The organism is Halpernia frigidisoli (assembly GCF_900113805.1).
GTDB lineage: Bacteria > Bacteroidota > Bacteroidia > Flavobacteriales > Weeksellaceae > Halpernia > Halpernia frigidisoli.
In genome coordinates this window covers 1-115343 of the sequence record NZ_FOQT01000001.1, presented here as the reverse complement: position 1 = coordinate 115343, position 115343 = coordinate 1, and the positions used below count along the sequence as shown (strand labels likewise).

At 33.8% G+C, this 115343-nt stretch carries 107 protein-coding genes and 1 tRNA gene (1 of these 108 running past the window's edge); 40 read left to right on the top strand and 68 right to left on the bottom strand.

What is annotated here, in order from left to right; genetic code table 11:
• Together BM238_RS00525 and dinB are read right to left on the bottom strand one after the other, a co-directional pair.
• Window positions 1-901, bottom strand: partial view of a DNA polymerase III subunit alpha gene (locus tag BM238_RS00525; protein ID WP_090078242.1) — the beginning only. 2165 nt of this gene lie to the left of the window's left edge; only the first 901 of its 3066 coding nucleotides appear in the window; the start codon lies at window positions 899-901; its stop codon lies beyond the left edge, outside the window.
• Window positions 902-1219: 318 nt separating this feature from the next.
• Entirely contained in the window at window positions 1220-2374 is a 1155-nt protein-coding gene (gene dinB, locus BM238_RS00520) for a DNA polymerase IV (protein WP_090078241.1), read from the bottom strand.
• Window positions 2375-2436: 62 nt separating this feature from the next.
• On the opposite strand from dinB, the gene BM238_RS00515 reads away from it, so the two are divergent.
• Window positions 2437-3198 (top strand): XRE family transcriptional regulator, encoded by a 762-nt coding sequence (locus BM238_RS00515; RefSeq protein ID WP_090078240.1) that lies wholly within the window; start codon window positions 2437-2439, stop codon window positions 3196-3198.
• Between the two features lie 63 nt (window positions 3199-3261).
• Here BM238_RS00515 and BM238_RS00510 read toward each other — a convergent pair whose 3' ends face one another.
• Together BM238_RS00510 and gyrB are read right to left on the bottom strand one after the other, a co-directional pair.
• The gene (locus tag BM238_RS00510; protein ID WP_090078239.1) at window positions 3262-4065 is read right to left on the bottom strand and encodes an RsiV family protein; all 804 of its coding nucleotides are present in this window, start codon (window positions 4063-4065) and stop codon (window positions 3262-3264) included.
• Window positions 4066-4169: 104 nt separating this feature from the next.
• On the bottom strand, window positions 4170-6104 hold the full coding sequence (gene gyrB / locus BM238_RS00505) for a DNA topoisomerase (ATP-hydrolyzing) subunit B (protein ID WP_090078238.1): 1935 nt from the start codon (window positions 6102-6104) through the stop codon (window positions 4170-4172).
• Between the two features lie 177 nt (window positions 6105-6281).
• Between gyrB and BM238_RS00500 the strand changes: the two genes are divergently transcribed.
• From BM238_RS00500 to BM238_RS00490, 3 genes are all read left to right on the top strand, one after another.
• Window positions 6282-7421: an acyl-CoA dehydrogenase family protein gene (locus BM238_RS00500; protein ID WP_090078237.1), complete on the top strand. Its 1140-nt coding sequence runs from the start codon at window positions 6282-6284 to the stop codon at window positions 7419-7421.
• Window positions 7422-7522: 101 nt separating this feature from the next.
• The gene (locus BM238_RS00495) at window positions 7523-7735 is read left to right on the top strand and encodes a hypervirulence associated TUDOR domain-containing protein (protein WP_090078236.1); all 213 of its coding nucleotides are present in this window, start codon (window positions 7523-7525) and stop codon (window positions 7733-7735) included.
• 24 nt (window positions 7736-7759) lie between these two features.
• Window positions 7760-8014, top strand: a complete 255-nt coding sequence (locus BM238_RS00490; RefSeq protein ID WP_090078235.1) for a DUF3253 domain-containing protein — start codon at window positions 7760-7762, stop codon at window positions 8012-8014.
• A 1-nt stretch (window position 8015) separates the two neighbouring features.
• Here BM238_RS00490 and BM238_RS00485 read toward each other — a convergent pair whose 3' ends face one another.
• The 3 genes from BM238_RS00485 to BM238_RS00475 all read right to left on the bottom strand — a co-directional run bounded on the left by BM238_RS00485 (window position 8016) and on the right by BM238_RS00475 (window position 11092).
• On the bottom strand, window positions 8016-9404 hold the full coding sequence (locus BM238_RS00485) for a DASH family cryptochrome (RefSeq protein WP_090078234.1): 1389 nt from the start codon (window positions 9402-9404) through the stop codon (window positions 8016-8018).
• A complete protein-coding gene (locus BM238_RS14270) occupies window positions 9401-9589 on the bottom strand; it encodes a hypothetical protein (RefSeq protein WP_143093325.1) in 189 nt (62 codons plus the stop codon). The genes BM238_RS00485 and BM238_RS14270 overlap by 4 nt, the downstream gene beginning before the upstream one ends.
• 216 nt (window positions 9590-9805) lie before the next feature.
• Window positions 9806-11092, bottom strand: coding sequence for an adenylosuccinate synthase (locus tag BM238_RS00475; protein ID WP_090079065.1), 1287 nt, complete (start codon window positions 11090-11092; stop codon window positions 9806-9808).
• Window positions 11093-11476: 384 nt separating this feature from the next.
• Here BM238_RS00475 and thrS point away from each other — a divergent pair, with 384 nt between their 5' ends.
• The 5 genes from thrS (at window position 11477) to BM238_RS00445 (ending at window position 16622) form a co-directional block, all read left to right on the top strand.
• Window positions 11477-13396: a threonine--tRNA ligase gene (gene thrS / locus BM238_RS00470; RefSeq protein ID WP_090078232.1), complete on the top strand. Its 1920-nt coding sequence runs from the start codon at window positions 11477-11479 to the stop codon at window positions 13394-13396.
• 101 nt (window positions 13397-13497) lie between these two features.
• Window positions 13498-14058, top strand: a complete 561-nt coding sequence (gene infC, locus BM238_RS00465; protein WP_090078231.1) for a translation initiation factor IF-3 — start codon at window positions 13498-13500, stop codon at window positions 14056-14058.
• A 401-nt stretch (window positions 14059-14459) separates the two neighbouring features.
• Window positions 14460-14657, top strand: a complete 198-nt coding sequence (gene rpmI, locus BM238_RS00455) for a 50S ribosomal protein L35 (protein ID WP_090078229.1) — start codon at window positions 14460-14462, stop codon at window positions 14655-14657.
• A gap of 121 nt (window positions 14658-14778) precedes the next feature.
• Window positions 14779-15123: a 50S ribosomal protein L20 gene (gene rplT, locus BM238_RS00450; protein ID WP_090078228.1), complete on the top strand. Its 345-nt coding sequence runs from the start codon at window positions 14779-14781 to the stop codon at window positions 15121-15123.
• 245 nt (window positions 15124-15368) lie between these two features.
• On the top strand, window positions 15369-16622 hold the full coding sequence (locus BM238_RS00445; RefSeq protein WP_090078227.1) for a M28 family metallopeptidase: 1254 nt from the start codon (window positions 15369-15371) through the stop codon (window positions 16620-16622).
• Window positions 16623-16699: 77 nt separating this feature from the next.
• Here BM238_RS00445 and BM238_RS00440 read toward each other — a convergent pair whose 3' ends face one another.
• The 35 genes from BM238_RS00440 to amaB all read right to left on the bottom strand — a co-directional run bounded on the left by BM238_RS00440 (window position 16700) and on the right by amaB (window position 55393).
• A complete protein-coding gene (locus BM238_RS00440) occupies window positions 16700-17137 on the bottom strand; it encodes a hypothetical protein (RefSeq protein ID WP_090078226.1) in 438 nt (145 codons plus the stop codon).
• Window positions 17138-17181: 44 nt separating this feature from the next.
• Entirely contained in the window at window positions 17182-17772 is a 591-nt protein-coding gene (gene hisIE, locus BM238_RS00435) for a bifunctional phosphoribosyl-AMP cyclohydrolase/phosphoribosyl-ATP diphosphatase HisIE (protein WP_090078225.1), read from the bottom strand.
• Window positions 17769-18521: an imidazole glycerol phosphate synthase subunit HisF gene (hisF, locus tag BM238_RS00430; protein WP_090078224.1), complete on the bottom strand. Its 753-nt coding sequence runs from the start codon at window positions 18519-18521 to the stop codon at window positions 17769-17771. The genes hisIE and hisF overlap by 4 nt, the downstream gene beginning before the upstream one ends.
• Window positions 18522-18523: 2 nt before the next feature.
• On the bottom strand, window positions 18524-19237 hold the full coding sequence (hisA, locus tag BM238_RS00425) for a 1-(5-phosphoribosyl)-5-[(5-phosphoribosylamino)methylideneamino]imidazole-4-carboxamide isomerase (RefSeq protein WP_090078223.1): 714 nt from the start codon (window positions 19235-19237) through the stop codon (window positions 18524-18526).
• Window positions 19238-19819 carry an imidazole glycerol phosphate synthase subunit HisH gene (hisH, locus tag BM238_RS00420; protein ID WP_090078222.1) on the bottom strand — a complete coding sequence of 194 codons (582 nt, stop codon included), beginning with the start codon at window positions 19817-19819 and terminating at the stop codon, window positions 19238-19240.
• Window positions 19816-20910: a bifunctional histidinol-phosphatase/imidazoleglycerol-phosphate dehydratase HisB gene (hisB, locus tag BM238_RS00415; protein WP_090078221.1), complete on the bottom strand. Its 1095-nt coding sequence runs from the start codon at window positions 20908-20910 to the stop codon at window positions 19816-19818. Before hisB ends, hisH begins: the two co-directional genes overlap by 4 nt.
• Window positions 20907-21935: a histidinol-phosphate transaminase gene (gene hisC / locus BM238_RS00410; RefSeq protein ID WP_090078220.1), complete on the bottom strand. Its 1029-nt coding sequence runs from the start codon at window positions 21933-21935 to the stop codon at window positions 20907-20909. Before hisC ends, hisB begins: the two co-directional genes overlap by 4 nt.
• Complete coding sequence (gene hisD / locus BM238_RS00405) at window positions 21925-23223, bottom strand: histidinol dehydrogenase (protein WP_090078219.1); 1299 nt, start codon at window positions 23221-23223, stop codon at window positions 21925-21927. Before hisD ends, hisC begins: the two co-directional genes overlap by 11 nt.
• A gap of 10 nt (window positions 23224-23233) precedes the next feature.
• The gene (gene hisG / locus BM238_RS00400; RefSeq protein ID WP_090078218.1) at window positions 23234-24091 is read right to left on the bottom strand and encodes an ATP phosphoribosyltransferase; all 858 of its coding nucleotides are present in this window, start codon (window positions 24089-24091) and stop codon (window positions 23234-23236) included.
• Window positions 24092-24307: 216 nt separating this feature from the next.
• Complete coding sequence (locus BM238_RS00395) at window positions 24308-25411, bottom strand: glycosyltransferase family 4 protein (protein WP_090078217.1); 1104 nt, start codon at window positions 25409-25411, stop codon at window positions 24308-24310.
• Window positions 25411-26184 (bottom strand): polysaccharide deacetylase family protein, encoded by a 774-nt coding sequence (locus BM238_RS00390; RefSeq protein ID WP_090078216.1) that lies wholly within the window; start codon window positions 26182-26184, stop codon window positions 25411-25413. Before BM238_RS00390 ends, BM238_RS00395 begins: the two co-directional genes overlap by 1 nt.
• Before the next feature lie 2 nt (window positions 26185-26186).
• Window positions 26187-27116 carry a glycosyltransferase family 2 protein gene (locus BM238_RS00385; protein ID WP_090078215.1) on the bottom strand — a complete coding sequence of 310 codons (930 nt, stop codon included), beginning with the start codon at window positions 27114-27116 and terminating at the stop codon, window positions 26187-26189.
• Between the two features lie 17 nt (window positions 27117-27133).
• Complete coding sequence (locus BM238_RS00380) at window positions 27134-28306, bottom strand: glycosyltransferase family 87 protein (RefSeq protein ID WP_090078214.1); 1173 nt, start codon at window positions 28304-28306, stop codon at window positions 27134-27136.
• Between the two features lie 152 nt (window positions 28307-28458).
• Window positions 28459-29271 (bottom strand): 2,3,4,5-tetrahydropyridine-2,6-dicarboxylate N-succinyltransferase, encoded by an 813-nt coding sequence (locus tag BM238_RS00375; protein WP_090078213.1) that lies wholly within the window; start codon window positions 29269-29271, stop codon window positions 28459-28461.
• Window positions 29272-29461: 190 nt separating this feature from the next.
• A complete protein-coding gene (locus BM238_RS00370; RefSeq protein WP_090078212.1) occupies window positions 29462-29998 on the bottom strand; it encodes a C40 family peptidase in 537 nt (178 codons plus the stop codon).
• A 111-nt stretch (window positions 29999-30109) separates the two neighbouring features.
• Window positions 30110-30250, bottom strand: a complete 141-nt coding sequence (locus tag BM238_RS14330; RefSeq protein WP_177205402.1) for a hypothetical protein — start codon at window positions 30248-30250, stop codon at window positions 30110-30112.
• A 15-nt stretch (window positions 30251-30265) separates the two neighbouring features.
• Complete coding sequence (locus tag BM238_RS00365; RefSeq protein WP_090078211.1) at window positions 30266-31063, bottom strand: DUF7192 family protein; 798 nt, start codon at window positions 31061-31063, stop codon at window positions 30266-30268.
• A 2-nt stretch (window positions 31064-31065) separates the two neighbouring features.
• Entirely contained in the window at window positions 31066-32112 is a 1047-nt protein-coding gene (locus BM238_RS00360) for an AAA family ATPase (protein ID WP_177205401.1), read from the bottom strand.
• 129 nt (window positions 32113-32241) lie between these two features.
• Complete coding sequence (locus BM238_RS00355; RefSeq protein WP_090078210.1) at window positions 32242-33003, bottom strand: LytR/AlgR family response regulator transcription factor; 762 nt, start codon at window positions 33001-33003, stop codon at window positions 32242-32244.
• A gap of 18 nt (window positions 33004-33021) precedes the next feature.
• Entirely contained in the window at window positions 33022-33717 is a 696-nt protein-coding gene (locus tag BM238_RS00350; protein WP_090078209.1) for a M48 family metallopeptidase, read from the bottom strand.
• A 1-nt stretch (window position 33718) separates the two neighbouring features.
• The gene (locus BM238_RS00345) at window positions 33719-36769 is read right to left on the bottom strand and encodes a type I restriction endonuclease subunit R (RefSeq protein ID WP_090078208.1); all 3051 of its coding nucleotides are present in this window, start codon (window positions 36767-36769) and stop codon (window positions 33719-33721) included.
• A gap of 102 nt (window positions 36770-36871) precedes the next feature.
• Window positions 36872-38932 (bottom strand): GmrSD restriction endonuclease domain-containing protein, encoded by a 2061-nt coding sequence (locus tag BM238_RS00340; RefSeq protein ID WP_090078207.1) that lies wholly within the window; start codon window positions 38930-38932, stop codon window positions 36872-36874.
• Window positions 38922-40349 carry a DUF262 domain-containing protein gene (locus BM238_RS00335; RefSeq protein WP_090078206.1) on the bottom strand — a complete coding sequence of 476 codons (1428 nt, stop codon included), beginning with the start codon at window positions 40347-40349 and terminating at the stop codon, window positions 38922-38924. The genes BM238_RS00340 and BM238_RS00335 overlap by 11 nt, the downstream gene beginning before the upstream one ends.
• 10 nt (window positions 40350-40359) lie before the next feature.
• Complete coding sequence (locus BM238_RS00330) at window positions 40360-41211, bottom strand: hypothetical protein (protein ID WP_090078205.1); 852 nt, start codon at window positions 41209-41211, stop codon at window positions 40360-40362.
• Between the two features lie 29 nt (window positions 41212-41240).
• A complete protein-coding gene (locus tag BM238_RS14265) occupies window positions 41241-42455 on the bottom strand; it encodes a restriction endonuclease subunit S (protein WP_177205400.1) in 1215 nt (404 codons plus the stop codon).
• A gap of 11 nt (window positions 42456-42466) precedes the next feature.
• Window positions 42467-44947, bottom strand: a complete 2481-nt coding sequence (locus tag BM238_RS00320) for a type I restriction-modification system subunit M (RefSeq protein WP_090078204.1) — start codon at window positions 44945-44947, stop codon at window positions 42467-42469.
• A gap of 22 nt (window positions 44948-44969) precedes the next feature.
• Window positions 44970-45224, bottom strand: coding sequence for a hypothetical protein (locus BM238_RS00315; protein WP_221404916.1), 255 nt, complete (start codon window positions 45222-45224; stop codon window positions 44970-44972).
• 184 nt (window positions 45225-45408) lie between these two features.
• Window positions 45409-45482 (bottom strand) — tRNA-Ala (locus BM238_RS00310).
• 128 nt (window positions 45483-45610) lie between these two features.
• Window positions 45611-47134, bottom strand: a complete 1524-nt coding sequence (locus BM238_RS00305; protein WP_090078202.1) for an efflux transporter outer membrane subunit — start codon at window positions 47132-47134, stop codon at window positions 45611-45613.
• A gap of 16 nt (window positions 47135-47150) precedes the next feature.
• Window positions 47151-50297 carry an efflux RND transporter permease subunit gene (locus tag BM238_RS00300; RefSeq protein ID WP_090078201.1) on the bottom strand — a complete coding sequence of 1049 codons (3147 nt, stop codon included), beginning with the start codon at window positions 50295-50297 and terminating at the stop codon, window positions 47151-47153.
• Window positions 50297-51484: an efflux RND transporter periplasmic adaptor subunit gene (locus tag BM238_RS00295; RefSeq protein ID WP_090078200.1), complete on the bottom strand. Its 1188-nt coding sequence runs from the start codon at window positions 51482-51484 to the stop codon at window positions 50297-50299. Before BM238_RS00295 ends, BM238_RS00300 begins: the two co-directional genes overlap by 1 nt.
• Window positions 51485-51573: 89 nt before the next feature.
• Window positions 51574-52050, bottom strand: coding sequence for a GbsR/MarR family transcriptional regulator (locus BM238_RS00290; protein ID WP_090078199.1), 477 nt, complete (start codon window positions 52048-52050; stop codon window positions 51574-51576).
• A 111-nt stretch (window positions 52051-52161) separates the two neighbouring features.
• A complete protein-coding gene (locus BM238_RS00285) occupies window positions 52162-52401 on the bottom strand; it encodes a DUF2007 domain-containing protein (RefSeq protein ID WP_090078198.1) in 240 nt (79 codons plus the stop codon).
• Between the two features lie 56 nt (window positions 52402-52457).
• Window positions 52458-53792, bottom strand: a complete 1335-nt coding sequence (gene lat / locus BM238_RS00280) for an L-lysine 6-transaminase (RefSeq protein WP_090078197.1) — start codon at window positions 53790-53792, stop codon at window positions 52458-52460.
• A gap of 50 nt (window positions 53793-53842) precedes the next feature.
• On the bottom strand, window positions 53843-55393 hold the full coding sequence (gene amaB / locus BM238_RS00275) for an L-piperidine-6-carboxylate dehydrogenase (protein WP_090078196.1): 1551 nt from the start codon (window positions 55391-55393) through the stop codon (window positions 53843-53845).
• A 318-nt stretch (window positions 55394-55711) separates the two neighbouring features.
• Between amaB and BM238_RS14325 the strand changes: the two genes are divergently transcribed.
• On the top strand, window positions 55712-55867 hold the full coding sequence (locus tag BM238_RS14325; RefSeq protein ID WP_177205399.1) for a hypothetical protein: 156 nt from the start codon (window positions 55712-55714) through the stop codon (window positions 55865-55867).
• Window positions 55868-55992: 125 nt separating this feature from the next.
• On the opposite strand, the gene BM238_RS00270 is transcribed toward BM238_RS14325, so the two are convergent.
• Complete coding sequence (locus tag BM238_RS00270; RefSeq protein ID WP_090078195.1) at window positions 55993-56979, bottom strand: App1 family protein; 987 nt, start codon at window positions 56977-56979, stop codon at window positions 55993-55995.
• Between the two features lie 112 nt (window positions 56980-57091).
• On the opposite strand from BM238_RS00270, the gene BM238_RS00265 reads away from it, so the two are divergent.
• The 3 genes from BM238_RS00265 to rlmF all read left to right on the top strand — a co-directional run bounded on the left by BM238_RS00265 (window position 57092) and on the right by rlmF (window position 59746).
• Entirely contained in the window at window positions 57092-57982 is an 891-nt protein-coding gene (locus tag BM238_RS00265) for a diacylglycerol/lipid kinase family protein (protein ID WP_090078194.1), read from the top strand.
• Window positions 57983-57992: 10 nt separating this feature from the next.
• Window positions 57993-58673: a phosphatase PAP2 family protein gene (locus BM238_RS00260; RefSeq protein WP_090078193.1), complete on the top strand. Its 681-nt coding sequence runs from the start codon at window positions 57993-57995 to the stop codon at window positions 58671-58673.
• 104 nt (window positions 58674-58777) lie between these two features.
• Window positions 58778-59746 carry a 23S rRNA (adenine(1618)-N(6))-methyltransferase RlmF gene (gene rlmF / locus BM238_RS00255; protein ID WP_090078192.1) on the top strand — a complete coding sequence of 323 codons (969 nt, stop codon included), beginning with the start codon at window positions 58778-58780 and terminating at the stop codon, window positions 59744-59746.
• Window positions 59747-59849: 103 nt separating this feature from the next.
• On the opposite strand, the gene BM238_RS00250 is transcribed toward rlmF, so the two are convergent.
• On the bottom strand, window positions 59850-61316 hold the full coding sequence (locus BM238_RS00250; protein ID WP_233741883.1) for a hypothetical protein: 1467 nt from the start codon (window positions 61314-61316) through the stop codon (window positions 59850-59852).
• Between the two features lie 294 nt (window positions 61317-61610).
• Here BM238_RS00250 and BM238_RS00245 point away from each other — a divergent pair, with 294 nt between their 5' ends.
• Window positions 61611-62876, top strand: a complete 1266-nt coding sequence (locus BM238_RS00245; RefSeq protein WP_090078191.1) for a DUF2130 domain-containing protein — start codon at window positions 61611-61613, stop codon at window positions 62874-62876.
• 58 nt (window positions 62877-62934) lie between these two features.
• Window positions 62935-63105: a hypothetical protein gene (locus tag BM238_RS14320; RefSeq protein WP_177205398.1), complete on the top strand. Its 171-nt coding sequence runs from the start codon at window positions 62935-62937 to the stop codon at window positions 63103-63105.
• A gap of 82 nt (window positions 63106-63187) precedes the next feature.
• On the opposite strand, the gene BM238_RS00240 is transcribed toward BM238_RS14320, so the two are convergent.
• The 5 genes from BM238_RS00240 to BM238_RS00220 form a co-directional block, all read right to left on the bottom strand.
• Window positions 63188-64768 carry a DHA2 family efflux MFS transporter permease subunit gene (locus BM238_RS00240; protein ID WP_090078190.1) on the bottom strand — a complete coding sequence of 527 codons (1581 nt, stop codon included), beginning with the start codon at window positions 64766-64768 and terminating at the stop codon, window positions 63188-63190.
• A gap of 98 nt (window positions 64769-64866) precedes the next feature.
• Window positions 64867-65976, bottom strand: coding sequence for an HlyD family secretion protein (locus tag BM238_RS00235; protein WP_090078189.1), 1110 nt, complete (start codon window positions 65974-65976; stop codon window positions 64867-64869).
• 19 nt (window positions 65977-65995) lie between these two features.
• Entirely contained in the window at window positions 65996-67309 is a 1314-nt protein-coding gene (locus BM238_RS00230) for a TolC family protein (protein WP_090078188.1), read from the bottom strand.
• Window positions 67296-67919, bottom strand: coding sequence for a TetR/AcrR family transcriptional regulator (locus tag BM238_RS14615; protein ID WP_090078187.1), 624 nt, complete (start codon window positions 67917-67919; stop codon window positions 67296-67298). The genes BM238_RS00230 and BM238_RS14615 overlap by 14 nt, the downstream gene beginning before the upstream one ends.
• 177 nt (window positions 67920-68096) lie before the next feature.
• Window positions 68097-69209: a DNA polymerase III subunit gene (locus BM238_RS00220; RefSeq protein ID WP_090078186.1), complete on the bottom strand. Its 1113-nt coding sequence runs from the start codon at window positions 69207-69209 to the stop codon at window positions 68097-68099.
• 250 nt (window positions 69210-69459) lie between these two features.
• Between BM238_RS00220 and BM238_RS00215 the strand changes: the two genes are divergently transcribed.
• Genes BM238_RS00215 through BM238_RS00205 form a run of 3 tightly spaced genes read left to right on the top strand, consistent with a single transcriptional unit; the run spans window position 69460 to window position 72395 of the window.
• Window positions 69460-70728, top strand: coding sequence for a BamG family beta-barrel-assembly machinery protein (locus BM238_RS00215; RefSeq protein ID WP_090078185.1), 1269 nt, complete (start codon window positions 69460-69462; stop codon window positions 70726-70728).
• A gap of 2 nt (window positions 70729-70730) precedes the next feature.
• Window positions 70731-71324: an LPS export ABC transporter periplasmic protein LptC gene (lptC, locus tag BM238_RS00210; protein ID WP_090078184.1), complete on the top strand. Its 594-nt coding sequence runs from the start codon at window positions 70731-70733 to the stop codon at window positions 71322-71324.
• Between the two features lie 21 nt (window positions 71325-71345).
• Window positions 71346-72395, top strand: a complete 1050-nt coding sequence (locus BM238_RS00205) for an anhydro-N-acetylmuramic acid kinase (protein ID WP_090078183.1) — start codon at window positions 71346-71348, stop codon at window positions 72393-72395.
• 46 nt (window positions 72396-72441) lie between these two features.
• Here BM238_RS00205 and BM238_RS00200 read toward each other — a convergent pair whose 3' ends face one another.
• Window positions 72442-72828: an orotate phosphoribosyltransferase gene (locus BM238_RS00200; RefSeq protein ID WP_090078182.1), complete on the bottom strand. Its 387-nt coding sequence runs from the start codon at window positions 72826-72828 to the stop codon at window positions 72442-72444.
• 35 nt (window positions 72829-72863) lie between these two features.
• Here BM238_RS00200 and BM238_RS00195 point away from each other — a divergent pair, with 35 nt between their 5' ends.
• Entirely contained in the window at window positions 72864-73475 is a 612-nt protein-coding gene (locus BM238_RS00195) for an NUDIX hydrolase (protein ID WP_090078181.1), read from the top strand.
• Here BM238_RS00195 and BM238_RS00190 read toward each other — a convergent pair.
• The 9 genes from BM238_RS00190 to BM238_RS00150 form a co-directional block, all read right to left on the bottom strand.
• Window positions 73461-74729, bottom strand: coding sequence for a UDP-N-acetylmuramoyl-tripeptide--D-alanyl-D-alanine ligase (locus BM238_RS00190; RefSeq protein WP_090078180.1), 1269 nt, complete (start codon window positions 74727-74729; stop codon window positions 73461-73463). The two genes, BM238_RS00195 and BM238_RS00190, sit on opposite strands and share 15 nt — an antisense overlap.
• 103 nt (window positions 74730-74832) lie before the next feature.
• Window positions 74833-75495, bottom strand: coding sequence for a porin family protein (locus tag BM238_RS00185; RefSeq protein WP_090078179.1), 663 nt, complete (start codon window positions 75493-75495; stop codon window positions 74833-74835).
• Window positions 75496-75512: 17 nt separating this feature from the next.
• Entirely contained in the window at window positions 75513-76385 is an 873-nt protein-coding gene (gene sucD, locus BM238_RS00180) for a succinate--CoA ligase subunit alpha (RefSeq protein ID WP_090078178.1), read from the bottom strand.
• A gap of 87 nt (window positions 76386-76472) precedes the next feature.
• Window positions 76473-77378 (bottom strand): UDP-3-O-(3-hydroxymyristoyl)glucosamine N-acyltransferase, encoded by a 906-nt coding sequence (locus BM238_RS00175; protein WP_090078177.1) that lies wholly within the window; start codon window positions 77376-77378, stop codon window positions 76473-76475.
• Window positions 77379-77561: 183 nt separating this feature from the next.
• The gene (efp, locus tag BM238_RS00170; RefSeq protein WP_090078176.1) at window positions 77562-78125 is read right to left on the bottom strand and encodes an elongation factor P; all 564 of its coding nucleotides are present in this window, start codon (window positions 78123-78125) and stop codon (window positions 77562-77564) included.
• Between the two features lie 62 nt (window positions 78126-78187).
• A complete protein-coding gene (gene lpxA / locus BM238_RS00165) occupies window positions 78188-78976 on the bottom strand; it encodes an acyl-ACP--UDP-N-acetylglucosamine O-acyltransferase (RefSeq protein ID WP_090078175.1) in 789 nt (262 codons plus the stop codon).
• A 6-nt stretch (window positions 78977-78982) separates the two neighbouring features.
• Window positions 78983-80380, bottom strand: coding sequence for a bifunctional UDP-3-O-[3-hydroxymyristoyl] N-acetylglucosamine deacetylase/3-hydroxyacyl-ACP dehydratase (locus BM238_RS00160; RefSeq protein WP_090078174.1), 1398 nt, complete (start codon window positions 80378-80380; stop codon window positions 78983-78985).
• Window positions 80373-81404 (bottom strand): UDP-3-O-(3-hydroxymyristoyl)glucosamine N-acyltransferase, encoded by a 1032-nt coding sequence (lpxD, locus tag BM238_RS00155; protein WP_090078173.1) that lies wholly within the window; start codon window positions 81402-81404, stop codon window positions 80373-80375. Before lpxD ends, BM238_RS00160 begins: the two co-directional genes overlap by 8 nt.
• A 57-nt stretch (window positions 81405-81461) precedes the next feature.
• The gene (locus BM238_RS00150) at window positions 81462-82676 is read right to left on the bottom strand and encodes an HD domain-containing protein (RefSeq protein ID WP_090078172.1); all 1215 of its coding nucleotides are present in this window, start codon (window positions 82674-82676) and stop codon (window positions 81462-81464) included.
• Between the two features lie 196 nt (window positions 82677-82872).
• Between BM238_RS00150 and porX the strand changes: the two genes are divergently transcribed.
• On the top strand, window positions 82873-84417 hold the full coding sequence (porX, locus tag BM238_RS00145) for a T9SS response regulator signal transducer PorX (RefSeq protein ID WP_090078171.1): 1545 nt from the start codon (window positions 82873-82875) through the stop codon (window positions 84415-84417).
• 260 nt (window positions 84418-84677) lie between these two features.
• Here porX and BM238_RS00140 read toward each other — a convergent pair whose 3' ends face one another.
• Window positions 84678-86075, bottom strand: coding sequence for an APC family permease (locus BM238_RS00140; protein ID WP_090078170.1), 1398 nt, complete (start codon window positions 86073-86075; stop codon window positions 84678-84680).
• Between the two features lie 116 nt (window positions 86076-86191).
• On the opposite strand from BM238_RS00140, the gene BM238_RS00135 reads away from it, so the two are divergent.
• The gene (locus tag BM238_RS00135) at window positions 86192-86680 is read left to right on the top strand and encodes a DUF4920 domain-containing protein (RefSeq protein ID WP_090078169.1); all 489 of its coding nucleotides are present in this window, start codon (window positions 86192-86194) and stop codon (window positions 86678-86680) included.
• A 455-nt stretch (window positions 86681-87135) separates the two neighbouring features.
• Here the strand turns inward: BM238_RS00135 and typA are convergent, their stop codons facing one another.
• Entirely contained in the window at window positions 87136-88941 is a 1806-nt protein-coding gene (gene typA, locus BM238_RS00130) for a translational GTPase TypA (protein WP_090078168.1), read from the bottom strand.
• A 339-nt stretch (window positions 88942-89280) separates the two neighbouring features.
• Between typA and BM238_RS00125 the strand changes: the two genes are divergently transcribed.
• The 12 genes from BM238_RS00125 (at window position 89281) to BM238_RS00075 (ending at window position 101426) form a co-directional block, all read left to right on the top strand.
• The gene (locus BM238_RS00125) at window positions 89281-89667 is read left to right on the top strand and encodes a hypothetical protein (RefSeq protein WP_090078167.1); all 387 of its coding nucleotides are present in this window, start codon (window positions 89281-89283) and stop codon (window positions 89665-89667) included.
• A 396-nt stretch (window positions 89668-90063) separates the two neighbouring features.
• The gene (locus tag BM238_RS00120) at window positions 90064-92187 is read left to right on the top strand and encodes a Tex family protein (protein ID WP_090078166.1); all 2124 of its coding nucleotides are present in this window, start codon (window positions 90064-90066) and stop codon (window positions 92185-92187) included.
• Window positions 92188-92396: 209 nt separating this feature from the next.
• Window positions 92397-92597 (top strand): hypothetical protein, encoded by a 201-nt coding sequence (locus BM238_RS00115; RefSeq protein ID WP_090078165.1) that lies wholly within the window; start codon window positions 92397-92399, stop codon window positions 92595-92597.
• Window positions 92578-94998: a hypothetical protein gene (locus BM238_RS00110; protein WP_090078164.1), complete on the top strand. Its 2421-nt coding sequence runs from the start codon at window positions 92578-92580 to the stop codon at window positions 94996-94998. Before BM238_RS00115 ends, BM238_RS00110 begins: the two co-directional genes overlap by 20 nt.
• A gap of 37 nt (window positions 94999-95035) precedes the next feature.
• Window positions 95036-95719: a hypothetical protein gene (locus tag BM238_RS00105; protein ID WP_090078163.1), complete on the top strand. Its 684-nt coding sequence runs from the start codon at window positions 95036-95038 to the stop codon at window positions 95717-95719.
• 264 nt (window positions 95720-95983) lie between these two features.
• Window positions 95984-96334, top strand: coding sequence for a transposase (locus BM238_RS14610; protein WP_317040655.1), 351 nt, complete (start codon window positions 95984-95986; stop codon window positions 96332-96334).
• An 85-nt stretch (window positions 96335-96419) separates the two neighbouring features.
• Entirely contained in the window at window positions 96420-96557 is a 138-nt protein-coding gene (locus BM238_RS14605) for a hypothetical protein (protein ID WP_317040654.1), read from the top strand.
• A gap of 590 nt (window positions 96558-97147) precedes the next feature.
• The gene (locus tag BM238_RS00095; protein WP_090078161.1) at window positions 97148-97600 is read left to right on the top strand and encodes a LytTR family DNA-binding domain-containing protein; all 453 of its coding nucleotides are present in this window, start codon (window positions 97148-97150) and stop codon (window positions 97598-97600) included.
• Window positions 97601-97724: 124 nt separating this feature from the next.
• Window positions 97725-99029: a TraB/GumN family protein gene (locus BM238_RS00090; RefSeq protein WP_090078159.1), complete on the top strand. Its 1305-nt coding sequence runs from the start codon at window positions 97725-97727 to the stop codon at window positions 99027-99029.
• Between the two features lie 58 nt (window positions 99030-99087).
• Window positions 99088-99693 carry a CIA30 family protein gene (locus BM238_RS00085; protein ID WP_090078157.1) on the top strand — a complete coding sequence of 202 codons (606 nt, stop codon included), beginning with the start codon at window positions 99088-99090 and terminating at the stop codon, window positions 99691-99693.
• A 291-nt stretch (window positions 99694-99984) separates the two neighbouring features.
• Window positions 99985-100584 carry a fasciclin domain-containing protein gene (locus tag BM238_RS00080; protein ID WP_090078155.1) on the top strand — a complete coding sequence of 200 codons (600 nt, stop codon included), beginning with the start codon at window positions 99985-99987 and terminating at the stop codon, window positions 100582-100584.
• A 440-nt stretch (window positions 100585-101024) separates the two neighbouring features.
• Window positions 101025-101426, top strand: a complete 402-nt coding sequence (locus BM238_RS00075) for a fasciclin domain-containing protein (protein ID WP_090078153.1) — start codon at window positions 101025-101027, stop codon at window positions 101424-101426.
• A 198-nt stretch (window positions 101427-101624) separates the two neighbouring features.
• Here the strand turns inward: BM238_RS00075 and BM238_RS00070 are convergent, their stop codons facing one another.
• The 3 genes from BM238_RS00070 to BM238_RS00060 all read right to left on the bottom strand — a co-directional run bounded on the left by BM238_RS00070 (window position 101625) and on the right by BM238_RS00060 (window position 104267).
• Window positions 101625-102203 (bottom strand): hypothetical protein, encoded by a 579-nt coding sequence (locus tag BM238_RS00070; protein ID WP_233741882.1) that lies wholly within the window; start codon window positions 102201-102203, stop codon window positions 101625-101627.
• Window positions 102204-102332: 129 nt separating this feature from the next.
• Window positions 102333-102944: an HAD family hydrolase gene (locus tag BM238_RS00065; protein ID WP_090078151.1), complete on the bottom strand. Its 612-nt coding sequence runs from the start codon at window positions 102942-102944 to the stop codon at window positions 102333-102335.
• Window positions 102945-104267 carry a Na+/H+ antiporter NhaC family protein gene (locus BM238_RS00060; protein ID WP_090078150.1) on the bottom strand — a complete coding sequence of 441 codons (1323 nt, stop codon included), beginning with the start codon at window positions 104265-104267 and terminating at the stop codon, window positions 102945-102947.
• Window positions 104268-104548: 281 nt separating this feature from the next.
• Between BM238_RS00060 and BM238_RS00050 the strand changes: the two genes are divergently transcribed.
• The 3 genes from BM238_RS00050 to BM238_RS00040 all read left to right on the top strand — a co-directional run bounded on the left by BM238_RS00050 (window position 104549) and on the right by BM238_RS00040 (window position 107906).
• Window positions 104549-105436, top strand: a complete 888-nt coding sequence (locus tag BM238_RS00050) for a dienelactone hydrolase family protein (RefSeq protein ID WP_090078147.1) — start codon at window positions 104549-104551, stop codon at window positions 105434-105436.
• Window positions 105437-105640: 204 nt separating this feature from the next.
• Window positions 105641-106150, top strand: coding sequence for a GNAT family N-acetyltransferase (locus BM238_RS00045; protein WP_090078144.1), 510 nt, complete (start codon window positions 105641-105643; stop codon window positions 106148-106150).
• Between the two features lie 133 nt (window positions 106151-106283).
• Window positions 106284-107906, top strand: a complete 1623-nt coding sequence (locus BM238_RS00040) for an amidase (protein ID WP_090078143.1) — start codon at window positions 106284-106286, stop codon at window positions 107904-107906.
• A 152-nt stretch (window positions 107907-108058) separates the two neighbouring features.
• Here the strand turns inward: BM238_RS00040 and BM238_RS00035 are convergent, their stop codons facing one another.
• The 3 genes from BM238_RS00035 to BM238_RS00030 are packed head-to-tail and all read right to left on the bottom strand — an operon-like array spanning window position 108059 to window position 110091.
• Entirely contained in the window at window positions 108059-108523 is a 465-nt protein-coding gene (locus tag BM238_RS00035) for a phage tail protein (protein ID WP_090078141.1), read from the bottom strand.
• Between the two features lie 32 nt (window positions 108524-108555).
• Window positions 108556-109050 (bottom strand): phage tail sheath C-terminal domain-containing protein, encoded by a 495-nt coding sequence (locus BM238_RS14450; protein ID WP_221404915.1) that lies wholly within the window; start codon window positions 109048-109050, stop codon window positions 108556-108558.
• A gap of 15 nt (window positions 109051-109065) precedes the next feature.
• Entirely contained in the window at window positions 109066-110091 is a 1026-nt protein-coding gene (locus BM238_RS00030) for a hypothetical protein (RefSeq protein WP_221404914.1), read from the bottom strand.
• 490 nt (window positions 110092-110581) lie between these two features.
• On the opposite strand from BM238_RS00030, the gene BM238_RS00025 reads away from it, so the two are divergent.
• From BM238_RS00025 to BM238_RS00010, 4 genes are all read left to right on the top strand, one after another.
• Window positions 110582-111445, top strand: coding sequence for a T9SS type A sorting domain-containing protein (locus BM238_RS00025; protein WP_090078139.1), 864 nt, complete (start codon window positions 110582-110584; stop codon window positions 111443-111445).
• Between the two features lie 170 nt (window positions 111446-111615).
• Window positions 111616-112131 carry a GNAT family N-acetyltransferase gene (locus BM238_RS00020; protein WP_090078137.1) on the top strand — a complete coding sequence of 172 codons (516 nt, stop codon included), beginning with the start codon at window positions 111616-111618 and terminating at the stop codon, window positions 112129-112131.
• A 154-nt stretch (window positions 112132-112285) separates the two neighbouring features.
• Window positions 112286-113068, top strand: coding sequence for an SDR family NAD(P)-dependent oxidoreductase (locus tag BM238_RS00015; protein ID WP_090078136.1), 783 nt, complete (start codon window positions 112286-112288; stop codon window positions 113066-113068).
• 264 nt (window positions 113069-113332) lie between these two features.
• The gene (locus BM238_RS00010) at window positions 113333-114016 is read left to right on the top strand and encodes a hypothetical protein (RefSeq protein WP_090078135.1); all 684 of its coding nucleotides are present in this window, start codon (window positions 113333-113335) and stop codon (window positions 114014-114016) included.
• 75 nt (window positions 114017-114091) lie between these two features.
• On the opposite strand, the gene deoD is transcribed toward BM238_RS00010, so the two are convergent.
• A complete protein-coding gene (gene deoD / locus BM238_RS00005) occupies window positions 114092-114802 on the bottom strand; it encodes a purine-nucleoside phosphorylase (RefSeq protein ID WP_090078134.1) in 711 nt (236 codons plus the stop codon).
• Window positions 114803-115343 lie beyond the last annotated feature (541 nt).

The window sequence follows — 115343 nt, the reverse complement described above, 5'->3', positions numbered from 1 at the left end:
TGCTGTGCTGAATAATATCCCAGGTGATAAGAAAATAAGCGGAAAAATTGAGATCACCAATAACTTTCAGCTCTTTTTCAACTCTTTTTTTTGCAGTTTCATCTTTACCATATCGTTTTTCCAGACCTTCAAAAGCGAGTTTCGTAAGGAATAATATATCTTCTTCCCGGGAATTTAAATAGTATTTTTTATTCTTATTTTCTGTGCTTCCTCGCTCTTTATATTTGAAATCAAAACTACATGCCGATATAATTTCTGTTGTATTGTTGATGATTTCAGGATGGTGTACGAATGCTTTTATTAAATTTAATTCCGAAGTGAAATACTCAGATTTTCTGCAGACATCATCTTCACTGAGTTTTGAAAGAATCGTATTGTTGTCGATGGCTCTTAAAATTCTGTGCAGATTGTACTCTTTTTTGGTACTGAATGTTACCGGATGCAGCACCACCATTTTATGAATTTTATCTTTAAATTCCGAACGGATCAATAAATTTAATTCCTCTTCACGAATTCCTATAAATTCATTTTCCTTTAAATTTTCCGGAATGTTGCTTAAAGGATAAATGATAAAAATCTGCTCAAATTCCGGTGCTGTTTCAGAAAGTTCAACGCCATCGCAATTATGAGCGGTGAGCATTTTATTTACTTCGCTTATTCCGCTGAATTCTTTGGCAACGGCGATGTAAAGCAGTTTATTTTCTTTTCTGACCTCAACGCCGGCGATGGGTTTTATGCCAAATTTTTCGCATTCTTTTTTAAATTCATAAATAGCGGTTACGGTATTGATATCGGTTAAAACCAATTCCTTAATACCTAATTCGTCGGCTTGTCTCACCAGTTCTGTGACTGATAAAGTGCCGTAGCGAAGACTGTGAAAGGAATGGCAATTGAGAAACATTTGAAATTAGTGAATTGATTTTCAAAAAATTATTAATTCTGATTTATTTAAACAACATTTGAATATGAATTTTTCCAGTATTTGTCATTCCGTAGGAATCTCAGCAGTTTAGATTCCTACGGAATGACAAAAATGTTTTTGAGATTCTATTCACTAAAAACATCTTCTAAATTATTTTAAAATTTTAATTCCAGGCGATTACTGCGCCCCGACTTGAGTGGAAATCCTTTTTGCTTAAAACAATCTTTCGATTTATGAAAATTTTTCAAAGCAAAAAGATTGAGAACGGAAGGCGGATAAAGGCGCCCAAAAAAAATATTAAACCGAAATATCATATTTATAGCCAAGCGCTTTTCCAACCGCATTTTCGCCAAATCTGTTCTTAATTTTGTCCATCGTTTGATAGAGATTCATTAATTCTTCGGTATCTTCAAAAAGGTTCATCTGGTGGTTTCCGTGAACTAAACCGGTAAATTTTACGCCAATTAATCGCAATCTCATTCTTCGTGTGTAGAGTTTTTTAAAAAGTTCCAGCGCGACCCGCGTAAGTGTATGATCTGCAGAAGTGTAAGCAATTTTGAGTTGTTTGGTTTCTGTATCAAAATTTGAATACCGAATTTTTATTAAGACGACGGAAGCGAGCCATTTTTCGCTTCTGAGTTTAAAGGCCAGTTCTTCTACCATGCCGGTGATCAAAGCTTTTATGTTTTCTACATCAATTGTATCCACAGAAAAAGTGTGTTCTGAGGAAATGGATTTTCTTTCTGAAAAAGGAACTACGGGATTTTCATCAATACCGTTGGCTTTTTTCCAAAGTTCTTTTCCATTGGTTCCGATCATCTGCTGAAGAACCAAAACTGGTACTTCTGATAAAGTTTTAATAGTTCGAATACCGATTCTAGATAAAAGCTGAAACGTTTTATCGCCTACCATCGGGATTTTTTTTACCGATAATGGATTTAAGAATGACTTAATATCTAAATCTTTTATTTCTAATTTTCCAACTGGTTTTGCTTCCCCTGTTCCGATTTTTGCAACTGTTTTATTAGCAGAAAGCGCAAAACTTATCGGAAGACCGGTTTCTTTCGTAACTGCTGCAGCAATTTCCTGAGTCCATTTGTAACACCCGAAAAACTGATCCATCCCGGAAAGGTCGAGGTAAAATTCATCAATACTTGCCTTTTCCATTAATGGTACTTTTTCCTGGATAACTTCGGTTACCAAATGGGACAAATTGGAATACAGTTCATAATCTCCCTTTACCACTTTTGCATCCGGACAAAGCCTTAAAGCCATCCTAATAGGCATAGCGGAACGCACACCAAATTTCCTTGCTTCATAGGAACATGACGCCACGACACCACGATCTCCACCTCCTACAATTAAAGGAATTCCGTTGAATTTAGAGTTGTTCAGTCTTTCGCAGGATACAAAAAATGCATCTAAATCCATGTGTACAATTGCTCTTTCCATGAGGACAAAATTATTACGTTTTGTATCAATTTTTTGTATATTTGTTGTTATAAATTATAGCAATGTCAATTTTAGCAGAAAACATGCGGTATCTGAGAGCGCAGTTAGAATATTCTCAGCAAAAAACGGCGGACAATCTTTTGATCACGCGCGGAAGGTATGCGAAATATGAAGATGGCGCATCTGAACCGCCTTTGGAAATTTTGATAAGAATTTCAAAATATTTCCATATCAGCATTGATCTTTTGGTGTCTGTGAATGTTCGGAAATATCCTTTGGATAAAATAATGAAATTGCCGGATAACAGGATTGTGCTTCCGGTAAATGTAGATTCAGCGGGGGAAAATATGATTGAAATTATCCCACATAAAGCGCAGATGGGTTATTTGAGTGGCTATAATGATCCTGAATATATTGAAAGTTTACAAAATATTACGCTGCCTTTTTTGCGTAATGGAAAATACCGCGCGTTCCCAAGTAGTGGCGATTCCATGCCGCCTTACGGTGAAGGAACTTATATCGTGGGGAAATATCTGGAATCTTTAAATGATCTTAAAAAGAAAAAAACCTACATTTTCATCACGAGAAATGAAGGTATTGTTTATAAAAGACTGGTCGAAAAATCTGAAAACAGTTTGACTGTCGCATCCGACAATACTTTTTATGAACCCTACGATATTAAATATTCTGAAATTCTGGAAATCTGGTCTTACGCGTGCAGTATTAATACAAAGGAATTTGAGAAGGATGTTTTGGATACTCAGGTTATTATGAGCACGCTGCGGAATATTCATTCTTTGGTGAAAAAGCAGAATGGGGTTTAAAATTTGAACGCGCAAAAGCGTGTTTTTACATAAAAAAGTCGGCTACAAAACCGACTTTAATTTTTATTTAATATTATTCATTTGCTTAAACCCAGGCGTTAAATACTTAGATATTTCAGAAAATGGAACATCAATATTTATTGTTCCGGCCACGTAAGGTGCGATCTCATATTGACCGTAAACAAAGTGAAGACTAGTTTTATCGTAATAAAAATTATTATTGAGCGGAATTCTTTTATCAAAAAGTAATTCTTTTGTGTAATTTTTATTTTTCAAAAAATTCTTCATCATGATCGGATCCCAGATTTTGGCATCAGTCGTTGTTAAAACATCTTTTAATTGAATTGTTTTATTATTTTTTAAATCAAAGTTTTTGTAGAATTCATAGTAATAACCGTGCGCGCCGCCAGAAAAACCATCGCCGGTATATTGCAAAGTCATTAAATTTTCATCTTTATTGAAAAGTTTCATAGAAGAATTTTGATTCCAGGTTTGCTTAAAATCTCCTAAATAATCTCCAATATTTTTCTTGTTATCGGCAAAATATTTTTGCTTTTGATCCTGTAAACCTTTTTGCAAATCTTCTTTCGAGTAACTTGCTAATTTCAAGTTGGTTTTAGAATAAATACTGTCCTGCAAAGTTTTATCTTTTATTGACGGAAATTGTAAAACAGATGCATCAAAACTCTCTGTAATTTTCGCAGTAAGTTTTGTTGAATCACTCACTTTAACGGAATCTACACTAAATTTTACTTCCTCAACTTTTACAGAATCTTTAGTTATTTTCGAATTGTCAATTGTAGTTTCGGTTTTTTTACAACTAAAAAGTGTTGCAATTAGAAAACTTGCAGCGATAATATTTTTCATAGGGTTATTTTTTAAGACAATTTAAATACAAAAAACAGTCCTAAGATTTTAAACAAAAAAAGCCTGCTAAAAAAGCAGACTTTATATTAATTATCGAAATTTATTTAAACATCAATTTTTGCATATTTTGCATTTTTCTCGATAAATTCACGTCTTGGTGGTACTTCATCACCCATCAACATTGAGAAAACATTATCTGCATCAACTGCATTATCAATAGTAACTTGCTTTAAAGTTCTGTTTTCCGGGTTTAAAGTCGTTTCCCATAATTGCTCCGGATTCATTTCCCCTAAACCTTTGTAACGCTGTACATCAACGCCTTTTCCGTCTGGTGAAAGTCTCAAAGTTTCTTCTTCACGTTCTTTCTCATTCCATGTATAGATTTTTTTATTTCCTTTTTTAAGTAAATAAAGTGGTGGTGAAGCGATATAAACATAGCCATTTTCAACCAATTCTTTCATATATCTAAAGAAGAAAGTCAAAATTAAAGTGGAAATATGCGCGCCGTCAATATCGGCATCACACATAATGACTATTTTGTGATAGCGTAATTTTTTAATATTTAAGGCCTTAGAATCTTCTTCTGTCCCAACGCTTACACCAAGTGCGGTATAAATATTTTTAATCTCTTCATTGTCATAAACCTTGTGAAGCATTGCTTTTTCGACGTTTAAGATCTTACCTCTTAAAGGTAAAATGGCTTGAAACATTCTGTCTCTTCCCTGTTTTGCAGTTCCACCTGCGGAATCTCCCTCGACAAGAAATAATTCACTTTCAGCAGGATCTTTTGAAGTACAATCTGAGAGTTTTCCTGGTAAACCACTTCCGCCCATTGGCGATTTTCTTTGCACCATTTCGCGGGCTTTTTTTGCCGCCTGTCTTGCTTTTGCTGCTAAAACTACTTTCTGAACAATAATTTTTGCTTCAGCAGGATTTTCTTCCAGGAAATTGGAAAGCATTTCACCAACAATTTTATCAACGGCGCTCGCAACTTCAGAATTACCTAATTTTGTTTTGGTTTGCCCTTCAAATTGTGGTTCCATTACTTTTACAGAAATCACGGCTGTCAAACCTTCACGGAAATCATCTCCGGTAACTTCTACTTTTTCTTTGGCTGGAAGACCTAATTCATCAGCAAACTTTTTTAAAGTTCTCGTTAATGCACGTCTAAAACCTGTTAAGTGCGTTCCACCTTCGTGTGTGTTGATATTGTTTACGTAAGAGTGCAAATTTTCAGTGTAAGACGTATTGTAACGCATCGCCACTTCAACTGGGATATCATCTCTTTCACCTTCCATGAAAATTACGTTTTCCATGATCGATTCACGGTTTCCGTCGATATATTCTACAAATTCTTTTAAACCTCCGTCAGAGTGAAAAACTTCTGATGGAAATGTTCCGTCGTCGTTTGGCTCACGTTCGTCAGTTAAAGTAATAGTTATGCCTTTATTTAAAAAAGAAAGTTCTCTTATTCTTGACGCTAAAGTGTCATAATTGAAAATTAAATCAGCGAAAATAGAACCGTCTGGCTGGAAAAAAACTTCTGTTCCTCTTCCCTCTTCAGTTCTAATAACTTTTACATCTGCTAAAGCGGCACCTTTTGAATATTCCTGTTGGTAAACTTTACCATTTAAATAAACCGTCGCCAGTAATTTTGTAGAAAGCGCATTTACCACGGAAACACCAACACCGTGCAAACCACCGGAAACCTTGTAAGAATCCTTATCAAATTTACCACCCGCACCAATTTTTGTCATTACAACTTCAAGGGCAGATTTTTGCTCTTTTTCGTGAAGATCAATCGGAATTCCACGGCCATTATCTTTAACGGAAATACTATTTCCTTCGTGAATTATAACTGAAATAGTATCGCAATGTCCTGCTAAAGCCTCATCAATAGAATTGTCTACCACCTCATAAACTAAGTGGTGAAGACCTCTTAACCCAACATCACCAATGTACATGGACGGTCTTAACCGAACGTGTTCCATCCCTTCCAAAGACTGTATGCTACTTGCTGTATACTGTTTATTGCTCATTAATTATTTGTTTTAAAAAATACCTACAAATATACAAAAAATAAGGTAAAAATTTTTAGTGAAAAGATCTTATAATGTAATCTATTTTGTTTATTTCATCGTATTTTAAATTGAGAATACATAATTTTTTAGTGAAAATTTATATCTAATTTTCTTATATTTACCCAAATAATTTTTATGACTTTAGAAACAGTACAAAATATTCAGATGATCGCCGAAACTGCAAAGGATTTCGCTGAAAAAAATATCAGACCCCACATTATGGATTGGGATGAAAGTCAAACTTTCCCCGTAGATCTTTTCCACCAGTTAGGTGATATGGGTTTTATGGGAATCGTAATTCCTGAAAAATATGGCGGTTCCGGTTTAGGTTATCATGAATACGTGACAATTTTAGATGAAATTTCACAGGTTGATCCATCAATTGGTTTATCTGTTGCAGCGCATAATTCTTTGTGTACAAATCACATCTACGAATTTGGAAATGAAGAGCAAAGAATGAAATGGTTGCCAGATTTGGCTTCCGGTAAAGTTTTGGGCGCCTGGGGATTGACGGAACACAATACAGGTTCAGATTCTGGTGGCATGAGCACAACTGCGGTGAAAGATGGTGATGACTGGATCATAAATGGTGCGAAAAACTTTATCACACATGCTATTTCCGGTGATATTGCAGTCGTAATGACAAGAACCGGGGAAAAAGGCGCAAAAGATAATTCAACAGCATTCGTTTTAGAAAAAGGAATGGCAGGATTTACCTCTGGTAAAAAAGAAAATAAACTGGGAATGCGCGCTTCTGAAACTGCAGAATTAATTTTCGACAGCGTAAGAGTTCCAGATGCAAACAGATTAGGCGAAGTTGGAAGTGGTTTTAAACAAGCGATGAAAATTTTGGATGGTGGAAGAATTTCTATCGCCGCTTTAAGTTTGGGAATTGCAAAAGGTGCTTATAAAGCGGCTTTAAAATATGCACAAGAAAGAAAACAGTTTGGAAAAACGATTTCAAGTTTTCAGGCAATTAGTTTTATGTTAGCCGATATGGCAACAGAAATCGACGCTGCAGAATTATTGATCAACCGCGCATCTGACATGAAAAATGCCAAGCAAAAAATGACGAAAGAAGGCGCAATGGCAAAACTTTACGCGTCAGAAGCGTGTGTGAGAATTGCAAATAATGCCGTTCAGATTTTTGGTGGATACGGTTATACGAAAGATTTCCCGGCTGAGAAATATTACAGAGATTCAAAACTTTGCACAATTGGTGAAGGAACTTCTGAAATCCAGAGATTGGTGATCGGAAGAGAAATTACGAAATAGTATTTATTAAATAAATGAAAAAAGCATCTTGAGAAAGGTGCTTTTTTTTGTGGATTTTTTAAAATTATTTAATATTTTTATTACCTTTAAAATAAAAAATTATGATCAAAAAAGGAACAAAAGTCCAGTGGAAATGGGGAAGCGGAACGGCGACAGGAAAAGTGATTGAAACACATACAGAAGAAATCACCAAAACTATAAAAGGTTCTAAAATTACACGAAAAGGCGAAAAAGATAATAAAGCTTTGCTTATTGAGCAGGAAGATGGCGACAAAGTTTTGAAGCTGGAAAGTGAAGTTGAAAAAGCAGATTAATTTTCTAATCTAAATTTAACAACATTGTCTGAAATTATAAGAAATGCTCATCTAAAATTTGCAAAAGATCGCGGTTTTGAGAAAACATTTTGTCCATCGGAAGTTGCGCGTGAATTATTTCCTGATATTTGGCGGGAAAAAATGGATGAAGTTCGCAATGTTGCGCAAGAATTAATTAATGAAAATTTGATTGAAGTTTCACAAAAAGGCGAAATTAAAAATCAAAATATTTCAAAATTAATTGGTCCGATTCGACTTCGACTTAAAAAACCTTTGTAATTTAAGGTTTCAATTTCTCAATTAAATTAATGGCTCTTGTCCATTTTTTAAAAACTTCAATTGGTTGTGGATAATCAGGAAAATTAAACTGCCACGGAATTAATGCTTCAATATTATTGGTATCTTTTAATTCAGGGATCCATTTTCTAATAAAATCCTGCGCTTTATATTTATTTTGTTGATGAACAGGATTGGTGTACCAAATCTCAAACGCCTGCATGTGCCAATTCATCCAGTTGGAGCTCACGTCGTAATCGATCAATTTACTTTCAAAATAAGAAGCGCCCCAAGTCCAGTCGATTTTTAAGTCGTGGACGAAATAACTCGCACAATTTACCCTTCCGCGATTACTCATATATCCAGTTTCATTTAACTGTCGCATATGCGCATCAATAAAAGGAATTCCTGTCGTTCCATCGCACCATCTTTTAAACTTTTCGGGATCATTTTCCCATTCAATTTCTTTATTTTTATAACCTTTTGTAAAAAATATTTCATCGCCGAAACGCATTCCTTTAAAGGTAAAATAATCCCGCCAAACCAATTCAAAAATCAACCACCAAGTACTTTGATTTTTCTTTATCTTCTCTTCGTACTCTTTTACAGTTCTAAAAATTTGTCGTGGCGAAATACAACCCAAAGCTAAATAATGTGAGAATTTTGAACTGTAATCCAAACCGTCAGATCGGTTTCTGCTCCATCGATAACCGGTTAAAAGTTCAGATTTAAAAGTATAATATTGAAGTCTTTCCAAGGCTAAAGTTTCGCCACCTTCCAGAAATGGTTTTGCGGAATCATATTCCTTTTTCGTAAAACCATAATCTTTATAGGAAGGGAATTTCGTGCTTTTTACTTTTTTAAAAGCTTTTAATTCTTTTGGGCTGTCAAAAGTTTTCCGCGGTTCAGATTCTTTGCCTGCAGGAATTCTGTAGGCCTTACTAGTTAAAGGAATTTTATCAATTGTAAACGGAATATCATCTTTATGATAAAGCGTTTTGCCCCAAAAAAAATTAAAATTGACATCAGGAATTTTTGCTTTTATTTCCTTAATTAAATTTAATTCTTCACTTGCATATTCTTCTTCCGCATAAATATTGCTGATCTTATATTTCTCAACCAATTCTGGCAAAGTTTCCAAAGCAGAATTTTCACCAATAATTAAATGGCCGTCTAATTTTTCCAGATTTTCCTGCAGATTTAAAAGCGATTGTTCTAAAAATTTAAAGCGATTGATGTCTGCTTTTCGAAAACCATAAATGATTTTTTCAAAAAGAGTTCTCTCAATACTATAACAGAAAATAAGTTCGTCACATTCTTCTATGGCTTTTATCAAGACTTCATTATCGTGAAGCCGCAGATCATTTTTAAACCAGACGAGACCTTTTTTCATTTTACTTTTTCAACAGTTTTGTCAGTTAAAACGAAAATTAATACTCCAATCAGTAACATAAAAGTTGGCAAAAGATACTTTTGGATATTAAAAGTTTGAAAATCGTAAGAAATATCTTTTAAAAACATTCCAAAAAGCTTCATTCCAAATGCAGCAATAAAAAAGATCCCACTCCAAATTTTCAATATTAGTTTTAAAATTATATGTTTTTCAAATATTAATACTAAAAGTAAAGTCTGTATAATAATTGGTAATAAGATTTTTATTTCAAAAGTTGAAAAAATTGTAACAAGATTTAGAAGTAAAAGAATTATTATGAAAATAATTAATCCATAAAAAAAACACAAATTTTTAAAAATAACTTTTTTCATAATTTTCGGATTATTTCTAAAATTAAGATGCTAAAACAACTCCTTCCGAATAATATTCTGATTTCTTTCCGGTCCCACAGAAACCAGATAAACATTAATTCCTAAATATTTCTCAATAAACTCAATATATTTCTGCGCATTTTTCGGTAATTCTTCATAAGAAGTCACTTTTGTAAGATCTTCTTCCCAACCTTCCAATTCTTCAAAAATCGGTTCGTAATTGTAAAGTTTTGTCGTAGAAGAAGTAAAATAATCTATGATTTTTCCATCTTCAGTTTTGTATTTAGTCGCTATTTTTAAAGGATAAATTCCTGATAAAACATCCAGTTTTGTGATCACTAAATTATTAATTCCGTTGATCATACACGCGTGTTTTAGCGAAACTAAATCCAACCAACCCGTTCTTCTCGGTCTTCCAGTTGTGGCACCAAATTCAAAACCAATTTGTCTGATTTTTTCGCCTAATTCGTTATCTAATTCCGTTGGAAAAGGTCCTTCGCCAACTCTGGTTGTGTACGCTTTTGCCACACCAATTAAATTTTGCAGACTTGTTGGCGGAACGCCTGCACCCGTACAAACGCCGCCAGTTGTAGGCGAAGATGACGTTACAAAAGGATAAGTTCCAAAATCAATATCAAGCATTGCCGCCTGCGCGCCTTCAAATAAAATATTTTTACCGTCGTGGATCGCTTCATTTAATTCAAATTCGGTATCTACGATTCGGTCTTTTAATTTTTCACCTAATTCTAAAAATTCCTTATAAACCGTATTAAAATCCAACGTCGGTTTCTCAAAATATTTCTCGAAAAGCGAATTTTTAATCTTCAGATTTTTCTTAATTTTTTCCGCTAAAACTTCAGGATTCAAAAGATCGATCATTCTTATTCCAACCCTTGCAATTTTATCTTCGTAGCAAGGTCCAATTCCTTTTTTCGTCGTCCCGATAAAAGTGCCACCCTCTTCTTCCTCGCGGTAAGTGTCTAATAATATGTGATATGGCATAATTACATGCGCTCTTCGGGAAATAAAAACGTGATCCGTTCTCATATTTTTGTCCTCAATTTGCTTGATTTCGCTAAGAAACGCTTTCGGGTTCACCACCACTCCATTTGCGATCACGCATTTTCCTTTACACTGCAAAACGCCGGATGGCAAAAGATGCAGCACAAACTTTTCCTCGCCTACATAAACGGTGTGTCCCGCATTGTCACCGCCCTGAAAACGCACTACATAATCAGATTTAGCAGAAAGAACATCGGTAATTTTACCCTTTCCCTCGTCGCCGTACTGAAGACCAACTACCACATAAGTTGCCATATTTTCCTTTATTTTTTGGATTTCTACAAATTTAGTTTTAATATATAAAGTCGGCAAATTAGAGTTGATAATTTTTAAATTATTTGTCAGATTTTTAGAAGCTAATCCCGCTGTCCACTATATCTTTTTTGGCGCTCGCTTCGCTCGCGTCAAAAAAGGATGCCGTTCCCATCGGGGCTAGTTACAAGTTTCGCGAAATTGAAAATTTTTCATAAAAACTTTAAGCAAGCATTATTATTCAGGAAAACAAAATATTGATAAGTATTACAAATTTGTCTCATTCGAGGTAGAGAATTTTTCAGTGCAAATTGTGATAACAATACTCAAATTTCCACCCGATTTTAACTAAAGAATTTTCGTAAATTTGCGCTTCAATAATTATATATGATTAAGATCACACTTCCAGACGGAAGCATCAGAGAATTTGACCAGGCCACAACGCCTATCGACATCGCAAAATCCATCAGTGAAGGTTTGGCGAGAAACGTAATATCCGCTATTGTGGACGGAACGCAGGTAGAAACGACGACGCCAATAACAGAAGATTCTACGGTGCAACTTTTAACGTGGAATGATGATTTAGGAAAAAAAGCATTCTGGCATTCTTCAGCGCATCTTTTAGCGCAAGCGATTTTAGATTTTTATCCAAATGCAAAACTGACGATCGGACCTGCAATTGAGCAAGGTTTCTATTATGACGTAGATTTTGGTGACGAAGTTTTATCTGAAAAAGACTTTGAAAAGATCGAAAAGAAAATGCTTGAACACGCAAGATTAAATTCAACGTTTGAAAAATATCCGGTTTCTAAAGCGGACGCCTTAAAAGAATACGCTGACAATCCATATAAAGAGGAATTAATTACCAATTTAAATGATGGTGAAATTACTTTTGTAAAACACGAAGATTTTGTTGATCTCTGTCGTGGCGGTCACATTCCAGGAACTGGAATTGTAAAAGCGGTAAAAGTGTTGAATGCAGCGGGCGCATATTGGAGAGGAAGTGAAAAAAACAAACAACTAACAAGAGTTTACGGTATTTCTTTCCCAAAACAAAAAGATCTAACAGAATATTTAGAAAGATTAGAAGAAGCGAAACGCCGCGATCACCGAAAATTAGGTAAAGAATTAGGCATTTTTGCTTTCTCAGAAAAAGTGGGACAAGGTTTGCCTTTGTGGTTACCAAAAGGAACGGCTTTAAGAAAAAAACTGGAAGAATTTCTTTCAAAAGCACAGAAAAAAGGCGGTTACGAATTTGTAATGACGCCGCACATTGGTTCGAAGGAATTATATGTCACTTCCGGACATTGGGATAAATATGGCGCAGATAGTTTTCAGCCCATTAAAACACCAAACGAAGGTGAAGAATTTATGCTGAAACCCATGAATTGTCCGCACCATTGTGAGATTTACAAAACTTCACAATGGTCTTACAAAGATCTGCCGAAACGCTACGCAGAATTTGGAACAGTTTATAGATATGAACAATCTGGTGAATTACACGGTTTAACGAGAGTTCGTGGTTTTACTCAGGATGATGCGCATATTTTCTGTACGCCGGATCAACTGATGGAAGAGTTTAAAAAAGTAATCGATTTGACACTTTATGTATTTAAATCTTTAGGATTTGAAGATTTCGTGACTCAAATTTCTTTGCGTGACCCTGACAATAAAGAAAAATACATCGGTTCTGATGAAAATTGGGAAAAAGCCGAAACTGCAATTATTACCGCAGCAAAAGAGAAAAATCTGACCACAGTTATAGAATACGGTGAAGCAGCATTTTACGGACCAAAATTAGATTTCATGGTGAAAGATGCTTTGGGAAGAAAATGGCAGTTGGGAACCATTCAGGTTGATTACAATTTACCCGAACGTTTTGATCTTTGGTACAATGGAAGTGATAATGAAAAACACCGTCCGGTGATGATTCACAGAGCGCCGTTTGGCTCTATGGAACGTTTCATCGCGATTTTATTAGAAAATACAGCGGGTGATTTTCCACTTTGGTTGGCGCCGGATCAGTTTACGATTTTACCAATTAGTGAAAAATATGTAGATTATGCGAAAAAAGTTTCACAATTGTTAGAAAATCACGATATTTACGGACTTATTGATGACCGAAATGAGAAAACCGGAAAAAAGATAAGAGACGCAGAATTGCAGAAGTTACCATTTATGCTTGTAGTAGGCGAAAATGAAGAGGTAAACGGCACGGTTTCTGTTAGAAAACGCGGCGAAGGCGATCTAGGCGAAATGAGCATAGAAGACTTCGCAAATTATTTTTTAAAAGAAGCGAAAGTTTAGATTTTCGCAATTTTTAAAAAAAAAAGACATATAAAGAGAGTTGTAACGGATTGCTTCGCTACGCTCGCAATGACAAGAATTAACTTTAAAATTATACAACCATAGCACTAAAACGATTTAATAGCAGAGGTCCACAGAGACGCGTACAGGAAGATTTACATCAAATAAATGATAAAATCCGAGCACGAGAAGTACGTCTTGTTGGCGATAATGTGGAACCAGGTGTTTATCCACTGGAAAAAGCAAAGCAAATTGCGAGAGATCAGGAATTGGACTTAGTAGTGATTTCAGATAAGTCTGAACCATTCATCAGTCGGATTTTAGATTATAAGAAATTTCTTTACGAACAAAAAAAGAAAACCAAAGAACTTAAAGCCAAGCAGGTAAAAGTTGTTGTAAAAGAAATACGTTTCGGTCCACAAACGGATGATCACGATTACGATTTCAAGAAAAAACACGCTGAGAAATTTTTGGAAGAAGGTTCTAAACTGAAAACTTACGTTTTCTTTAAAGGCCGTTCAATTGTTTTTAAAGATCAGGGTGAGATTTTACTATTGAAACTAGCTCAGGAATTAGAACATATTGGCAAAGTTGATCAACTTCCTAAACTGGAAGGAAAAAGAATGATCATGATGATGAGCCCAAAGAAACCAGCAAAATAAATTTTTGCTTTTATAAATATTTAAAGAGACTTTTTTTGGGTCTCTTTTTTGTTTTAAAATATAAATGATTTTCATAAAATCTTAGTTTTCTCTTACTTTCAAAGAAACATAACTCTTCTTTTTAGCCCGGCTTTCCACTATATCTTTTTCTTTTTTTTGCCAAAAAAGAAAAAGATATAGTGGAAAGCCGGACTGATCTTCGAACAATTGACAAACTTGCTTGCTCCAAAAATATTCTAATATTAAGAATTGACTTAAATTTCAATGTAAAAGTGTGGCAGATGTTGCAGAAAGTTGCACAAATTTTTGTACTTTTGCAGTCTGAAAAAATGTGAACATTTCTGTTTGAAGGCGTTTGCATCGTGAAGAGATATTGATAACAAATATATAAATTAAGCAAAATGCCAAAATTAAAAACTAAATCAGGTGCTAAAAAGCGTTTTAAGCTTACCGGAACTGGTAAAATTAAAAGAAAAGGTGCTTTTAAAAGCCACATTTTAACTAAAAAAGAAACGAAGCAAAAGAGAAATCTTACGCAGACTTCTTACGTTGCGAAAGTGGATACGAAAAGTGTTTTACGTCAATTAGCTTTAAAGTAGTTTTTATAAATCTCAACCGGTTTATAGAAATTCAAAAATTTCAATAAAATTTAACCCTGAAACGGTGCAAATAAGTGCAATGAAATAGTTTGCCGCCCTTTTCAAAAAAACAAATTTAATTATGCCAAGATCAGTAAATTCTGTAGCGTCCAGAGCGCGTAGAAAAAAATTAATGAAACAAGCCAAAGGTTTTTTCGGTAGAAGAAAGAATGTATGGACTGTTGCCAAGAATGCGGTACACAAAGCAATGGAATATGCTTACCGTGGTAGAAAAGAGAAGAAAAGAAATTTCAGAAGCCTTTGGATCATGCGTATCAACGCGGGTGCAAGAGAATACGGAATGTCTTACAGCCAGTTTATGGGCGCTTTGAAAAAGAGCAACATTGAGTTGAACAGAAAAGTTTTAGCAGATTTAGCAATGAATCATCCTGAAGCTTTCAAAGCAATCGTAGATCAAGTAAAATAAATTAAGAATTTTTGTTATCAATATAAAAAATCCCGAAGTTTTCTTCGGGATTTTTTTTGTTTTAGTTAGAAAATTTATTGATATTTTTTAAAGTAATATTCACGTAAAAATGCTTTGAATATTCAATTTATTTTTAAAATAAACGATTTTTAAATTACATAAATATATGAAAATGATTATTATCAATTTAATAATAATAAATAGTTATTTAAGTTTTTTTACTACATTTGATGAAAATTAATTAAATGAAAAAAATTCTATACCCTTCACTTTTGGCATTATCAGTAATGGGTTTTTCTCAAACATTCACACAGGAATATAAAAACAGGGCTGATCTTGTATTGCAAACAAACTTACAAACTTATAACGCAGATTTGGTTTCCAAAGGCATAAGACATCTTGGAAGCACTGCTTCCTATACTAATTACTACAGTAATAATAAAGCAGCTTTAGATTACATTGTGGCAAAACTCAAAACTTTTGGCTACACTGATGCAGATATGGTTATTCAAAATGTTGGAACAACGGCAAAGCCAATTCTAAATTTGATTTTGACCAAAATTGGTGTTGATGCCCAAAAGAAAAACACTTTTGTCATAATGGGTGGACACTTTGACAGCGTTGCTGCGGGAGTTGGTGCTAACGACAACTTGAGTGGGGTCGCTGCAATTTTGGAAACGGCAAGGATCTTAAAAAATGTAAATACGAACTACACTGTGAAATTTATTTTTTTTAATGCAGAAGAATCCGGAACTTACAATGGCGTATCAGGCGGCTTGTTTGGAAGTACACAGTACGCCAACAGTTTACCAAACGGCACAAGTATAAAAGTAATGTTTAATCTTGATATGGTTGGTGGTAACACCTCTTTAACAAATAACAGTATCACTTGTGAAGCAGATAAATATAATAATGTTACAACCGGTACACAAAGTTCAAACGATGCAGAAAGTTTAGTAATGACGACACAATTAAAGAATTGTGTACCTTTATATTCAAATCTTACCGGTTTATTCTCCAACGCCTACTCATCAGATTATATGCCTTTTGAAAATAAAGGATTTGTGATTACCGGTTTTTATGAAAGGATGACTGACGCGAGTGGCGGAGTAATTGAACCTAACCCAACTTATCATAAAAGTACCGACATTGCAGCAAATGTTTCCTATCCGTATTTAGTTCAAACTACAAAAGCAGCTTTAGGGGCAATGCAACATTTTTCTGAAGCTGACACAAATAGTGCAGTGTTAGCAACAACTGAAGCTAAAGATTTTAACAATTTCAAGATTTATCCTAATCCCGCGAAAGAAGTTATAAATATCACTGTTCCTAACACAGACAAATATGAAATAACCCTTATAGAACCTAGTGGAAAGGTCTTGATAAAAGATAATAACAAAAAACAAATAAATACTTCAAAATTAAAAAACGGTATTTATTATGTAATTCTAAAGACATCAAAACAAAGTGTTTTTGAAACAGTAGTTATCCAAAAATGATTTTTGACTTGTAAACAACAAAAAATCCCGGAGTTTTCTCGGGGATTTTTAATATTCATTATTTGCTGAATACTATTTTATTTTAAGTTAAGTCTATTATATTCTTTCTGCAAATCAAGTAGTTCCGAACTATTTTTTTCAAGTTTAGAAGATAATTCAGAAATTTTTAAATTGTTTTTTTTAAGTTTCGATTCTAACTGTTCTTTTTCAGAACTAGAGATACTACTTTTAACTTTCTCGTTTAAGTTTTTTTGCTCTTCAAGTTTTGCTTTTAAATTATTATCTAAGCGAGCCTTTTGAGAAAAATTAAGTTCAAAACCATCATCTAAAATTCTCATATTCGCACTTTTATTTTCATTGGCTTTTCTTTGGAGTGTATTAAGCGTGATTTCCGAAGCTAATTCATTGTTACCAGCTATAGATGCAGCATTGATTGCGGCTTTTTGAGCCTCTAAATTTTGAGCAAGAATAAAAACAGAATTAAAAAATATTAAACATGTATATAGTTTTTTCATAAAAGATCATTTATTTTCAAATCTACAAAAATTTTTAATTTTCTCTATTTTTTATTGCGTTCTAGCAATACTTTCTCAACATCTTCCAGTTTAAAATTCTTTGCTTTCAGCAATATTAAATAATGGTACATCAAATCTGCGGCTTCGTTTAAAAATAAATCATCGTTATTGTCTTTTGCTTCTATAACAAGTTCTACGGCTTCCTCTCCTACTTTCTGGGCGACTTTGTTGATACCTCTTTTAAATAAATCGTAAGTATAAGAGTTTTCAGTTTTGTCGTCGATTCTTTGTGAAATTTTCTGTTCTAACTCATAAACAAAACCTTTGGTATTTTTTTCTCCAAAACAAGAAAAACTTCCCGTGTGACAAACAACATCGGTTGGTTTGGCTAAAATCAGCAGCGCATCAGAATCACAATCTTTTTTAATTTCTTTTACATAAAGAAAATTATTTGAAGTTTCGCCTTTTAGCCATAATCTATTTTTACTTCTGCTAAAAAAATGAACTCTGCCATCATCAAGCGTTTTTTCGTAGGCTTCATTATTCATGTAACCTAACATCAAAACCTGTAAACTCGCAGAATCCTGCACAATCACAGGAACTAAACCATCTCCTTTTTCAAAATCTATGTTCATCTTATTGCTATTCTATTATTTTTTAAATTTAATTTTAAGTCAGGAATTTCAATTTCTCCAAAATGAAAAATACTTGCAGCCAAAGCACCTGTTGCATTTGTTTGGGTAAAAACTTCCGTGAAATCTTCAATTTTTCCTGCACCGCCGGAAGCAATTAAAGGTAGATTACAAATTTCCGAAACTTGTTTTAAAAGTCTAACATCAAAACCTTGCTTCGTGCCATCAAAATCCATTGAAGTCAAAAGAATTTCACCTGCGCCAAGTTCTTCCGCTCGTTTGACCCAGTCTAAAGTATGAAGTTCAGTTTTAATTTTTCCACCATTGACGAAAACAAAATCCTGATCTTCAATTTGTTTAGAATCGACCGCGACTACTACACATTGATTTCCAAATCTCTGAGAAATTTCTTTAATTAAATTTGGATTTTTAACCACTGAAGAATTTAGGGAAACCTTGTCTGCACCTGCTTTTAGCAAAAGATCGACATCATTTAATGTTGAAATTCCACCACCAACTGTAAACGGAATATTGATTTCTATACTCAATTCTTCGACTAAATGAATTAAAGTTTTTCGTTTTTCATCTGTTGCAGAAATATCTAAAAAAACCAATTCATCTGCACCTTGTTCAGAATATTTTTTTGCCAATTCCACTGGATTTCCCGCATCACGAAGTCCAACAAAATTAATTCCTTTCACGGTTCTTCCATCTTTAATATCCAAACATGGAATTATTCTTTTTTTTAACATATTTAAAGGAATTTTTGAAGATCTTTAAAAGTGATTTTTCCCTCATAGAAAGCCTTTCCAACAATTGCACCACTACAACCAATTATTTTTAATTGTTCTAAATCTTCAATATTAGAAACACCGCCACTTGCAATTAAATTAATTTCAACATGACTCAAAATCTCTTTATATAACTCATTCGAAGCACCTTCAAGCATTCCGTCTTTCGATATATCGGTACAAATTACATCATTTAAACCCAAATTTTTATAGTTCTTTATAAAATCAATTACATCTAAATCTGAACTTTCTAGCCAACCTGAAGTTTTAATTTTTCTGTCCAAACAATCAGCACCCAAAATAATTTTTTCTGCACCGTATTTTGCAATCCAACTAATACATTTTTCTTGGTCTGCAACGGCAACACTTCCAATCGTAATTTGATTTGCACCTGCATTAAAAGCAGTTTCAATGGCTTCGTCCGATTTTATGCCGCCACCAAAATCAATAATTAGATTAGTGTTTTTAGCAATATTTTCAAGAACTGCTGCATTAATAATTTTGCCAGATTTGGCGCCATCCAAATCAACTAAGTGAAGATATTTGATTCCGTTTGCTTCAAACTCTTTGGCGACTTCGACCGGATTTTCATTGTAAATTTTCTTTGTATCGTAATCGCCTTTTGAAAGACGAACGCATTTTCCGTCGATAATGTCGATTGCAGGAATTATTCGCATTTAATTTAAATTTAAAAAGTTTTCAAGAATTTTAGACCCAACATCACCAGATTTTTCCGGATGAAACTGAGTTCCATAAAAATTATTTTTCTCTAATGTCGCGCTGAACGGTAAAATATAATCACAAACTGAACTTGTTTCTTTTCCAATTTCACAATAATAACTGTGAACAAAGTAAAAATTGTCTTCGTTTAAAACGTTTTTTAATATTTTGCTGTCAGTTTTTTCTAAATTATTCCAACCCATGTGCGGAACAATTTGAGTTGTAGGAAATTTTTTAACGTTTACATCAAAAATCCCCAAACACTCAGTTTCGCCTTCTTCAGAAAATTGACAAAGTAATTGCTGACCTAGGCAAATTCCTAAAAATGGTTGTTTTAAAGTCGGAATTAACTGCTCCAATTTTTTCTCCTTTAAAAACTTCATAGCCGTGGAAGCCTCTCCAACACCGGGAAAAATAACTTTTTCAGCATTTCTAATTTCATCAAAATCTGAGGTTAAGATGGTTTCAAAACCCAACTTTTCTACGGCGTTTTGCACAGATTTTATATTTCCAGCGCCGTAATCAATTATTGCGATCATAAAGAACCTTTAGTACTTGGAATTGAAAAATTATTTTCATCTTTTTTCACTGCTGCTTTTAAAACTTTAGCAAAAGCCTTGAAAATTGATTCAATCTTATGGTGTTCGTTTTCGCCTTCACATTTGATATTAATATTCGATTTTGACGCATCAGAAAATGATTTAAAAAAGTGATAAAACATTTCTGTCGGCATCTCACCAATTTTTTCCCGTTTAAATTCAACGTCCCAAACCAGCCAGTTTCTACCACCAAAGTCGAGTGCAATTTGTGCCAAACAATCATCCATCGGCAACAAAAACGCATATCTTTCAATACCTTTTTTAGTTCCTAAAGCCAGTAAAAAACATTCGCCTAAAACTATCGCGGTATCTTCAATTGTGTGGTGTTCATCAACCTGCAAATCGCCGTCAACTTTTACATTTAAATCAAAATTTCCATGTTTTGAAATTTGTTCGAGCATGTGGTCAAAAAACGCTAAACCTGTATTAATATTGGATTTTCCTGAACCATCAAGATTTAACTCAATCTCAATTTTAGTTTCATTGGTGTTTCTAATGACTTTAGATCTGCGTGGAATTTCTTTTAAATATTGGTAAATCTGGTTCCAGGAATTCGTAGTTAATGTCGCTTCTGCAAAATTTTCTACACCAATAAAAATTGATTTTGAACCCAAATTTTTTGCTAATTCGACATCCGTTTTTCTATCGCCAATCACGTAAGAATTTGCTAAATCATAATTACCGTGAATGTATTTTTGCAACATTCCCAAACGTGGTTTTCTGTTCGGAGAATTGTCTTTTTCAAAACTATCATCAATTAATTGTTCTGAGAACAAAATTCCTTCATTTTTTAAAGTGTCAAGCATTTTTTGGTGTGGCAAATCAAAATCTTTTTGTGGAAAACTTTCCGTTCCCAAACCATCCTGATTGGTTACCATCACCAATTCATAATCCAGTTCATTGACAATTTTTGCTAAATTTTGTAAAACTTTAGGATAAAATTCTAATTTTTCAAGAGAATCTACCTGAAAATCTGTTGGCGGTTCTAAAATTATTGTGCCGTCGCGGTCTATAAATAATACTTTTTTCATTTACTTAATTGATTTAAAACTGATACTAAACTGTCATTTTCCGATGGATTTCCTACATTAATTCTTAAACATTTCTCAATAGCTGGATGGCGCAAACTGGTAAAAATTTTATTTTCCAACAGCTTTTTATAGACCAATTCTACATTTTCAAATTCGATCAACAAAAAATTACAGTCTGAATTATAAATTTTGCTCACAATTTTTAAATCTACTAATTCCTCCTTTAATTGATCTCTTTCGCTTAAAATTAAATTAAGATTTTCCTCAAAATTTTCATCGTTAGAAAGATTTTCTAATGCTAAATTCTGATTTTCTGAACTTACGTTATAAGGAGGTTTCATCGTCGTAATTAAATCTGAAATTTCTTTGGACGCAAACCCAATTCCAATTCTTAAACCCGCCATACCAAAGGCTTTTGACAAGGTTTTTAAAACAATCAGATTTGGATATTTATCTAATAAACATACCGCTGAAATCTCTTTTGAAAACTCAATGTACGCTTCATCAACAACGACGATTCCATTGAAATTTGAAATAAAGTATTCTAAATTTGCAATAGAATTTCCTGTCGGATTATTCGGTGAACAGAGGAATAAAAGTTTCGATTTTGAAGTTTTAATTTGTGAATCAAAATCTTCCTTATCAATTTGAAAATCCTGATTTAAATTCAATTTTTCAACTTTTAAATCATTTACTTTCCCATAAAATTCATACATCACAAAACTCGGATTCATCACCATTATTGAATCTTTACCGGGAATTCCAAATGCTCTAATAATTAAATCAATCAATTCATCGCTTCCATTTCCGATAAAAATCTGTTCTGGTTTTACGTCATTAATTTCTGAAAATTTTTGTCTTAATTTCACACTTTTAGAATCCGGATAACGGTTAAATTTTCCAAAAGGATTTTCGTTGGCTTCAAGTAAAATTAAATCTTCATCGGTAAAACTTTCGCGTAAGCTGTTATAAGGTTTCAGATCCAAAATATTTGGACGAACAAAATTTTCTAATTTAAATTCCATTTTCTAATGATTTTAATCGAAGTGAAACTGCATTTTTGTGGGCAAATAAACCTTCCGCCTCGGCCATTAATTCTACAGATTTTCCAATATTTTTTAAACCAATTTCTGTTAAATTTTGAAACGTGATTTTTTTCACAAAACTATCGAGGGAAACGCCGCTGTAATTTCTCGCAAAACCGTTTGTTGGCAAAGTGTGATTAGTTCCGGTTGCATAATCACCGGCTGCTTCCGGACTGTAATTTCCAAGAAAAACAGAACCTGCATTAACGATCAAATCGATGTAATTTTCCGGATTTTCTATTGATAAAATTAAGTGTTCAGGCGCATAAAGATTACTAAACTCCAAAGCATTTTCAACAGAATCTAACAAAATAAACCGACTGTTTTCTAAGGCTTTTTTAGCAATTTCATTTCTTGGTAATTCTTCAACCTGTAAATTTATTTCTTCTAAAGTTTTTTCAAAAATAGTCTCATCTGTCGCAATAAAAATAACTTGAGAATCAATTCCATGTTCCGCCTGAGACAATAGATCTGCCGCACAAAATTCCGGATTTGCAGAAGAATCTGCGATGACCAAAACTTCACTTGGACCTGCAGGCATATCGATCGCAACTCCATTGTCAACGGCCAATTCTTTGGCAGCGGTTACATATTGATTTCCCGGACCAAAAATTTTATCTACTTTAGGAACAGTTTCAGTTCCAAAAGTTAAAGCAGCGATTGCTTGCGCACCACCAACTTTATATATTTTTTCGACTCCGCAAAGTTGTGCCGTAAACAAAATCACTGGATTAATTTTTCCGTCTTTTTGTGGTGGCGTGCACAAAATAATATTTTTACAACCAGCAATTTTAGCCGGAATTGCCAACATTAAAATCGTGGAAAAAAGTGGCGCGGTTCCGCCAGGAATATACAAACCGACGTTTTCAATTGCGCGACTTTCTCGCCAGCAGGAAATTCCGGGTTGGGTTTCAATTTTATTGATTTCGTTTTTTTGAGAATTGTGAAATTTTAAAATATTATCTTTTGCCTGTTTGATGGCATTTTTTAAATCTTCAGAAACTTCAGCCGATGCATTCTCGATTTCTTCATTTGAAACTGAAAATTGCTCAATTTTAACTCCATCAAATTTTTCAGAAAAATCTTGTAAAGCAGAATCACCATTTAATTTTACTTCTGAAAAAATATCCTGAACCAATTCCCGTAGATTTTTCTTTTCCAAAGTCGGTCTTGTTAACAAACTTTGCCATTCACTTTTTGCCGGAAATTTAAATATATTTTGTGTCATCATTAATATTTTAAAGCACCATTTTTTCAATAGGAATTACTAAAATTCCTTCTGCACCATATTTTTTCAGTTCATCGATTACTTCCCAAAAATCACTTTCGCGGACAACAGAATGAATACTACTCCACTCCGGATCTGCCAAAGGCAAAACTGTTGGTGATTTGATTCCCGGTAAAGCCTTGATGATGTCCGGCAATGATTTGGTTGGTGCGTTTAGCAAAATGTATTTATTCTCGCGCGAATTTAAAACCGCCTGAATTCTAAATAATAATTTTTCTAAAATTTCTAAAACTTCAGGTTTCAAATTTGGATTAGAAACCATCACGGCTTCACTTTTTAAAACTTCAAAAACTTCCTTTAAACCATTGTGCAAAAGTGTTCCGCCGGAACTTACCAGATCTGCAATTGCGTCTGCAAGACCAATACTTGGCGCGATTTCCACACTGCCAGAAATTTCAGTGATCTCCGGAACAAATCCTTCTTTTTCAAAAAATTTCGCTAAAATGTTGGGATAACTTGTGGCGATTTTTTTTCCCTTAAAATAACTTAAATCTTCGCAGGATGAATCATTTGTAACGGCAAGAGATAAACGGCATTTCGCAAAACCTAATTTCTTAATGACATTAATATTTTTATCCTGCTCTAATACTTCATTTTCACCGATAATGCCGATATCTACGATGTTTTGTTCCACATATTTTGGAATATCATCATCGCGAAGAAAAAGGATTTCTAAAGGGAAATTGGTTGCAGAATTTTTTAGCTTACTTTTAAAATCAGGGAAATTAATTCCGCATTCCCTTAAAAGTTCTAAAGATTTTTCGCTGAGTCTGCCGCTTTTTTGAATGGCAATTTTTAATTTGTTCATTTATTTTAAGAATGTGTCTGAACAAATTTTTGATCTTTAAATAAAAAAACCATCTTGTTCAGACGGTTTAATATTATTATTTTGTTTTTAAAACATAACTAATCAACTCGCCTTTTTGGTAAGATGATGATGATGGTTTAAAACTGTTGTTACTTTCATTTGTAAATTCTTTGGCAAAGATGAAAAATAATTTTTTAACTGACAACTAATTTCTTACTAATTTTCTAAAACTTCCAAGTAAACCTTCATTAAATTTGCCGCAATTTTTTCGTCTGTGAATTTTTGAACATATTCAAATCCATTTTCTGAAAGGCGTTGTCGCTCGGATTCATTATTCCAGAGAAATGAAATTTTTGATCTTAAATCTTCTACACTTTCCGGATTTACATAAAGGGAATTTTTTCCGCCTGCTTCTGGAAGCGAACTGGAATTACTTGTGATAACGGGAGTTTTGGAAAATAAGGCTTCTATAACCGGAATTCCGAAACCTTCAAATAAACTTGGATAAACAAAAATATCGGCTAATTGATAAATTGCAGAGAGTTCTTCCATCGAAACATTTTCTAAAAAATAGACCTGATTCTTAAGATTATTTTTTAAAATAAACTGCTCAATTTTATTAAAATATTTCGTCTTTTTGCCGATAACTACCAAATTCACTTTTGTTCCAAGAATTGTTTTTACAATGTTTAATAGATTTTTTCTTGGTTCGATCGTCCCGACGTTTAAAATAAATTTTTCGGGTAAATTAAATTTTAATCTGGTTTCTGTTAAAAATTCTTCTGATTTTTTTTCTTTAAAAGTCTGGTGGCAACCTTGGTAAACGACTTTAATTTTTTCTGCGGGAATTTTCAAAAATTCAATAATATCGCGTTTTGTTTGCTCGGAAATTGCAATGATTAAATCGGCTTGATCGCAGGCATTTTTAAACTTCCAAAAGTGAATTTTACGATCGAAAAAAGAATAAAATTGAGGATAACGAACAAAAATTAAATCGTGAATTGTGACAATTTTTTTGATTGGTTTTTTGTTCCATTTTAAAGGTAATTCGCCAGATAAACCATGAAAAATATCTGAATTGATTTCCTGTGAAGTTTTACCGAATTTCAATTGACGGGCAAATTTCCCAGATTTTATTTGATGAAAAAAAACATTTTTAAAATTTAAAATTGCTTTTCCGCGCTCTGATTTTTTTTGCTCTAAAAGTACAAATTGATTTTCAGGGAAATGTTCCGCTAAAATACGAACGTGATCGCGGGAATAATTTCCCAGACCTGAATTGTTGTGAAAAAAACGTTTGGCGTCAAAAGCAATTTTCATTATTTAACTTTATTTTGAAATTCCTGAAGTGTTGAAAATGTTTCACCAATATTATTTAGAAAAGATAAATAATTGTCAAACCTTTCTATCATTTGATTTCCAGTGTTTTTTGTGGTGAAATTTGGTAATTTGAATTCAGGATTTTTTATATCTGAAAATTCCCACGGATGAAAATAAAGATTTAGATAGCCGTCTTTTTTCAAGGCTATTTTAGATAAAATTTTATAGATACTTAAAGGAAAATTGTGAAAACTCAACCAAAATAAAGGAATGCGAAAATAGGTAGAAACTGTGGCTGGAATTTGCAATAAATTATTTTCTTTAAAATAAGTTCGAGACACTTTTCTGTTATCATATCTTCCTGGCAAATAAGTCGGATTTATGGAAGAATTATAAGAATAACCTGCTTCTACCACATCTTTTACAGCAACTGGCGATAATCTTGGCATTCGCAAACCTTTTACTTCTGTTTCAAATAATTGGCTTAATTCTAATCTTGATTTTTTTAAATCTTCAACTTCAAATTTTGAGTGAAACCAAGTGTGAGAAGCCAATTCATGTCCTTCGGAAAGTAATTTTTTAACTAAATCCTGATTTTCTTTGGCAAATATAACGGTAGAAAAAAATGTGGCTTTTGCATTGTGTTTTTTCAAAAGTTCTAAAATTGAAATTAAGCCATTTCTTGAAATTTCTATTTGTTTTTCAAAAGAAATTTCGCCTTTGTATTCAAAAGGCATATCAAATTCTTCAATGTCAAAGGATAATAAGACCATTTTTAAAAATTTTTACTGCGGATAATATAGTTTGGTCTTTCTTTAACCTGTTTAAAAATTTTTCCTAAATAAATGCCGAAAATCCCCAAAATAACCAATTGTAATCCGCCAAAGAAAACGACGGTCATGATCAGTGAAGCCCAACCGGAAATTTCTGTGCCGGCAAAAAAAGCGTGTAAAACGTAAGGAATATAAATAACGACTGATAAAAGTGAAAAGAAAAAACCCAAATAAGCTGCTAGGTAAAGAGGTTTTACGCTAAAAGCTGTGATTCCTGTAAAAGCAAATTTCATCATTTTATTTAAATTGTAACTGCTTTCACCATGAAATCTTTCATTAGCGGTAAATTTTATGCCTTTTTGTTTAAAACCCATCCAGGTGGAAAGTCCGCGTAAAAACAGATCAGATTCCTGCATATTTCTCATGACATCAACCACGGAAGCGTCCATTAAACGAAAGTCTGAGCCGCCACCGGTCGTCATATCGACATCTGAGATTTTCGATAAAAATTTGTAAAAATAATCTGACGTTTTTCTTTTAAATCTGGAAATTTCTTTCGGATATTTCCTAATTGTGTAAACAATATCAAAACCTTCTTCCCAGGCAGATATCATTTCAGGAATTAACTCAGCCGGATGTTGTAAATCTGCGTCCATAGAAATTACCGCGTTCGAATTCGAATAATCAATTCCAGCTTTTACGGCCGGCTGATGACCAAAATTACGGGAAAATTCTAAATATTTAACTTCAGGAAATTGTGATGAGAGATTTTCTAAAACATTTTGTGTCTGATCTCTGCTGCCGTCATTAACGAAAATAATTTCAAAATTATAAGTCGGCAAAGCAGAAAAAACTTCGCTTATTTTTTGATGAATAAGCGGAATATTTTGCTCTTCATTAAAAGCCGGAATTACAATTGAGATTTTTTTCATCAGTGATTTTAATAAAATTAATTTAAACTGTAATCTTTGCGGAAATTTTTTACCATTAATTCATAAATTATTCGGAACCAAACGAATACACATGGTAAGGCTTTTAATGAATATTTTTTGATATAAAGTTGCTTAATATTTTTTGGAAAAAGATCTGAAGTTGAAAAACAGGTTAAAATCAGAACGAAGATCAAAAGGAAAATTACAAATGGTGTTTTTTCTTTTTGAATGATAAACCAGATCATTACGCCGGTGACTGCAATTATAAATGTTGGCGATTCTGAACTTGAACTAAATAAAACGATGAACAAAAGCGTAGAACATAAGATCATCAACTGAAACGCGACTTCTTTGTATTGTTTGATCCTTAAATAAGGCAAGGCAAAAATAATAACGCCAGGAATTAAAAAATAAAGATTTGAAATAGTTGCATCACCTAAAACACGGCGTACAATTCCCATTAAAGAAAAATCCTGCATCGAGGTTAGTGACTCATTTTCAATATTTTTACCGGATAACGAAATGTACCAATCCTGATAAGACTGCAAGCCAAAATGTGGACTGGAATACAACATTGGCAAAATTAGAAAGACGAGAAAAATTACGGCAAATGACAATATAAATTTCCATTTGTTTTTGATAAAGAAAAAGCCGGAAAGCCCAACAATGCCGTAGAGTTTAACGAAAAACCCGATCAGAATTGCCAGTGCAGATTTTGTTTCTTTTTTTTCATAAATGTAAACCATTGATAAAACGAGCAAACCAGTTAAAGCGATGTTGAATTGAACGCTTAAGGCTGCCGTAATAAATTCCTGCAGACAAAGCCAGGCGACGAAGGATTTTTTAATATTTGAAATGGGTAATTTGCTTAAGGCGAAAACAAAAACAAAAGCATTCGCGACATTCCAAAGTGGCATGCCGAGCCAATCCGGCAACAAAGCAAACGGTGCTATGAGCACACCAAAAAAAACACCGTAATGATTGGAATCAAAAAAAAGATCCTGGTGCTGCTGGAAAATATTTTCGGATCTTAAACTGCTGAGAAAAACGTTCTTGAATAAAAGATAATTGTTGTAAGCAATCGGTCCGCGGAAGTATTTTGCGACGGCGGAAATTAAAGAAACTACCAAATAAATCCCAAAAATAATTTTGGGATTTGATATGAATTTTAGAAATTTCTCTTTCAACATTTCTTTGGATGAAAATATTTGTTTTTATAAAATCACTTTAAAAACAGCGACGATCTGCAGCCCGGCCTGAACGGAAATCCTTTTTTTGCATTTGAAAAAAAGATTGGGAGTGGAGGACGGAAAAAGCTGCCCAAATAAATCTTCTTTAAATCTTAAACTGCGACGTTATTTTCACGTAAAGCGTCATTTAACGAAGTTTTTTTATCGGTTGATTCTTTTCTTTTTCCAATGATCAAAGCGCACGGCACCTGGAAATCTCCCGCGGGGAAAGTTTTGGTGTAACTTCCGGGAATGACAACCGAACGTTCCGGCACGTAACCTTTCGTTTCAACCGGCGAATCTCCTGTAACGTCGATAATTTTGGTGGACATCGTAAGGCAAACATTGGCGCCCAAAACGGCTTCCTTCCCAACGCGAACGCCTTCTACGACGATACATCTTGAACCAATGAACGCATCATCTTCAATAATTACGGGCGCAGCCTGAAGTGGTTCTAAAACGCCGCCAATACCGACACCGCCGCTTAAATGCACATTTTTACCGATCTGCGCGCAACTTCCCACTGTTGCCCAGGTATCGACCATGGTTCCAGAATCTACGTAGGCGCCAATATTGACGTACGACGGCATCAAAATAACGCCTGACGCGATGAAAGCGCCTTCTCTGGCCACTGCATTGGGCACAACGCGAACGCCTTTTTCGGCATAATTTCTTTTTAAGGGCATTTTGTCGTGGTACTCAAAAGGGCCAACTTCGATGGTTTCCATTTTTTGAATCGGGAAATACATTACGACGGCTTTTTTCACCCATTCGTTAACTTGCCAGCCGTTTTCTGTTGGTTCGGCAACGCGTAATTCGCCTAAATCCAAGGCTTTTATGACTTCTCTGATTTTTGCCTGACTATCTGAATCTTTTAATAATTCACGATTTTCCCAGATATTTTCTATGCTTTCCTGTAATGACATTTATTTTTTATTTTAATATTTCAGTTCTGTAAATTTCAAGCGCAAATATCGCAAAGATTTATTTAAAAACATACTGCTTATAAGGCATTTTTGAGTTTGCAAAGGTTTTGACTTTGTCAAATAATTTGGTTTTATTTTAAAAGTTTTTCAGTAAATTATATTTCTCAATAGTCCTGCTTTTATATATAATTTAAAGCACTCTGCGTGCAAAAAGAAAGGCTTTGTTCCAGTATTTTTCATTGAGCGAAGAGATCATCACGCCTTTTGAAGTGGACGCGTGAATAAATTTTATCTCGCCGTCATCGCCGATATCGTGAACAATTCCAACATGTGTGACATTGTTTCCGCCGGCTGTGGCAAAGAAAACGAGGTCTCCAGGCTCTACTTGTCGTACGGAAACTGACTCGCCTGCCTGTGCCTGATCCTGCGAACGGCGCGGTAAATTCTCATTATTTTCGGTAAAAACTTTTACGGTGTAGCCGGAACAGTCGAAGCCGGAACTTGTGTTGCCGCCGTATTTGTAAGGCGCGCCAATGTATTTTTCGGAATCTTTTAAAAGTTCATTTCGCCGTGCATCCAAAGCGCCACGGAAAGTGGAATTGAATGTTTTTAAACCTTCTTCTTTTACCACTGACTTTTTATACGGTGTGCGTTTTACCACTTTGCTGGAACTTCCACAGGATGCGAGAAATAAAATGAGCGGTAAAAGGAAAAGTATTTTTTTCATAGAATTTTTTAAAAGATGGGTAAATTTAGTGAAAATTTGAGTTTATCCAAATGTAAAATTATCTTCTATACACTTATAAAAAAGCCCGAGAAATTTTCTCAGGCTTGGTTGTTATTTCTTTTTACGATTTTCTTCTAATTGTTTTGCTTTATTACTTTCGTTTTTAGCATTTTGGACATTGACGCCGTTTGTGCCTTTGTTTTTATTTTGCATATTGGCAGCATTTTCTTGAGGTGTGATTTTTTGTTTCATTGTTTAAAAATTAAATTAATTAATAATATTATCGCTGATCTGAATTCCTTGTTTTTTTAATTGTGTGATTACCCACTCTATAGCTTCTGAATTAGGAACTACCAAACTAAATATTTCATCAATATACACATCACCTTTTTCTGTAGCTGTTGCAGGACATCCATAAGCCGTAGCGTAATCCGCCCAACCTTCGAGTTCTGCAACCGAAAACATAAATCTTCTCAACATGGCTGGATGAGCCAAGCAAAATGCAACCTCAGTAATGTTTAAAGATTGATGCGCTTTTTTTACGCATACATCCACCTCAAACTTTCCACCATAAGAAGTAGCTGTTTGATTTATAATGATTTCGCAACTATATCCCGAAATTTCTAATGCATCTACCAATGCGCAAATCATCGCCCCTCTCTGAATTATAATTTGTGGTGTTATTTGCCATAAAAAAGATATTGAACAAACTAACTTCACAATTTTGCCACTTAGTTCTTGCTCTGTAGGATTTTTAATTATAAAGTATTCTGGTGAATTGCTTAGAAACATTCCTATATCAATTATATTTCCTGCATACGTGTATTCAGGTATCCATTTTTCAATTTTAGAACATATTATTTCAGATAATTCTACGCTCATCTTTTTTACTTCGTTCATTCCTTCAATCCATCCTGAGTTTGCCAAAACTTTTGCTTCAGTCCAAGAAACATCACCATACCAATCAGAATCAGCATTTCGCGAACTTTTATTGCGAGATGAACTTTCTCTAAAGGAAAAATCCCAAAAGTCCTGCAAGTCATCAAATTGTACATATTTGTTCATAACTAAATATTATTTTTAATCATTTTAATTCTGGATGCATCAAGTCCTTTCCAGAGAACATCCTGTTCGACCTCTTCTCTACTGATACCTAGTTGTAATAATTCTGCACCAATCATTGAAGCTCTTGGACTTACTACTACTCTTTCGCTAATTTTCGCGACTGCTTTTCTTACTTTTTGCACATAGTTTGTCCATTCCGTATTATTTGCTAATTGATGTTCCAAGTTCTCATCAATTTCCCATGATAGAAAAATAAATCGATCCAAACTCGCAGCGTCCAATTGATTTCTTCCCACGTATTTTCTATCTGCACCAGTACCAAAAGTATTTGCTGCCGCAATACAATAAAAATCTTTGTGCCTATTAATTCTCCCATCAGGAAAATCCATAAACTTATTCGCCAATGCTGCATTGAATGCTAAAATTGCTTGAGGAAAACTCGCATCAATTTCATCAAAAAGAAACACACCTCCTTCTTCATACGCTTTTCTAAATTGCGTTGAAACAATTTGACCATGAGCATTCATAAAACCAGTTAATTTGAATTCACTTGTAATGGCACCAGTGAAATAAAATTCTAAATTAAGGGCTTTCGCAATATTTTCTGCAGCTGTTGTTTTACCAGATCCCGCTGAACCTACCATAAAAACATTATTTTTCGTCTGCACATATTGTAGTAATTTTGAAAACTGATAATGCTGAGCACCTAAATCTTTTAATTGATCATCATGCTGTATTTTTATGCTTATTGTTTTATAATTTCTAATTGAGTCTAGTTTTGTCTTCAAATCAACAATTTCCTTGTGAAGATTTTTTCTATCTTCATTAATAAGATCTTTATTTGTTATCAGTTTTTTTATTTCGCTGTTTACTCTGCCCAAATTACTTCTCAATCTTTGCTCAAAATCTTTTTCAATTTTAAATAGAAGATCCACTGCAATTTTATTCTTTATATCTTCTAAATGTTGATCTAGAAAAAAATCAATCATGATGTTACCCTTTTTTTGAGATTGAGATTTTGAAGTTCTTTGACTTCTTGTCGTTTCCATAATTATTTTTATTGTTTTAGTTATACATAATTATTAGCAAAACAAAATCCAGAAAATAAAAAAAATACGCTTCCGAGAATAACATCGGAAGCGCAGGAACAAAAGGTTTTTTTTGAAGAATAAGAGCGGTTAACCAAACTCTTTTTTAATGACAATATGGTAATTTTCGGACACAGGTAATCTGTGACTTTTTGTCTTGCCAATCTCATCGTAAATGGTAATTTCTACTTCTTCATCTTTTCTGTGATAACATTTGATGTATTTTTTGTTAACCCTAAATGATTTGTGAATAGTAACAAACTGGGTTTTTAAAAATCCTTTATGCTCCATTTTTGAAAAGGAAAAATCAATTAGGTTTTCTGCGGCGCGATTGATAAAATGAATTTGTTTATTGTTGGATTCTGAACCTGCCATTTTATCTGCACAGAGATACACAATTTCGTGAATAGCAATGGCGTTTCTTTTGGTTTTATTAAAATCCAGATAAACATATTGAAGGGAATTGAAAAATGATACTTCCTGCAAAAAACGCTTGAAACTTTTTGAAAACTCTTCTTCTTTAAAAGGTTTTGTGAGATGATCTACGCAAATATCGGCATCCCGTTTTAATTGTTCTATTTGTCGCACATATTTTTCAGGATTATTGCTGGTAAAAAATACCGGGATTTTGATTTCTTGCGCTACTTCAATGCCTGTCATGCTGTCATTTCCTAAATTGAGATCTGCAATTAAAATATCGGGATGCGCAGAACCAACCTCATCAAGAAAATAATCAGAAGTTTTGCTTTTTAAAACAATTTCTACATTGGGAATTTTACTTAGGTAAGATTCTAATTTATCCAGTCGTTTGGTGTTGTCTTCGAGAAGGGCGATGCGGTAGGTTTGGTGCATAGAATAAATATATTTAAATTATAAAGGCAAATCATTTAGAATTTTTTTCTGTGTTCTCCAATTTGGCAAATATTTATCCATCAAAATAATGAAATTCTTATTGTGATTTCTTTCTAACAAATGAACCAATTCATGAACAACTATATATTCGATGCAATCCATTGGTTTTTTAATTAATTCGATATTAAAATTGAGTGTGCTGTTTTCATTGTTGCAACTTCCCCATTTAGTTTTCATTTTTCGCACACAGTAGGTATCGAGTGTGAGATTCATGATTCGCAGATGGTGCATTAGCAGTTTACCTAAAACCGTATTTAATTCTCTTCGATACCAATTGTTAAGTTGTTTCTGCTTCTGTTCTGTGGTGTAATGTTCAGGAGAAAATAATTCTATGACTTGATGGTGAATTTTAACAGACGCTCTTTTGGCTTCTGTAATTTTCAGCAAATATCTTTTCCCTAAAAAATAATGACTTTCTCTCGTAATCATTAATTTTTCACCTTCTCTTTCCTGACTTGCTATTTTATTCTGCTCTCTTTTTATCCAAGAGATTTTTGTGATTAAATAAACTTTAATCTTATCCAGATCAAAAAATTCTGGTGAAGAAACTGTTACATTTCCGAAAGGTGGATGCACACTTAAGTGCAGGTTTTTAATAGGTTTAAATTTTACTTCAACCTCTAAACTACCAATTTGTAAATGCTCTGTCCGCATATTAGTAATCTTCTTTATTCTGCTCTATAATTTGATAAACCTGTTCTGCTAAAACCTCATCTTCGACAACACGATTGATTGCATTCTTCACTTTTCGCTGCTTCATCAAATTATCCCTGAAACCTTCCTGTTTTGCATACTGAACTTCCCGATCACAGACCAATGCTAATTCTTCATTTTCCAAAGTATGGTATAATGCCACTTTACCTTTTGTATTCAACGATTTTGGAACATCATCTTTCTGACCCTTATTGACCATCCTGATCAACTCCGCTATTTTCATTAAATAGTCCTGGTATGAAATTGACTCTCGATTTCTTGCCTCAATAAGTTCCGTTAAAAGCACAGACATCTCATCAAAATATTTCGGATCAAGCAAATGCTCTTCTACAATTTTACTTCGTACGTTGTTTTCAATTACTTCGGCGACGGCTTCTTTACTTCCTTTTAAAGATTTGGGTAGGGAATCAATTGCTTTATCCATATCGGTATCTATTAAATCTAATAAAGAAATATCTTCAAATGGCGATATCTTTTCAGATTCTTCGGCTCTAATATAAGTATCCAAAAGAAAACGCATATCTGCTTCATAGACTTTCAAATCAATGATTTCATTACTTGCAATTCTTATTACTTCTCTAACATTAAGATAGAAATCCAGACGCTCTTTAAAATGTTTAATCTGTTTCTCTTTGTAACCAGCAATTTCAAAGTCAGTCGTCATATTAGCAAACGCCCGGATATATTCTACAATCGCTTTATACAAAGCCATTCGTTTATATTCGTTCGCTTTTAAATCTTCTTCCTTTTCGGTATTCCCGCAGAAATATTTAATAAAATCTAAATCAGTTTTTTTATTTGGGACATTTTCACACAAGGCTTCTACGGTTTCCAAGGCAACTTCTAATCGTTCTGCTGCAACTTTTAAACGGTCTTTCAACTGTATAGAAACATCTTCTTTGCTAAAACCTTCACTATCCAATTCTGATGTATAAACATCAATCGCGTCAGTTACATTTCCAAATAATTCCATGTAATCTATAATGTAACCGTAATCTTTATCATCGGTATCTAAACGGTTTACGCGGCAAATCGCCTGGAACAAAGTATGATCCTGCATTTTTTTATCGATGTAAATATAACTGCAAGGCGGCGCGTCAAAACCAGTCAATAATTTAGAAACTACGATCAGCAGTTTCATTCTTGCAGGTTGCTTTCTGAAAAGTTCTTTTACATCAGATTCATAGGTTTCAGTTTTAGTTTTATTGCCTTTTGCGCTTATCTTTTCTAGTAATTCGCTATAGATTTTATAAATAAATTCTTTGTCTGTTTCCGTTTCTGCACCGGTATCTTCTTTGGAAATATCGCTTGCATTTGGATTGTAAGAAGTAATCAATGCACACTTTCCTTTAAGTTCGGTTTGCAGAAAAAGACTGTAATATTTGGCGGCTTCATAGATGCTTCCTGCGACCAAAATGGCATTTCCATTTTGACTGGCTAAACGTGGTTTTGTGCTAAAATCAACTACAATATCTGCCACTATTTTCTCCATTCGTCCTTTCGAACTTAGCACATTTTGCATGGTTCCCCATTTCTTTTTCAACTCATTCCGTTGGAAATCATTCAGTCCTTTTGTTTTGATGTTGAACCATTCATCTACTTTTTTCTGAGAAGTTAATTTTTGCTCAATCTGTCTTCCTTCATACATTAAATCTTTTACGACACCATCTTGAACGGCTTCATTAAATTTATAAGTATGAATATAACGACCGAAAACATCCATCGTGGTTTTCTTATCGACTTTCAACAGAGGTGTTCCGGTAAAACCCATAAATACTGCATTGTGCAAAATGGCTTTCATGGCTTCATTCAGTTTCCCACTTTGCGTACGGTGACACTCATCTACAAAAACAAATATTTCACCTTGGGTCGTAATCGGATTTTCTTTTAATTCTTTAATAAAAACATCAAAATCTGCTTCCCCTTTATTACCGAATTTATGAATCAAAGAGCAGATTAATCGCGGTTTAGAAGCCTGCAAATAATGCATCAATTCTTTTCCAGATTTTATTTTTGCAATATCTGTTTCGCCAACATCATTAAAAACCCGTTCGATCTGGTCGTCTAATTCCGTACGATCCGTAAGAATTACAATTCTGGAATTGGGAATATTTTCTAAAATCCACTTTCCAATCATCACCATCATTAAGGATTTTCCCGAACCTTGTGTATGCCAGATAATGCCACCTTCTCTGCGTTTCACAAAATCTTGCGCCGCCTTCAAACCAAAATATTGATGAGGACGTGGTAATTTTTTAACTCCAGCATCATAGATAACACCGTTGTAGAGTAAATCAATCATGCGGGATTTCTCACATAATTTCTTCAGGTATTTATCAAGTTTGTAATCTTCATTATCCTGGTCCTCTTCTTTCCAGGAAAGGTAATATTTCTGTTTTGTATCGGTAGTTCCATATCGTAAACCTTGCGTATTATTTCCAGCCATTATTAACTGGACAGTTGTGAAAAACCGTTGCGAAAACAATTCCTGTTGGTTTGAAATATTCTGGCGGATGCTTTCCGCAATATCTACAGTTCCTCTTTTTAGTTCTAAAACCCCGATAGCAATTCCATTGATGTAAAGCACGATATCTGGGCGGCGGTTGTGTTTGTCATTATAAAGCGTGACTTCTTCTGCAATTCCAAATTCATTGTCTTCCCAATTTTTCCAATCGATGGGGAAAATGGTTTCAAACTGTTCGCCCAGTTCCGGTCTCGCTTTTACGCCATAACGCAAGAGATTATACATCTTTTGGTTGCGTTCATATAAATTACCTGTATTAGAACTGGCTAATTGCGTCACTTCCGTAATCGCTTTCTCTACCAAAGTATCGGAATATTCTTTCTTCTTTAAAAATTTCCGCAGATAGGTTGTTTCTACATTGCTGTTGTTGAGACGATCTTCCCAGTCACCATAAAAGATATAACCCAATTGCTCGGTAAACAATTTAATGATGCGGTTTTGGGTAATGCGTTCTATGGGGTTAATCATGTTATATTTTTTTATCTGAAGATTAAATATATTTTGTAGCTTTCTATAAGACAGTAAAAATACATATGTATATTTTTTAAATTTATGCAATTCAAAGATAAATTATGAGAATGCTAATTCATCTTCCTCCATAAATAGAGTATTTGATAATTTACTAATCATTTCATTATGATGTTCAAAAATTTCATCTGCTTTCCAATTTGGATACTTTTGGTCATTCATCATAAATAATTGCTTAATGCTATCTTTCGACTTAGCTTGAACATAATAATCTTTTTTCGCTTTAGGCATATGATTACTCAATCTAGAATTATTATTATGAGTTATAAGACATAAATTACCTAAACAATTAAGAAAATCAAAACTTACATTTTTATCTTTTAATTTTAATATATTCACATCCTTGATTAACTCTTTGGTTAAAAATTCTCCTGTAATAGGATTTTGTGGATAATAGTGTTCAACAGAGCTTCTAAAACTAAACTCAAAATCTTTATATTCTGTCTGGTTTTCGTTCCACAGTATATAATCTAAATAATTGAAAACTAAATTACTTTCAATATTTCCATAACTAACTTTATTTTCAAAATTAAATGGTTTTATATCTTCCAATAAATGCGGTGATAAAATTATTTTATTATAATCTTCAACACTATTTGCTAAGTGCCTATATAACATGAATTTTTGAGCTATATTTTCAAGAAAGGTTATAAAATCGTCACCTTGTATCTGAGTTGATTTCTCGCCTTCATCAAAAGTTTCTATGGAAAGGTTCTGAACTAAATAATTAAGTGCTGCAAAAAGCCAGTATTTATATATTTGGGTTGGCGTAGAAACATGAAACATAGATAGTAACATAATTAACTTGCCGTTATTTTGGTCTGTAAATGTATTTACATAGCTATAGCTATCTTTTTCACGTGTATCATCTTTACTGTAAAACTTCAGACATTGCAAACTCCAACTATCACTAGAATTAGTGTACTTTCTACTTACGATATATTGATCTAACAGAAATCTTGTTTGAAGAAGTGTATAAGTCAAGTCTTTAACAAATTTTACTTTATCTTCTTTTTGATTCAAAATGTTTTCAAAAAATGACAGCAGTCTCTTGTCGTCTAAACTTACATCATAACTTTGCTCTTGTATCTTTAAAACATGTAACAAGAAATTTTCAAAATTAATTATTGGCTGGAATTGTTCTCCTTCTGATTCGTTTACAGATTGTGAATCAAACATTTCATTTAAAACTAAGTTTATATCTGTAGCTTTAATTATTGTTTTAAATTCAGCTCCTAAAGAAGGTGCCTTTCCATTATTTTTAATAGCATATATTGATGTATTAAAAAGTTCCTCACTATCTTTAATGACAAAATCAAACCAGTTTTCTCCAAAAATATTATTTCTATATTCTTTTTGAAAATGCAGCTGTACATTGGTAATCATATCGGAACAGGCTTCCCAAATAAAATTAAAATGCTGTCTTAACTGCATTGGATTATCTCCGGTATTAAGTTCCTTCATTAAACGAGCCTTTAATATCTCATGCTTTTCAAGCTGTTCCCCTCTAGAATTCATTATTTCAAAATAATGATTCATATCTGTATCTTCTGGTACTTGCGCTCGTAGGATAAATACTCTTTTAAAAAAATAAATTATAAATTGATCAAATTTTTCAGATAATTCATTCTTTAGTTTTAAAAGCAAATCCTTGGATATCACTATTCCGTCAAAAATACCAACGTTATATTTAAGGAATTTCGGTTCTTCTTTACCTCCATTATTAAAGATATAATCAATAGTTTCATCCGAATTTTTTCTACTTTCAAAACTAATTATAGGTTCTTTAAAGTATTGATGAATATCAATATTTAATTCTTTCATAGCACAGCAAAGAATGTTGATTGTAGTTAACCTCTGTTGTCCATCAATAGTTTCGTAAACATTATTTTTTGTCTTCTTCTTATCTACTATCAATGTTCCGATATAATAATTTTTATCGTTTTCCTCAATAAAATAATCTTTGATATCTATGAGTAGTTGCTCTATTTGTTCTTTTTTCCATTCATAATTTCTTTGATAAACTGGAATTATATATTTATCATCATTTAAGAGTAAATCCTTTATATTGAGCGATTTTAAATCGGAGTGGTTAATTTGCATAATACAATTTGCTTTTAAAAAAAATTCCTATTCTACTATCCATACGATCATTCTTAACTGAATAATTATCTACTTGTTGTTTACTTGGTAAAACACCAGAAATATTTGCATTAATTATTTGCTCAGGGTAAATTGCTCGCTTAATCACATTAAATAAATTGGTGTTTTGAATAACGTGATTATCGACAGAATCAAAACCTAATCTTTGGTAATGAAAGCGCATAGAAAATACCCATACAAATGCTTTTTCAAGAAAATAATCAAATTCTTCGAAACCAAATTTATCAATATAGTAAATAACCAGACATTCGAAAAGTGCTTTTAAATATTGTTCTCCGTCTCTGTGCTTTTTTTGATTATAATAAACTAAAAAAAATATTTTTTGTGATGACGATAATTCATCAGACCATTCTTTTATTTCATATTTTAATTTAAAACCTCCTATAATATTCTTATAATGCGCAGTATATTCAAAGAACCTTCTTCCATTAATCATTATGCTATCTAACTGAAAAGGATATTCAAATTCTTGCTTATCAATTTGTCTTTCAAAATTATTGTTATAATTTTCTACAAACCGATGTGCGATGTGTAAAGATTTAATATAAGGATATGATTTTTCCTTTGATACATTAACACCTTTGAACATATCAACATTTCGCTTAGAAAATTTACGTGAGGAGTTTTGATCTGCCCAACCCTTTATCCTATATAAATAATCTGAAAAAACATACGCTAATTCATCAGATTCATAATTCTCCCAATTAGTTACTATCTCAACCTGTTGCTTTTGCTCATTTTCATCAAATTCTCGTAAGTGATATGCTTTTAATAAATCATGCGGATATAAATCTTTACCCCGGGAGTTTTGAGAATCAAAAAATTGAAATGCTTCAGTTATGTCTGAAATATAAAATATCACTACTTCACACTTTTCTAAAAATGCTTTGATGGTAAGTGTATCATATTTGCTTATAATTCTAAAAGCAGTTTGAAAATTGTTATATATTCTTTTAACACTTTCTTTACTGCTGTAATAAATGGGAATTTTATCAACTTTCTGAATAAGTTCAGTAGTTTGATTTATAATATATGGCTCAAAATTTTCTTTACTTTCCTCTAACAATTTTCCTATTGCATATAATATTATTCTCAAAGTTGTAAATCGTTGCTGTCCATCTACAATGTCATTATACACCTTTTTTTCGGAGGCTATATAATTTCTGTGAATTACAATTGTACCTAACCGATACCTACTCTTATTTTTATGGGTGAAAATATCATTAAGCAGTTGCATCACATTTTTATCTGTCCATTTGTAAGATCTTTGGTATTCAGGAATACGCATATCATTCAGTTCTAGAAATTTAGAGATTGAAATAATATCTGCTTCATTATTTAATTTTATATTTTCCAACTTTCACAAATTATATTATTTTTAAATCTAGTTTACCACTATAAATTATTTCAAATATCTGATCACTTCCAATTTCGACATAATCAGTCCCATCAAAAATAATATTAAATGATTTTTCATTATTTCTGTCTTTATATGTCTTTGATTTAAGCTTTGGGATTATTTTTTGAATTGCGTATCTACTTATTTTTCCCACATCAAAAGAATAATTTAAACTGTTATAAAAAATAAAGTTGTAATCTTGATCGAGTTTTTTTTCCGCTATATCAAACTGCCATTTCTTATTTGTATATTTTGCAAAAGCGCAATTTTCTGTAGATATATTTAGATGAGCTAAGAGAAAAATAATTTTATCTTTTACTACTTTTTTATCAACTCTTGTAGCTAAATTATTCAACAGTATTTCTTGTGATATTAAAATAGGTTCTTGGATATCATTTTCAGAGATTTCAGTGTCATTATAATTTTGTTCAATAGTGATTTTTTTATCTTTAATTCTATTCTTTAAATCATAATTTATATGATGCTGTCTGCACAACATAATGAGGTTTTTATTTAAAGGAGAATGAGCTTTCTCAAATTCATCTAAGAATAACATTAAATCAACATGATAAATAAGTCCATTTTTTATCAAATACTTTTTTAATATTTCTTGAATCATTGATTTCCTATCATTGCCAAGATGCGAAAAATGACCGGCGTCTAGACTTTTCCAAACCCCACATGTTTTATCGCCAATAATATGATTCTGGCAACTTTTTTGAGTTTTCTTTAATTGCTTTCCCAATCTGGTAACGACTTTATTGGTTGCTGGTCCAATAAATTTCTCAAACTCTTCAAGAGTTCCTTCGAATAGTGCCATAATTTATTTTCGTTTTTATTTAAATTCCCCTAAACCAACCTCACTCTCCCCGTCAGCAATTCCTGCATTATACCTTGTTTGATTTGACGGGCTTTGTGCAGTTTTTCTTCCAGCGCTTCGATTTCTAAATCCATATCCGATAAGATCGTGGCGATGCGCGTTTGCTCCGAAAGTGATGGAAAATATACTTCAACGCTACTTACCAAAACTTTATTCAAATTTAATACGCCACTTCCTGCCGCTTTACTTTTATACTGATCGATTACTATTTTTGAAAGTAGAAAATAATATAGAAATTCAGTATTAAAGGTTGATTGATAATTAGATAAAACTAACCAACCATCATGAACGCAACCATCAATTTTTAAAATGTACGGACGACCAAAACTCATTGAATTAGATAATAGGAAATCACCTTTAAAAACTTTCCTAGAGAAATTAGCGCCTTCTGGAATTATTTTTTCTTTAGTTTCAAAAATATATTTTCCTGTTGACGAAGTATCACCGATTTTTATCCAATTGATACCGTCATTTTTATCAGTCATATAATTTTGAATTGGACGCGGTGATCCACCTCTAAAAACATCAATCACTTTTCCTAGATTCTTCACTTCCCAATCCTCTTTTGGCGTCAACAATTCCTGCATTGCACCTTGTTTGATGAGGCGTTTTTTGGCTAAAACTTCTTCTATGCTGTCAATCCAGGAATCGCAATCACTTAAGGCCGTTGCAATGGCTTCTTGCTCGGCGAGTGGTGGACAAATGAAATTAAAGTGGACAAAATCTTTTTGATATAAATGTGTAATTGTAGATCCTGCTGTGATTTTATTTAAAAATTCATCAAAGTAGAAAGACATCAATATATAATAAATAAACCTATTGGAAATTTTATTATTTTTTGATCTTAAAACAAAAACACCGCTATTTAAAGTAGTAGGTTTTAAAATTTTATTTATAAAAGCAACTTTTCCAATTGTTCCATCTTTCGTAACAACTACATCATTTTCTTTTAATTGGATATTTCTATCTTGGTCAAATCGCATTTTTTCTACATAAACACAATTATTCCAATCAATGTATCCATTTTTAAAATCAGTTCCTGTAACTAAAAAGTAATCTCCAGAAGATAAATATTCTGAAGTGGTAAGTCCTTGCCAACCTATTCTTGCTTTTAACAAACAATTTTCACCAAGAATTACAACTTCCCAATCCTCCGGAATCAAACCAATCTCCGTCTGCTTCATCTTCGCTTCCTTTACCATACCAATCCCATTTTTTCTAAATGAGCCATCACTTTGGTTTCGGCTGCTGCCAATTCCGTTTGCGAACTTGCCAATGTCGTCGCATACCGTTCTGCCAAAGCATTTATTCTTTGGGTCAAACCCTGCGAGATTTTATCCTGTTCCTGGTGTAATGTACTTGTAAGATGCGCCATCCATTTATGCTGAATAACTAATTCTTTTATGTCGTCTTCAGTCAATTCAGGATATTTCGCAATGACTTCTTCTTCCAGTTGCGCTTCTAAAATTTTTACAGTCGCATTGTTTTCTTTAATGGTACTGGACGCAGAAAGATAATCTTCCAAAATTTCCAGATCACTTTTTATGGTTTGAGTGCCGTACTTGCTATTTGGTTCTGCCACCATTTTAAGGTCTTCTTTCTGCCTGGCTTTTAATAATTTTAATACTTCCCCGGCATTTATTTTTTCCAGATCTGCAAACAAACCTTCTTCGCCGCTTTGCTCTTCTTCAATTTCCGCAATTAAAATCTGCGCGTTTTCTGCTTCATTTTTAAGAGCATAAATTTCCTGCACCAAATCATTAAAATAAAAATTTATCAATAGATCAGGAGATATCATTCTACCTTCAATTCCTGTCAAACCAGAAACTTCTTTATCTTTTCCAGCCTTTCCATCTTTGCCTTTCTTTCCTTTAATAATGGTGCGTTCCCATTCATTTCCGGCTTTCCAGCCATCCAAAGAAATAGAATACACATCGTCCTGCATCGTTTCCTGCCAATAGGTCATCGCATGTTGATACAAATCATAACCATTCACCAAAGTATTATTTTCAAAGGCTTTGAGCAGACTTTCACTCATTTGCGCAATCAGATCCTTTCCGTTGCAATGAACTTCCAGTTTTTCCCAAATTTCAAACTGGTCGCTCAACCAATGGTTGTAAGTTTGGTTTAAAGTTTCATTAAAGGCTTTAAATTCTGAATGTCCAAAAATCGTCGGCTTAATATCTGAAGGCTCATAATTTAATTGTAAATAACCTTCACGCAAAGACGAAAAAAGTTCATTTTTAAGTTTTGGATAAGCGTTCCAATAAGTTTGCATGGCTTCCAGATCACGCTGCGGAATTCCACCTTGCAAATGCGCCAATAAATCTTGAATATCTTCGCTTTCCTGCGTATCGATATAGCGCGGAATATTTAAATTGTAATCGTTTTTAGCATCGGCGATTTCGCTCATCGGAACCATGCGACTATATTTGGGAACTTCCTGCATTTGGGTAAATACATCCGTGATCTTACGCAAATCCTGTTCCCGCAAACGGTTTTTGTTACCATCTTTCAGGAAACCTTTGCTGGCATCCATCATAAAAATCCCTTTCCGATGTTCTGCATTTTCTTTATCTAAAATAATAATACAGGCCGGAATTCCCGTACCATAAAACAAGTTCGCCGGCAAACCGATAATCCCTTTGATATAGCCTTTCTTTAAAATATTTTTACGGATCTCACCTTCTGCATTTCCACGAAATAAAACACCATGTGGCAAAACCACTGCGGCTTTTCCCTTGGCTTTCATAGATTGCAAAATATGCAGCAGAAAAGAATAATCGCCATTCTTCTCGGGCGGAACGCCTAAAGTAAATCGCTCAAATTCATCACTTTCGATATTAACACCATTGCTCCAACTTTTTAATGAAAAAGGCGGATTGGCAACCACGTAATCAAAACGTTTCAAACTGCCGTCGTCTTCTTTGTACGCGGGTCTTGTCAACGTATTATCGGCAACAATCTCTGCCGTTTCCGCACCATGCAAAATCATGTTCATGTGCGCCAAGTTGGCGGTGGTGGTTTCTTTTTCCTGACCGTAAAGCGTAATGGCTTTTCCGGCTTCGTTTGCCACTTTTAACAGCAACGATCCCGATCCACACGTCGGATCATAAGCCGTAGTTTGCGTTGTCGCGTTATTAAAAGTAATTCCAATCACCTTTGCTAAAATCCTGGAAACTTCGGCAGGCGTATAAAACTGACCTTTCGATTTACCTGATTCTGTCGCAAAATGCCGCATTAGATATTCATATGCATCGCCCAAAATATCATCGCCTTCTGCCGAGTTTTTAGAAAAATCTAAACTGTTGTCATTAAAGATTCTGACCAGGTTAGAAACGGTTTCCACCAAATCTTTTCCTTTGCCTAATTTGCTTTCATCATTAAAATCGGGAAAATCATTCAGACCATTGGCTTCTTTAATCGGATTCAAAACTTGCTTATTGATTTTATCACCAACCTCGGTATTCCCGATCAGGTTCACCATATCCTCAAAAGAGGCACCATCTGGAATTTCGATGGCAAAATCCTTATCTGATTTTGCTTTGTCTGAAATATACTTCACAAATAACATCGTGAGTACATAATCTTTATATTGAGAGGCGTCCATTCCGCCGCGTAATTCGTCACAACTCGCCCAAAGTGAGCGGTAGAGTTCTGTTTTTTTTATGGCCATTTATTATTTTTAAATCACTTAACTATTTTTTACTTTCCTGCCAAAACTCCACCCATTCATCAAAATAAGCCCGAAGACTATCTCGCATATCAATGTAGTGAGATATAGCATCATTTCTGAATGACTTTAATTCCATTTCACCTGTATCTTCATTTTTAATTGGGACTATCATGTTATTAAATTCAAAAATTAGATTACCACCTTGCGGAAGAAACACCATCTTAATTGCTTTTACAGTGTCAAGATCGATTGCTAAGTCTCCATTATAATTAATCATTTGTATCATTTTTTGTTAAGATGCTCAAATATAGCCAAAAAATTATGTGCATCTTTACGGGAAACCGTAAGTAATAAGTAAATTTAAAGATACTTTAAGTACAATTTTTAAAAATAAAATAGTTGAAAAATTATATATGACAAAAAAACTCCCGAAAAAATCGGGAGTTTTATTTTAAAAATTGTGGAGGATATCGGGATCGAACCGACCACCTCTTGACTGCCAGTCAAACGCTCTAGCCAGATGAGCTAATCCCCCAAAAATTGGTTTTGCAATAATAGCAAATATTTGTGAATTACTGAAGGTGAAAAATTGTGAATTTTTAATAAATGAATAATTGTCAATTTTTAAAATTCACAGTTGACATATTCTTGTGAAATAATTTTCTATCTCCAGCCGCCGCCTAAAGCCCGGTATAATTCTATGTTTGCCTGCATTTTCGTTAGTTCTGCTGTTGAGATATTTAATTCTGCCGTAAGTAATCTTTCACTTGCGTTCAACACTTCCAGATAATTGGCGAGGCCATAATTTACGAGCTCCTGAGAATCGTCAACTGATTTTTGGTACGCGTCTTTTTCCTGGATTTTATAACCGATAAAAGCGTCCTGAGATTGAAATCTTTTTAGAGCATCAGATACTTCCTGACCCGCCGTTAAAAAAGTTTTTCGGAAATTGAGATAAGCGATCTGTTGATTGGCTTTGCTGATCTCATAATTTGATCTGATCTGTCTTCCATTAAAGATCGGTTGCGTTAAACCACCAATCACACTCGCAAAAAGTGAGTTTACAGTAAAAAATTTGTCAACATCAACAGTTTGTAAACCGCCACTTGCCGTCAGTTGCAAGGAAGGATAAAAAGCTGCTCTTGCAGCATTTTTTAATTCCAACTGCTGCATTAGGTTAAATTCTGCCTGCAAAACATCCGGTCTGTTGGATAGCAATTGAGAAGAATAACCGGTAGAAGTTCCATTTGGAAACGTTTGATCTTTGGAAGATGTTCTCGCAATTGCCTGCGGTGCTACACCCAATAAAACGCTCGTAGAATTTTCCAGTAACTGTATTTGTACGTCAATATCAACTAAAAGTGCCTGCGCATTAAAAACCAGTGCCTCACTTTGCTGCACTGCTACTTCAGTCAAAATCCCGGCAATTTTTAGGGCTTTAGTTGTTTCAAGATTTTTATTTCTTATTGCTATCGTTCTGTTAATAATGTCTTTCTGCTCATCTAAAGTCAAGAGCTGATAGTAATTATTAGCGATTGCTGCAACAAGTTCACTTTTCACACTTTTATGTGCTGCGACAGTCCCAAGATAGGCAGCTAATTGTGCTTTTTCCTGAGATTTTAATCTTCCCCAAATATCAACATCCCAAGACATATTAGCCGTAAGATCAAACTGATTGACATATCGTCTGCTGCCGATGATGCTACCAAATTGTGTATTTATAGACTGTGTTTGAAATGAATAACCCGGTCCGGCAGATAATGTTGGTAATAGCGCTGCTTTACTTTGTTTTAATGAAGCTTCAGCGGCAATAATATTTTGAACCGCCACTCTGATATCCAAGTTATTTTCAAGCGCTTTTGAAATATGACCTTGCAATACTGGATCTTTAAAAAACTCTTTCCAGGATATTTTTGCAATTGTGTTACTGTCTTTCGGCAACATATCACTGCGGAATATATTTTCATTAAATTCTGCAGGTTTCGTGTATTTTTCTCTCGTAAAACATGAACTAAGCGACAATGCAATAAGCAGAAAAGCAACTACTGATGCAACATTTCTTAAGCGCAAAAATCTGCAACCCGACTTGAGTGGAAATCCTTTTTGTGAGCTTACAAAAAGATTGGGAACGGAAGGCGGAAGAGTTGCCCCAAAAATTCTCCTAAAATTTATATTTGATAATTTCATTTTTTTCTGTTAAAAATTATTCGGCTAAGTTTAAGTCTTCCTGTTTTAAAGGTTTAATTTTTTCCTGCAAAGTCTGAAAAATCACAAACAATACCGGAATTGCAAATAAACCGAGGAAAGTACCAAAAAACAGACCTGCTGCCGCACCTGTACCAATCGAACGGTTACCTACGGAACCAATTCCGCTGGCGAAGACCAAAGGCAACATTCCAAAAATAAACGCAAAAGAGGTCATCAAGATCGGACGAAGCCTTGCTTTTGCAGCATTAATGGCTGATAAAGCAATACTTTCACCATGCATTCTACGCTGAACGGCAAACTCGACAATTAAAATCGCATTTTTTGCCAATAAACCAACGAGCATTATTAAGGCGATCTGGAAATAAATATTATTTTCCAAACCAGCGATACTTTGACCAATATAAGCTCCGAAAACACCTAAAGGCAAAGAAAGAACGACTGCGAAAGGCAAAACGTAACTTTCATACTGCGCCGCTAAAATGAAGTAAACAAAGACCAAACTTAAAATAAAGATAATGGCAGTTTGCGATGTTGAACTGATTTCCTCACGCGACAAGCCCGTAAATTCTACACTGTAAGTTGGCGGTAAATTTTGCGCAGCAACTTCCTGCACAGCTTTAATCGCATCACCGGAACTGTAACCCACGGCATTATTACCCGTGACATCCACAGAGGTAAAAAGATTGTATCGGCTGACGGATTGCGGACCAAAAGACCGGTCAAAAGTAACAAACTGAGACAACGGCGCCATTACACCGGAACCAGTTTTAACGTAAATACTGTTTAAACTTGCCACGCTTTTTCGCATATCCGGTAAGCCTTGTACGATCACACGAAACTGTTTTCCGTATTTCGTAAAATCTGCGGCATAAACACCACCGACATAACCCTGAATAGTTGATAAAATATCATCCACTGAAACGCCACTTTCCAGTGCTCTGGCAACATTTACAGACAGCGTGAACTGTGGGAATTTGGTATTAAATGATGATTGTGCAAATTCTATTTCCGGACGTTTACTTAATGCGCCGATAAATTTTTGAGTATTGGCATCTAAAGCTGATAATTCTCCGCCCGATTTATCTAAAAGAACCAGACTAAAACCAGAACTTGAGCCATAACCCGGAACAGATCCCGGTTGAAAAAACACAAGTTTTGCTTCTGAAATTCCTGATGAAGCGCCAAATAATTTTTTGGTAATACTTTCTACAGACTGGTCAGAATCCTTTGCACGTTCTTTAAAATCTGCCAATTTAATAAAGGCCAATCCATAATTACTACCGTTGCCGGAAAGAAAACCACGACCAGTGGAAATGGTCATGCCTTTAACTCCGGGAACACCTACAACTTTTGTTTGCAATTCTTTTAAAACAGTATAAGTTCTTTCCATTGAGGAACCAGCTGGCAGCTGCACGTCTGCAAAGATGATCCCACGGTCTTCTTTAGGTACAAAACCTGCAGGCATTTTGGAATTCGCCCACCAGAATAAACCACCGGCAACTCCAAAAATAATGAGTGTTACCCATTTGTGACGTAATAGAAAAATGAAACCCTGCCCGTATTTTTTTGTGGCCGTATTAAAACCAACATTAAATTTATAAAAGAATTTTTGAAAAATATTTTTATCCTTATAAGCCTGATCGTGGTCATTTCCTTTAAGAAATAAAGCACATAAAACAGGACTTAAAGACAAGGCATTAACTGCTGAAATTAAGATCGCAATAATTAAAGTAATACCAAACTGCTGATAAAATACGCCGGTTGGACCTGTGATAAAAGTTACCGGAATAAAAACGGCAGACATTACCAAAGTTATAGAAATAATCGCCCCCGTAATCTCATCCATCGCAGCAACAGTTGCCTGCTTACTATCCGATATACCTTGCTCCAATTTTGCATGGACAGCCTCGACGACGACAATCGCATCATCGACGACAATACCGATCGCTAAAACCAAGGCGAAGAGCGTCAGTAAATTAAGGGAATATCCAAATAAATTTAAGAAGAAAAAAGTACCGATAATTGAAACCGGAACTGAGATCGCCGGAATCAAAGTTGATCTAAAATCCTGTAAAAAGATAAAAACTACAATAAATACCAGAACAAAAGCTTCAAATAAAGTCGTTAAAACTTTTTCAATCGAAGCATCTAAAAATTCATTGGTATCAAAATTCACGACGTAACCTACACCTTTTGGAAAGGTCTTTTTGGCACCATCAAGATAAACTTTGATATCATCAATAATTTGCTGTGCATTGGAACCCGGCGTTTGAAATATCCCCATACTGATGGAAGGATTTCCACCATTTTCTCCGATTCCAGAATAAGAAAGTGCATCAAGTTCTACTTTGGCCACATCTTTTAGCCTTAAAAACTGTCCGTTTCCAAGTGCTTTTATAACAATATTATCATATTGTCCCTGATCACTAAATTTCCCTTGATAGGTAATGGTATATTCAAAGGAACTTCCACTGTTTGCGCCAATTGAGCCGGCAGCTGCTTCCCTACTTTGGGAATTAATTGCCGCTGTTATCTGGCTTGGTTCGAGAGCATAAGCCTCCATTTTTGCCGGATCAAGCCAGATTCTCATGGCATAAGTTTTACCTCCAAAAACGTTGGCATCACCTACTCCATTTACCCTTTTTAAACTTGGTATAACGTTGATATTCAAATAATTCTGCAACCAGGTATCATTTAAATCTTTATTAGCAGTGTAAAAGGTAAGGTACATTAAGGCACTACTGTTCTGTTTTTGCGTAATTACACCAGATCGTGTAACTTCACTTGGTAAAAGTGGTGTTGCACGTGCTACTTTATTCTGAACATTTACCGCTGCAATATCTGCATTAACACCTTGTTTGAAAAATACATTGATACTCGCAGATCCGTCATTTCCGGCAGTTGACTGAATATAATCCATTCCTTCCACACCGTTGATCTGTTCCTCTAAAGGGATCACGACACTTTTCATCACTGTTTCTGCATTGGCACCAGAGTAACTTGCAGAAACTTTTACAGTAGCCGGCGCAATATCCGGATATTGTGTCACAGGAAGTTTTTGTAAACCCAAAACGCCCAAAATCACTATCATAATGGATATTACGGTAGAAAGAACGGGCCTGTTTATGAAATTCTTTATCATTAAAATATTGGTTTTATAGATTTTACCATATCGTCCATTTTCACGGGCTGTTCTTTAATTTTTGTTCCTGATTTTAAACCAGTAAAACCAGAGGCAATAATTTTATCGCCTTTCTTTAATCCGGATTTTATGATCGCGTAATTGTCTACCCTGTCTTGTAATTCAACTATTGAATTTACGGCTGAGTCTTTTTGAACTTTGTAAACATAAATTAAACCCTGCTCTTCATAAGTAGAAGATTCAGGAATAACCAAAACCTGATCGTAAGCTTTTGGCAGTTTTATCACACCGGAATTACCATTGCTCAATAGTTTCTGTGGATTTGTAAAAGCCACTTTAAACTGAATAGTTCCGGTTTCAGGATCAACCTGTCCGGTTACAGTTTCTATTTTTCCTTTTTCGCCGTAGCTGCTACCATTAGCCAGTTCCAGATCAACCATGGGAAGATTTCTCAGTTTTTCATTAACAGTTGCGCCTTTTGCTTTTTCTAAAAAGTCGAAATACTGCTTCTCGTTCATACTAAAAAATGCAAATACGCTGGATGTGTCTGATATTGTTGTTAATGGAATCGCATCCGTCGGGCCAACTAAACTTCCTACCTTTAAAGGTAATTTACCAACAACGCCACTTATCGGCGCACGGATCACGGAATAATCCACATTTGCCGCGGCACCGTTATAAGTTGCCTGCGCTTGTGATTGCGCTGCTCTTGCCTGCTGAACTCCGGCATTTGCTTTAGCTAAATCTGCAAGTGCGGTCTGCAATTGTACATCACTAATTATATTTTTTTCAACCAAAGGTCTTAATTTATTAACCTCAACTTTTGCAGCATTTACAGAAGCATTTGCGGCAGAAACATTTGCTTGTGCAGCGGAAACGCCGGATTTTGCAGCAGATGCATTTTGCGAGAGAACATTGGTTTCTAAACGAAATAAGGGTTGTCCTTTTGTAACAAATTCACCTTCATTAACTAAAACCTGAGTAATATAACCCTGAATTTTTGCGCGAACGTCATTATTTGTTTTACCTTCAATACTCGCCGGAAAAGTTTGGTAACCTGTTAAATTTTTTGTTTCAACCTGTACTACCGGAAAAGGTTTTGGGCCCGTATCCTTTGGTGCTTCTTTTTTCTTACAAGAAGTAAAGAGGACTAAAGCAGTCGCAAATAAAATTAAATGAGATTTCATATTTGTTATTTATTTTTTTAATTTGTAATCAAGCAGAGTAAAAATTTTTCAGTTTTTTAAACTTCTATTTTACATTTTTTTAATTTTAATTATTTGTACAATGCATCTAAAGTATTGGTGCACTGAATTATATTTGATTTCAATAGTTCAGTATAAATGTCCATTTTGTTAATATAAAAACTGGAATTTTCTTCAACTTTTCTGCTTTTTACCAAAACCTGAAGGTCTTCTAATATATCAACTTCCCTTTCCAGCCTGTCAATTATTCCACCAAATCTAATTTTCACATAATCAGGATTTAAGGTAAAATATCTTTTCCTTTCGTCGATTTTATTTAGTGTTGTGATGTATTTGCTTTTTAGAAGAATTTCCAGATTAGAAGAAATGGAACTTTTGCTTGCTTTCAAATCTTCAACGAGTTCTTCAAAAGAAACACCGTTCATTTCGAAATCAAAAGTGAGATACGCGTAGATTTTTGCCGCTAAAGGCGGAAGCTGAAAATTGTTCATGGAAAAATTGACCAGCTTGTGGAAAATCTGATCATCAATTTCTAAGGTTTTTACCATTACTATTTTTTTCAAGAAGCAAATCTAAGAAATTGGTTCTAAACAAACCGAACCAAAAGGACAAAAAAAAAGCAACTTAAAAAAGTTACTTTCATTTATAAAATCTATTGTTTAGTTTTTTATGTCCAGATCGCTTTGCTGTATGTAAGCATCTATGATTTTAAATGCGTCCTGCTCGTCTTTCAAACTTACCATCAACTTTATATTATTTGCCGTAGGCGTACTCAAAAAAGTTAAATAAGAGTTTTCTGCAGTTGCAGTGATATTTTTTTCCTCTAATTTTGATTTTATAAGCTGAACTTCCTGTTGATTTGTGCTTTCAAAAACTGAAACTCTTGTCATTTCTTCCATTACATTAATTTTTAATTCACTTCAAATTTACGAAAAAAATAAACAAAAAATAAAATCTACATCGTTTCTAAAACGTTTTCAATAATATTTAAGGCTTTTTGCAAATCTTCCGAAGAAACATTTAAGTGCGGACGAAACCTGATGCTTTGCGTGCCACAGGTTAAAACGATCAATTTATGATCATAAAGAACTTTTTGTAAAGCATTTCTCAGTTCAGGTGTTGGAAGATCAAATGCGCACATTAAACCGCGACCTCTCGCGTTTGTAATTAAAATAGGAAATTTTTGCTCAATTTTTATTAAACCATCCAGCAAAAAAACACCCATATTTCTGGCATTTTCAACTAAATTTTCTTTCTCGATCACTTCTAAAATTAACTGCAAACGAAGCATATCTGCCCAGTTTCCGCCAAATGTGGAATTAATTCTGGAACTTTCTTTAAAAACATTATTTGGAATTTGATCTAATTTTTCTCTGTTGGCTAAAATCCCACAAACCTGGGTTTTTTTACCAAAAGAAATAATATCCGGTGATACACTAAAATGCTCAAAAGCCCACATCTTTCCCGTCAAACCAACGCCGGTTTGTACTTCATCAAAAATCAAGAGAATTTCATTTTCATCACAGATCTTACGCAATTCAACAAAAAATTCATCTCTAAAATGATTATCCCCACCTTCCGCCTGAATTGGTTCAATGATTATACAGGCAATTTCATTGGGTTTCTCAAGTATCGCCTTTTTAATCTCAGAAATTGCTACATTTTCATACTTCATTGTTTTGGCTAAAGAAGCTTCATCAATGGGAAAATATTGCTTTGGATTTTCGATACGAGGCCAGTTAAATTTTGGAAAATACTGGTGTTTTCGTGGATCAGCAGTATTCGTCAATGATAATGTATAACCAGATCTGCCGTGAAAAGCCTGTCTGAAATGCACACATATTCCTGCTTCTTTATCAATATTTTTCTCAAAATTTTTGCGCGTTTTCCAGTCGAAAGCAGCTTTCATCGCATTTTCTACAGCTAAAGCGCCGCCGGAAATAAAGAAACAATATTGCAATTCTTTTGGAATTAAAACACGCTCGAAAACTTCCATAAAATCTGCATATTCCTGCGAGTAAACATCTGCCAAAGTCGGCTTATTTACCACTAAATTTCCCAGCCACGCTGATTTTTCTTTTACATAAGGATGATTATAACCGATCGCCGTGGAAGCAAACATAGAAAACATATCCAAATATTCAGATTGCGTAAAACTGTCATATATATAAGAGCCGTGGGATTTTTCGAAATCCATTATAAAATCAAAACCATCTGCGAGCATGTGTTTTCCAAGAATTTCCTTTACAGTATTGGTTTTTTGCGGATAAGAAGCGATTGCATCATTCATAATTTTTAATTTTTTATTCGTTTAATTTGTTATAATCGTTTAATTGAAGTCTACAAATCAAACTTAATTCCTTGCGCCAAAGGCAGATTATCGGTGTAATTAATTGTATTAGTCTGGCGTCTCATGTAATATTTCCACGCGTCAGAACCACTTTCTCTACCGCCACCGGTTTCTTTTTCCCCGCCAAAAGCACCGCCAATTTCTGCGCCCGAAGTTCCGATATTGACGTTTGCAATACCACAATCTGAACCAGCAAAAGATAAAAATGCTTCTGCTTCTTTCAAATTATTGGTCATAATTGCGGAAGACAAACCTTGCGGAACGTCGTTTTGTAAAGCGATTGCTTCATCTAAAGTTTTATATTTAATTAAATAAAGAATGGGCGCAAAAGTCTCATGTTGTACGATTTCGAAAGAGTTTTCAACTTCTGCAACGCAAGGTTTTACGTAACAACCGGATTCATAATTCTCACCTTCCAAAACGCCGCCTTCAACAATGAAACTTCCGCCTTCATTTTTACATTTTTCAATAGAATTTAAATATTGTTTTACAGAATGCTGGTCGATAAGTGGTCCAACATGGTTATTTTCATTTAATGGATCTCCAATTTTTAATTGTCCGTAGGCTTTTACCAAACGGTTTTTAAAATCTTCATAAACATCTTCATGGATAATTAATCGTCTCGTAGAAGTACATCTTTGTCCACAAGTTCCTACTGCGCCGAAAACTGCGCCGATAATTGAAACATCCAAATCAGCGTCTTTTGAAATAATGATCGCATTATTTCCGCCTAATTCTAAGATTGATTTTCCAAATCTATTTGCAACTGTAGACGAAACTTCTCTTCCAACTTTCGTAGAACCTGTAAAAGAAACCAAATTGACATTTTTATCGGACGTCATTTTCTTACCAATTTCATGGCTTCCAATCAATAAATTAGAAATTCCTTCCGGGTAATTATTTTCTTTTAAAACTTCGGCAATAATATTTTGACAAGCAACACCACAAAGCGGAGATTTTTCGGAAGGTTTCCAAATCGTTACATTTCCGCAGATCCAGGCAAGCGCTGTATTCCAGGACCAAACCGCAACCGGAAAATTAAATGCGGAAATAATTCCTACAATTCCCAGCGGATGGTATTGTTCGTACATTCTGTGTCCGGGACGTTCGGAATGCATCGTGAAACCATGAAGTTGGCGAGAAAGTCCAACCGCAAAATCACAAATATCTATCATTTCCTGAACTTCGCCCAAACCTTCCTGAAAAGATTTTCCCATTTCGTAGGAAACTAATTTGCCTAAATCCTGTTTTTTTTCTCTCAATTTATTTCCAAACTGACGGACTAATTCTCCTCTTTTTGGCGCAGGAACTTTTCTAAATTCTAAAAATGCGGCTTTTGCTTTTTCTAAAACTTTATCATAATCTTCCAAACTTGAACTTTGCACTTTCTCGATTAATTTTCCGTTTGTAGGTGAAAAACTTTCGATGGTTTCTCCATTTGAGAAAAATTCTGAACCAGTTGATGAACCTTTATTTTCTGCGTGAATTCCTAAATTTTTTAAGACAGTTTCCATATCTGAAATTGATGAACTTTGAGTCATTTTATACGTTTTGGTTTCTTGCTAAGTTAAAAATTAATGCTTAACCAAGCAATTTGTAGGCAGTTTTAACGAAATAATTTTAAATTTTAATAAATAAAAATAGTAGTGAAATTCTTTATTTTTAAAAAGTATTGATTAAAAGTTTTAGTGGCACATTTTAGAAAATTAGTAATTATTAATTAAATTTTAAAAAACTAAAAAATGTTAAAATTATGTTAAAATAAAATCGTGCAGAATTTAATTTCTTATATAATTTTGTTTAAAAACAAGTTTTTAAAACTTTAGAAATGTTTAAATTTGAAACAGCAAAAAACAAAAATGGAAGAGCACCCAAAAAACAGCAGGAATGAAAAACTAAAATCCTGGTTTAAAAAAGTAGGGATTGCCGGTGTAATTTTCTTCACCGTAAAAGGATTACTGTGGCTGGCTGTTTTTTATTTTGGCGCAGATCTTTTGAATGGTTGTGGAAAGTGAATATTTTGAGAAAATAAAAATCAATTTCTAAATAAACAGTAATTTATAAATATCAGGAAGATGAAATTTCAATTACTAAATGCAGATTTCATTATGATTAAAAAACGCTAATTTGCTATTTAATTTTATATCAAACCAACAGATTTAGAATGCGAGATCGCTTCATTTGTATGGATGTATTGTAGTGTATGAATGACTTTGTTTTCAATTGATTTAAAAATTTCTTCCGTAAAATCCTCTTTTTTCGAATTGATATTTCTAATGTAAATCGCAAAAATCTGATTTGGGTATTTCTCCGAAATCAGTCTGTAAACTTCCGGATCACTTTGAGAATTATCACCTAGCAAAATAAATTTTTGATCAGGGAAAACCTCTAAAACTCTTGCAATTCTATTAAATTTTGTCAGATGTTTTGTGTTTCCGCTTTTAAATAGCTGGTACCATTTTTTAATGGAACTTAAAAGAAAGATTCCGTCCGGAAGTTCATTAAACTTGAAAAATTCACATAAATATTCATACAGATTCCACTCGCTGCTTGAAACGTAAAAAAATGGATTTGGAAGAGACGCCTCCGTATGCGCTTTGCTAAGAAGTTGATAATAATTAACAACGTCCGAAAAAGTTTTTCTCCGTCGCGGATTTTTGGTGAGCATCGACCACAGTTTTTTGTGCGTTCGTCCGGAATGTGAAATAAGAACGGTATCATCAATGTCTGAAATAAATCCATATTGCGTACTATTTGGTACTAATATTTTACCATTACCGCAAGCCGAAATACTTTCATTTTCATCTATTAACTCAACTTTTAAATCGTGCCATCCAGCTAAAACAGGTGTTTCAGGCTTCCATTCGAAGGTAAAAAAACCGTCTTTTTCTGTTATGGCGTAAAAGTTTTGATCTCTCCAACTTAGTTTTACTTTGGCGTTGGATATTGGTCTTATAAAGAATAACCTGAAAATATTGATAATATTGATCAGTGCATTTCGGGTATATTTTCGTTGAATAAAATATTTGCCTTTTAAAACATGACCATAAATAACGAGATTTTCAGCTTTGCCGTAACCATTATAAATTTTTACTGCTGCGTTAGAATTTTTATCGGTTTTTGCCATCTTTTAAAATTAAGTAATATTTTAGCAGTAAATTTTGTTCCAAAATAAATAAAAATCTTTAAACATCCTTATATTGGCACTGCAAAATTTTTAAAACTATTATACAATTCACATGGAAACAGGCAAAAGCGAGAAAATTCTTTTCATTATAAATCCCGGTTCTGGAAGCCATTCCATCAACTGGTCAAAAGAAATTGAGACTTATTTTAAAAATTTAGATTTTACGATAGAACTTTATCTTTTGGAAGGTGATTTTAAAATCGAGGAAATTAAGGAAAAAATAGAAATTTTTGATCCACAAAAAGTGGTGGCAGTCGGCGGCGACGGCACGATAAGTCTTGTGGCAGAATGTCTTTTAAATAAAGATATTGCAATGGGAATTTTGCCTTCCGGCTCGGCAAACGGCATGGCGAAAGAACTTGGCATCAGTGAAATTCCGCAAGAAGCCATAAATACAGTTGCAAAAGGTGTTCATAAAAAAATCCATGTGATCATGGTGAACGGAAATTTATGCATTCACCTGAGCGATGTTGGTTTTAACGCCTGGATCATTAAAGAATTTGAAGCTGACAACACACGCGGATTTTTTGGTTATTTTAAAGCAAATTTAAAAGTGGCCTGGAATGTTTTATTTATCAATCCGATGGCCAGAATGACGATGCAGATCGACGGCGAAACAGTCCGAAGAAGAGCGGGAATGGTAGTAATTGCAAATGCGCGGGAATATGGAATTGGCGCGGTGATCAACCCGATCGGTGATATTGAAGATGATCTTTTTGAGATCGTGATCATAAAAAAGATCTCTGTGAGTGAGGTTTTTAAAATGCTTATTTCGCACAAACCCTTTAATCCGCATAAAATTGAGATTTTACAGGCGCAAAAACTTAACATAAAACTTTCCAGAAAAATGCATTTTCAGGTGGATGGCGAATATTTAGGGAAGGTAACGGAAGTGGAAGCTGATATTGTGAAAGCTGCAATCACATTGGTTTTACCTAAATAATTTTTCTTAAATGACCGACAATTTTGAATTAAAATCTAAAAATTCTGCAGTAATTTATATCTCTGCAATCCTATTTTCTGTGGCTTTACTAATTTTTATGTTTTTGGCTTATAATGTTGCCATAGAAAAAAACTTCACATTAGACAACGCTGTTTTAAAATTTGCAACCAGTCTCACATCGCCTTTCTTAGTCAAATTAATGAATGTCGTTACTTTTTTCGGGTCATCAGCATTTTTGTTGCCGACCTATATATTAATAATTGTTTATTTTATCATTAAAAAAGACAAATTTTCAGTATTAAATATTGGCTTTATTTCAGTGGGAAGCGCAATCTTTACTAATTTTTTAAAAAATTATTTTCAACGAACTCGCCCGGAATCTTCTTTGATAAAATCGCTTATAAATTACAGTTTTCCGAGTGGTCATTCAATTTCTGCAGCAGTTTTATTCGGTATTTTAACTTTTCTGCTATGGCAGACTTCACTTTCAAAAATTAGAAAATATACGATCTCATTTTTATTTCTGTTCTTTGCTTTAATGATCGGTTTGAGCAGAATAATTTTAAGAGTTCATTATGCAACAGATGTTATCGCCGGATATTGTTTGGGAATTGCCTGGTTAATATTTTGCTTTTGGATATTAAAATTCCTATTTGGAAAATTTTCACGGACTTCGAAAATGAGTCAATAAATAAAATTTCATTTAAATCTAATTTTAAAAAAGCGCATTTTACTTTTTATAATTCTTCCGTACCTTTGAAAGTTATTTAAAACGATATTAAAATTTTCAACTATATGTCCGCAGAAAAAAATCTTCAGGAAAAAACAAGACTTCACGCCAGAAATAAAAACAGAGAAAGATATGATTTAAAAGCTTTGACAGAAGCTGTACCCGAACTTAAAGATCATTTAAAACCAAATAAAAATGGTGAAGATTCTATAGATTTTGCAAATCCTTCCGCGGTAAAACTGCTTAATAAAGCTTTGTTAAATTATTACTACGGTATAAAAAACTGGGATTTCCCGGATGAAAATCTTGTCCCCCCAATTCCGGGAAGAGCCGATTATCTGCATTATATGGCAGATCTGATTACTCAAAGTAATTTTGGATCGCTTCCAAAAGGGGAAAAAATAACAGGTTTGGACATTGGAGTTGGCGCAAGTTGTATATATCCAATTATTGGCGTTACAGAATATGACTGGAATTTTATTGGTTCAGATATTAATGCTGAATCTGTAGAATCTTCCAAAAAAATTATTGATTCAAACGAACAGCTGAAAGATAAAATAGAGATCAGATTACAGAAAGATCCCAAATCATTTTTTGAGGGAATTTTAAATAAGGAAGAAAAAGTTGATTTCACGATGTGTAATCCGCCATTTCATACTTCATCGGAAGAAGCCGAAAAAAGCAGCCGCAGAAAAGTGCAAAATCTTTCCGGGAAAAAAGTGGAAACAGCGGATCTAAATTTTGCCGGCATCAATAATGAGTTAATTTATGAAGGCGGCGAGCATACTTTTATCCACGATATGATCGCTGAAAGTAAAAATTTTGAAAAAAACTGCTACTGGTTTTCAACTTTAGTTTCAAAAGAATCGAATTTAAAAGGTATTTACAGAGCGCTTTCGCAGGTTGAAAATACTCAGGTAAAAACTATCGCAATGGGAACCGGCAATAAAGTAAGCAGAATAGTGGCGTGGTCTTTCCTTTCTAAAGCTGAACAAAAAGAGTGGAAAGAAGCGCGCTGGACCGATTCTGAATAAGATTTAAAAAAAAGAATTTTCAGGAAAAAAAATTTAACTAAAAAATCAAATTCTTTTTCTGAAAATTCTCAACATAAATAAAATACAGTGATTTACTGTGATTTTATTTCATAAATAAACTCAAAGAAACGGTAAGCATGTCGCTGCTTCCACTATATCGCTGCGCAAAAACCTCAACGTAATCATTTGGTGCTAATTCGATGATCGACTGAACCGGAACGGCAACAACATCTACACTATTAGTTGTGAATATGTAAGTTTTCGATCTTTGAACAGGTGTGCCATTAAGTGCGATATAAAAAACATAAATAGTGTTTGCATTAACGGTTCCTCTAAAAGAGGCAACAGCATTAACCGTAAAAAAACGTTTTTTACTTCCCAAATATTTTAAACGATTATCTACGCCATCATTTGAAGCCCTAAAGAAATTATTGGAAACCGTAGTTCCTCCAATTTTAACTGCTGTTCCGGTTGTTAAAGCTGTAGTAACACCAGTTCCGTAAGGTGAATCTAAGTTGACATCACCGACAGAAACCGCGTCCGTCTCTATTGGAATGCCTGCACTTCGGATATTCCACTTATTGTTAAAATTATATCCTGTGTAAGTTCCTGTTGTATATGGTTTGATGTACGCCGCAGTATTCGCACCTGTAAAAACAACAGATTCCATTACTGCATCACCATTTATTGTCGGATTGGAAGAAACATCAAATCCCGCTGTCGCAATTGCCTCTACCTGACTAAAGCCACCTTGTTTCTGAACAAGACCAAATGTTCCTGTTAAGGTTTCAAACGTTCCTGCATTATTTCCAAACCAACCCATATTACTTAATAAAAGTTGGTTGATATTGCTATAAGTAATTCCTGTTGTATTTCCAGAAAATTGAACAATGCTTAAAAACACAAGACCCATATTATCAATAGTACCTACATTTGCCGAACTTGCCACAATGCAATCTCTAAAAATTAAATTTTCTGCTTTAGTTGCACCAGTAATATTAAAAACCTTTCCGCTGGATATAAGTGTTAAACCCTTTATAGTTCCTCCGGTAGTTCCATCAAAAATATTACCTGTTGAAGTCAATCTATCTTCACCTGAATCAATTCCCTGAATGTATGCGTTGTTTAAATCGATGGGTTTGTCCAAAGAAACCGTTCCATTGATTTCGTAGAGCGTGTTTGTATTTAATTTATATTTGGAGCCAGCTCCTGCTGTAAGTTCTGCCGCTAATACTGTTGATAAAACATCAGTTGATTTTATCCTTTTAAAATTTAAACGACCCGTAACAGCACTATTTATTGGTGTCCACACTGAAACAGCAGATGTTCCGGAATTGTAAACAAAAGTTTTTAAATCAGTATCATAAACTAATAATCCGTTTGCGGGCAGAGAAACTGCTAATCTTTGCGCCGTTGTCATTCTTGGAGTTAACATTCCCGCAGGCGTTCCTGTTTTGAACTGGAGATCCAAAACTGCTGAAGGATCCGGTGATGCGGTGTTTATCCCGACCTGAGCATTACCTAAAACTGAGAATAAAACGCTGAAAAAAAGAATCTTGAAATTTGTCATAATAAAAGTTTTGAGTATAAATAATCGAGTCTTGAAAAGAAATCCTACTATTTATGAAAAATTAATAAATTTTAATAATATATTGTAATAATTAGTTATTTTTAAACATCCGTCAAATATAATAAAATTATTTTAAGTCATACATAATTAAAAAGTTATTTTGTATAGAAATTATACTATTTATAGAAACCCTTAACCACATTACTTAAATTGACAATATTTAAATTTTAGATTTGATAAAAAATAGATTTAACTAAAGTTTTTATTTAAATTTAACCAAAGAAATTTAAAAACATGAACGAGATCATTTGCCCAAACTGCAATAAGGCTTTTAAAATAGATGAAACAGGTTTTGCCGATATTCTAAAACAGGTGCGAGATGCGGAATTTGATGAAGAATTACAGACCAGACTAAATCTCGCCAATAGAGATAAAGAAAATGCTGTAAAATTAGCAGAAGCCAATTTTAAAAATGCACTTCAGACAGAAATTGCGAATAAAGATCAGGAAATTTTCAGACTAAAATCAAGCAGCGAAAGGCAATTATCTACACAATTATCTGAAAAAGATGCTCAACTTCAAACTTTAAAAGCAAAACTCGAAAACGCTGAAATTTTAAAAAAACTTTCGGTGACGGAAGCTGTTCAGCAGATTGAAAAAGAGCGCGATTATTTGGCAAATGACATCAAACTGAAAGAATCTGAAAAGCAGCTTTTAGAAAAATCTTTAGGTGAAAAATACGCCATTGCATTAAAAACCAAAGACGACATCATCAAAATGAAAGATGAGGAAATTGCGCTTCGAAAAGATATGAAGCTGAAACTTTCCACAAAAATGATCGGGGAAACTCTGGAACAGCATTGTGAGACGGAATTTAACAAACTGCGTTCATCTGCATTTCAAAAGGCGTATTTTGAGAAAGATAATAATTCACGCTCTGGAAGCAAAGGCGATTTTATCTACCGCGAAAGCGATGAAAACGGCAACGAAATAGTTTCAATCATGTTTGAAATGAAAAACGAAGGTGATGAAACGGCCACAAAAAAAAGAAATGAAGATTTTTTTAAAGAATTAGATAAAGACAGAACTGAAAAAAACTGTGAATACGCGATTTTGGTAACACTTTTGGAAGCTGAAAATGAACTTTATAACGGCGGGATCGTTGATGTATCACACAAACATGAAAAAATGTACGTCGTTCGTCCGCAATTTTTTATCCCAATCATTACGCTTTTACGGAATGCGGCGCTAAATTCAATGAAATATAAAGCGGAACTTAGCTTAATTAAAAATCAAAATATTGACATTACAAATTTTGAAGACAATGTAAATGCTTTTAAAACAGGTTTTGCAAAAAATTATGATCTCGCGAGCCGCCAATTTAAAACTGCCATCGAAGAAATTGACAAAACGATGGATCATCTACAAAAAACAAAAGACAATTTGCTTTCTTCCGTTAATAATCTGCGTCTTGCCAACAATAAAGCCGAAGATCTAACAATAAAAAAACTTACGAAAGGCAATCCGACAATGTCACAGAAATTTGACAATTTAAAATAATTTCCATTTTAAAACATCATCATTAATAACAAATTTAATAATCTAAAAAATAAAAACTATGATCACATTTTTGGCTGTTTCTTTACCACACATTTCTTTATTTCTTCTAATAGCACTACTTTACATTTTACCTGTGGTTTTCTTTATTTACTGGATGGTAAAAATGCTCAAAAACTCTAATGAAAATTTGAAGTTAACCAAAGAAATTTTAGAACGGTTAAAGTCCTGATTTTAATTAATTAGAATTCAAAATTTTAGCATAAAAAATCGGTCTGCAAAGTTACAAACCGATTTTGTTTTTTTCAAATATGCTAATGCATCATTTCACCAACATCTATTTTTTCTTTGCTTTTTCTTTCTTTTACCAGCAAAATAAATGGAATACAGAACAGAAACATTAGACCCAAATAAAGGAAAACATCCATATAAGAAAGTACTGCCGCCTGTTTTGTTACAGAATAACGCAAAGTTTGATACGCAGATTGCAAAGCAACATCGGGCGCCAATCCTTTAGAAATAAACATATTTTTTAATCCTTCAATTCTTTGCTGAACCATTAAACTGCTCGCATCAAATTTGGAGGCAAGATTCGTGGCATAATCTACATTTTTATTTGCCATAAAAGTTGTGATCGACGCCACACCAAATGAACCGCCCAACTGACGCATCATTCCGGTAAAAGCAGCGCCCTGACCAATTTCCTGACCTTTTAAAGTACTCAGAGCCAATGAAGTAATTGGAATAAATAACATTCCCAAGCCCATTCCACGGACGATCAGCATCCAGAAAAAAGCGTCTTTTCCTGTATCTGGCGTTAAAATTTTGTAACCCCAAAAACTGTAAATGAAAAATAGCAATAAACCTCCTGCTACTAAATATTGCTGTTTAACACCTGCCGTTAAAAGTTTACCAATAATAGGCATCATTACGGCGGTTGTTAAGGCTGCGGGAATCATTAAAGCACCAGATTCAAGCGCTGTCCAACCTAAAATTGTTTGCGTGTAAAGCGGAACAATAAAAGTGGAACCATATAACCCAAAACCTAAAATAAATGACATGATCGTTCCTAAACGAAGATTTCCATTTTTTAAAACCCTTAATTCAACAATTGGATATCGGAAAGTGAGTTCCCGCCAAATAAAGAAAACAAATCCTAAAATAGCGGAAGCAGTAAACATTATGATCGTGCTGCTGTCAAACCAATCATCTTCCTGACCGCGTTCTAAAATAAACTGTAGAGAACCAACGGTAATTGCAAGAAGCGCAATTCCAAACCAATCAACATCTGAAACACTCCTTTTTTCCGAAAATTTGGGACTTCTGACAAACTGAATGGTCATAATCGCGGCAATAATCCCAATAGGAATATTGATGTAAAAAATGAATGGCCAACTGTAATTGTCTACAATATAACCGCCCAAAGGTGGACCTAAAGTTGGACCTATAATCACCCCCAAACCGTATATCGCCTGCGCCATACTTCGTTTTGCTAAAGGATAAGATTCTGTAATAATAGTTTGAGAAGTCACTAATAGTGCACCGCCACCAACGCCCTGCAAAAATCTAAAACCTACAAGTTCCCATAAATTTGTGGCGTTTCCACACATAAAAGAGAATAAAGTGAAGATCAGAATTGAAGCGGCGAAATAATTTCTACGTCCAAACTGTTGGGAAAGCCAGCTCGTCATCGGTACAATAATTACATTCCCGATCGCATAAGCGGTGATCACCCAGCCAACTTCCGACAAAGTACTGCCAAGATTTCCTTTCATTTCCGGCAATGCGACATTAACAATCGTAGTATCTACAATTTCTAAGAGCGCACACAAAATTGCGGTGATGGTAATAATAAAGCGTCTTGCGCCATATTCTACCAGTGAATCATCCTGCATTTTAAATTATTTTAAATTTTAAATTTTAGACTTTAAATAATAGAAAATACTTTCCAATTTTAAAGTCCATCATTTATTTTTCTTTTATACTTAAGTCCTTACAGATCAACCGTTACTTTCACATTCATACCTGCGAAAAGTTTCTTTTCCGTTTTTTCATCAAGGTTTTTAAATGTGATTTTTACAGGTAATCTTTGTACTACTTTCACAAAATTCCCACTCGCATTATCCGGAGGCAAAATTGAGAATGTAGAACCTGTTGCCGGTGAAAATGAACTTACTACACCCTGGAATTTTTTACCTGGATAAGCATCAATTTCTATTTCAACATTTTGACCTTCAGTCATTTCGGTTAACTGCGTTTCTTTAAAATTGGCAACCACCCATTTGCTGTTGTCAACTATTATACTAAATAATTGTGCGCCTGCCTGAACAAACTGGCCACTTTGAATATTTACTTTTGAAACATATCCATCCTCAGCTGCAACTATCACTGTGTAAGAAAGCTGTTGTTTTGCATTCTCAACCTCAACTTCTTTTTGCTTTGCCATAGAAGTCGCCACGCCAATCTGCTCAGAGCTTGCAGCAGTTTGAGAATTTACAACTCCCGTTTGCTGAGAAATTTGATTTCGCTGATCTATTAAAACTCTTAATTGTGCGTCTGCTGTTTGTTTTGCAGCTAAAGCAACATCATATTGCTGTTGAGTGATGCTGTGGTCTTTTACTAAATTTGCATATCTTCCTAAATCCTGAGAAGTTCTGCGGACATTGACTCTCGCTGCTTCGATCTGTGAATTCGCTGTCACAACTGCCGCGCGGGAAGTATTAATATTAGAACCTGCCGCAGCGGAAGAAGCTCTTGCTCCTGATATATTACTTTGTGCCGTTCCTAAAGCTGCTTTCGCCTGATCAACCATTAATTTTTGGTCGGTATTGTCCAAAACAATTAAAGTATCTCCTTTTTTTACAAACTGGTTATCTTTAACTTTTATTTCATTGACATAACCTGAAATTTTTGAGATAACCGGACTTAGATTTGCCGCGATCTGTGCATCGTCCGTATCTTCATGAGACTGGCTAAATTTGTAATAGCGGTAGCCGAAAAAACCACCTACTAAAATCAATACAGCTAAAAGTATCGGAAAAAGTAAACTTTTTTTCTTTTTTGGCTGTGGGAACAATTCCTCGTTTTCTACGTTATTTTCCATTATTATTTTTTCTTATTTATTAGTTTTTAATTAAAATTCCGCTGGTCTGTAATAATTTTCTATAAGCTAAAGCTGCATCTGCCTGCGCATTTACAATATTAACTTCCGCGGAAGTATTTGCTGCATCAGCATCTAAAAGATCTGTAATATTAGAAAGACCATTGTCATATTTATTTTTTGTAATTCTAAAATTTTCTGCTGCCTGCTCTTGTGCTTTCTGATAAACTTTTATCTTTTGATTAGAGAAATTTAAATTTTGATAATCTCTGCTCACTTCCAGTTTTATCTGGTCATCAAGTAGCTCATTATTGGCTGCTAATTCTTCTTCAATCGCCTGCGATTTTATGTATCCTGAATTTTTCTTCCAAAGATTTCCGAGGTTATATTTAATTCCCAATCCAACATTTACCGCATTATAAACAGTTAAAACTTTTGGCACATCTGCTGCAACATAACCACCTGTTAATGCTATACTTGGTAAATATTCCGCTTTTGCTGATTTAGTTCCAAGTTCTGCCGCTTTTCTTTGCATTGCCAATGACTGAAGATCTTTACGGTTTTGCTGCGCCTGTGTTAAATAATAATCCACAAAATTGAGATCTTTTTGCTCACTGATGTAATTTGGATCAACCTGCAAAATTGTATTTTCTTTTAACCCAATTAGCAGATCCATGTTAATGGTCGCAATTGAATAGTTATTTTGTGCCTCCAAAAGTTGTAGCTCGATGTTTGAAGTTTGAAGATTAGCTTTCAAACGGTCATTTCTGGCCAGTAAACCATTATTTTCCAGTTTTAAAAACGTTTCGTCCCTTTTTGCAGAAGCTGAAAGATTTTCCTCTAAAACTTTTATCGCCTGGTTGGCCTTAAACAAATTATTATAAGCCTGCGCGATATTATAAGTTACTGCCTGCTGATTGTTTTCATTTTTTAATTTTGAAGCTTCCATCAAATATTCAGCAGATTGAATACCGTATTTTATTCTTCCACCAGCATAAAGTGGCAAAGATAAATTCGCCTGACCAATCAACGCAGAGGATGGCGACGGCGTTTTGTTACCTGATGTAGGGTTTAAAAATTTAAGGTCAACATTTGCATTCGTTAATCTCAAATAAGATCCGGAAAGATTGAAATCCGGTAACTTTCTGTTTTTTGCCTCCAAAAGATCTGCCGTTGCCTGCGAAATTTTCGCCTGATCGATCTTTAAATTTTTGCTGTTTTTAATGCCCATTTCAATGGCTTCGTCCAATGTAAGCATTTTCGTTTCCTGTGCATTCAAAAATGAAAAACCCAGAAATAAGGTAAAAGCAAAAAGGCTTTTATTAATTTTCTTCATAACCCAAAAGGTTTTTTAAAACTTGTTTAATATGTATGTTTAGTTCCGTGTAATAGTCGTCATCAAAAGAAATATCTTCTGCTGTTTTATGAAAATACTCTTTGTATAGTGTTAAACCATTCATTGCATAAAACATTGTCCCAATTAAAGTAGAATGCATAAAGGCAATGTTTGGCTGTTTTTTAAAAATTTTACTTTCAAAACCCTTCTTTGCCAGATCTTCGTAAACTTTCAAATAACCCAGCTTAGAATTTTTCAGAAAATTGACAATTGTTTTATTTTTATTGGTCAACTGCTCAGTTTGCATGATGTTGTAAAAAACTTTTAGTTCTCTTACGCGGTCTGTGTAGCGGTCGATTATCAAAGAAATTTTTTGCCACTCATTAATATCTTTTCTCGCAACAATTTCCGTCATGTAAGATTGGGCTTCTGCCATTCTTGTTTCAAAAAGACTTTCTAAAAGTTTTTCCTTTGATCCGAAATAGTAAGATATCATCGAAACATTCACTTTTGCGGCAGTCGCGATCTCCCTTGTGGAAGTTCCATCAAAGCCTTTTTCGGAAAATAATTTTTCCGCCGCAAATAATATGTTATGTTCTTTTGAAATCACCTGTTGTTTTTTGACTGTGCAAAACTACAAAAAAATTTAATAAATCAAACGATTGATTGATTTTATTTTTAATGATTGTGATAGATGATTTTAATAAAGTTTAGAAAAAATAAATTGTCTAAAAAATTGGATTAAAAACTTAGGATAAAAACGATTAAGGATGATTTTAAATAATTTCTAAGCTGTACGATGAATAAATCTCGTTAATTTAATTCCCAAATCCGTCCAGACAATTTTAGAATTGGCATTTCTGGAAAGATGATAATCTGCCGCAGAAATCTCCTCTATAATAGATTCTATATTATTCCCGTGGATAAATTTTGAGAAACCTTCCCATTTGAAATTTTGCTCTATTTTTTTGTAGACCAACTGTTCTACTCCATAATTTTGCATTAAAGCCAGGCGAAACATTTCTGCGCAATAATCCAGAAATTGCTTTTGCTTTTCTTTATTCCAAACTGCAATATTTCTCCCCCATTTCACGAGCTCTTTTAGCATTAAAGGATTTTTTTTTGCCTGAAACGCAAATCTTACCCAAGCCACGAAAAGCATTTCAAATTCTGAAACAGAATGATCGGCTTTTACTAAATTTCTCGCCTGATTCCAATTTCCTTCAGCTGAAAAAATGATCTCCTCTGCTTTTTCTGAAGAAACTCCATTTTCTTTTAAGGCACTTTTCAACGCGTCATCAGAAATGCGCGGAATATCTATTAATTGACAACGTGATAAAATTGTGGGCAAAATATCATCAATATTTTCCGCGATGAGAAAAATTAAAGTATTTTTTGGCGGTTCTTCAAGAAATTTGAGAAATTTATTAGCCGCTGCGTTATTCATTTTGTCGGCCTGCCAAACAATTAAAATTTTTGTTCCACCTTCAAAACTTTTTAAGGAAAATTTGGCATTTTGTTCCTCAATTTCTTCGGCAGAAATAAAAAGCTGCTTATTCTGGGAATCCAAAATATCCTTCCAGTCGTTGAATTCCGCGTAAGGATTGTCTAAGATCATCTGGCGAAATTCGGAAAACAATCTGTTGCTCACAGATTTATTATTTTCAGTAAAAATGGGAAAACTAAAATGCAGATCAAGATGATTAAGATGGTCAACTTTGGAACCGGAACCTGCTTTTTCCTGTTTAAAAATTTCCTTGACAAAAGATAAAACGATTGGTAAAACACCGTAACCAGATCTTCCCACAAATAATTGAGCATGACTCAGCCTTTTTTCTGCAATGCTTTGCTGCAAAGTTAATTTTATATTTTCCTGCCCGATGACCGCGTTCCAATCCATTTTTCAAAGATAAAGAAAAACATATTTTAAATCTCAAAATTCAGGAAATTAGAAGACTGGAATTTTATTTATAAAAGTTTGAATATTTTAAAGATTTCAATTTCACCCATAATTCTTTAAATCAAATAAAATATTGCAGGCCTTATTAACGCTTATTTTTTAAAGTTGATACTTAACAAACTTTAACGGCGGTATATTTTCTCAATCCATTATAAAGTAGGATATTTGCGCATTATTTTTAAAAATATTTATGAAAAGATTTTTTGTTATATCTTTCCTTGCTGCAGGGTATGTTTTACAGGCTCAAAGTATCGGAAATTCTCCTTATGCCTCTTTTGGGATCGGAGATGTGAAATATGATAACACGACGGATATTAATGCAATGGGAGGGATTTCTACAGCTTATATTTCTGATTTTACAAACTCTTACAACTTTACAAATCCTGCGGCGAACATCAATATGGAGCTTACATCCATAAAAGTTGAAGCTACAAATGAGAATAATTTTTTCAAAACTAATTTTGACGGTACGAAGGTTACAAAACATTCAACTTATCTTTCAAATATATCGATCGCATTTCCACTTTCTAAAAGTGTAAAATTCGGTCTTGGTTTTCAGCCTTACAGCAGTAAAAACTACAGTTTTCAAAATTTTGAAACGAACGGTACCGTTACAACTTTGAATACTTTTACCGGAACGGGAACTGTAAGTACAGTACAGGCCGGACTTTCATACCAAATCATTCCAGGTTTTGCGCTTGGTTTACGAAGCAATTTCTATTTTGGGAATTTGTTCAATAATGAAGAAATAACTAATACAGATGCCACTTTAATTAACGGTTTTGAAACCAGAAACAGAATAAAAACTTTTGATTTTACAGCAGGTACGGTTTATCAGAAAAAATTAAAAGACGACCACAAATTTACTGCCGGAGCAACTTACACGTTCGGAGCAACAGGAAATACGGTTACCGCTTATAAGAACAGTACTTACTTTAATGGTCCTGCCGGCGCATTACAGGATGAATTTATTATCGAAAGCACGATTAGGAAAGAAAATAATCTGTTCCCAATGCAGGCTTCTGTAGGTGTGGGTTATGGAAAAGAAGCAAAATGGTTTCTAAGTGGTCAGCTAAATTACAAGCAAGGACAATCGGCAGCTTTTTTAGGTCAGGATTTTCAGTATAAAGACTCTTATAAAGCTTCAGTCGGCGGCTGGTATTTACCTGATTTTAATAATTTTAGAAACTATCTTCAAAAGATCACCTATCGATATGGTGCTTATTATGAAAAGGGCAATTTATATTTAAACAACAAAAATATTAATGAATTTGCACTTACAGGCGGCGTAACGGTTCCTTTTGGTGGCAAAGTAAATGCTGCAAGTTCTTTAGATCTTGGATTAGAAATCGGGAAACGTGGAACACTTCAAAATAATTTGATCAACCAAAATTTTGTTAATTTGAAAATAGGAATTAATTTTGCCGATAAATGGTTTAACAAACGTTACTACGATTAAAAATGTGGTTTTTCTTAAAACAAATAAAATATAAAAATATAGCGGCTTTTTTAAGTGTCGCTATATTTTTTTGTTTAACATCCTGTGAAGAAGATTTGACAAATGCCGTAGGCAAAAAAAAACTCAACTTTCCATCTCAGGTTATAAATGGTGCTCAAATTATCCAGCGCGATTCCGGGTTTGTTAAAATACGCGCTACGGCGGTTTTGATAGAAAAATACGAACTTATCGATTCTCCTTACATTGAGGCAAGAAAGGGAATTTACATCCAGTTTTTTGACAAGAAAAAGCCAGAAAAGCCTGGAACAATTAAAGCAAAATATGCAAAAATTATTGAGTCTAAACAATTCTATGAGGCAAAAGGCAACGTAAGAATCGTAACTAATGAAGGCCAGATTTTTGCGACACAATCTATCTACTGGGACAAAAAAAATAAAAAAATGTACACCAGTGATACCGTTTTTGTCACTGATAAAGATGGATCAACACTAATTGGAGCGAATGGAATGACGGCGAAAGACGACTTTTCGGCTTACACTTTTTACAATAATTCCGGGGATATTAATGCCAAAAAAATTCCGGAAGGACAGCGGTAATATTATTTTAACCAAAAGCTGATGAATACTTATTTTGCCTTAGGATTAATGTCTGGAACCAGTTTGGATGGTCTGGATATTTGTTACGCGAAATTTAGTTTGAAAGATTTAATTTGGAATTTTGAAATTCTTGAAGCTCAAACAATTCCCTATTCCTCAAATTGGAAAGAAAAACTGGAAGAGGCCATTAATCTTTCCGCCACAGATCTTTTGGAATTAAATTCTGAATATGGATTTTATTTAGGAGATCAGATTGCAGAATTTATTGTTTTAAAAAAAATTAAGGAAATCAATCTAATTTCTTCCCACGGACACACAGTTCATCACCAACCTGAGAAAAAATTTACTTGTCAAATTGGCGATGGACGCGCGATAAAAATCAAAAATAATTTTCCAGTTGTTTACGATTTTCGCAGTCAGGATGTTTTACTGGGTGGAAACGGCGCGCCGTTAGTTCCTATCGGTGATGAAATTTTATTTTCAAAGTACGAAGCGTGTTTAAATTTAGGCGGATTTTCGAATATTTCCTTTAAAGAAAAGGGAAAGAGAATGGCGTTTGATATTTCTCCTTTAAATATCGTTTTAAATCATTTTTCAGAAAAACTAGGCAAAAAATTTGATGATAAAGGTGAAATTGCAAAAGCTGGAATCGTAAATCAATCAATTTTACAACACCTGAATAATTTAGAATTCTACAAAAATACGACGCCAAAATCTTTGGGTTTCGAATTCGTCAAAAATGAAATATTTCCTTTGTTAAAGAATGATTCCGCAGAAAATATTTTAGCCACATTTTCTGAACATGCTGCTGATAAAATTGCAGAAATTTTAAATAAATTTAAAATAAATAATGTTTTGTTAACCGGCGGCGGCACTTACAATGATTTTCTTTTAGAAAAAATAAGATCCAAAACTGATTGTAAAATAATTATTCCTGAAAATAAAATCATAGATTTCAAAGAAGCTTTGATTTTCGGATTTATGGGTGTTTTAAAACTTCGGGGCGAAAATAATGTATTGTGCTCAGCGACTGGGAGTTTGCACGATCACAGCAGTGGAATTTTAATATAAAAAGACCTCAAATTAATTGAAGTCTTTTAAAAAATATTATTTAAATCTACAATTTTTCTAAATTGTCTGTCAATGCATTGATAAAATTCTGCAAAGGTTTCTCAACCATCATTTTGATAAAAGGATTAAATTCCCCGTGAAATAAAAGCTGAACTTCTGTTTTATTTTCACCAGCGTCATTTAAATTCCCTGTTAAAGAAAAATCCAGACTTGAACTTGCAGATTTTAAAACGACCTCATTATCAGTTACATTTTCTATTTTTAAGGCAATTTCCGGCATTCCTTTTAAACTAAATTTAAATCCGTCTTCGCGTGCTTCAAAATTCTGAAGAGATTCCGGCATTAAATGTCTGTAATCTTCCGGTTTTTTTAACATTGCCACTAAATCTTCACGTGATTTATTAACGGTAATTTTTCGTCCTTCTAAATTCATTTTTATATTTTTGTATTAAATCTAAAGCCCTGCAAATGTATAAAGTTTTTGTGAATGAAAAAAAATTAAGTCTAACACAATTACCGGAATTAGACGTAAAGCACATAAAGTTTGATGGTGCGCATAGCCTTGAAATGGCAGTCGATTTTCTGGAAAACACGGCATCAGACGCTATTAATATTTATGGTGAAAATTTAGGGGAAATTTGGAATAGTTTTAAATCATTATTTAAACAGATCGAGGCTTCGGGCGGCGTGGTCTATAATCAGAAAAAGGAAATTTTGTTTATTCATAGACTAGGGAAATGGGATCTGCCGAAAGGAAAACTTGAAAAAGGAGAAACTATTGAAGAAAATGCAGTGCGGGAAGTTGAAGAAGAAACCGGCTTAAAACATCTTATTTTAGGACATTTTATCAACGAAACTTATCACATTTATACGGAAAGAGACGGCAAAAAAATTTTAAAAAAAACAAATTGGTTTAAAATGCTTTATGAAGGAAATGAAACCCCGATTCCACAAATTGAAGAAGGAATCAAAGAAGTTTCCTGGAAAAACAACGATATGATAAAAAATGATGTTTTGCCAAAAACTTTTCAGAATATCAAATTAATTCTGGAAGAAGCGGCAAAATCAGAGAACCTCTAAAATCTTTTCTAAAGCAATTCCACGGGATGCTTTTAATAAAATATTTTTAGTTTCGACCGGATTATTTCTGATTTGTTCAGTTAAATCATGCGTCGTTAAATAACTTTTTTCAGGTCTAATTTTCATAAAATTTGGGCCAACATATATTATCTGATCAAAGTTCAAACCTTCTGCAAAGTTTAAAATTTCTAAATGTTCTTTTTCACTTTCATCTCCCAACTCGAGCATATCGCCTATTATCACTGTCTTCGAACCTTCAAACTGACTAAAATTTTTCAAAGATTCTACCATAGAACTCGGATTTGCGTTGTACGTATCCAAAACTAAAATTTTTCCATTTCGATGCATGATCTGACTACGCATATTGGTTGGCTCATAATTTTCAACTGCTTCTTTTATTTGCTCAGCAGAAATGCCAAATTCTAGTCCTAAACTTGCAGCAGCGCAAAGATTGGTAAAATTATAATCGCCCGTCAAACGCGACATTATTTCTTCATTTTTATACTTAAAACCAACGAAAGTATTTTTTCTGATCAAATCGAAATTAAATTTACTTTCGTCTTTTCCAAAAGTTATTTTTTCCTGATAATTTTTAGTTTTTTCAACCTGAATCGGATCATTTTCATTAATTAAAATTTTCTGATCATTAGAAATCAAATAATCATATAATTCAGATTTACCTTTAATAACACCTTCTACTCCACCAAAACCTTCTAAATGTGCTTTACCAAAATTTGTGACATAGCCAATATTTGGTTGCGCCAAAGTACAGAGGAATTCAATTTCTTTTTGATGATTTGCGCCCATTTCGATGACCGCAATTTCGTGAAAATCTTTTACTGAAAGCAATGTTAAAGGAACGCCAATGTGGTTATTCAAATTCCCGGAAGTATACTGAACTTTAAATTTTTTAGATAAAACAGCGTGAATTAATTCTTTCGTTGTCGTTTTTCCATTACTTCCTGTAAGACCAATAACCGGAATTTTTAATTGTGAACGGTGATAAAGAGCCAATTCCTGCAAGAACTTTAACGTTGATTCAACGAAGAGAATATTTTTATCGGAATTTTCAAATGACTGATCTTCCACGATTACAGCCAAAGCTCCTTTTTCAATTGCTTCTAAAGCTTTTGACGCGCCGTTAAAACTTTCACCTGAAAAAGCAAAAAAAACATCATTTTCCGATACATCTTTGCTGTTAATACAAACTTTGTTTGCCTTTTTTAAAACAGAATAAAAATCTTTCACATCCATTTTCCAAAAATAAAAAATCTAGTTTGAACTTGGGCTAAAAATAAAAAAAACTTAAGTAAAATAAATTACTTAAGTTTTAAATTTAATATTTTGGCTAAAATCTTTATTGAAAAATATAACTTAAACCAACACTGATCGTTTGCTGCGATTTTTTCTTAGCAACGTCAGGATCATTTGTTTTAATCTCTGACGGAGAATTTTTCAAATCCGGATAAGCGTTCGATAAACCTGCATCATACTTCAAAGATAACTCCAGCTGTCTTTTGAAACTATAACCTACACCTGCACCAATATTAAAATTGAAGGTTGCAGCCTTTCCAAAATTTTCGATACTGTAAGATTCCGGTCGGTTTGTATCAGTAACTGTCTGACTCACTAAAAAATCAAATCTTGGTCCAGCGAAAGCAAAAAATTCGCTTTCAGCTTCAGAAAAATAAGCTTTAAAATTAATTGGCACACTGATATAATTACTCGAATACTTTGCATTATATCCCGGTTTATTTTTAGCATCTTTATCTTTCCCGGTTTCACCCGCGCCCAAATAAAGCAATTCTGGCTGAAGATAAAACTGGCTGTTGTTATCGATCGGAATTAATGCTAAAACGCCTGCATAAAACGAATACCTTGGCCCGGAAGGGTTATGCGCATTTTGTACACGGGAATAATTCGGCCCGGCTGTAATTCCGAAACGTGTGCTGCGCAAATCTATCTGTGCGGATAAAAAAACGGCGCTGAACAAAGCTGTGGATAAAATTAATTTTTTCATATCTGTGTGTGTTTATTTTAAGCTAAAACTTTCGCAACTGTTTTGCCGATATCAGCTGGCGAATCAACAACGTGAATGCCGTTCTTTCTCATAATTTCCATTTTTGCCTGTGCTGTATCATCTTCCCCACCTACGATAGCGCCGGCGTGACCCATTGTTCTTCCTTTCGGTGCAGTTTGTCCCGCGATAAATCCTACGACAGGTTTTTTAGAACCACTCGCAGCGTAATATTTTGCAGCTTCTGCTTCCAGATTTCCACCAATTTCGCCGATCATAACAACCGCTTCAGTTTCCGGATCATTAATGAACATTTCTAAAGCTTCTTTGGTCGTAGTCCCGATAATTGGATCTCCACCAATTCCGATGGCTGTAGAAACACCGAAACCGGCTTTCACAACCTGATCTGCAGCTTCGTAAGTTAAAGTTCCTGATTTTGAAACGATACCGACTTTTCCTTTTTTGAAAACAAAACCTGGCATAATTCCGATTTTTGCTTCATCAGAAGTAATAATTCCCGGACAGTTTGGTCCGATCAAACGGCAATCTCTATCAGAAATATAATGTTTTACTTTTACCATATCTTCCACAGGAATTCCTTCAGTAATACAAACGATCACTTTAATACCTGCATCAGCAGCTTCCATGATAGCGTCAGCAGCAAATGGCGGCGGTACAAAAATGATACTTACGTTTGCTTTTGCTTTTTCAACAGCTTCTGCAACAGTATTGAATACAGGTTTTCCTAAATGTTCAGAACCACCTTTTCCCGGTGTTACGCCCCCAACAACGTCGGTTCCATATTCTATCATTTGGCCAGCGTGGAATGTTCCTTCATTACCTGTAAAACCTTGTACAATTACTTTAGAATCTTTGTTTACTAATATTGACATTTTTTGTTTTTTATATATTTTTTTAATTTATCCTTAATTTTCACAAATTTAATTAATATTAAATGAAACTTGATTAATAGTCATTTTTTATTTTAAATTTTTGATCTTAATTTCTTTTCTTAAATAATCCCGAAATTCTTCAGCCAATTGTCCGAAATAGGTTTTACCGCCTTCCAGATCTTTGTTGACACCGGTTTTGCCTAAAATTACGGCGCCCTTGCCCACCCTTTTGCCGGAAGCCATAGCAACTTGTCCCCAAATTGTGACATCATCTTCAATAATGCAACAACCCGCGATCAAAGCGCCGGAAGCAATTAAGGTTCTGTTTCCTAAAACTGTGTCGTGACCAATCTGAATTAAATTGTCAAGTTTTGAACCTCTTTTAATAATCGTTGAATCTGTAACACCGCGATCAATGCAGCAGTTATTTCCGATTTCTACGTTGTCTTCTAAGATAACATTTCCAACAGAAATCATTCTATCATATTCACCGTTTAATTTTCTATAATAAAAAGCGTCGCCGCCCAAAACGGTGTTAGATTGAATGATGCAATTATCACCAATCTGAGTTCTGTCACCGATAACAACATTTGGAAAAATGGTGCAATTATTTCCGATTTTTACGTCATTACCGATAATTACGGAATGATGAATATTTGAATTATCACCGACCTCCACATTGTGAAGTTCTGTGATGAAAGGATTTATTTTCGTAAAATGTGAATTGATCAAATTAAAATCCCGGAAAGGATCGTCTGAAATTAAAAGTACTTTTCCTTCAGGCGCTTCTACTTTTTTATCAATTAAAATAATGGTCGCTTCAGAATTTAAAGCTTTATCGTAATATTTTGGATGATTAACGAAAACAATTTCACCGGCTTTCACGCGGTGAATTTCATTAGTTCCATTAATGGCAAAATTTTCATCACCAATAAATTCTGCCTGAATTAAATCGGCGATAGATTTTAATGTTTGTGGGTGTTGAAAAGTCATTTTTTAGCTTGTAGTTTTTAGTTTACGGGTTGTAGTTTAAACTTACGATAACTGTTCTTTTTATACCAAAATTGCAGCCCGACTTGAGTGAAGCTCATTTTGCTTAAAAGCTTTTCATATTTGTAGAAAATCTTCTGAGCAAAATAGCGGGAACGGAAGGCGGAAATGTCTGCCATAAAAAACTTATTTAACCCTTTCCAAATAACTTCCGTCTTCTGTATTTACTTTTATTTTGTCTCCAGCTTCAATAAATAAAGGCACATTTACAATTGCGCCAGTTTCCAAAGTTGCACGTTTTAAAGCGTTTGTTGCGGTATTTCCTTTCACGCCAGGATCTGCTTCGGTCACTTCTAAATAGACTGTTGGCGGAATTTCTGCAGAAAGTGGAGATTCATCTGCTTCTTTTAAAATGATGGTAACTTCCTCGCCAGGTTTCATGAACTGCGAATTTTCAATCATTTCTTTGTCGATGTAAAGTTGGGAAAAATCATCATTATTCATAAAATGAAATCCATTTTCATCATCGTATAAATACTGAAATTTTCGGGTAATTACTTTTACTTCATCTATTTTATTACCTGCAGAGAAAGTGTTATCCAATACTTTTCCATTGGTTACACTTTTCAATTTTGTACGCACGAATGCAGGACCTTTACCAGGTTTTACGTGCATAAATTCTATTACTTTAAAGATATCATTGTTAAATTCAATGCAAAGTCCTTTCTTAATATCGCCGCTTGTTGCCATTTACTTTTCTTGGTTTATTTTTTGTTAAAATCGTTTGATTTTGTTTTATTTAAAATATAAATTTATTCTTTACTGGTTCCATAACCTTTTACAATACCGCGTGGCGAATTTTGAATAAAGGTGAGAATTTCATCTCTTTCTGCGGTCGGCAGCATTTCTTTTTCAATGTAACTTACTGCTTGTGAAACATTTAATCCCATTTGAAAGATCGCGCGGTAAATTTTCTGAATTTCGAAGATCTTTTCATTGCTGTAACCTCTTCTTCTTAAACCTACGGAATTTATTCCTGCATAAGTGATGGGAACTCTACCAACTTTTACGTAAGGTGGAATGTCTTTTCTGATAAGTGATCCGCCGGAAATCATGGCGTGTTTGCCGATTTTCCCAAACTGCTGAATGGCAGAAAGTCCGCCCATAATCGAATAATCACCAATTTCTACATGACCTGCGATGCCACAGCCGTTTGCAATTATTACATTATCACCAATTAGACAATCGTGCGCAATGTGAGAAGTTGCCATTATTAAACAATTTTCCCCAATTTTTGTAAAACCTAATGCTTTTGTTCCACGATTTACTGTTACACATTCTCGCAAAGTAGTTCCATTTCCGATGATTACCTGAGTAACTTCGCCATCAAATTTTAAATCCTGAGGAACGGCAGAAATTACAGTGCCGGGGAAAATTTTACAATTATTTCCTATTCTGGCGCCTTCATAAATAGTTACATTAGAACCGATCCAGGTTCCCTCGCCAATTTCAACATCTGCGGCGACACTCGTAAATGCTTCTATGATGACATTTTTTCCAATTTTTGCTCTTTTATCAACAACGGATAACTGGTGAATCATAAGCTTTTAATCTTGTTTCATTTTAGCAACCTGTGCCATAAGTTCGGCTTCTACTACAACACTATCTCCTACATAACCGTAGCCTTGCATGTGAACAATGCCTCGTCTTATAGGTTCTAAAAGTTCAATCTTAAAAATCATAGTATCGCCAGGAACTACTTTTTTCTTAAATTTCACTTTATCTATTTTAATAAAATAAGTAGAATAATTTTCCGGATCCGGAACACTTGCCAAAACTAAAATTCCAGCAGCTTGTGCCATTGCTTCAACCTGCAAAACGCCCGGCATAACAGGTTCTTTTGGAAAATGACCTTGAAAAAAAGGTTCATTTACAGATACATTTTTTAAACCAACCACATGACTGTCAGAAATCTCCAAAATTTTATCAATTAAAAGAAAAGGCGCTCGGTGCGGCAACATCCGCATGATATCCACAATATCAAAAACCGGTGGTTTTGTTAGGTCAAAATCTGGAACATTTTTCTTTTTTTGAAGTTTCCACTGTCTATTTAATTTTTTTGCAAATTGTGTATTTACCTGATGACCAGGTTTATTTGCAATTACTTTTCCCTTAATTTTAACACCAACTAAAGCTAAATCACCAATTACATCCAACATTTTATGTCTTGCTGCTTCGTTAGGATGATTCAATGTTAAATTATCTAAAATGCCGTTTGGTCTTATTGAAATATTTTCTTTACCAAAAGCTTTTTTTAATTTTTCTGTAGTTTCCGGCGTTAATTCTTTATCTACATAAACAATTGCGTTACTGATATCACCACCTTTTATTAAACCATTGTCCAAAAGCATTTCAAGCTCATGAAGGAAACTGAAAGTTCTGGCGTTCGCTACTTCATCCTTAAATTCTGAAATATCTTTTATAGTTGCATTTTGTGTTCCTAAAACTTTAGTTCCAAAATCAACCATCGTCGTTATTTCATAGTTGTCCGAAGGAATGATCGTTATTTCAGAACCTGTTTCATTATCAACATAACTTAAAACTTCCTTTACTATCAAATATTCACGATTAATATTTTGTTCAAGAGTGCCGACTTTTTCAATGGCTTCTACAAAATATTTAGAAGAACCATCCATGATCGGTGGTTCTGCATTATTCATCTCAATATAACAATTGTCAACGTCCATTCCAACTAATGCTGCCAAAATGTGCTCGCAAGTGTGGATTTTCACACCTAATTTTTCTAAAGTTGTGCCGCGGTCAGTTGTCGTTACAAAATTAATATCAGCTTCCACCTGTGGATGACCTTCCAAATCTGTCCGGACGAAGACAAAACCGGTGTTTTCCTTCGCTGGTTTTAAAGTTACATTAACTTCTTTTCCTGTGTGTAAACCTATTCCTGAAAGACTAACTGCTTCATTAATAGTTTTTTGCTTATCACTCATTAGTTTTATCGTTTGAGTTTTTTTCTAATTTATTTAGCCTTTGTACAATGTCAGCGAAATTTCTGAAGTGAACGTAGTTTCTTCGAAAATCACTGGCATTCATCGATGGTGAACCGTACAAGATTTCGCCATCTTTTGTATTTTTAATAATTCCGCTTTGCGCCTGAATTTGAACGTTGTTACCAATTTTAATATGACCTACAATTCCAACCTGTCCACCGATCATATTCCAGTCACCTACAACGCTTGAACCTGCAATTCCTGTTTGTGCAGCAATCACATTATGTTTCCCGATTTTCACATTGTGTGCAATTTGAATCAAATTATCGATTTTTGTTCCTTCGCCAATAATTGTTGAGCCAATAGTACCACGGTCAATACTACAGTTAGAACCTATTTCAACATTATTTTCTATAATGACATTTCCAAGCTGAGGAATTTTTTCAAAACCATTTTTTGTAGGCTGAAAACCAAATCCGTCCGAACCGACAACGGTGTTTGAATGAATCACGCAATTATCACCGATCACGCAAAAATCATAAATTCTCGCACCACTGTAAATTTTGCAGTTTTTGCCAATTTTTACATTTTTACCGATGTAAACTTGCGGATATATTTGTGTTGATGCACCAATTTTAGATTTTTCAGAAATGTAGGCGTGTGATCCAACATAAGCATCATCACCAAGTTCCACAGTTTCATGGATTTTTGAACCATCTTCAATACCGGAACGCTTAGACTGCATTTCCTGATACATGTTCATTAAAACCTGAAAGGAAAGGTAAGCATCTTCCACAGCAATTATGGTTGGATTATAACTTTTATCTTCAAGTAATTTTTCTGAAACTATTAAAACAGAACATTGAGAATTTTGCAGATATTGAGTAAACCGCTCCTGTCCAACAAAAGATAAATGGCCTTCTAAGCCGCTCTCTATAGGTGATACGCCATTTATAACGGCATCTTTATTTCCTATAATTTTTCCGGCAATAATGCCGGCAATTTGCGCTGCTGTGAATTCCATATGTTGCAAAGATAATAAAAAACTCTTTTACAGAAATAGTTTATAATATGGAAATATTTATGCTATATCCCGTGGAAAATAAAGGATATATTTCGTGTTTTCGCCCATTATGAACGCAGATAAAATTTGATTTTCAGAATCTTCCAGTTTTACTTTTTCGCCGTTTTTTTGAAGTAAAAAAATAGGTTGATTTTCTGCATCATACGGAAGCAATGTTCTTTTTATTTCGCCGACAAGTTCTTTCCCGTTTTCAATATTAAATTGCAGATTAATTTTTTCAATTTTATCTTCAATAAATTCTTTGGTAAAAGGTTTTGATGAAATAATACTTTTAGGAAAATCTCTGTTAATAATGGCCTTACAATAATAAGACAATAGAAAATCTGAATTTTTCGTCCACTTTTTTATACTGAGAAGCACGTCATAATCATCAAGTTCTGTGAAACGCTCAATATCTTCAGCATTAGCTTTTGAGTGCTGACTTCTGTTTAAAAAATATTTCAAATTATCAGAGGCTGGAAGATCAATTCCTTCTGCGCATAAAAATTTTGCCCGTTGTAAAATTTTAACTAAAAAATGCTCAGCCAAAGATGCTGTTTTGTGAAAATAAACCTGCCAATACATGAACATTCTCGCGGTGAGATAATTTTCTATGGAATAAATACCTTTTACGTCTATCACCAATTCGTCATTCGAGACATTCATCATTGAAATGATCCTTTGTGCATTTACATTTCCTTCCGAAACACCGGAAAAAAAACTGTCTCTTTTTAAATAATCAAGTCTGTCAACATCAATTTGAGAAGAAACCAACTGATTAAAAAACTTACGATGATATTTTCCCTTAAACATTTCGATTGCCATCGATAATTCACCATCAAATTCCACATTTAATTGTTCCATTAATAATAAGGACAGTTTTTCATGGTGCCAGTCTTCAATTAAAATATTTTCTAAAGCGTGTGAAAATGGACCGTGACCGATGTCATGAAGTAAAATTGCTAAAAGCGCCGATTTTTCTTCTTCTTTTGAAATTTCAATACATTTTAATTTTAAATTTTCGAGTGCTGTAAACATTAAATGCATCGCACCTAAAGCATGGTGAAATCTTGTATGCGTTGCGCCGGGAAAAATTAAATTTAATAATCCGGTTTGTGAAATCCGTCGTAAACGTTGAAAAATTGGATGCTCGATCGCATCAAATAAAATTTCGTAAGGAATTTTGATAAATCCGTGAACAGGATCGTTAATGATTTTTAATTTATTGGTCATTAAGGCATTTTTTAAGATGCTACAAATTTAAAACTTATAAAACCAAAGCGATAATATTTTGTCCGATTTCTAAATAATATTTACTTATTAAAGCCTTAATAATTAACGATTATTTAACTTTAAAATAGCGTTTATTGGCAATTTAAAACCAAACAATCATTGTACTTTTGAGCAAGAAATATTTAAATAAAATAAAATGTCGGGAAAAATATTATGGATTGATGATGAAGTGGACCTTTTAAAACCACATATTGTTTTTCTTGAAAACAAAGGATACGAGGTAAAACCGATCAACAACGTAAATGAAGCACTGGAAATTTTAGCTAGTGAAAAATTTCAACTTGTTTTGCTTGATGAAAACATGCCGGGAATTTCTGGTCTTGAAGCTATTCCACTTTTAAAAAACATTGATTCTTCTTTAAAAATCGTGATGGTTACGAAAAATGAAGAAGAAAACATAATGGAACAGGCAATCGGTTCTCAAATTTCAGATTATCTGCTAAAACCAATTAATCCGAATCAGGTTTTATTGTCTTTAAAGAAAAATCTGCAGAGTGAAACTTTAGTTGAGCAACATACAATTTCTGAATACCAACAGGAATTCCGGAATTTAAGTATGGAACTTTCTTATCTAAAAACTGCCGCAGAATGGGCAGAATATTATAAAAAGATCCTGGCTTGGGAAATAAAATTTGACAAAGTTTTTGATAATGATTTCGCTGATCTTTTACAAAGTCAAAAAGAGGAAGCCAACATTCAGTTCTCAAAATTTATTGAAAATAATTATGAAGACTGGCTAAACAGCAACGAAAAACCGTTGATGAGTCACACGCTTTTTAAAGAAAAAGTGAAACCAATTGTTGAAAAAGACAAAACTTTGCTTTTGATGGTTGATAATTTGCGATACGATCAATGGAAAATGATCGAACCATTATTCACTAAATTTTACAATAAAACTTCGGAAGATTACTATTACAGTATTTTACCAACGGCAACTCAATATGCAAGAAATTCCTTTTTTGCAGGACTTTTGCCTTCAGAAATTGAAAAGAGATTTCCAGATAAATGGTTCAATGACAATGAAGATGGTAATAAAAATGAGTTTGAACGTGATTTCCTCGAAGACCAAATGAAACGTTTGGGCCTTTCCGCAAAAAGCATTAAATATTTAAAAATACTAAATTCTGATTTCGAGAAAAAAGTGCTGGACGAATTTAATCAGCATAAAAGTAATGATCTGATCGTAATAGTTTATAATTTCATCGATATTTTGTCACACGCAAAAACGGATAATAATATTGTAAACCAATTGATCAGAGACGATAAAACTTTTCGTTCGCTTACTTTAAACTGGTTTGAAAATTCTTCCATTATAAAGGTTATAAAATTAGCGGCGGAAAATGGCTTTAAGTTAGTTTTGACAACAGATCACGGAACTATTTATGTAAAAAAACCGAGTAAGGTTGTTGGCGACAGAGAAACTTCCACAAATATCCGTTACAAAACCGGAAGAAGTTTAACTTATGAAAAAAGTGATGTTTGGGCGGTAAATAATCCTGAAAAATTATTTTTACCGAAAGGAAATCTTAGTTCAAAATATATTTTTGCAAAGAATAATTTCTTTTTGGCTTACCCGAAAAATTATAATCATTTTGTAAATTATTACAAAGAAACTTACCAACACGGTGGAATTTCATTAGAAGAATGTATTATTCCGATATGCACATTTGAACCCAAATAGTTTTTCATAGTTTATTGTATTTGGGCCCTGGCGGGAAAAATCTTTGGATTTTTCCCGTTTTTTTTGTTTAATATTGAAATCTTCGGACGAAAAACTTACTGGACTTTTAGCCCCGGGTGAAGCGGCATCCTTTTTTGCTTAAAATAAATTTTCTTTTTAAAAACAAATCTTTCAAAGCAAAAAAGATAGAGCGGAAAACGGCTACAATTTTCGAAAAAATCTATAATCTTCTGGCTCCTTATTTTAAAAATTGTACGCGCCTAAGGCTCGTTCTTACTTTGCTGATTACGGTTGATAGAGAGATAAACCGGAACGCCAATTAAAATCAAAATAAATCCTGGCCACGTATATTGCGGTTTGTAGAAAATTAACAAGACGCAAAAAGTAGTCCCGATGATTAAATAAAGCAACGGCGTAATTGGGTAAAGCCAGGTTTTGTAAGGTCTTTCTAAATCCGGACTTTTAAATCTGAGGTAAATTACACCGAACACGGTGATCATGTAAAAAAGGACGATTACGAAGGAAATCATATCTAAAAGATCGCCGTATTGTCCGCTGAGAGCCAAAACGCACGCCCAACCGCCCTGCATCCAAAGTGATTTTTCCGGCACGTCATTTTTGTTATTTTCTATTGCGGCTTTGAAAAACAAACCGTCTTTCGCCATAGTTTGAAAAACTCTTGATCCTGCGAAAACCAATCCGTTGATGCAGCCAAAGGTTGAGATCATTACTAAAATCGCAATAATTACAGTTCCAACACTTCCGAAAATTTGTTGGGAAGCGGCAACTGCAGTTCTGTCATTTGTGGCAAACGCAATTCCGTTTCTGTCTAAAACATTGAGGTAAACCAAATTGATCAAAAGATATAAAACCATCACGACGGAAGTTCCTAAAACCATTGATTTTACGACGTTTTTCTTGGGATTTTCTATTTCGCCGGACATGAAAGTTACATTTTCCCACGCAACACTGGAAAAGACGGAACCGACCATTGCGGCGGCAATTCCACCCAATAATGTCACGCCAGAAATAGGTTGCCAACTTGTATTTTTAAGATTTTGAAAAGCCTGCGTTCCAAAACTCATATTTTCTGCCCAATGTGAATTTTTAACCAAAATAAAGCCTAAAACGATAATTCCTAGAAGTGCAATTACTTTTGAAGCCGTGAAAATATCCTGAACAATTTTGCCATTTTTCATTCCTTTTGTATTGATGAAAGTGAGCAACAAAATAATTCCTATTGAAAGAATTTGTATCCAGGTGATTTGAAAAGTGCCTTGTTGAAATATGGGTGCGGCTTCATTTAAACTTGGAATTAAATACGCCGTAAACTTACTGAAAGCCATTGCAACTGCAGCAATTGTCCCGGTTTGTATCACGGTAAAAAGTCCCCAACCATAAAGGAAACCTGTCATTTTCCCGAAAATTTTTGTGATGTAAGTGTATTGTCCGCCAGCCTTTGGAAACAAGGCGGAAAGTTCGCCATAACTGATTGCGGCGGCGATGGTCATTATTCCTGTAATTATCCAAACGACGATGAGCCAAAATCCTGAACCGAGATTTCGCATCATATCTGCGCTGACGATAAATATTCCCGAGCCGATCATCGAGCCCATTACGAGCATTACGGCGTCCCAAAGTTTCAGTTTTCTGTTCATTAGTTTTAGTTTTGAAGCCGTAAATATAAATTTTTTTCGACTAAATCGTTAAAGGATCTTAAAAAGGTTTGATGAAAATTAAAATTTAATTTATATTTTTACAGAAATCAAAAAAAATGAAAAAAATAATATTGACTTTAAGCCTTGTTTTAGGAACAATGATTTTCGCGCAATCCGGTCCACCTGCAGGAAATGCTTCGTTAGGTGAAATCTACGGAAGTGAAGTTTCTGATTCAGCTTTGAAAACTGCTGTGAGTGCGACAGAATTGGAAGAAAGATTACAAAAAAACAACAAACTTGAAAATGTCGCCATTAAAGGAAGAGTGGAACAGGTTTGCGAAATGGAAGGTTGCTGGCTCACCATAAAAACGGACAGTAAAAATAGATTTTTTGTTAAAACAAAAGATCACGCGTTCTTAGTTCCTTTGGCATTACGCGGGAAAAATGTTGTTTTGACCGGAAATGCAGAGATGAAAATGACGTCTGTAAAAGAACTTCAACACTACGCAGAAGATGCGAAAAAATCTAAGGAAGAAATTGCCATGATCACGAAACCAAAACAGGAAGTGAATTTTATGGCGAGCGGAATTAAAGTTGTGGAATAGTTGTCAGTTGTCAGTTGTCAGTTGTCAGTTGTCAGTTGTCAGTTGTCAGTTGTTAGTTGTCAAATTAATAAAAACTTATAATCCGGTGCAATTTGCATCGGATTTTTTATTGATATAAAATTGTAAGTAATACTTATTTTAAGATTCCACGCTGCACTTTGTTCCGCTCTGAATGACAAACAATCTTTATTTAAATTATATTTCTCTCAATTTTAAAAGTTGAAACAAAAAACAAATCTTCAATTTTAGCCCTGATGGAAGCGGCATCCTTTTTTGCTTGACTTAAATTTTCTTTTTAAAACAACATTTCGAAAGCAAAAAAGATACAGCGGACAGCGGGAAGAGGCTTCGGAAAACGCGAAAATATTCTGCTCCTAATTCTGAAGATTTTTAAATAAAAGACAAAAAAAATCCGCTCTAAAATTAATTAAAGCGGATTTTATATTTAATGAGAATTACGATTTCGCCATTCTGTCATTTCTCTTTCTTTCGTCTTCGTTTAAGACTTTTTTACGCATTCTGATAAAGTTTGGCGTTACTTCGATCGCCTCATCTTCCTGAATATATTCCATACATTCTTCTAAAGAGAACAATGTTTTTGGTGCGATGCTTCCGTCTTTATCTTTACCGGCTGCACGGATGTTATTCAATTGTTTTGCTTCAACGATATTGATAACCAAATCGCCCGGTTTGTTTTGCTCACCGATGATCATACCACCATAAATCTGCTCACCCGGATCTACATAAAACACACCTCTATCCTGTAATTTCGCGATAGAATATTCTGTTGCAGGACCTTGCGCTTTACTTACTAAAACACCATTACTTCTTCCCGGAATAGCACCTTTGAAAGGTTTGTACTCTAAAAATCTGTGTGCCATAATTGCTTCACCAGCCGTTGCAGTCAACATGTTAGAACGCAATCCGATCAAACCTCTGGAAGGAATTTCAAATTCTAAATGCTGCATTTCGCCTTTAGTTTCCATGATCAAAAGATCACCTTTTCTTTGCGTTGCAAGATCGATCACTTTAGAAGCAAATTCTGCAGGAACGTCAACTACCATACTTTCGTAAGGCTCACATTTTACGCCATCAATTTCTTTTATAATAACCTGTGGTTGACCTATCGTCATTTCGTAACCTTCTCTTCTCATCGTTTCAATTAAAACTGATAAGTGAAGAATACCACGACCAAATACTAAAAATGTATTCGCATCTTGTGTTGGCTCAACTCTTAAGGCTAAATTTTTCTCTAACTCACGGAATAAACGATCTTTCAAGTGATTTGATGTCACAAATTTTCCATCTTTTCCAAAGAAAGGTGAATTATTAATAGAGAATGTCATGTTCAAAGTAGGCTCATCAATTGCCGTTCTTGGCAATGGATCTGGATTTTCAAGATCTACGAATGAATCACCTATCTGGAATTTATCAAAACCAACGATCGCACAGATATCACCTGCTTTTACTTCCTGAACTTTCTTTTTACCAAGACCTTCAAAAACGTAAAGTTCTTTTACTTTTCCTCTAACTATTTTACCATCTTCCTGCGCCAAACCAATTTGTTGTGATTCTTTTACAGTTCCCTGGATAATTTTACCAATTGCAATTCTACCTAAAAATGAGGAGAAATCAAGAGATACAATCTGCATTCTTAATGGACCTTCTTTTGCTTCCGGCGCTGGAACGTGTTCCAAAATACCGTCTAATAAAGGAAAAATATTATTAGTTTCTTCTAATGAAGTATTAAACCAGCCATTTTTAGATGAACCGTAGAAAGTTGGGAAATCCAACTGCTCTTCTGTTGCATCCAGGTTAAAGAAAAGGTCAAAAACCTGATCGTGAACTTCTTCCGGACGACAGTTTGGTTTATCCACTTTATTGATTACTACAACTGGTCTTAAACCTAATTCTAATGCTTTAGAAAGCACGAATCTTGTCTGTGGCATTGGTCCTTCAAAAGCATCTACTAATAAAAGTACACCATCTGCCATTTTCAATACACGCTCTACTTCCCCACCGAAATCGGCGTGACCTGGCGTATCAATTACGTTAATTTTAGTTCCGTGGTACATCACAGAAATATTTTTAGACAAAATGGTAATTCCACGCTCTCTTTCAAGATCGTTGTTGTCCATTATAAGTTCGCCTTTTTCCTGATCTTCTCGGAAGACACTTGTTGCGTGGATAATTTTATCAACCAAAGTTGTTTTACCGTGGTCAACGTGTGCGATAATCGCGATATTTCTAATATTTTGCATACCTGTTTTTTACGTGTGCAAAAGTAATCATTTTTTTTGAATTATGGTTAATGTAATTTTTAATGTAAATCATTATTAATATTAAAATTGGGAAAATGTAACAGTTTATCAATGTAGCAGTTTAACAATAAGATTATCAGAAAGTTTTAAGTGATTTTACTTAAATAAATTTTTGAACGCAGAGTTTGCGGAGATTTATTTTTTATTATTCATATATAAGTTTCGCAGAGCCGTTTCGCTTGGGAGAGAAAATTCAAAGTTCAAAATAAATAAATCTTGATTTAATCCAAGATTTTATACAATATTTTAAAGTATCTTTGACTAACTAAATTTTAAAAGATGAAAAATTATATAATATTTATTTTTGCGTCAATATTTATTTTTTGTACCTCATGCAGAACTGAAGAAAAGCAAAATTTAGACGTTAATGTTTCGGGAAATGTCGCAAAACAAAATAGTGTTAGTATTTCCGATGTCAAAATATTGATAACAAGGGGAAAATCGATAACTTATTTTCCAGCAATTTATAAAGCATTTGACTCATTAACTACAGACAAAAACGGTAATTACAGTTACATTGTTAAAGATGACGGATATGAATATAAAGTTTGTTGTGGTGTTCCTCAAGGTTATTCTTCAGTTTCGCCTAATTGTAAGGATGTAAATAAGAGTATTGTAAATAGCCACACAGTTCCGAATATTATCAATTTCACTGTAACTAAATAGAATTTTTTTACCTAAATTCCATTCTTAAATCTAATAATTTTTGTCTCAATAAAAGGCGCAAGAAAATCTTTAGATTTTCCCTTTTTGTAAAGGGTGGAGAATTTCCAACATACAAAATAATTAAAGACCAACGCAAAGTCGCAATCCTTTAAATTTACACTTAAAACAAGGCGCAAGAAAATCTGCAGATTTTCCCTCTGTGTCCTTTTGTGCTTACAACAATAATAATCTTTGTGACTTTGTGGTAAAAATCCTTATAGTTCTCTGCTGAATGAAATGACTCTGCGAAACTTAAAACATTAGCAATACTAAAAAAACTTCTGTGTTCTCTGCGTTTAAAATTCGTAATTGCATTTCGTAATTCTAAACCTTACTTTTGTCATTCAAGCCAAAACTATGAGCAACCTCAACTTCATCCAGCAAAAATTAAACATTCTCGCCAATAATATTGAATCCACTTTAAAACTCTTCGCCGAAGACTGTACCATTCCCTTTATAGCACGATACAGAAAAGACAGAACCGGAAATCTGGATGAAGTGCAGATCGAGGATATTTATAAACTCAACAAAGCGTTTTCAGAAATTGAAAAGCGGAAAGAAAGTATTTTAAAATCCATTGAAGAACAAAATGCTTTAACTTCAGATTTAAAAAAAAAAATTGAACAAAGTTTCGACCTTCAGGAACTGGAAGATTTCTATTTGCCTTACAAGAAAAAGCGCAAAACAAAAGCCGATACTTCACGGGAAAATGGTTTAGAACCTTTGGCGAGAATCATTATGGCGCAAAACGCAAACGGTTTATTGTCGCTGGCTTCAAAATATTTAAATGAAAACGTAAAAACCGAAGAAGACGCATTCCAGGGCGCGCGTGACATCATGGCAGAATGGATCAATGAAAATATTTATGTCCGGAAAAACCTGCGACGCTTATTTCAAAAAACGGCTTTAATTACATCAAAAGTCATCAAGACAAAAGCCGAAGAGGAACCGGCGCAAAAATTCAAACAGTATTTCAACTGGCAGGAAAGTTTAGATAAAATTCCTTCGCACCGATTGCTGGCGATTTTACGCGCCGAAACAGAAGGATTTGTCCACGTAAAAATTGAAGTTGAGAAAAATGAAGCCTTAAATTTCATGGACAAAACTTTGGTTAAAAACAATTCCGAAAGTGCCGAACACATTTATTCAGCCATCGAAGATTCTTACAAAAGATTGCTCGAACCTTCCCTATCCACCGAAGTTTTAACCGACGCAAAAGCCAAAGCCGATGAAAAGTCCATTCAGGTTTTTGCCGAAAATTTAAGCCAGTTATTACTCGCGCCACCTTTGGGCGAAAAAAGAATTTTAGCCATTGATCCCGGATTTAGAACCGGTTGCAAAGTCGTTTGTCTGGATGAAAAAGGCGATCTTTTGCACAACGAAACCATCTTTCCGCATCCGCCCCAAAATGAAACGGCAATGGCGGTAAAGAAAATAAAATCCCTGATCAGCGCTTATAATATTGAAGCGATCTCGATCGGAAACGGAACGGCGGGCCGGGAAACCGAGTTTTTCATTAAAAAGATCCGCTTTGAAAGAGATCTGGAAGTCTTCGTGGTTTCCGAGGCGGGCGCGTCCATTTATTCTGCGAGTAAAATTGCGCGGGAAGAATTTGGCAATTATGACGTCACCGTTCGTGGCGCGGTTTCCATCGGCAGAAGACTGTCTGATCCTTTGGCGGAACTGGTGAAAATTGACGCCAAGTCCATCGGCGTCGGGCAATACCAACACGATGTGAATCAAACCAAACTCAAAAACGAGCTCGATTCTGTGGTGATGCGCTGCGTCAATTCCGTCGGCATCAACCTCAACACCGCGAGTAAATCGCTGCTCAGTTATGTTTCCGGCATTGGCGAAAAAATGGCAGAAAACATCGTGACCTACCGCACAGAAAACGGCGCTTTCCAAAGTAGAAAAGACCTGAAAAAAGTCCCGCGTCTCGGTGAAAAAGCCTTTCAGCAATCTTCCGCTTTTTTACGCATTCACAACGCCAAAAACCCGCTCGATAATTCTGCCGTTCATCCCGAAACTTACGCTTTAGTAGATAAGATGGCAAAAGATCTGAAACTAAAATCTGAAGCCCTCATTGGCGACAAAGAAAAAATTAAAACCATCGATCCTGAAAATTACGTCTCAGAAACCATCGGTATTTTAGGCATCAAAGACATTTTGAAGGAACTTGAAAAACCCGGTTTAGACCCGCGGAAATCGGCAAAAGTATTTGAATTTGACCCGACTTTGAAATCCATAAAAAACCTGAAAGTGGGCATGACGGTTCCCGGGATCGTGAATAATATCACGGCTTTTGGCTGCTTTGTAGATCTGGGCATTAAGGAAAGCGGTCTGGTGCACATTTCCCAGTTAAAAGAAGGTTTCGTGTCCGACGCGAATGAAGTTGTAAAACTGCAGCAGCACGTCACCGTAAAAGTGCTGGAAGTAGATGAAGACCGCAAAAGAATTCAGTTGACGCTGGTTTTGTGAGGCGGAAATTAGAAGTGAAATTTTAGAAATCAGAACAGCCTTTTAATTTTTTAGGAGCAAGACGGTTTTCGCTTTTTTTGAAGATGGTTCCCGCTATCATTCCTATCTTTTTTGTCGAACAAAAAAGGATATCCATTTCTATCGGGGCTAGAATTGAGGGTTATTGTAACTTACAGAAAACATTTTATTAAATTAATAATAATTCAACTATGGAATTTAAAACTTGGCTAGAACAAACAAAAATTGAAAATACAAATCTTGAAACATTCATAATTAAATTGGAACCTTATTTTTCAGATTCTGGATTCAATGGATTAGAGTTTGAAAGAAAAGTTGCCATTGGTTTGCAAAAAATCGATACTGAAATAAATGAATTATTAAAACCAGAAAATGATGCTGAAAATCAATAAAATTACAGTTGAAAATTTTCGCGGGATAAAATCTCCAGTAATACTTGATTTTGTTAAGGGAAATAATTCAACATCTGCTCTAATTTACGGTAGAAACGGAACTGGAAAAAGTTCCATAGTAGATTCTTGGGAATGGTTAATAAATTCCAAAATTGAATTTTTAACTAAAGAAGGTGTTTCTGAAAAGGATTATCCTCACAAATTAAGTAATGGAGATAATGTATATGTAAATGTTGACTTTTCACATACAACTATAAATTCCGTAAGAGCTCAATATAATAAAACAAGAGTAACTTCTCCAATTAATTCAGGAGAATATGCAGAATTTAAGAATTATACTGTATATCCAAATTTTTTGAGATATTCTGACTTACAAGAATTTGTATTTAAAACTAAAGGTGAAAAATATAAATACATTGCTAAATTTTTTGGTTTAGAAAAATTCACAAAAAATCAATCAGATATTCAAGCAAGTTTCACAAGGATTTCAACTCAATTACCTCAATATAAAGTACAAATTGAAGAAAATAAAAAAGCTATTTCCTCAATTACTGAAATACAAGAAATAGATGAATTAAAAGTAATTTTGTTTATTAATGACATTGCAAAAAAATATCATATTGAAGAAATTACTGAATACAAACACATTTATAAAGTCGAGAAAGCTCTTTCTGAAATTGTAAAGGCAAATCCGATAGCGACTGCATTAAATGAATGGAATTCATTTTTATTACGTTTAAATCAATTCTACCCTATTTCTAAAGTTAAACAAGATTTGCAAGATTTAGAAAATGTTTTCAATGATTTAAAAAAAGACGAAACAAACATTACCAAACTAATTCTAATAGACTTATATACAACGGCAAAGGAAACTCTTTTACATCTTGAAGACAAATCAACTTGCCCAATCTGTGATAAATTATTTGAAGGAAATTTAGAAGAGCATATTGCTTTAAAACATAAGGCATTAGAAGAATTAAATAATAAGAGGCAAGATTACATTTTAAAAAGAGATGCGCTTATAAAAAAATTTGAACAATTAAATCATAAAGTAGCAATCATACAATCAGAAAAAAGTCCGAGAGTAAAAGAAAGTTTTGCTTTGTTTTATGAGGATATCGATAAATTAGAAATAGAAATACCTAAAATCCTTGCAATATTAAAAACGCAGTTAAAAGATGTAACTTCACTTGATTTAAGCATATTAGATGAAGTCTCAAAAATTGATAATATAAGTGATATGGAAATAACTTATAAACAATTTGTATTAGATTTAATTAAGTCATTCTCCGAAGATGAAAAAACCACAAAATTAGCAATAGATTTTAGTAACTTAATTCAATTGAAAGTAGCTTACACAAGCTACTTAAGAAATGAAAAAAAGATTAATTATTTATCGGACATCTGCGACAAACTTGGTATTTTGTTTTCGAAATTAACAGAGTTTATTCAAGCTCAAATTCAACATACTTTCACACAAATACAAACTGATTTAATAGAATGCTATAATTTTCTAGAAGGAACAAACCAATTTTTGAAAAATCCTGAAATAAAATTAGTAGTTGGAAAAGATAAAGCTGTAGAGTTAGAAATTGATTTTGTAAATGAAAAAATTACACCAGCATATAAATTTATGAGTGAAAGTCAAATTAACAGCTTTGGACTTTCAATTTTTCTAGCGGCTGTAAAGCACTTTAATTCAAACTTCAAGTTTATGATTTTAGATGATGTTGTAAATAGTTTTGATGCTTTTAAAAGACCAAAAGTTGCTCAATTATTAGCGGCTAAATTCGGTGATTTTCAAATCTTAATGCTTACTCACGACCAAGTGTTTTTTGATACAATGCAAAGACATTTTCCTCAATGGAATAGGTATAAATTTTCCAGTTGGGATTATACAACTGGTCCTAGATGTAATTTTTCAAATAACTACACTGAAGAAATAGAAAAGCTAATTATTGACGATGATCCCATTGGAGCTGGTCAAAAATTAGGTAGATATCTTGAAATGGTTTTTGGAATTATAAATGAAAATTTACAAACACCAATGCGGTATAAATTAGAAAACACATATACACTTTCTGAATTTTATGAACCGTTAGTAAAGAGAATTAAAGACAAGTTAAAATCTCCAAATAAGCAACATAAAATTTCAATATTGTTTGGGGAATTTGAACAAGGAACAATCTTTCGGAATTATTGCGCTCACTGGAAAGATGAATCTTCACAATTTACTTCGCAAGAAATTGAATCAATATTTAAAAAATGGCTTGAGATTGAAGCTGAAATGTATTGTCCAGACTGCAAATCATATTGCCATTATGAAAGTATTAGTAACACGGAATATGTAAGATGTAATTGTGGAAATCTAAATCTAAAATTAGATGAGAAATTTAATTAAATTAATTGCACTCAGAATTATACTTTAAAGAATATATATGAAAAAATTTTCATACTTAGATGCTTGGCTAAATGGACATGAAATGATTCCGCATTATGATGATCTCATAAAAAGCGAGCCCGACTATTGTACTGGTTTTTGGATTAACGTAGTTGACGAAATACCATTGCACAAAATTAACGATGAGAAAATATTAGGTTTCGCAGATTCGTTCGATAAAAATAGAACTTATTATTATAAAGCTATAAAAATAGCGCATCGATACGAGAGTACTAGTCTTGACCACGAAGATATATATAATATAAGAGAAGCTTTGGGTGACGCACCCAATATATCCTATCCAATTTATATAATATGCATAAAGAAAGATGAAAATCGAGAAATCGTGTACATTGGAAAAAGTTCCTCTAACATTTCAAGATTCAGAGGGGGGCACAATACTGCTATAAAACTATTAGATCCAAAATTTGACGGTTACGAAAAAACTATAATATTATGTAATATAATTCTGTACACAACAAACGATTACTATCTACCTTTAGAGTTTATTAAAGAAAAAAAATTAGGTTTAGAAATTCTTGAAGATATCGAATCAAGAATGATTGACGAATTCAAGCCACAACTTAATAGTCAGAAAATGAACGGCATTAAAACTAAACATGAATTTGATTTAAGGATAGAAAATCATGAAAATGGTTTTCTTCATGAAAAGGAACTCTAGCAATGAATCAACAGTTTAAATATTATTAAAAACCTTCCCCCGCTGCCGCACGATTGCATCGTGTGGTCACAATAAATAACCAGTCAAATTTTTAATTCCTTCGCTGCCCCGCTGCCGCACGATTGCATAGTGTGGTCACAATAAATAACCAGTCAAATTTTTAATTCCTTCGCTGCCGCACGATTGCATCGTGTGGTCATCATAAATTAGCAACCAAATTTTAGTTTGGAATTTTCGTCTATCTTTATTACTTGAAAGTTGCAGATGAGCAGAAATTACAAATTTTTAAATCCTGAAGGTTTATATTTTATAAGTTTTGCTGTTGTTGGCTGGCTGGATGTTTTTACACGAAATGAATACAAAGATTTGTTTTTAGAAAGTGTGGTATTTTGCCAGAAAGAAAAAGGTTTAGAAATCCACGCCTGGTGCATAATGACAAGTCACATTCATTTGGTTTTTAGAAGTGTAAAAGGGCAAAAACCAGAACTACTGATTGGAGATTTAAAAAGATTTACCAGTAAGAGTTTAGTTAAGGCCATTACAGAAAATCCCAGAGAAAGCAGAAAAGAATTTTTATTTAGAGTTTTTCAAAAAAGAAGCAGGAAAAAGTTCTAATGTTAACGGACACCAATTTTGGCGTCACGACAATAAGCCTATAGAACTTTGGAGCAACAAAGTCATAAAACAAAAGATAGATTACGTGCATCAAAATCCTGTGGAAAGCGGTTTGGTTTATAAAGCAGAAGATTATGTTTACAGCAGTGCAAGGGATTATGCAGGAGAGAAAGGATTATTAGATGGTATCATGGTGTTTGATTTTTTTGATTTTTTACTATGACCACACGAAAGGATTCGTGCGGCAGCGGCGAAATTTTAAAGATTGATGTTAGTAGATAAATTGGAAGACAAGAGCGTGACGCTCGCGCCAGCGAATGCAATAAATAAACAATTGGAATAGACAAAAAATAAACACAGCGAAAAAATTCTTTTATATTTAGTATTTTTGGAATCAGAAAAAAGCCAACTAAAAAAGTGCTGCTCTGTGGACAGAAAAAACAATTGAAAAAAAATGCCTTTTAAAAGATCTATCGCCTATACTTCAAATTGGTTTCATACGCTATTGTTAACAACTATATTGGCAGTTTTAGTTGTATTTATTTTGATTTTTCTTCAACCGTTCAATACCTACGCAATTGAAATCCCTCATAAAAATATAAAGGTATTGGGTTATGGGATCTGTATCATACTTCCTCTTTTGTTTGTACATATTTTTGAAGAATCCTGGTTTAAATTTACTAATCAAAAATGGTATTTATATCAAGAGATTATCGTTCTGTTTTCCGGCCTTTTGCTTATTTCAAGCGCCTCCTATTTTTACAATACAATAGTGATCAATCATTTGGAAATTGAGCCGAAAAATATTCTGAAATGGAGCCTTATTTTTGGTTTACCTTTCGCACCTATTTTTATCCTTTCTGGGCATATCTGCGATTTGCATTCAGTAAAATTATTATTAAACCAATTTCTGTTGAAAATAAACCTGAAGTTGTTATAAAGGGAAATAGCCAAAACGAAAACATTAAATTTAGCGAAAAAAACTTTTTAATGGCAAATGCGCAATCCAATTATGTAGACATTTATTACCTAAAAGATGATGTTTTGAGAAAGGAAATGATCCGGTCAACATTATCAAATATTATTAAAGAAATTCCTACTGCGGAACAAGTGCACCGATCCTACATTGTAAATCCTTCCCAAATTGAAAAAATATCGGGTAATACCAGAAAAGGTTCTATTGCGATCCGTCACATCAAAGAGGAGGTTCCGATCTCTCCAAAATACTTTTTAGGGGTAAAAGAGTATCTTCAAAGTCGTCCCTAAAACTCAATTTCACACCAAAACATTCAATTTCATGGCATAAGGTTCACTTTTGTCACTTATTTTTCTGTCGCATAATTAGGTTTATTTTCTTTGTATTAAATATAAATTTAAAACCAAAAAAATTATGAAAACCACATTCACTATTATTGCTGTACTTTTAAGAAAGGCTAAAAGAAAAAATATAATTACAAAATTATCGCTCGTCTTTTTTATATTCTTAAATTTTCTAAATACTTTCGGACAAGAAAAAATTTATAAGAATTACCTTTCAAAGAATAGTGAAAATATAGTTCTTAAAAGTGATGCTAACTGGAAAATTTTAAAAGAAGATGCAGAAAAAAACCAACTCATAGTTTTTGGTGAATCTCATGGTGCACAAAATACGCAACTCATCGATTTCAACCTTTTGAAATTTTTGAATAAAACGGTCGGAACAAAAAATTATATTGCAGAACTTGATTATGCACAAGCAGAAAACATCAATGATTATTTAAAAACAGGTAATCAAAAATCTATAAAAACAGTGTTTCGCTATCTGGTAAAAATCCATGCACAGTGGGGAAATCAGGATTTTTACGACAAGATCGTAAAAATAAGAAATTTGAATAAAACTTTATCAAAAGACAAAAAGATCAGTTTTACAGGAATTGACGTTGTTCAGGATCACGAAGAATATTTGAAACTAATCCAAAAGATAATAAACAGAGAAAGCAGCACGTTACTGGATTCTTTAAAAATGAAAATTGACCAACCTTATGATGATGCAAATATGGCTTCTTTATCAATATATGCGCGAAATTTAGATCAAAAAGTAGAAAAAAATGAAGTTGCTTTTCAGAATTTATTGGGAAGAGATTATCCTCTTTTTAAATATTTAATAAAAAACTTGAGTTACGACGATAAATCAGTTGGTATTAACAGACCCGAAGGAATTTATCGGAATTTCAAAAATCTTTATCTGATCAAGCATTTTGAAAATAAAAAATTATACGGCATGTGGGGATTTTTTCATGCACATCTTGTTCCATTTCAATATATTGGCGGTGATCTTATATCAAAACTAGTTAATTCTGACCATCCGATCGCAAAAAAAATTATTTCAATCATATCTCTGCCGCTAGACTCCAAATACAATGTCTGGAATGACGAAACTAAAAGTTGGGATAAAAAACCTTTTTCGTACGATAATGATTCTTTGCTGAAGGTGGAGGGAATTGAAGATTTGAAAGAATTAACGCTGCCAAATTCTACAACGCTTTTCAAACTGAACGGTACTGCGTCACCGTTCATAAAATCCGGCAGATTATTAAACGGAACTTCTCCCCAGGGAAAATTGGTGGGCGATTTTATAAATAGTGATCTTGGGAATCAGTATATCATTTTAATAAGAAACTCAGATTGGCTTCATCCATTACCATTAAATTACTAATAAAAACCCAGCGTAAAAATCCTTTTATTTTTGTACTTTTAAACTCAATAAAAGCAAAATGCGACCACTAATCATTCTATCACTTTTAATAATTTCCTGTATGTCAAATTCAAATAAAAATCCAGATTCCGATACAACGAATAAAAATGTAGCAAAAACTGAAAACAAGAGCCAAATGCTTTATGATTTCACCAAACAGGGGAAAGGCAAATGGCGGATACAAAATGATGTGGTTATGGGAGGCAAATCTGAAAGTCAATTAAAAATGACTGACGATAGTGAGGCAATTTTTACCGGTCGCGTCTCACTGGAAAACTATGGCGGTTTCTGCTCTATCCATCAAACTTCCGAGAAAGAACCTTTTACAATTAATGAAAATTCTGATTCTTTTATCTTAAATCTAAAGGGAGACGGCAAAAATTATAATTTCCGAATAAGAACCCCGAAAGGCAGACATTCTTACGCTTCGACATTTTCTACAAGTAATAATGGAGATTGGGAAAGCATCGCGATTCCATTTAAATCCATGCAGGCCACTTACCATGGCGAAGTTGTAGACGTCCCGAACTACAACGGCGAAAATGTAGTTGAAATGCAGTTACTGATCGGCAATAAAAAAGAAGAAAATTTTGAGATTTTAGTGAGATCAATTGTGGTTAACTAAATTTTAAACGGTTTTTTAAATAATTTTTCTGAACTTCCTAAAAATCACGCATTTTGAATTTGTTTTGTAACTCATTTATTAAGATGGAAGATGAACTTTAGAAATTCAATTTCAAAATAATGTAAACACTTCTCTCTTTCAGGTATTCTTTTCAAATCTTAAAAATAAAATGTGGAAACAAATCACATAATTTGATAATAAAAATAATTGTAATAACTTTTACTAAAATTAATAAAATTGTAAGAAATTTTACCTATCTTAGTAGCTTAATATAACCCATAAATTTTAATTATGAAATTAGTGAAAACAATTTGTGCATTTTTAGTAGTTGGAGCAATAGCTACTTCATGTAACAAAAAAGAAACAGTAGAATCCGTTAACAACACAGATTCTACAGCAATGGCAACTGACAGTACTGCCACTGACAACACTGCAATGGCTGAAACGCCAAACATTGTAGGTGTTGCCTCTGCAAATGCAGATTTTTCAACACTTGTAGCTGCAGTAAAAGCAGCAGGATTAGCAGAAACTTTGAGCGGAGCAGGTCCATTCACTGTTTTTGCCCCAACAAATGCTGCATTTGATAAACTTCCGGCAGGAACGGTAGATGGTTTATTGAAACCAGAGAATATGGAAAAACTGAAAGCAGTTTTAACTTACCACGTTGTAGCAGGTAAATTTGACGCTGCAGCTGTAACTGATGCAATTACCAAAGGAAACGGAAAATTTACCGTTACTACCGTTCAAGGTGAAAAAATCGATTTAAGCTTGAAAGATGGTAAAGTAATGTTGACAGATGCAAAAGGTGGAATGGCAACAGTTGTTATGGCTGATGTACCAGCTTCTAACGGTGTAATACACGCAATTGACACTGTAGTAATGCCAAAATAAGATTTTAAATATCTCATTTAGAAACCGCTGTAGAAATACAGCGGTTTTTTTTTGCAAATTGATCATTGGTTTTTAAGATAAAATAAAAAAATCATCGTAGCGAGCAAGCTTATAGACACTTGATCAATTATTTTTTAAAAATCTCTTACGAAAGCTTTAAAATTTAAAAAAAATATTTTATTTCTTCAATTTTAAATATTGATTTCGGGTGATAAATTCGCACGCAGAAAATTATTCTAAACTAAAAAATAAAGTCCTAAACAATAAGTATATCAAAACTAAAAAACCATTAAATTTCGCAAAATAAGATTTAATAATACAGTGATTTTATATTGACATTTTCTATAATAAATATAAAATGTTTTATTACTATATTTCACTATTTAGTATGTATATTTACCATGTGAGAAAATTACTTCTCATATAAATAACATTTTAAAATGGCAAACGACATTGTAACAATCGCATCAACGGAAAGTAAAACACTTGCAGCAGCAGTAACAGCAGCTGGTTTAGTAGAAACTTTACAAAGCGACGGACCTTTCACAGTTTTCGCACCAAATGACGCTGCATTCGCAGACATTCAGTCAAGCGTGGATACTTTACTAAAACCAGAAAATAAAGCAGATCTTGCTAATGTTTTAACTTACCATGTAGTGAGTGGGAAAGCAAACGCAGCTGATTTAACAGACGGTCAGGAATTAACAACAGTGCAGGGAGGTAAACTGCAAGTGAGCATCAAAGATGGCGTAGTGAAAATTGGTAACGCTACAGTTACTGCGGCTGATATCGAAGCTTCAAACGGCGTGATCCACGTGATCGACACTGTATTATTACCTTAATACTCAGTTGATTTAATCTTTTTATAAAGCCTCATATATTTATGGGGCTTTTTTTTGTAAAACCGTTCAGTATTTATGATTAGTAAAAATAATTTATCATTAATCTCAACAAAATCTCAGAATAATATATTTTAGAAACTGCCTACTACTTCGCGATAAGAAAGATAAAAAAAAATTCTTTAAGCATTTTTTTACCTCTTATAAACGATCCAGAATACTTTTTGGTAAAACTTTTACCAACTGTGATTTAAATTCTCGCTCAACAGGCACGAGTTTCCAGGATTTTTTATCTGAAGATATCGCGCAGACTTTTGTTGGAGCAGTAATATTGTAAGTGCCGTCTTTATCGAGATAGTTCACATTATCTTTCCCATACTTACTAATGAGTACGTTGCTGATCATCTTTTTCATATCCTCATTCATCTGGCTGACGTCCGCTTTCATTTTTAAATAATAACTGACGATGGAAAAATATTCCCCGTCAATAAGTTCAGGTTTTCCCACGGAAGCAAACTTCATATCCAAAATGTCAATTTTCGCAAACGGATTGTCGTAAGTCATATTTAAAAGTTGGGTCATTTTATTTTTCGGAAATACCGTGAAAAATTTGGGGTAAAGACAATCAACCGTTTTATCCAGCTTTTTATATTTAATAGTATTTGCGAAATACACAACTGATTTTCTGATAGCCTGATCTTCCACGTAAGATTTGTTTTGCGCAAAAATAAAAGCAGAGAAAAGAATAAACAGAAGAGTGAAAATTTTTAATTTCATCATTAATTTTTTAAATATTTAAATAGTTTGCGCGAATTAAAATGCGGCTTTCTGTTCCAAGAATACAGTTAGAGAAAACTTTAAACCAATCATAATTCACCAATGTCTTTGCGACTAAAATGATAATTATTTCTAAAAATCAACGCCAAGATTTCTTAATTCTTTTGCCAGATCTGTTTCATTTTTAATGTGAATGCAGATAAAACCTAAGTCTTTAGCAGCTTCAATATTTTTAAAATTATCATCAATAAAAATAGATTCTTCTGCGTTAATTTGATAACGGTGAAGTAATATTTTCCAGATTTCAGGATTTGGTTTAATCATTTTTTCTGTGCCTGAAACCACGATCTTTCCTTCAAAAAGTTTAAAAAAATCATAATTCTCAAAAGCGAAAGGAAAAGTTTCTTCAGACCAGTTTGTTAAGCCAAAAATTTCATAGTTCGAATTTTTAAGTTGTCGCAAAACCGCTACATTTTCGGAAATTTCAGATCGCAACATAGTCGTCCAATTGTCATAAAAAGCGCGAATTTCCTTTTCCCATTCAGGATGTTTTGTGACGAGAAAATTGGTTCCTTCAACCAAAGTTCTGCCACGATCCTGTTCTATATTCCATTCTTCGGTGGTAACATTTTTTAGAAAGTGGTTCATTTTTTCATCATCATTAAAATGATCTTTAAAATAATAACGCGGATCCCAATCTACCAAAACGCCACCGAAATCGAAAATAATATTTTTTATGACCATTTATAATGAATTTATTGTTGTTAATTTTTGCCGTTCTACCGTTTTTTTTCTAAAAAAGATGGAGATCAAAGTGATGATCAAAAGCAGGTGAAGATAAAAAGAATTTTGTATTAATTCCAGATAACCCATTTTAAAATGACTTAGAGAAATCAGAATTAAAATCTGCGCGCCATAAGGAATAATTCCCTGGACGTAGCAAGCTAAAATATCCAGTATAGAAGCACTTTCCTTTGGTTCCAAACCATATTTTTCTGTAATTTCTTTCGACACTTTTCCGGAAATTAAAATGGCGATCGTATTGTTGGCGACGCAAAAATTGGCAACGCTGACCAAACCGCCAATTCCCAGCAAAGCAGTTTTCTGTGAATTAATGACTTTATTTATATTTCTCAAAAGAAAATTAATACCGCCTGCTTTTTCTACCAAAGCTGCCAAACCGCCTGTCAGAAGTGAAAGTAAAAAGATCTCCGTCATTCCCGTAAAACCTTCGTAAGTTGTTTTTGCAAAATCCATCACGCCAAAAGTACCGTTTGCAATTCCTAAAATTCCCGCAAAGGCCAAGCCAGCAAAAAGCACTACGAAAACATTGACACCAATAACGGAAAGCAAAATGACCAGTAAATAAGGTAAAATCAACCACAAATTAAAATCTTTCTGTGCGATAATCACTGAAGAACTTTCCTGATTAACGCCAATAACTATTAAAATAATTATGGCAATAATTGCCGCAGGAAGCGCCAGTTTAAAATTGGCTCTAAATTTATCTTTCATTTCACAACCCAGACTTTGAGTGGCGGCAATGGTAGTATCAGAAATAACTGAAAGATTATCGCCAAACATAGAACCAGAAAGCAAGGCTGCGCCAATTAAACCCAAAGGTGAACCACTTTTCTCCGCCAGATCAATAACAATCGGACCTAAGGTCACAATCGAACCAACCGAAGTACCGGAAGCAAAAGAAAGAAAAGACGCGATCACAAAAATACCAACCGGAAAATACTGTATAGAAATGTAATTTAAACCTAAATTTACGATCGTATCAACACTTCCTGTGGCTTTTGAAACTGTTGCAAAAGCGCCTGCCAAAAGATAAATAATACACATCGTGAGAATCTTTCCATCCCCACAGCCTTTTAAAAAAGTATCTATTTTCTCATTTATTTTACCATTTAATAAAACAAATGCAGCGACAATACCGAGCAATGCAGCGACCGGGGAAGGTAGTGCGTAAAAATCATTATTATAAATTCCAAATCCTAAAAAAACCCCTACAAAAAGAAGTAAAGGTAAAATAGAGAGAAAAGAGCCGTTAGTTTTTGTCATTCGGCAAAATTACAATTCAAAAAGGGAAAAAAGAAAATTCTTTAGCAACGAATTCTGTATACAAACTATTCAAAAAATCGCTTATAAAAATTTATCCTCTATTTCATATTTTACAATTATCTTTAAATAAAAAAGAAAATAACAATTTTCAGAAAGGTCAGAGATTAATAATTTTGTTTATATCCTTATTTTCAAAAGCGAATAATTAGATTTTAATAAAACGTTTTTTATTTGTAATTTTCCTTTCAAAATAAAACAATTTTTTAAATAAATACCGATCTATGAGCAATATCAAAAAAGAAGACATCAGCCAGGAAGTATTTGACCTGTATGACGATTATGCCCACAATAAGATAGACAGAAAGTTGTTTTTAGAAAAATTATCACTTTTTGCTATTGGCACATTAACGCTGCCAGCTTTGCTCAGCTTTATGTCACCAAATTATAAAGACACAATGCTTGTCAGCAAAAACGACTCAAGAATAGATTCTGATTACATTACTTACGACTCGCCGAAAGGTGGCGGCGCAATTAAAGGATTATTATCTAAGCCATCTTCGATGAAAGGCAAATTGGCGGGTGTGATTGTGGTGCACGAAAACAGAGGTCTAAATCCCTACATAGAAGATGTAGGCAGGAGAACGGCTGTTGAAGGCTTTATCAGTTTGGCTCCGGACGCTTTAAGTCCACTTGGTGGCTACCCGGGCAATGACGATGACGGACGCGCCATGCAACAAAAGCGGAATCAAAATGAGATGCTCGAAGATTTTGTTGCCGCTTATTCTTATTTAAAAAATCACAAAGACTGTAACGGAAAAATTGGTGTTGTAGGCTTTTGTTTTGGTGGGTGGATCGCCAATATGCTGGCTGTCAGAATTCCCGAGCTTGGCGCCGCAGTTCCTTACTATGGAAGACAACCTTCTGATGAAGAAGCAGCAAAAATAAAATCGCCGTTAATGATGCATTATGCAGGCCTTGACACAAAAGTAAATGAAGGTATAGATGCCTACGAAGCAGTTTTGAAAGCTAACAATATCAGTTTTGAATCTTTTCTTTATCCAAAAGTTAATCACGGTTTTCACAATAACACTACGCCAAGATATGATGATGCAGCTGCTGTACTTTCATGGACGCGTACAATCGATTTTTTTAAGAAGAAATTAGTATAGTTTTAGGAAGAATTATTTCTTTTAAATTAATAATAAATAAAGATTTTACTTAAAACTTTTCATTTTATTTAAATAGTTTTAAAGTATTTTTTAAAAATTTTATTTTTAAAAAATCGTGTTAATTAGGTTAAATAACAGCAATTTTTAAAATAATATACCGCAATACAATTTTATAATATTTTACTTAAAGATAATCTCAGAATCATGATTTTAAGGAAAGCCAATAGCGAAGAAATTCCTTTCATTTGGGAAATTTTACAACATGGAATTCAGCAAAGAAAAAAAGACGGCAGCGATCAGTGGCAAAATGGTTACCCAAATGAGAAAACAATTCAGGAAGATGTCGCTAATAATTCCGCGTATGTTTTTACAGATAAAAATAAAATCATTGCCTACTCTGCAATAATTAAAGGTATCGAAACTGCTTATAATATAATTGAAGGCAAGTGGTTAAATGATAATAAATACATCACGATCCACCGTGTCGCGGCATCTGATTCTGTAAAAGGAAAAGGCATCGGAAGTGCATTATTTGCAAAAATCGAAGATATTTGCCTTCGGGAAAACATCTATAACATCAGAGTAGATACTAGTTTTGATAATTTGCCAATGATTAAAATTTTAGATAAATTAAATTATTCCTATTGTGGCGAAGTCATAATGGGCGGCTCACCACGCAGAGCGTATCACAAGGAACTGCCGAAAAATATATAATTTGAATTTGCAATGTCTTTCATTAAATTACAAAGCCTAATAAATAAAAATTGGTCTGTGTAGCAATCCTGTTTTTTTGTATTTTTAATCTTTTAAAGTTCTAATTTTTTTTTACCCAAATAAACTGATCACTATGAAACGAAGCGAATTTCTCGCCAGCACGGCTTTGGCTGCGGTTGGCATCACCACTTTATTTACCACAAACTCATTTACCGCAAAAAAAGATGTTGAAAAACCTGAAGGTTTAGTAGAAATTACCGATGAAAATTTTGAGTTGGATGAAGTTACAATTTCTGATTTGCAAAATAAAATGGCGCAAGGCACATACACCTCAGCGCAAATTACCCAGCTTTATTTAAAAAGAATTGAGGCTATTGATAAAAACGGTCCAAAGCTAAACTCAATGATAGAAGTCAACCCGGATGCTTTACAGATCGCCAAAGTAATGGACAAGGAAAGAAAAGCCGGCAAATCTCGCGGTCCTCTTCACGGTATTCCTGTGGTGATAAAAGACAATATTGACACAGCTGACAAAATGATGACAACCGCCGGAGCACTTGCTTTAGTGGGAAATATCTCGAAAAAAGATGCGTTTATCGTGACGCAACTCAGAAATGCGGGCGCTGTTATTTTAGGCAAAACCAACCTCAGCGAATGGGCGAATTTCCGCTCAACAAGCTCTTGTTCAGGATGGAGCAGCCGTGGTTTGCAAACAAAAAACCCCTATATTTTAGATCATTCTCCCTGCGGATCAAGCGCTGGCTCGGGTTCAGCAGTTTCCGCCAATTTATGCGCCATCGCTGTCGGCACAGAAACCGACGGTTCCGTGACCTGTCCTGCTTCTATCAACGGAACAGTTGGGATTAAGCCAACCGTTGGATTGGTGAGCCGTTCCGGTATTATTCCGATATCAAGTACACAAGACACTGCAGGACCTTTGACGCGGACGGTAACGGACGCTGCAATTCTTTTAGAAGTTTTGGCAGGCTTTGATAGTTCAGATTCTATCACCAAAGAAAGCAACGGGAAAAACAAAAATTTCACGAAATTTCTAAATATTTACAGTTTAAAAGGCAAAAGAATTGGTGTAGAAAAGAAAAAATACTCCAATAAGCTTTTTAATCAATTACAGGAAAAAGCATTTGAAGTTTTAAAAAATCAGGGCGCCACAATTGTTGAGATCGATTATTTAGAAAAAATAAACGCTTTGGGAAATGATGAAACCGAAGTATTAAAATATGAATTCAAAGCGGGTGTTGATTCTTACTTATCTCAAAATGATGCTGAAATGAAGACTTTGGCGGACGTCATTAAATTTAATAAAGACAATGAAGATGCTGCGATGCCTACCTTTAAGCAGGAACTTTTAGAACAAAGTCAGGCAAAAAAAGGTTTAAAAGATCCGGCCTATCTTAAAGCCCGAAATAGCAGCCATAATGGTAGTAAAAAAATTATAGATGATTTGATGAAAAAATATAATCTGGACGCCATTTCAGGTTTGACAATGGGTCCGGCCTGCAGTATAGATGTGATTTATGGAGACAAATGGGGCGAAGTTTCCCTCACCTCACCTGCAGCAATGAGCGGTTATCCTCATATTTCTGTGCCTTGCGGCAAAGTGTATGATCTTCCTATTGGCCTTTCATTTTTTAGCGGCGCCTATAAAGAAGGGGAAATCATTGGTTTCGCTTATGCTTTTGAGCAAGCGACGAAACACCGCGTAAAACCAGAATTTAAAAAAGCTTTTCTTGCTTAGCTGTTTTTAAAAAAATATCTATTGAAAAACCATCTGCTAAAAAGATGGTTTTTTAACTTGATGATGAAATTTTAAATTGTTTTAAACTTATCTTCTTATTGTATTTATAAGTATCAATACTGCTCAATATCATATTTAAAAATTGGAACAAATTATATATTTTGCATAGTAAAACTTTCGTAGGCTAGTTCAATATTTTCTATCGCCATTTCTTTAGCATTAGATTTTAAATCTGTACTAACTATTTTAACCGGAAAAGCATTTTTCAGAGTCCAGGTCATTTGCACTTTATCATAAACATCTACCAAACTGATGATAACGGTACTTCTTTTTATAGTGTTCATTTTCATCATAGAAAACCAGGTCAAAACGCTTTGGTTTTTTTTAATAATGCCTTTTTTAAGGGTTATATTGCCGTATTTTACTACAGTTGGCATTTTTACAGAAGAAGATTCGGCAGCGTCGCCATGTCTGTATTTAATAATCTGTGGTTCTTTTTCCAGCCCTGAAACTTCCTGAAAAGACGCAGTTCCCATGCCATTGCCAAAATCCACTTTGAAGTAAAAATGGAGAAATGAGGATTGTGTATTATCTATTCCTGACGCGTTGTCTGCCATTATATATTGTTATTTAAATTTAATTGTGTTTTTTAGGATTGTTGCATTTGTAGTTGAAATGTAAAAATTATAAATTCTGAAGGTTTGGAAATAGCCACCAGAATACTTACATTCATTTTCCCCTCAAGAATATCATCTGGCGTCATCGTTGAGCCTAAACCAACGGAAACGCTAAAGGCTTCTTCTGGCGCAGATCCTGCGAAAGCACCTTGTTTCCAGAGATTGAATAAAAAATTGTTTAACATTGATTTTACCGTCACCCATGTATTCGCATCATTGGGTTCAAAAACATAGGCTTTAACCGCCAATTGTACAGACTGTTCTACCATGATCATTGTGCGCCGAACGTTGATATAGCGCCAATCCACACTGTTTCCATCGAGCGTTCTTCCACCCCAAATTAAAGTACCAAATACAGGAAAAGTTCGAATTGCGCAGATATATTTACCATCTGAGGGATTATTTAAATCTGTTTGCTTATCATTATTAATTGAAACTGCCGGAGATAAAACACTGTTTAATGACATATTTGCGGGTGCTTTTCAAACCCCCCGTGATTTATCTACAAAAGTATAAACCCCTGCAATACCACCGGAAGGCGGTAATAAATTTTCCTGTTCTGATATTGCTTCCATCACAGATTTATAACCCGGAATAAGCGTCATCAAAGTTTCGTGAATTGCCTTTAGATCTGCTTCATCCATGACATCATCTGAAGCCAAAAGCGATTCTAACGCAGAAGTTATTTTTTGTTTTTTTTCATTAATTAAATTAATGAAGGCATCTTCGCAGATCTCTTCTAAAGTTAGCCGCGCTTCTTTGGTTAAATTTTTAAAACTTATTTCTGAAGAATCGATAATATTCGTATTTACCCACGGATAATACGCCGCGCCATAACTTAAATATTGAGAAGTAATTTGATATCTAAAGTTTTTAACTGGGTTATTATCAGCATCGTCTAGATTTTTAAAGCCGTCATGAATATCTAATATTGCAAACTTATTTTTTGCCTTACCGCAATGCGCAAGCATATATTCCTGTATCGTATTGCAGTCTGGTGAATCAAATAAAACCGTCTCAGGAATCACAAGCAATGTTGGTTCTTCCTCATTTTTCAGCAGATCAATTGCCTTTTTAAAAATTGCCGGATCACTAAAAACCTTCTTATCAGATGTATTTTCGTAAGTTCCTATGGAAATTATATACATCACTTCTCCTCCATTTTGATAAAAAAATCTTACAGAATTGTATAAATTAAATTTCGTTTCCCGGACTTGTATAATTTCATAACCAAAATTGTTTATAATAAAATCAAAACTATTTTCATATTTTGTTTCCTGTTTCGCTAAGGACAAATCGTATAATGTCTGGCAATTTTTACCAAAATACATTTCAAACTCAATAAAAGAGGTAATTCGTAAAGGCTTGTTAACATAAGATTTATTTAAATAAATTGCTTTTTCAGTATAACCAATAAAAGCTGGAATGGAAGATTCTACTGCAACTGCTGAATTTGGAAAGGCATTTATTTCAGTAATATACACGCCGGGTGTTTTCCTTGTTCCCATAATTGAATTGCTTTAATATTTTTAAAATCCTTCTAAAAGTTTAATATCTAAATTACTTTAAAGTGACCAGTTGACAATAATAAGTTTATAATTTTGTGGAATTTCTTAGTCAAATACCAAAAATCATTGATGCATCATCGATCAGAATTAATTTTTAAACAATGAATTATAGCAAAACTTTTTTTAGTGAAAACTCTAACCTGAGATTTTAAGTAAATAGATTTTTAAAACTTTACCGTCCGTTTTTAAATAAAAATCTAATAAACGAAATTCCATTTAAATGTTATAATCATCCAAAAAAATCAATTTACTGCACGATGAAAAAAAAATTTTGAAGAATCGCAAAAGATTGTAAATGTGCATTTTCCAAAGGTTTTAATTTCTATTTTGTAATTTATCTCTCTGAAATTTGATTACTTTTGTGAAGCAACATGAAAAACTATAATGAAAAAAAGTAAATCTTAAAATCATTAATTTAAAAAATTTCAAAATGAAAAAAAATTACTTACTATTTATCTTTCTGGCTTTTAGTTTCCTTAATCTCAATGCACAGATATCAGTAGCAAGATGGTTTTTGGCCAATACTTCCACAGACACTTTCCCGATCAGTGCACAATCAAAAAATAACGCTGTACTAACAAGCGCCGTATTGAATTACAGTGGACTTGGAACCGTAAATGACAGTAGAGGTATATTTACCAGTAACAACAGCGCCGCAGCTTTGAATATCAGCACAGCGCCGTATGTTTCTTTTATCTTAAAAAATGCCACAACTAATTCTATACGTTTTGACAGATTTGTGATCCATGCTTTGGAAACTTTTAATCGCTCAGTAAAATTACAGCTAAGATCAAGCGTTAATAATTTTGCAACTTCTTTAGGTGAATTTACCTTTGCCGCGCCCAATTATACCCTCACATCAATTGATTTAACCGGACTTAACACAGCCAACGCGACTGTTGAATTTAGAATTTACTATTTTAACGCAGCGACGTCCATCTTCCACCCTAATCCTGGAAACCCCGGACTTTACGGTACTTCAGACGGCACACCTTCAATTTACGATGCAAATTACAGTTTCAGTATTTTTGCTAAAGAAGTTCCTTTGGCAGTGGATGACAGTGCCACAAAAAATAAAACTAAAATAAAATTATATCCCAATCCTTCAAACGATTATATTCAAATAACCGGTCTCAATAAATCGGAACAATACAAAATTATTAATTCAATTGGCGCTGAAATAAAGGGAGCAACGATGTCTGATAACGGAACAATTAAAATACGAAATTTAAGCAATGGCGTGTATTTCCTGAAATTTGATAACGGAGAAACGCAAAAATTTATTAAAAAATAAAACGGGTATTTGTAAATACTGATAATTAAAAACAGCAGGTGAAAGTATAAATAATATGGCTTTTATCTGTTATTTATTTGTTTTGAAATTCCTTCCATTTAATATATTTTATTATTAGATTTTAATTTGACTTAAATATTTTTATATAAATCTAATAATTTTCTTAAAGCATGATCACCATCTTTAGAGCCACTGAAAAAGACTTCCAAACTATTGTTGATATTGGCAAAATTTCTGTTTCGGAAGCACATGAAGGTAGCTCTGCGCCAGAAGATTTAATGAAATATATTGGGAATAACTATAATGAAGAAGCGATTAAAAAAGAATTGAATAATAACAAAAATATCTACCACATCATCACTTACAACGGTAAGGCAATTGGTTTTTCTAAAATAAATCTTAATGCAAAACATCCCGAAATTGCAGATGAAAATGTGGTGAAACTGGATAGAATTTATTTATTAAAAGAATTTCAGGGGCATAAACTGGGCTTTGAACTCTTAAATCACAATATTGAATTTGCTAAAAAACACGATCAAAACGGAATCTGGCTTTTTACCTGGGTAGGAAATCTCAAAGCGATTTCTTTTTACAAAAAAGTGGGGTTTAAGACAATTGCCAGTCATCAGTTTTTTGTGACCAAAACGACAAGCAATTTGAACCACCAAATGCTGCTCAATTTTTAACCTAAATAAACTTTAGAATGTCTGAATAAATTCGTGTTACTGAAAGAATGAAAATCCAAAATTTTATGTAAAATGAAACTTCACTGTCAAAAGTGGCTGGCTTACATTTTGATTTGATGAAACCTCATTCTTAGAATTAAATTTAAATAAAACAATGAAGAATTTTGAAAATAAAAAGGTGGCGATTTCAGGCGGAGGCAGCGGAATTGGTAAATCACTAATAGCAGAATTATACAAAGCCGGCACTAGAGATTTTGCCGTAATCGGGAGATCTGCAGATAAATTAGAAGCACTTAAAAATGAATTTCCGGAGGCTCGTTTTATACTTTTTAGCGGCGATGTTTCAAAACCACAAGATTTAAAAGAATTTACAAAGGAAATTGAAAATAAGTGGAAAGCATTAGATCTGTTGATCAATAATGCCGGAATCGTAAGCGCCGGACCGATTGGCGAAATTTCGGATGAGGATATTATTTCTCAGGTCAACACGAATGTCACAGGATTGATCTTACTTACTAAATACGCCTTGCCACTTTTAAAGGAAAGTAAAGAAGCCGCTATTTTAAATGTTTCCTCAAATCTGGCATTGATCGGTTTGCCATTTTACGCGCCTTACGCGGCAACGAAAGGTGCTGTAAAGGTTTTTTCTGAAGCCTTGCGCAGAGAATTAAAAGACTTTCCCATTCAGGTGGCGACGCTTTATCCTACGGGAACTGACACGCCGATGATGACTTCTTCGCAATCTCAAGGTTTGCATTCATCGGAAATGGTTGCACAAAAAGCCATCGAAGGTTTGAAAAATAACGACATTGATATTACTTTGGGCGATGCAGAAAACATTAAATTAAACCGTGAAAATCCGGTAGAGTTTGATAAGAAAGCCGCTTCGATGTATGATGCCATGAAAAAAAGAACGGAAAATCACAGGTCGATGTAAGATCATTTAGATAAAATATTAAAATTTTAAATACAACCACCTTTTTTGAGGTGGTTTTTTAATGGGAATTTAAAACATAATAAAATAGTCTGAAATAAAAGAATAATACAAATGGATTTGCTTTAAGAATTAAACATAAAATTTAAGAACCAAAAAATAAATTTTAATCACCTAAATTTTAAAAAATTAGTATCTTGGAAAATCCAATCAGGAGAAGCAAAAAACTACTATCAGGAAAACTAAATTTACCTTTATAAAATAAATATGCAGGAAGAAATCACTAAACACACGACCAAAATCTACAGGGAAACAAAAAATAAAAAACATTCCCTTTCAGAAAAAATAAAAGAGATCGCCATTGAGATCTTTATCATAGTTTTTGCCGTGACACTCTCAATCTGGATGCACAGCTGGAGTGAACACCGACACGAACAAAAAGACGTGAACAAGTTTTTAGTAGAATTACGGGAAAATATTTCGGCTGACATCAAATTGATGGAACAAAGCAAGAGCACAGCGGTTGCACTTAGTAAGAATTACGATTTTATCTTGGCATTAAAGGAAAGTCAGGTGCAAAATGGTGAAATTTATAACCATCTGGATTTTTCTATATTAAACACAAACTGGAACGTCGGAACTTACGAAGGTTTTAAATCCAGCGGGAAAATAGCAACCATAGAAGATGATCAATTAAAATATAAGATTCTAAACTATTACCAGCAATCCATTCCAAATCTCGTAAGCGCAGCAAATTTCATTAACACAGAACAGCTTAAAATTCAGGAAAATGATCTTTTCACAAAAGGAATTTACCTTTCCTTAAACGATAACAGCATCCAAAATAAATACAAAAATCTAAATTATAATATGAAAACCATCGTAAAATCTTACGAGGAAATCATTAAAGAAGGAAAAGAAATTATCGCTAAAAGTAAAGAAATGAAATAATTTTAAAGATATTTTAAAAGAAAAAAGCGCTTTTCCTTTCGGATTAAGCGCTTTTCTTTTATAAAATTTATAACCTTAAACTGTCTTCCAGGCTGCTTCCAAAGCCAGCTCGATCATTGGTTTCAACGCAGTTTCTCTTTGGTCGGCAGAAATATTTTCACCACTTGGGATAATGTCAGAAACCGTCAAAATTGTAGCGGCATTTTTACCCAGATATTTTGCATTGGCAAAAAGTCCAAAAGCTTCCATTTCCACGGCCGGACAATTATATTTTGTAGCGATCTCAGGAATTGCCGGATTTTTTCTATAAAAAATATCACTGCTGTGGATATTTGTACTGTTCGTCACCAAAGACAATTCTTTTGCAGTTTCATTAATGACATCAAAAATAGAACCTTGATGCGGCAATAATTCTTCCTCAATTTCCCAGGCATATTTTGCGTAGGTGCTTTCGCTTGCGGCATTCTCAACATTTAAAATATCAAAAACTTTCAGGTCGGTAGTGTAAGCGCCGCACGTCCCAATGCGGATGATCGTGTCAACCACATATTCCGTGTAAAGCTCAAAAGAATAGATCCCGATACTTGGAAAGCCCATTCCACTCGCGCCCACCGTGATTTCTTTGCCTTTATAAATCCCCGTGTAATATAAAATATGTCTTGTTTGACTCACCAAACGTGGATTTTCAAGAAAATTTTCTGCAATATATTTTGCTCTCAGCGGATCGCCCGGCTGCAAAACAACTTTTGCGATCTCGCCTTTTTTTGCACTAATGTGAATGCTCATAATGTGATTTTTGAATGTGCGGCAAAGATAACGGCTTTTACACGATTCAACAAATACAATCTGAAACTGTAGTTTTCTGGAAATTTCTTGTCTAATTTTAAGGAGCAAGAAAAGTTGGTATTGTTTCAAAACCCGTCCCGCTTTCCGCTCTATCTTTTTTGCCAGACATTAGATTTATAATAAGATAGAGTTAGCAAGCAAAAAAGTATGCCGCTTCTATCGGGGCTAAAAGGCGATTACTATTTTGTTTCACAGGAATAATTTTGTGAAAGATAATTATGAAAAAGAGGATGCGTATTTTGCATAACTAATTTTGCGCATTTTTAATAATCAAACTTGCGCATTTTTAATATTTGATAAATTATATTACATAACAAGCTAAAAATCTGCGTATAACAAAATATTAGAATTTGTTGCTGATTTCGAAAACTTGCGTATATTTGAGAGTTGTGCGTCATTTTAAAAACAAGCGTTAAATAAAAATATATGTGGATTGGACTATTATTGCTAATTATTTTTAAAGGATTATTGGGTTTTTTCG

Coding starts and splice junctions, on each gene's coding strand:
- typA (WP_090078168.1), bottom strand. CDS start 88,941: ATGCAAAATATTAGAAATATCGCGATTATCGCACACGTTGACCACGGT.
- BM238_RS00150 (WP_090078172.1), bottom strand. CDS start 82,676: ATGACCAATAAATTAAAAATCATTAACGATCCTGTTCACGGATTTATC.
- gyrB (WP_090078238.1), bottom strand. CDS start 6,104: ATGAGCAATAAACAGTATACAGCAAGTAGCATACAGTCTTTGGAAGGG.
- BM238_RS00270 (WP_090078195.1), bottom strand. CDS start 56,979: ATGGCAAAAACCGATAAAAATTCTAACGCAGCAGTAAAAATTTATAAT.
- BM238_RS00305 (WP_090078202.1), bottom strand. CDS start 47,134: ATGAAATTATCAAATATAAATTTTAGGAGAATTTTTGGGGCAACTCTT.
- BM238_RS00070 (WP_233741882.1), bottom strand. CDS start 102,203: ATGATGAAATTAAAAATTTTCACTCTTCTGTTTATTCTTTTCTCTGCT.
- lptC (WP_090078184.1), top strand. CDS start 70,731: ATGTGGTTTTTCTTAAAACAAATAAAATATAAAAATATAGCGGCTTTT.
- BM238_RS00475 (WP_090079065.1), bottom strand. CDS start 11,092: ATGGCAACTTATGTGGTAGTTGGTCTTCAGTACGGCGACGAGGGAAAG.
- BM238_RS00140 (WP_090078170.1), bottom strand. CDS start 86,075: ATGAACAGAAAACTGAAACTTTGGGACGCCGTAATGCTCGTAATGGGC.
- hisA (WP_090078223.1), bottom strand. CDS start 19,237: ATGCGAATAATTCCTGCAATCGACATTATCGACGGAAAATGCGTTCGT.
- lpxA (WP_090078175.1), bottom strand. CDS start 78,976: ATGATTCACCAGTTATCCGTTGTTGATAAAAGAGCAAAAATTGGAAAA.
- BM238_RS00115 (WP_090078165.1), top strand. CDS start 92,397: ATGGAATTTAAAACTTGGCTAGAACAAACAAAAATTGAAAATACAAAT.
- BM238_RS00260 (WP_090078193.1), top strand. CDS start 57,993: ATGACCGACAATTTTGAATTAAAATCTAAAAATTCTGCAGTAATTTAT.
- BM238_RS00350 (WP_090078209.1), bottom strand. CDS start 33,717: ATGCGGACAGAGCATTTACAAATTGGTAGTTTAGAGGTTGAAGTAAAA.
- BM238_RS00110 (WP_090078164.1), top strand. CDS start 92,578: ATGATGCTGAAAATCAATAAAATTACAGTTGAAAATTTTCGCGGGATA.
- BM238_RS00220 (WP_090078186.1), bottom strand. CDS start 69,209: ATGGATTGGAACGCGGTCATCGGGCAGGAAAATATAAAATTAACTTTG.
- BM238_RS00080 (WP_090078155.1), top strand. CDS start 99,985: ATGAAATTAGTGAAAACAATTTGTGCATTTTTAGTAGTTGGAGCAATA.
- hisD (WP_090078219.1), bottom strand. CDS start 23,223: ATGACACAAAATATATTTAAATTTCCGGCAAAAAGTGAATGGCAAAGT.
- BM238_RS00515 (WP_090078240.1), top strand. CDS start 2,437: ATGTCAATTTTAGCAGAAAACATGCGGTATCTGAGAGCGCAGTTAGAA.
- BM238_RS00075 (WP_090078153.1), top strand. CDS start 101,025: ATGGCAAACGACATTGTAACAATCGCATCAACGGAAAGTAAAACACTT.
- BM238_RS00015 (WP_090078136.1), top strand. CDS start 112,286: ATGAAGAATTTTGAAAATAAAAAGGTGGCGATTTCAGGCGGAGGCAGC.
- BM238_RS14325 (WP_177205399.1), top strand. CDS start 55,712: ATGGAAGAGCACCCAAAAAACAGCAGGAATGAAAAACTAAAATCCTGG.
- BM238_RS00385 (WP_090078215.1), bottom strand. CDS start 27,116: ATGAAAAAAATCTCAATTGTAATTCCGGCTTTTAATGAAGAGCAAAAT.
- BM238_RS00380 (WP_090078214.1), bottom strand. CDS start 28,306: ATGTTGAAAGAGAAATTTCTAAAATTCATATCAAATCCCAAAATTATT.
- BM238_RS00395 (WP_090078217.1), bottom strand. CDS start 25,411: ATGAAAATTGCTTTTGACGCCAAACGTTTTTTTCACAACAATTCAGGT.
- BM238_RS14265 (WP_177205400.1), bottom strand. CDS start 42,455: ATGAAGCAGACGGAGATTGGTTTGATTCCGGAGGATTGGGAAGTTGTA.
- BM238_RS00060 (WP_090078150.1), bottom strand. CDS start 104,267: ATGACAAAAACTAACGGCTCTTTTCTCTCTATTTTACCTTTACTTCTT.
- BM238_RS00185 (WP_090078179.1), bottom strand. CDS start 75,495: ATGAAAAAATTAATTTTATCCACAGCTTTGTTCAGCGCCGTTTTTTTA.
- BM238_RS00200 (WP_090078182.1), bottom strand. CDS start 72,828: ATGAATTTAGAAGGACGAAAAATTACCGTTAATAAATCACGTGAAGAT.
- BM238_RS00010 (WP_090078135.1), top strand. CDS start 113,333: ATGCAGGAAGAAATCACTAAACACACGACCAAAATCTACAGGGAAACA.
- hisG (WP_090078218.1), bottom strand. CDS start 24,091: ATGAACAAATTAAAAATTGCCATTCAAAAAAGCGGCAGACTCAGCGAA.
- BM238_RS00030 (WP_221404914.1), bottom strand. CDS start 110,091: ATGGGAACAAGGAAAACACCCGGCGTGTATATTACTGAAATAAATGCC.
- hisF (WP_090078224.1), bottom strand. CDS start 18,521: ATGTTAAAAAAAAGAATAATTCCATGTTTGGATATTAAAGATGGAAGA.
- BM238_RS00025 (WP_090078139.1), top strand. CDS start 110,582: ATGAAAAAAAATTACTTACTATTTATCTTTCTGGCTTTTAGTTTCCTT.
- BM238_RS00330 (WP_090078205.1), bottom strand. CDS start 41,211: ATGGCACTATTCGAAGGAACTCTTGAAGAGTTTGAGAAATTTATTGGA.
- BM238_RS00495 (WP_090078236.1), top strand. CDS start 7,523: ATGATCAAAAAAGGAACAAAAGTCCAGTGGAAATGGGGAAGCGGAACG.
- BM238_RS00250 (WP_233741883.1), bottom strand. CDS start 61,316: ATGACAAATTTCAAGATTCTTTTTTTCAGCGTTTTATTCTCAGTTTTA.
- BM238_RS00090 (WP_090078159.1), top strand. CDS start 97,725: ATGAAAACCACATTCACTATTATTGCTGTACTTTTAAGAAAGGCTAAA.
- BM238_RS00355 (WP_090078210.1), bottom strand. CDS start 33,003: ATGCACCAAACCTACCGCATCGCCCTTCTCGAAGACAACACCAAACGA.
- BM238_RS00205 (WP_090078183.1), top strand. CDS start 71,346: ATGAATACTTATTTTGCCTTAGGATTAATGTCTGGAACCAGTTTGGAT.
- porX (WP_090078171.1), top strand. CDS start 82,873: ATGTCGGGAAAAATATTATGGATTGATGATGAAGTGGACCTTTTAAAA.
- BM238_RS00440 (WP_090078226.1), bottom strand. CDS start 17,137: ATGAAAAAACTATATACATGTTTAATATTTTTTAATTCTGTTTTTATT.
- sucD (WP_090078178.1), bottom strand. CDS start 76,385: ATGTCAATATTAGTAAACAAAGATTCTAAAGTAATTGTACAAGGTTTT.
- BM238_RS00160 (WP_090078174.1), bottom strand. CDS start 80,380: ATGAGTGATAAGCAAAAAACTATTAATGAAGCAGTTAGTCTTTCAGGA.
- BM238_RS00345 (WP_090078208.1), bottom strand. CDS start 36,769: ATGATTAACCCCATAGAACGCATTACCCAAAACCGCATCATTAAATTG.
- BM238_RS00370 (WP_090078212.1), bottom strand. CDS start 29,998: ATGAAAAAAATACTTTTCCTTTTACCGCTCATTTTATTTCTCGCATCC.
- BM238_RS14450 (WP_221404915.1), bottom strand. CDS start 109,050: ATGTCATTAAACAGTGTTTTATCTCCGGCAGTTTCAATTAATAATGAT.
- BM238_RS00285 (WP_090078198.1), bottom strand. CDS start 52,401: ATGGAAGAAATGACAAGAGTTTCAGTTTTTGAAAGCACAAATCAACAG.
- lat (WP_090078197.1), bottom strand. CDS start 53,792: ATGAATGATGCAATCGCTTCTTATCCGCAAAAAACCAATACTGTAAAG.
- deoD (WP_090078134.1), bottom strand. CDS start 114,802: ATGAGCATTCACATTAGTGCAAAAAAAGGCGAGATCGCAAAAGTTGTT.
- BM238_RS00120 (WP_090078166.1), top strand. CDS start 90,064: ATGAGCAACCTCAACTTCATCCAGCAAAAATTAAACATTCTCGCCAAT.
- BM238_RS14330 (WP_177205402.1), bottom strand. CDS start 30,250: ATGAAACAAAAAATCACACCTCAAGAAAATGCTGCCAATATGCAAAAT.
- efp (WP_090078176.1), bottom strand. CDS start 78,125: ATGGCAACAAGCGGCGATATTAAGAAAGGACTTTGCATTGAATTTAAC.
- BM238_RS00240 (WP_090078190.1), bottom strand. CDS start 64,768: ATGCAGGATGATTCACTGGTAGAATATGGCGCAAGACGCTTTATTATT.
- BM238_RS00245 (WP_090078191.1), top strand. CDS start 61,611: ATGAACGAGATCATTTGCCCAAACTGCAATAAGGCTTTTAAAATAGAT.
- hisC (WP_090078220.1), bottom strand. CDS start 21,935: ATGGAATTTAAATTAGAAAATTTTGTTCGTCCAAATATTTTGGATCTG.
- BM238_RS14320 (WP_177205398.1), top strand. CDS start 62,935: ATGATCACATTTTTGGCTGTTTCTTTACCACACATTTCTTTATTTCTT.
- BM238_RS00230 (WP_090078188.1), bottom strand. CDS start 67,309: ATGAAGAAAATTAATAAAAGCCTTTTTGCTTTTACCTTATTTCTGGGT.
- BM238_RS00175 (WP_090078177.1), bottom strand. CDS start 77,378: ATGACTTTTCAACACCCACAAACATTAAAATCTATCGCCGATTTAATT.
- BM238_RS00235 (WP_090078189.1), bottom strand. CDS start 65,976: ATGGAAAATAACGTAGAAAACGAGGAATTGTTCCCACAGCCAAAAAAG.
- hisB (WP_090078221.1), bottom strand. CDS start 20,910: ATGAAAAAAGTATTATTTATAGACCGCGACGGCACAATAATTTTAGAA.
- BM238_RS00195 (WP_090078181.1), top strand. CDS start 72,864: ATGTATAAAGTTTTTGTGAATGAAAAAAAATTAAGTCTAACACAATTA.
- BM238_RS00320 (WP_090078204.1), bottom strand. CDS start 44,947: ATGGCCATAAAAAAAACAGAACTCTACCGCTCACTTTGGGCGAGTTGT.
- amaB (WP_090078196.1), bottom strand. CDS start 55,393: ATGACTCAAAGTTCATCAATTTCAGATATGGAAACTGTCTTAAAAAAT.
- BM238_RS00340 (WP_090078207.1), bottom strand. CDS start 38,932: ATGCAAATTAACCACTCCGATTTAAAATCGCTCAATATAAAGGATTTA.
- BM238_RS00050 (WP_090078147.1), top strand. CDS start 104,549: ATGAGCAATATCAAAAAAGAAGACATCAGCCAGGAAGTATTTGACCTG.
- BM238_RS00125 (WP_090078167.1), top strand. CDS start 89,281: ATGAAAAATTATATAATATTTATTTTTGCGTCAATATTTATTTTTTGT.
- BM238_RS00020 (WP_090078137.1), top strand. CDS start 111,616: ATGATCACCATCTTTAGAGCCACTGAAAAAGACTTCCAAACTATTGTT.
- BM238_RS00485 (WP_090078234.1), bottom strand. CDS start 9,404: ATGAAAAAAGGTCTCGTCTGGTTTAAAAATGATCTGCGGCTTCACGAT.
- BM238_RS00290 (WP_090078199.1), bottom strand. CDS start 52,050: ATGGTAAAAACCTTAGAAATTGATGATCAGATTTTCCACAAGCTGGTC.
- BM238_RS00315 (WP_221404916.1), bottom strand. CDS start 45,224: ATGATTAATTATAATGGAGACTTAGCAATCGATCTTGACACTGTAAAA.
- BM238_RS00095 (WP_090078161.1), top strand. CDS start 97,148: ATGGAGCCTTATTTTTGGTTTACCTTTCGCACCTATTTTTATCCTTTC.
- lpxD (WP_090078173.1), bottom strand. CDS start 81,404: ATGGAATTCACAGCAGCGCAAATTGCCGGCATTATTGCCGGAAAAATT.
- BM238_RS14610 (WP_317040655.1), top strand. CDS start 95,984: ATGAGCAGAAATTACAAATTTTTAAATCCTGAAGGTTTATATTTTATA.
- rpmI (WP_090078229.1), top strand. CDS start 14,460: ATGCCAAAATTAAAAACTAAATCAGGTGCTAAAAAGCGTTTTAAGCTT.
- BM238_RS00190 (WP_090078180.1), bottom strand. CDS start 74,729: ATGGATGTGAAAGATTTTTATTCTGTTTTAAAAAAGGCAAACAAAGTT.
- BM238_RS00135 (WP_090078169.1), top strand. CDS start 86,192: ATGAAAAAAATAATATTGACTTTAAGCCTTGTTTTAGGAACAATGATT.
- thrS (WP_090078232.1), top strand. CDS start 11,477: ATGATTAAGATCACACTTCCAGACGGAAGCATCAGAGAATTTGACCAG.
- BM238_RS00295 (WP_090078200.1), bottom strand. CDS start 51,484: ATGAAATCTCATTTAATTTTATTTGCGACTGCTTTAGTCCTCTTTACT.
- BM238_RS00045 (WP_090078144.1), top strand. CDS start 105,641: ATGATTTTAAGGAAAGCCAATAGCGAAGAAATTCCTTTCATTTGGGAA.
- BM238_RS00105 (WP_090078163.1), top strand. CDS start 95,036: ATGAAAAAATTTTCATACTTAGATGCTTGGCTAAATGGACATGAAATG.
- BM238_RS00300 (WP_090078201.1), bottom strand. CDS start 50,297: ATGATAAAGAATTTCATAAACAGGCCCGTTCTTTCTACCGTAATATCC.
- BM238_RS00365 (WP_090078211.1), bottom strand. CDS start 31,063: ATGAACAAATATGTACAATTTGATGACTTGCAGGACTTTTGGGATTTT.
- BM238_RS00035 (WP_090078141.1), bottom strand. CDS start 108,523: ATGGCAGACAACGCGTCAGGAATAGATAATACACAATCCTCATTTCTC.
- dinB (WP_090078241.1), bottom strand. CDS start 2,374: ATGGAAAGAGCAATTGTACACATGGATTTAGATGCATTTTTTGTATCC.
- BM238_RS00360 (WP_177205401.1), bottom strand. CDS start 32,112: ATGGAAACGACAAGAAGTCAAAGAACTTCAAAATCTCAATCTCAAAAA.
- hisH (WP_090078222.1), bottom strand. CDS start 19,819: ATGATCGCAATAATTGATTACGGCGCTGGAAATATAAAATCTGTGCAA.
- hisIE (WP_090078225.1), bottom strand. CDS start 17,772: ATGAACATAGATTTTGAAAAAGGAGATGGTTTAGTTCCTGTGATTGTG.
- BM238_RS00085 (WP_090078157.1), top strand. CDS start 99,088: ATGCGACCACTAATCATTCTATCACTTTTAATAATTTCCTGTATGTCA.
- BM238_RS00510 (WP_090078239.1), bottom strand. CDS start 4,065: ATGAAAAATATTATCGCTGCAAGTTTTCTAATTGCAACACTTTTTAGT.
- BM238_RS00390 (WP_090078216.1), bottom strand. CDS start 26,184: ATGGTCTTATTATCCTTTGACATTGAAGAATTTGATATGCCTTTTGAA.
- BM238_RS00040 (WP_090078143.1), top strand. CDS start 106,284: ATGAAACGAAGCGAATTTCTCGCCAGCACGGCTTTGGCTGCGGTTGGC.
- rplT (WP_090078228.1), top strand. CDS start 14,779: ATGCCAAGATCAGTAAATTCTGTAGCGTCCAGAGCGCGTAGAAAAAAA.
- BM238_RS00265 (WP_090078194.1), top strand. CDS start 57,092: ATGGAAACAGGCAAAAGCGAGAAAATTCTTTTCATTATAAATCCCGGT.
- BM238_RS00445 (WP_090078227.1), top strand. CDS start 15,369: ATGAAAAAAATTCTATACCCTTCACTTTTGGCATTATCAGTAATGGGT.
- BM238_RS00375 (WP_090078213.1), bottom strand. CDS start 29,271: ATGTCATTACAGGAAAGCATAGAAAATATCTGGGAAAATCGTGAATTA.
- BM238_RS00500 (WP_090078237.1), top strand. CDS start 6,282: ATGACTTTAGAAACAGTACAAAATATTCAGATGATCGCCGAAACTGCA.
- BM238_RS00215 (WP_090078185.1), top strand. CDS start 69,460: ATGAAAAGATTTTTTGTTATATCTTTCCTTGCTGCAGGGTATGTTTTA.
- BM238_RS00065 (WP_090078151.1), bottom strand. CDS start 102,944: ATGGTCATAAAAAATATTATTTTCGATTTCGGTGGCGTTTTGGTAGAT.
- rlmF (WP_090078192.1), top strand. CDS start 58,778: ATGTCCGCAGAAAAAAATCTTCAGGAAAAAACAAGACTTCACGCCAGA.